The organism is Methylobacterium sp. Leaf91 (assembly GCF_001422815.1).
In the GTDB taxonomy this organism is placed as follows: domain Bacteria; phylum Pseudomonadota; class Alphaproteobacteria; order Rhizobiales; family Beijerinckiaceae; genus Methylobacterium.
This window is the reverse complement of record NZ_LMMP01000052.1, coordinates 118,167-231,586: the sequence shown is the minus strand read 5'-3', so window position 1 is coordinate 231,586 and position 113,420 is coordinate 118,167. Positions and strand designations below refer to the sequence as shown.

General features: G+C 66.5%; 98 protein-coding genes and 5 pseudogenes (1 of these 103 only partly in view). 48 read left to right on the top strand and 55 right to left on the bottom strand.

Features of this window, described 5'->3' with window-relative positions; all coding sequences use genetic code 11:
- Window positions 1-575: 575 nt before the first annotated feature.
- A complete protein-coding gene (locus ASF32_RS24200; RefSeq protein ID WP_056434705.1) occupies window positions 576-1,109 on the top strand; it encodes a MucR family transcriptional regulator in 534 nt (177 codons plus the stop codon).
- 259 nt (window positions 1,110-1,368) lie between these two features.
- Here ASF32_RS24200 and ASF32_RS24195 read toward each other — a convergent pair whose 3' ends face one another.
- From ASF32_RS24195 to ASF32_RS24180, 4 genes are all read right to left on the bottom strand, one after another.
- Entirely contained in the window at window positions 1,369-1,572 is a 204-nt protein-coding gene (locus tag ASF32_RS24195; protein WP_056434703.1) for a hypothetical protein, read from the bottom strand.
- A gap of 179 nt (window positions 1,573-1,751) precedes the next feature.
- On the bottom strand, window positions 1,752-2,072 hold the full coding sequence (locus ASF32_RS24190; RefSeq protein ID WP_056434701.1) for a hypothetical protein: 321 nt from the start codon (window positions 2,070-2,072) through the stop codon (window positions 1,752-1,754).
- Window positions 2,073-2,146: 74 nt separating this feature from the next.
- Window positions 2,147-2,380, bottom strand: coding sequence for a hypothetical protein (locus tag ASF32_RS24185; RefSeq protein ID WP_056434699.1), 234 nt, complete (start codon window positions 2,378-2,380; stop codon window positions 2,147-2,149).
- Window positions 2,381-2,750: 370 nt separating this feature from the next.
- On the bottom strand, window positions 2,751-2,993 hold the full coding sequence (locus ASF32_RS24180) for a hypothetical protein (protein WP_056434697.1): 243 nt from the start codon (window positions 2,991-2,993) through the stop codon (window positions 2,751-2,753).
- A 239-nt stretch (window positions 2,994-3,232) separates the two neighbouring features.
- Here ASF32_RS24180 and ASF32_RS25695 point away from each other — a divergent pair, with 239 nt between their 5' ends.
- Window positions 3,233-3,457, top strand: a complete 225-nt coding sequence (locus ASF32_RS25695; protein WP_156467947.1) for a hypothetical protein — start codon at window positions 3,233-3,235, stop codon at window positions 3,455-3,457.
- A gap of 409 nt (window positions 3,458-3,866) precedes the next feature.
- Here ASF32_RS25695 and ASF32_RS24170 read toward each other — a convergent pair whose 3' ends face one another.
- Window positions 3,867-4,115, bottom strand: a complete 249-nt coding sequence (locus ASF32_RS24170; protein ID WP_056434693.1) for a hypothetical protein — start codon at window positions 4,113-4,115, stop codon at window positions 3,867-3,869.
- A gap of 97 nt (window positions 4,116-4,212) precedes the next feature.
- Here ASF32_RS24170 and umuD point away from each other — a divergent pair, with 97 nt between their 5' ends.
- The 3 genes and pseudogenes from umuD to ASF32_RS26765 form a co-directional block, all read left to right on the top strand.
- A complete protein-coding gene (umuD, locus tag ASF32_RS24165) occupies window positions 4,213-4,668 on the top strand; it encodes a translesion error-prone DNA polymerase V autoproteolytic subunit (protein ID WP_056434691.1) in 456 nt (151 codons plus the stop codon).
- Window positions 4,665-5,206: pseudogene (locus ASF32_RS26770) on the top strand (Y-family DNA polymerase); the annotation flags it as partial. The gene umuD and the pseudogene ASF32_RS26770, both read left to right, overlap by 4 nt.
- Window position 5,207: 1 nt before the next feature.
- On the top strand, window positions 5,208-6,057 hold an 850-nt coding region (locus ASF32_RS26765; RefSeq protein ID WP_244483702.1), incomplete at its 5' end, for a DUF4113 domain-containing protein.
- A gap of 157 nt (window positions 6,058-6,214) precedes the next feature.
- Here the strand turns inward: ASF32_RS26765 and ASF32_RS24975 are convergent.
- From ASF32_RS24975 to ASF32_RS25690, 10 genes and pseudogenes are all read right to left on the bottom strand, one after another.
- Window positions 6,215-6,988 (bottom strand): GGDEF domain-containing protein, encoded by a 774-nt coding sequence (locus ASF32_RS24975; protein WP_162239928.1) that lies wholly within the window; start codon window positions 6,986-6,988, stop codon window positions 6,215-6,217.
- Window positions 6,989-7,313: 325 nt separating this feature from the next.
- Window positions 7,314-7,523, bottom strand: coding sequence for a hypothetical protein (locus tag ASF32_RS24150; RefSeq protein WP_056434687.1), 210 nt, complete (start codon window positions 7,521-7,523; stop codon window positions 7,314-7,316).
- Window positions 7,524-8,094: 571 nt separating this feature from the next.
- Window positions 8,095-9,596 (bottom strand): IS66 family transposase gene (locus ASF32_RS24145; protein ID WP_156467952.1). Its coding sequence is split into 2 segments (ribosomal slippage): window positions 8,095-9,500 and window positions 9,500-9,596, totalling 1,503 coding nucleotides; the frame shifts between segments, so codons are not numbered across the junction.
- A gap of 101 nt (window positions 9,597-9,697) precedes the next feature.
- Window positions 9,698-10,045: an IS66 family insertion sequence element accessory protein TnpB gene (gene tnpB, locus ASF32_RS24140; RefSeq protein WP_056434683.1), complete on the bottom strand. Its 348-nt coding sequence runs from the start codon at window positions 10,043-10,045 to the stop codon at window positions 9,698-9,700.
- On the bottom strand, window positions 10,042-10,455 hold the full coding sequence (locus ASF32_RS24135) for a transposase (RefSeq protein WP_056434681.1): 414 nt from the start codon (window positions 10,453-10,455) through the stop codon (window positions 10,042-10,044). Before ASF32_RS24135 ends, tnpB begins: the two co-directional genes overlap by 4 nt.
- A 1,030-nt stretch (window positions 10,456-11,485) precedes the next feature.
- Complete coding sequence (locus ASF32_RS24125; RefSeq protein WP_244483701.1) at window positions 11,486-12,040, bottom strand: DUF2059 domain-containing protein; 555 nt, start codon at window positions 12,038-12,040, stop codon at window positions 11,486-11,488.
- A gap of 434 nt (window positions 12,041-12,474) precedes the next feature.
- On the bottom strand, window positions 12,475-12,660 hold the full coding sequence (locus ASF32_RS24120; protein WP_056434677.1) for a hypothetical protein: 186 nt from the start codon (window positions 12,658-12,660) through the stop codon (window positions 12,475-12,477).
- A gap of 163 nt (window positions 12,661-12,823) precedes the next feature.
- A complete protein-coding gene (locus ASF32_RS24115) occupies window positions 12,824-13,135 on the bottom strand; it encodes a DUF2924 domain-containing protein (RefSeq protein ID WP_244483700.1) in 312 nt (103 codons plus the stop codon).
- A pseudogene (locus ASF32_RS24110) lies at window positions 13,135-13,335 on the bottom strand (DUF3489 domain-containing protein); the annotation flags it as partial. The pseudogene ASF32_RS24110 and the gene ASF32_RS24115, both read right to left, overlap by 1 nt.
- Before the next feature lie 316 nt (window positions 13,336-13,651).
- Window positions 13,652-14,617, bottom strand: coding sequence for a hypothetical protein (locus ASF32_RS25690; protein ID WP_156467946.1), 966 nt, complete (start codon window positions 14,615-14,617; stop codon window positions 13,652-13,654).
- A gap of 115 nt (window positions 14,618-14,732) precedes the next feature.
- On the opposite strand from ASF32_RS25690, the pseudogene ASF32_RS24105 reads away from it, so the two are divergent.
- Window positions 14,733-15,516: pseudogene (locus ASF32_RS24105) on the top strand (IS3 family transposase); the annotation flags it as partial.
- A 535-nt stretch (window positions 15,517-16,051) separates the two neighbouring features.
- Here ASF32_RS24105 and fdhF read toward each other — a convergent pair.
- From fdhF to ASF32_RS24090, 3 genes are read right to left on the bottom strand one after another with little or no spacing between them, the layout of a single operon-like run.
- The gene (gene fdhF / locus ASF32_RS24100) at window positions 16,052-19,024 is read right to left on the bottom strand and encodes a formate dehydrogenase subunit alpha (protein WP_056434675.1); all 2,973 of its coding nucleotides are present in this window, start codon (window positions 19,022-19,024) and stop codon (window positions 16,052-16,054) included.
- Between the two features lie 43 nt (window positions 19,025-19,067).
- Window positions 19,068-20,786: an NAD(P)H-dependent oxidoreductase subunit E gene (locus ASF32_RS24095; RefSeq protein ID WP_056434673.1), complete on the bottom strand. Its 1,719-nt coding sequence runs from the start codon at window positions 20,784-20,786 to the stop codon at window positions 19,068-19,070.
- Window positions 20,787-20,835: 49 nt separating this feature from the next.
- Window positions 20,836-21,159, bottom strand: a complete 324-nt coding sequence (locus ASF32_RS24090; RefSeq protein ID WP_056434670.1) for a hypothetical protein — start codon at window positions 21,157-21,159, stop codon at window positions 20,836-20,838.
- Window positions 21,160-21,859: 700 nt separating this feature from the next.
- On the opposite strand from ASF32_RS24090, the gene ASF32_RS24970 reads away from it, so the two are divergent.
- The gene (locus ASF32_RS24970; RefSeq protein ID WP_082470353.1) at window positions 21,860-22,207 is read left to right on the top strand and encodes an avidin/streptavidin family protein; all 348 of its coding nucleotides are present in this window, start codon (window positions 21,860-21,862) and stop codon (window positions 22,205-22,207) included.
- 193 nt (window positions 22,208-22,400) lie between these two features.
- On the opposite strand, the gene ASF32_RS24965 is transcribed toward ASF32_RS24970, so the two are convergent.
- Entirely contained in the window at window positions 22,401-22,733 is a 333-nt protein-coding gene (locus tag ASF32_RS24965; protein WP_210348473.1) for a LysR family transcriptional regulator, read from the bottom strand.
- Window positions 22,734-22,889: 156 nt separating this feature from the next.
- Here ASF32_RS24965 and paoA point away from each other — a divergent pair, with 156 nt between their 5' ends.
- Genes paoA through paoC form a run of 3 tightly spaced genes read left to right on the top strand, consistent with a single transcriptional unit; the run spans window position 22,890 to window position 26,692 of the window.
- On the top strand, window positions 22,890-23,525 hold the full coding sequence (gene paoA / locus ASF32_RS24080; protein ID WP_082490501.1) for an aldehyde dehydrogenase iron-sulfur subunit PaoA: 636 nt from the start codon (window positions 22,890-22,892) through the stop codon (window positions 23,523-23,525).
- Window positions 23,522-24,472 (top strand): xanthine dehydrogenase family protein subunit M, encoded by a 951-nt coding sequence (locus ASF32_RS24075; RefSeq protein ID WP_056434661.1) that lies wholly within the window; start codon window positions 23,522-23,524, stop codon window positions 24,470-24,472. Before paoA ends, ASF32_RS24075 begins: the two co-directional genes overlap by 4 nt.
- A 3-nt stretch (window positions 24,473-24,475) precedes the next feature.
- Window positions 24,476-26,692, top strand: coding sequence for an aldehyde oxidoreductase molybdenum-binding subunit PaoC (gene paoC / locus ASF32_RS24070; RefSeq protein WP_056434658.1), 2,217 nt, complete (start codon window positions 24,476-24,478; stop codon window positions 26,690-26,692).
- A gap of 1,027 nt (window positions 26,693-27,719) precedes the next feature.
- Here paoC and ASF32_RS24065 read toward each other — a convergent pair.
- The 3 genes and pseudogenes from ASF32_RS24065 to ASF32_RS24055 all read right to left on the bottom strand — a co-directional run.
- Window positions 27,720-28,448, bottom strand: coding sequence for an SDR family NAD(P)-dependent oxidoreductase (locus tag ASF32_RS24065; protein WP_056434655.1), 729 nt, complete (start codon window positions 28,446-28,448; stop codon window positions 27,720-27,722).
- A complete protein-coding gene (locus ASF32_RS24060; RefSeq protein ID WP_056434653.1) occupies window positions 28,445-29,080 on the bottom strand; it encodes a DUF938 domain-containing protein in 636 nt (211 codons plus the stop codon). Before ASF32_RS24060 ends, ASF32_RS24065 begins: the two co-directional genes overlap by 4 nt.
- Before the next feature lie 155 nt (window positions 29,081-29,235).
- Window positions 29,236-29,667, bottom strand: a pseudogene (locus ASF32_RS24055) (formate dehydrogenase); the annotation flags it as partial.
- A gap of 738 nt (window positions 29,668-30,405) precedes the next feature.
- Here ASF32_RS24055 and gltX point away from each other — a divergent pair.
- Complete coding sequence (gene gltX / locus ASF32_RS24050) at window positions 30,406-31,752, top strand: glutamate--tRNA ligase (protein ID WP_056434646.1); 1,347 nt, start codon at window positions 30,406-30,408, stop codon at window positions 31,750-31,752.
- 283 nt (window positions 31,753-32,035) lie between these two features.
- Here gltX and ASF32_RS24045 read toward each other — a convergent pair.
- Both ASF32_RS24045 and ASF32_RS24040 read right to left on the bottom strand, forming a co-directional pair.
- A pseudogene (locus ASF32_RS24045) lies at window positions 32,036-33,733 on the bottom strand (methyl-accepting chemotaxis protein).
- A 438-nt stretch (window positions 33,734-34,171) separates the two neighbouring features.
- Complete coding sequence (locus ASF32_RS24040) at window positions 34,172-35,083, bottom strand: LysR family transcriptional regulator (protein WP_056434643.1); 912 nt, start codon at window positions 35,081-35,083, stop codon at window positions 34,172-34,174.
- A gap of 121 nt (window positions 35,084-35,204) precedes the next feature.
- On the opposite strand from ASF32_RS24040, the gene ASF32_RS24035 reads away from it, so the two are divergent.
- Entirely contained in the window at window positions 35,205-36,065 is an 861-nt protein-coding gene (locus tag ASF32_RS24035) for a DMT family transporter (RefSeq protein ID WP_056434639.1), read from the top strand.
- A gap of 40 nt (window positions 36,066-36,105) precedes the next feature.
- On the opposite strand, the gene ASF32_RS24030 is transcribed toward ASF32_RS24035, so the two are convergent.
- The 4 genes from ASF32_RS24030 to ASF32_RS24015 all read right to left on the bottom strand — a co-directional run bounded on the left by ASF32_RS24030 (window position 36,106) and on the right by ASF32_RS24015 (window position 42,321).
- On the bottom strand, window positions 36,106-37,377 hold the full coding sequence (locus ASF32_RS24030) for a hemolysin family protein (RefSeq protein ID WP_056434635.1): 1,272 nt from the start codon (window positions 37,375-37,377) through the stop codon (window positions 36,106-36,108).
- Between the two features lie 155 nt (window positions 37,378-37,532).
- Window positions 37,533-38,762 carry an MFS transporter gene (locus tag ASF32_RS24025; protein ID WP_056434632.1) on the bottom strand — a complete coding sequence of 410 codons (1,230 nt, stop codon included), beginning with the start codon at window positions 38,760-38,762 and terminating at the stop codon, window positions 37,533-37,535.
- Between the two features lie 136 nt (window positions 38,763-38,898).
- Window positions 38,899-41,079, bottom strand: coding sequence for an OmpA family protein (locus ASF32_RS24020; protein ID WP_056434629.1), 2,181 nt, complete (start codon window positions 41,077-41,079; stop codon window positions 38,899-38,901).
- A gap of 231 nt (window positions 41,080-41,310) precedes the next feature.
- The gene (locus ASF32_RS24015; protein WP_056434626.1) at window positions 41,311-42,321 is read right to left on the bottom strand and encodes a DUF2865 domain-containing protein; all 1,011 of its coding nucleotides are present in this window, start codon (window positions 42,319-42,321) and stop codon (window positions 41,311-41,313) included.
- A gap of 151 nt (window positions 42,322-42,472) precedes the next feature.
- On the opposite strand from ASF32_RS24015, the gene ASF32_RS24010 reads away from it, so the two are divergent.
- Window positions 42,473-43,009 (top strand): CreA family protein, encoded by a 537-nt coding sequence (locus ASF32_RS24010; RefSeq protein WP_200919251.1) that lies wholly within the window; start codon window positions 42,473-42,475, stop codon window positions 43,007-43,009.
- Between the two features lie 82 nt (window positions 43,010-43,091).
- Here the strand turns inward: ASF32_RS24010 and ASF32_RS24005 are convergent, their stop codons facing one another.
- Window positions 43,092-43,433: a hypothetical protein gene (locus ASF32_RS24005; RefSeq protein ID WP_056434739.1), complete on the bottom strand. Its 342-nt coding sequence runs from the start codon at window positions 43,431-43,433 to the stop codon at window positions 43,092-43,094.
- A 368-nt stretch (window positions 43,434-43,801) separates the two neighbouring features.
- Between ASF32_RS24005 and cysS the strand changes: the two genes are divergently transcribed.
- From cysS to ASF32_RS23985, 4 genes are all read left to right on the top strand, one after another.
- Complete coding sequence (gene cysS / locus ASF32_RS24000; RefSeq protein WP_056434623.1) at window positions 43,802-45,184, top strand: cysteine--tRNA ligase; 1,383 nt, start codon at window positions 43,802-43,804, stop codon at window positions 45,182-45,184.
- The gene (locus ASF32_RS23995) at window positions 45,181-45,801 is read left to right on the top strand and encodes a hypothetical protein (RefSeq protein WP_056434621.1); all 621 of its coding nucleotides are present in this window, start codon (window positions 45,181-45,183) and stop codon (window positions 45,799-45,801) included. Before cysS ends, ASF32_RS23995 begins: the two co-directional genes overlap by 4 nt.
- 152 nt (window positions 45,802-45,953) lie before the next feature.
- Window positions 45,954-46,292, top strand: coding sequence for a helix-turn-helix domain-containing protein (locus tag ASF32_RS23990; RefSeq protein ID WP_027170965.1), 339 nt, complete (start codon window positions 45,954-45,956; stop codon window positions 46,290-46,292).
- A complete protein-coding gene (locus tag ASF32_RS23985) occupies window positions 46,282-47,496 on the top strand; it encodes a type II toxin-antitoxin system HipA family toxin (protein ID WP_056434618.1) in 1,215 nt (404 codons plus the stop codon). Before ASF32_RS23990 ends, ASF32_RS23985 begins: the two co-directional genes overlap by 11 nt.
- 269 nt (window positions 47,497-47,765) lie before the next feature.
- On the opposite strand, the gene ASF32_RS25680 is transcribed toward ASF32_RS23985, so the two are convergent.
- A complete protein-coding gene (locus ASF32_RS25680; protein ID WP_348271433.1) occupies window positions 47,766-49,535 on the bottom strand; it encodes a caspase family protein in 1,770 nt (589 codons plus the stop codon).
- Window positions 49,536-49,567: 32 nt separating this feature from the next.
- Window positions 49,568-49,858 carry a caspase family protein gene (locus tag ASF32_RS23975; RefSeq protein ID WP_056434612.1) on the bottom strand — a complete coding sequence of 97 codons (291 nt, stop codon included), beginning with the start codon at window positions 49,856-49,858 and terminating at the stop codon, window positions 49,568-49,570.
- A gap of 696 nt (window positions 49,859-50,554) precedes the next feature.
- On the opposite strand from ASF32_RS23975, the gene ASF32_RS23970 reads away from it, so the two are divergent.
- Window positions 50,555-52,666 carry a TonB-dependent siderophore receptor gene (locus ASF32_RS23970; protein WP_200919247.1) on the top strand — a complete coding sequence of 704 codons (2,112 nt, stop codon included), beginning with the start codon at window positions 50,555-50,557 and terminating at the stop codon, window positions 52,664-52,666.
- A gap of 181 nt (window positions 52,667-52,847) precedes the next feature.
- Here ASF32_RS23970 and ASF32_RS23965 read toward each other — a convergent pair whose 3' ends face one another.
- Both ASF32_RS23965 and ASF32_RS23960 read right to left on the bottom strand, forming a co-directional pair.
- Entirely contained in the window at window positions 52,848-53,063 is a 216-nt protein-coding gene (locus tag ASF32_RS23965) for a hypothetical protein (RefSeq protein ID WP_018041891.1), read from the bottom strand.
- 268 nt (window positions 53,064-53,331) lie between these two features.
- Window positions 53,332-53,943, bottom strand: coding sequence for a helix-hairpin-helix domain-containing protein (locus tag ASF32_RS23960; protein ID WP_056434609.1), 612 nt, complete (start codon window positions 53,941-53,943; stop codon window positions 53,332-53,334).
- Between the two features lie 219 nt (window positions 53,944-54,162).
- Between ASF32_RS23960 and ASF32_RS23955 the strand changes: the two genes are divergently transcribed.
- The 4 genes from ASF32_RS23955 (at window position 54,163) to ASF32_RS23940 (ending at window position 61,089) form a co-directional block, all read left to right on the top strand.
- Window positions 54,163-56,028 (top strand): ABC transporter ATP-binding protein, encoded by a 1,866-nt coding sequence (locus tag ASF32_RS23955; RefSeq protein ID WP_056434605.1) that lies wholly within the window; start codon window positions 54,163-54,165, stop codon window positions 56,026-56,028.
- A gap of 203 nt (window positions 56,029-56,231) precedes the next feature.
- Window positions 56,232-57,368 carry an S-(hydroxymethyl)glutathione dehydrogenase/class III alcohol dehydrogenase gene (locus ASF32_RS23950; protein WP_056434602.1) on the top strand — a complete coding sequence of 379 codons (1,137 nt, stop codon included), beginning with the start codon at window positions 56,232-56,234 and terminating at the stop codon, window positions 57,366-57,368.
- Window positions 57,369-57,641: 273 nt separating this feature from the next.
- On the top strand, window positions 57,642-58,475 hold the full coding sequence (fghA, locus tag ASF32_RS23945) for an S-formylglutathione hydrolase (protein WP_056434600.1): 834 nt from the start codon (window positions 57,642-57,644) through the stop codon (window positions 58,473-58,475).
- 424 nt (window positions 58,476-58,899) lie between these two features.
- The gene (locus ASF32_RS23940) at window positions 58,900-61,089 is read left to right on the top strand and encodes a TonB-dependent siderophore receptor (protein WP_056434597.1); all 2,190 of its coding nucleotides are present in this window, start codon (window positions 58,900-58,902) and stop codon (window positions 61,087-61,089) included.
- Between the two features lie 72 nt (window positions 61,090-61,161).
- Here the strand turns inward: ASF32_RS23940 and ASF32_RS23935 are convergent, their stop codons facing one another.
- From ASF32_RS23935 to ASF32_RS23895, 9 genes are all read right to left on the bottom strand, one after another.
- Window positions 61,162-62,124 (bottom strand): aliphatic sulfonate ABC transporter substrate-binding protein, encoded by a 963-nt coding sequence (locus ASF32_RS23935; protein WP_056434594.1) that lies wholly within the window; start codon window positions 62,122-62,124, stop codon window positions 61,162-61,164.
- A gap of 29 nt (window positions 62,125-62,153) precedes the next feature.
- Entirely contained in the window at window positions 62,154-62,693 is a 540-nt protein-coding gene (locus tag ASF32_RS23930; RefSeq protein WP_056434591.1) for a cupin domain-containing protein, read from the bottom strand.
- 26 nt (window positions 62,694-62,719) lie between these two features.
- Window positions 62,720-63,661: an ABC transporter substrate-binding protein gene (locus tag ASF32_RS23925; RefSeq protein ID WP_156467945.1), complete on the bottom strand. Its 942-nt coding sequence runs from the start codon at window positions 63,659-63,661 to the stop codon at window positions 62,720-62,722.
- Entirely contained in the window at window positions 63,661-64,764 is a 1,104-nt protein-coding gene (locus tag ASF32_RS23920; RefSeq protein WP_056434586.1) for an LLM class flavin-dependent oxidoreductase, read from the bottom strand. The genes ASF32_RS23925 and ASF32_RS23920 overlap by 1 nt, the downstream gene beginning before the upstream one ends.
- Window positions 64,765-64,797: 33 nt before the next feature.
- Window positions 64,798-65,955, bottom strand: coding sequence for an acyl-CoA dehydrogenase family protein (locus ASF32_RS23915; RefSeq protein WP_056434583.1), 1,158 nt, complete (start codon window positions 65,953-65,955; stop codon window positions 64,798-64,800).
- Window positions 65,956-66,177: 222 nt separating this feature from the next.
- Window positions 66,178-66,450 carry a hypothetical protein gene (locus tag ASF32_RS23910; protein WP_156467944.1) on the bottom strand — a complete coding sequence of 91 codons (273 nt, stop codon included), beginning with the start codon at window positions 66,448-66,450 and terminating at the stop codon, window positions 66,178-66,180.
- Between the two features lie 101 nt (window positions 66,451-66,551).
- Window positions 66,552-67,649 carry a bifunctional DNA-binding transcriptional regulator/O6-methylguanine-DNA methyltransferase Ada gene (ada, locus tag ASF32_RS23905; RefSeq protein ID WP_056434577.1) on the bottom strand — a complete coding sequence of 366 codons (1,098 nt, stop codon included), beginning with the start codon at window positions 67,647-67,649 and terminating at the stop codon, window positions 66,552-66,554.
- Window positions 67,650-67,783: 134 nt separating this feature from the next.
- The gene (locus ASF32_RS23900; protein WP_056434574.1) at window positions 67,784-69,346 is read right to left on the bottom strand and encodes a PepSY-associated TM helix domain-containing protein; all 1,563 of its coding nucleotides are present in this window, start codon (window positions 69,344-69,346) and stop codon (window positions 67,784-67,786) included.
- Window positions 69,347-69,417: 71 nt separating this feature from the next.
- Window positions 69,418-71,718, bottom strand: coding sequence for a TonB-dependent siderophore receptor (locus ASF32_RS23895; RefSeq protein ID WP_056434734.1), 2,301 nt, complete (start codon window positions 71,716-71,718; stop codon window positions 69,418-69,420).
- 510 nt (window positions 71,719-72,228) lie between these two features.
- Here ASF32_RS23895 and oxlT point away from each other — a divergent pair.
- Together oxlT and ASF32_RS23885 are read left to right on the top strand one after the other, a co-directional pair.
- Window positions 72,229-73,536 carry an oxalate/formate MFS antiporter gene (gene oxlT, locus ASF32_RS23890; protein WP_056434570.1) on the top strand — a complete coding sequence of 436 codons (1,308 nt, stop codon included), beginning with the start codon at window positions 72,229-72,231 and terminating at the stop codon, window positions 73,534-73,536.
- 90 nt (window positions 73,537-73,626) lie between these two features.
- The gene (locus ASF32_RS23885; protein WP_056434567.1) at window positions 73,627-73,812 is read left to right on the top strand and encodes a hypothetical protein; all 186 of its coding nucleotides are present in this window, start codon (window positions 73,627-73,629) and stop codon (window positions 73,810-73,812) included.
- 78 nt (window positions 73,813-73,890) lie between these two features.
- Here ASF32_RS23885 and ASF32_RS23880 read toward each other — a convergent pair whose 3' ends face one another.
- The 7 genes from ASF32_RS23880 to ASF32_RS23850 form a co-directional block, all read right to left on the bottom strand.
- Window positions 73,891-75,564: a methyl-accepting chemotaxis protein gene (locus ASF32_RS23880; RefSeq protein ID WP_056434564.1), complete on the bottom strand. Its 1,674-nt coding sequence runs from the start codon at window positions 75,562-75,564 to the stop codon at window positions 73,891-73,893.
- Window positions 75,565-75,936: 372 nt separating this feature from the next.
- A complete protein-coding gene (gene panB, locus ASF32_RS23875; protein WP_056434562.1) occupies window positions 75,937-76,761 on the bottom strand; it encodes a 3-methyl-2-oxobutanoate hydroxymethyltransferase in 825 nt (274 codons plus the stop codon).
- 342 nt (window positions 76,762-77,103) lie between these two features.
- Window positions 77,104-77,823, bottom strand: a complete 720-nt coding sequence (locus ASF32_RS23870; RefSeq protein ID WP_056434560.1) for a cytochrome c biogenesis protein CcdA — start codon at window positions 77,821-77,823, stop codon at window positions 77,104-77,106.
- A 33-nt stretch (window positions 77,824-77,856) separates the two neighbouring features.
- Window positions 77,857-78,237 (bottom strand): thioredoxin family protein, encoded by a 381-nt coding sequence (locus ASF32_RS23865; RefSeq protein ID WP_056434558.1) that lies wholly within the window; start codon window positions 78,235-78,237, stop codon window positions 77,857-77,859.
- A 266-nt stretch (window positions 78,238-78,503) separates the two neighbouring features.
- A complete protein-coding gene (locus ASF32_RS23860; protein ID WP_200919246.1) occupies window positions 78,504-79,109 on the bottom strand; it encodes a rhodanese-like domain-containing protein in 606 nt (201 codons plus the stop codon).
- Window positions 79,110-79,117: 8 nt separating this feature from the next.
- Window positions 79,118-79,963 carry a quinoprotein dehydrogenase-associated SoxYZ-like carrier gene (locus ASF32_RS23855; RefSeq protein ID WP_056434556.1) on the bottom strand — a complete coding sequence of 282 codons (846 nt, stop codon included), beginning with the start codon at window positions 79,961-79,963 and terminating at the stop codon, window positions 79,118-79,120.
- A gap of 35 nt (window positions 79,964-79,998) precedes the next feature.
- A complete protein-coding gene (locus ASF32_RS23850) occupies window positions 79,999-80,946 on the bottom strand; it encodes a quinoprotein relay system zinc metallohydrolase 2 (RefSeq protein WP_244478156.1) in 948 nt (315 codons plus the stop codon).
- 189 nt (window positions 80,947-81,135) lie between these two features.
- Between ASF32_RS23850 and ASF32_RS23845 the strand changes: the two genes are divergently transcribed.
- From ASF32_RS23845 to murC, 7 genes are all read left to right on the top strand, one after another.
- Window positions 81,136-81,711, top strand: a complete 576-nt coding sequence (locus tag ASF32_RS23845; RefSeq protein WP_056434554.1) for a TetR/AcrR family transcriptional regulator — start codon at window positions 81,136-81,138, stop codon at window positions 81,709-81,711.
- Between the two features lie 90 nt (window positions 81,712-81,801).
- Window positions 81,802-82,788, top strand: coding sequence for a GTP-binding protein (locus ASF32_RS23840; protein WP_056434552.1), 987 nt, complete (start codon window positions 81,802-81,804; stop codon window positions 82,786-82,788).
- Between the two features lie 75 nt (window positions 82,789-82,863).
- Window positions 82,864-83,100, top strand: coding sequence for a hypothetical protein (locus ASF32_RS23835; protein WP_056434550.1), 237 nt, complete (start codon window positions 82,864-82,866; stop codon window positions 83,098-83,100).
- A gap of 89 nt (window positions 83,101-83,189) precedes the next feature.
- Window positions 83,190-83,417 carry a hypothetical protein gene (locus ASF32_RS23830; RefSeq protein WP_056434548.1) on the top strand — a complete coding sequence of 76 codons (228 nt, stop codon included), beginning with the start codon at window positions 83,190-83,192 and terminating at the stop codon, window positions 83,415-83,417.
- Between the two features lie 178 nt (window positions 83,418-83,595).
- Window positions 83,596-84,762, top strand: a complete 1,167-nt coding sequence (locus tag ASF32_RS23825) for a putative peptidoglycan glycosyltransferase FtsW (RefSeq protein ID WP_056434546.1) — start codon at window positions 83,596-83,598, stop codon at window positions 84,760-84,762.
- Window positions 84,759-85,868, top strand: a complete 1,110-nt coding sequence (murG, locus tag ASF32_RS23820) for an undecaprenyldiphospho-muramoylpentapeptide beta-N-acetylglucosaminyltransferase (protein ID WP_056434544.1) — start codon at window positions 84,759-84,761, stop codon at window positions 85,866-85,868. Before ASF32_RS23825 ends, murG begins: the two co-directional genes overlap by 4 nt.
- A 55-nt stretch (window positions 85,869-85,923) precedes the next feature.
- Window positions 85,924-87,330, top strand: coding sequence for a UDP-N-acetylmuramate--L-alanine ligase (gene murC / locus ASF32_RS23815; RefSeq protein WP_056434542.1), 1,407 nt, complete (start codon window positions 85,924-85,926; stop codon window positions 87,328-87,330).
- Window positions 87,331-87,337: 7 nt separating this feature from the next.
- Here the strand turns inward: murC and ASF32_RS23810 are convergent, their stop codons facing one another.
- Window positions 87,338-87,727 carry a helix-turn-helix transcriptional regulator gene (locus ASF32_RS23810; protein ID WP_056434540.1) on the bottom strand — a complete coding sequence of 130 codons (390 nt, stop codon included), beginning with the start codon at window positions 87,725-87,727 and terminating at the stop codon, window positions 87,338-87,340.
- 11 nt (window positions 87,728-87,738) lie between these two features.
- Window positions 87,739-87,993: a type II toxin-antitoxin system RelE/ParE family toxin gene (locus ASF32_RS23805; protein WP_082470555.1), complete on the bottom strand. Its 255-nt coding sequence runs from the start codon at window positions 87,991-87,993 to the stop codon at window positions 87,739-87,741.
- 62 nt (window positions 87,994-88,055) lie between these two features.
- Here ASF32_RS23805 and murB point away from each other — a divergent pair, with 62 nt between their 5' ends.
- The 9 genes from murB (at window position 88,056) to ASF32_RS23760 (ending at window position 98,784) form a co-directional block, all read left to right on the top strand.
- The gene (gene murB, locus ASF32_RS23800) at window positions 88,056-88,991 is read left to right on the top strand and encodes a UDP-N-acetylmuramate dehydrogenase (RefSeq protein ID WP_056434538.1); all 936 of its coding nucleotides are present in this window, start codon (window positions 88,056-88,058) and stop codon (window positions 88,989-88,991) included.
- A 144-nt stretch (window positions 88,992-89,135) separates the two neighbouring features.
- On the top strand, window positions 89,136-90,059 hold the full coding sequence (locus ASF32_RS23795; RefSeq protein WP_056434536.1) for a D-alanine--D-alanine ligase: 924 nt from the start codon (window positions 89,136-89,138) through the stop codon (window positions 90,057-90,059).
- On the top strand, window positions 90,026-91,000 hold the full coding sequence (locus ASF32_RS23790; protein WP_056434534.1) for a cell division protein FtsQ/DivIB: 975 nt from the start codon (window positions 90,026-90,028) through the stop codon (window positions 90,998-91,000). Before ASF32_RS23795 ends, ASF32_RS23790 begins: the two co-directional genes overlap by 34 nt.
- Window positions 91,001-91,072: 72 nt before the next feature.
- Window positions 91,073-92,395: a cell division protein FtsA gene (ftsA, locus tag ASF32_RS23785; RefSeq protein WP_056434532.1), complete on the top strand. Its 1,323-nt coding sequence runs from the start codon at window positions 91,073-91,075 to the stop codon at window positions 92,393-92,395.
- Between the two features lie 124 nt (window positions 92,396-92,519).
- On the top strand, window positions 92,520-94,274 hold the full coding sequence (gene ftsZ / locus ASF32_RS23780; RefSeq protein WP_056434530.1) for a cell division protein FtsZ: 1,755 nt from the start codon (window positions 92,520-92,522) through the stop codon (window positions 94,272-94,274).
- Window positions 94,275-94,590: 316 nt separating this feature from the next.
- Complete coding sequence (lpxC, locus tag ASF32_RS23775; RefSeq protein ID WP_056434528.1) at window positions 94,591-95,538, top strand: UDP-3-O-acyl-N-acetylglucosamine deacetylase; 948 nt, start codon at window positions 94,591-94,593, stop codon at window positions 95,536-95,538.
- A gap of 221 nt (window positions 95,539-95,759) precedes the next feature.
- Complete coding sequence (locus tag ASF32_RS23770) at window positions 95,760-96,638, top strand: outer membrane protein assembly factor BamD (RefSeq protein ID WP_056434527.1); 879 nt, start codon at window positions 95,760-95,762, stop codon at window positions 96,636-96,638.
- A 164-nt stretch (window positions 96,639-96,802) separates the two neighbouring features.
- Window positions 96,803-98,476 (top strand): DNA repair protein RecN, encoded by a 1,674-nt coding sequence (gene recN / locus ASF32_RS23765; RefSeq protein WP_056434525.1) that lies wholly within the window; start codon window positions 96,803-96,805, stop codon window positions 98,474-98,476.
- A gap of 98 nt (window positions 98,477-98,574) precedes the next feature.
- Window positions 98,575-98,784: a hypothetical protein gene (locus ASF32_RS23760; protein ID WP_056434523.1), complete on the top strand. Its 210-nt coding sequence runs from the start codon at window positions 98,575-98,577 to the stop codon at window positions 98,782-98,784.
- 22 nt (window positions 98,785-98,806) lie between these two features.
- On the opposite strand, the gene ASF32_RS23755 is transcribed toward ASF32_RS23760, so the two are convergent.
- Entirely contained in the window at window positions 98,807-99,040 is a 234-nt protein-coding gene (locus ASF32_RS23755; protein WP_056434520.1) for a hypothetical protein, read from the bottom strand.
- A 308-nt stretch (window positions 99,041-99,348) separates the two neighbouring features.
- Here ASF32_RS23755 and pstS point away from each other — a divergent pair, with 308 nt between their 5' ends.
- The 6 genes from pstS to phoB all read left to right on the top strand — a co-directional run bounded on the left by pstS (window position 99,349) and on the right by phoB (window position 104,875).
- Window positions 99,349-100,383 (top strand): phosphate ABC transporter substrate-binding protein PstS, encoded by a 1,035-nt coding sequence (pstS, locus tag ASF32_RS23750; protein WP_056434518.1) that lies wholly within the window; start codon window positions 99,349-99,351, stop codon window positions 100,381-100,383.
- A gap of 139 nt (window positions 100,384-100,522) precedes the next feature.
- Window positions 100,523-101,497 (top strand): phosphate ABC transporter permease subunit PstC, encoded by a 975-nt coding sequence (pstC, locus tag ASF32_RS23745; RefSeq protein ID WP_056434516.1) that lies wholly within the window; start codon window positions 100,523-100,525, stop codon window positions 101,495-101,497.
- 17 nt (window positions 101,498-101,514) lie between these two features.
- Entirely contained in the window at window positions 101,515-102,408 is an 894-nt protein-coding gene (gene pstA / locus ASF32_RS23740) for a phosphate ABC transporter permease PstA (RefSeq protein WP_056434514.1), read from the top strand.
- A 46-nt stretch (window positions 102,409-102,454) separates the two neighbouring features.
- The gene (pstB, locus tag ASF32_RS23735) at window positions 102,455-103,273 is read left to right on the top strand and encodes a phosphate ABC transporter ATP-binding protein PstB (RefSeq protein WP_056434512.1); all 819 of its coding nucleotides are present in this window, start codon (window positions 102,455-102,457) and stop codon (window positions 103,271-103,273) included.
- Window positions 103,274-103,359: 86 nt separating this feature from the next.
- The gene (gene phoU, locus ASF32_RS23730) at window positions 103,360-104,085 is read left to right on the top strand and encodes a phosphate signaling complex protein PhoU (RefSeq protein WP_056434510.1); all 726 of its coding nucleotides are present in this window, start codon (window positions 103,360-103,362) and stop codon (window positions 104,083-104,085) included.
- Window positions 104,086-104,173: 88 nt separating this feature from the next.
- Window positions 104,174-104,875 (top strand): phosphate regulon transcriptional regulator PhoB, encoded by a 702-nt coding sequence (gene phoB, locus ASF32_RS23725; protein WP_056434508.1) that lies wholly within the window; start codon window positions 104,174-104,176, stop codon window positions 104,873-104,875.
- A 471-nt stretch (window positions 104,876-105,346) separates the two neighbouring features.
- Here the strand turns inward: phoB and ASF32_RS23720 are convergent, their stop codons facing one another.
- The gene (locus ASF32_RS23720) at window positions 105,347-105,799 is read right to left on the bottom strand and encodes a helix-turn-helix domain-containing protein (RefSeq protein ID WP_056434726.1); all 453 of its coding nucleotides are present in this window, start codon (window positions 105,797-105,799) and stop codon (window positions 105,347-105,349) included.
- A gap of 153 nt (window positions 105,800-105,952) precedes the next feature.
- On the opposite strand from ASF32_RS23720, the gene ASF32_RS23715 reads away from it, so the two are divergent.
- Window positions 105,953-107,122 (top strand): MFS transporter, encoded by a 1,170-nt coding sequence (locus ASF32_RS23715; protein ID WP_244483698.1) that lies wholly within the window; start codon window positions 105,953-105,955, stop codon window positions 107,120-107,122.
- A gap of 166 nt (window positions 107,123-107,288) precedes the next feature.
- Here the strand turns inward: ASF32_RS23715 and ASF32_RS23710 are convergent, their stop codons facing one another.
- The gene (locus ASF32_RS23710) at window positions 107,289-107,534 is read right to left on the bottom strand and encodes a hypothetical protein (protein WP_056434506.1); all 246 of its coding nucleotides are present in this window, start codon (window positions 107,532-107,534) and stop codon (window positions 107,289-107,291) included.
- A gap of 205 nt (window positions 107,535-107,739) precedes the next feature.
- Between ASF32_RS23710 and ASF32_RS23705 the strand changes: the two genes are divergently transcribed.
- Complete coding sequence (locus ASF32_RS23705; protein WP_200919244.1) at window positions 107,740-107,910, top strand: hypothetical protein; 171 nt, start codon at window positions 107,740-107,742, stop codon at window positions 107,908-107,910.
- A 136-nt stretch (window positions 107,911-108,046) separates the two neighbouring features.
- Here ASF32_RS23705 and ASF32_RS23700 read toward each other — a convergent pair whose 3' ends face one another.
- Window positions 108,047-113,420 carry the 3' portion of a DUF3320 domain-containing protein gene (locus ASF32_RS23700; protein WP_056434502.1) on the bottom strand. The gene runs 389 nt beyond the window's last position, so only the last 5,374 of its 5,763 coding nucleotides appear in the window; the start codon falls outside the window, past its right edge — the gene reads right to left on this strand; it ends in the stop codon at window positions 108,047-108,049.

Genomic DNA, 113,420 nt, shown 5'->3' with positions numbered 1-113,420 from the left:
GAGAGCGACAAGCTTGGACATGACGCTGGCCGTATCCTGCCCCGGCAATCACGGCAACAATTTCCACCAGATCGTTGAATTATTGCTCCTCCTCAAGGGTGCGGTCGCGTCTCCGTCTGATTCACACGCTCGCGTCGGCCATCGGCCCGCTTGATCCAAACCTCAGTAGCGTCGAGGGCGAGCTCTGGCGCATGGGCGTAATCCCACCTCCAGCTCGGGTCTGCGGTTGGCCCCATCTCAGATCGACACCCTCTCGAAGGACCAGGCGCAGGCGGAATTCCCCCTCATGCTTGCGAACCAATAGGACCCTGAGGGTTTCCGAAGAAGCGATCCAAGCTTCCGAAGCCCCCAGATCCGTGAAAAGGCAGGGTGCATAGTCATCCGTCATGATCTCGCGCCAGGGCGGGAGTTCGTGCGTCATCGATGGCCTATTGCTTCTCATTCCAGGTCGGCACGGCTGGCTTCGAAGAGCGTTTATATCACCTATCTATTTCTCTATCCGATAATAATGCTATTGAGAACGCCTCGAAACATTGCTCTATGGGGGTTCCACGGCTCCTCTTGAGAACAACGATATGACAGATCAGACTCCCGAACTGCCGACCAGCCATATCGAGCTTACGGCTGACATCGTCGCCGCCTACGTCTCCAACAACTCGGTTCCGGTAGGATCATTGGCCGACTTGCTGAGCAGCGTGCACGCCGCCATCAGCGGCCTTACCAGCGGTGGATCTAGCGCGCCGGAGGTGGACAAGATCGAGAAGGCGACGCCGGCACAGATCAAGAAGTCGATCACGCCAGACCACCTCATCAGCTTCGAGGATGGCAAGCCCTACAAGACGCTGCGCCGGCATCTAACGCTCCGCGGGCTGAGCCCTGAGGCTTACCGTGCGAAGCATGGCCTACACGCCGACTATCCCATGACCTCCGCAAGCTATTCGGCGCAGCGCTCGGAGCTTGCTCGGTCCCTTGGCCTTGGGCAGCAGCGCAAGGGTGCAGCCAACGCGAAGATAGCCGCTCCTGAAAAGGCCGTCGTTGAAGAGGCCGCTCCGGCCCCTGAGAAGCCCAAGAAGGCCGGGCGGCCACGCAAGGCTGCTGTCGCTGCCTGACGAGCCTTGAAGGGCGCCGGGCGCATGCTAGGCCCTACCCGCGGTTGGACAGAGGAAAGCGGGAGAAGGTCGAACTGCATCGAGAATAGCAGCTACCCGAAAAGCTAACGGCCACGGACACCGAGCCAAGGTGCGCGTACATCCGGCGTCACCCTGTCCCGGCATCGTGGCCGTCTCCGATCAAGCGACGTGGGTCGCGATCGACCTAGCCCTCATGTGGGGATCATATGGTTAACGATCAATGAGCATGCCTAATCCGCTACTCCGTAGCTTCGGCCTTTGCGTCGCCCTCGGCAAGGATGCTTTGTAGATCGCTTTTGAGCGCGTCGAACTGCTCGGCGGTCGCCACGATCTTGAAGTTGGTCCCGTTCTCGGCTTCCACCGCGAGCTTGATGTGGTCGCCAACCTTCGCCGCGAAAGCGGGTTTCAGGGTGTAGCTAGTGACATTGTCATTCGCTGCCACGAGGGTCGCCTTGTTCGGCAGCAGCCAACGCCAAGAACGGCGCGAGGGGGATGCGACAGAACCTCTCGCTAGCATCCATGAGAGGGCCTGCTGTTGGTGTGCACGAGGCTACGCCCCTATTTGGGTCGCCCAGTATCCGAATTGGCTGCGGCAATGGGCCGGACAACGAATGCGATGCTCTACGTCAACGATTTGAGGGTCATCTGAACGGTCGCTGCCATGGTGCATTCGGCTCCCTCGACATCCCGCAACCCGGCCCAGACCTTCCAATCCTCCCAAGCCTCACGCATCTTGAATGCCGCTTCGTCGGCAGAGCCAGCGTTTCCGCCTCGCCGGAACGGTGCCACACCAATATCGAGGTGCATCGCCCATGCCCACTGCTGGTCCGCCACAGGTTCGGCTTGAATACAATCGATCCTTCCGACGATCAGGGCCGCGCTGGTGACAATGTATGTCTCACGCGGCTCCTCCAGCATCAAATTGAAAGCTAGCTTTGCCATGGACTGTCACTGTGCGAGAGTTCGATCTGATCCGTGAGGCAACTCGGCGGAGGCTCGCCGGGTGGTCGGGCTCGTCAATCGCCGCCTTCGCCACCCGCTTGTGCTGGATCAATACGCCGGGGCTTCACTGCCCGAGCCTTGCGTGGCTCCTTCTTCGCAGCGCGCCCAGACGGATCGAACGGCACGACGCCACCGCCGCATCCGATACAAACGGACTTCGATAGACGGTCGGTGCGGGCGTCGCGGTCCTTGTCCTTCTTTGCCTGGCTGGCCGAATTCTCCACTTGCTCTTGGTGCATGGCCTCCATCCGCTTCTCCCGATCAGCGTCTGACACGCTTGATGACGGTTGGGACGAAGCGGTGCCAGTGGGCAGCCACAAGCATCCCACGGCAAAGGCCAGGATCGCAGAGCGCTTTAGCAGGGTCGTTCCGCACGGCATGGAGTCTTCCTTCCTCGCCTACCCCTACACCTCAATTAGAAATGCACCGAATGATGCGTTGGCAGCGAGCCGCCTTTCCCCAGGTCGGCCAAGATTGCTGAGGAAAAGGCATGTGACAACGTGTCGACCGGAATTTCAAGCTTCGAAAATTTGTCATTTGATTAGTTTTTTTGATCGGTGGTTCGTACGTCCTGTTGTAAAATCAGTCTTATAGAGCAAATGCACCAAGGGGAGCGTGCTACCTCAGCAGCGAAAGCCCCGAATAGCTTAACGTAGCGGAGTAGACAGGACGACTATCCATATCTGTCACAAAGACGACAATCGACATGCGATCTCCATCTGCGGGGATTTCCTCGTATCCGATCGCGGGCAGGAGCTTCTGTGCTGCCCTACGCACCTCCGCCATCGTCTCCAAAATCACCCCCGTATCATCACGCTGGGCTTTGCCGTCGATGTGGAGATCAAAGAAGTAGCGGGGCATAGGCTCTCCCTGTTCGGTTTGCTAGGCCAACCGCGCATCTCCAGCTAGGGTTTCTGTCTGGGTTCATACAGAACTGCTTAGACCAGAAAGGGCCAAATTATGAGAAGTTCCTAATCTTGCCACAATTTGACATATGTGGCTGCGACCGTATTGGGTCGTTGATATCGTTTCTAATCAGCTAGCGAATCAGGCGGCGACTGCTGAGATTAGAATGCTCCCGCCATAGAAGGAGCAAAGCCGTGTCGGGCTCAGCTCAACTCCATCTTAGCGGTTTAGGTGATCGGCAATCGGCGGTTTACCGTGCCATCGTGGTAGCCAAGAGCGGGACGGTCGTGAACGCGATGCGGCTCGCAGCCGACAATGAGGAGCGCGCCGTTCAGCAAGCTAAAGCGATGGTGGGCGATGAGACCGTCGAGCTTTGGGACGGCTTGCGCTTTATCGAGAGATTTTCGCCGGTTGATTGAGGCTGGCGCTAGTCGAAGTTCGGCCTTAGATCCGGCATTTTGCGGAGGATTTCCTTCGTTTCGCTCAGAAGGGCACGGCTTCGGGCGATCTCGGCTTTCATCTCCTGCACCAGTCGAACCGAATGGCGGACGCGCTCGGGATCTGACAGAGGGATATACCTACTGCTCAGGTTAATAATTTGCGCCATTAACTTCCCATAGCAGATTAAGAGCGAGGGCATATCGTGCCGATCGCTGGATTGCTGGGGGAAAAGCTCAAGGCTGAATTGCTGCATTGGCCTTTGATGCCCTGCATTTACTTGTGTTGGGTCTGCAAAGATTATCCGTGGCCCAAACAGAAACAGCAGCACCTGAGATGCCGGCGAGCCTTCAGTTTTTAAACTGACCCACTACCCCATCTCGCCTATTCTCACGCCGCCATCGGGACGTTGAGCACGTCCATAAATCCAAGGGTCATCACGTGCCGGCCGGCGCCATCGTGAACGTCGACGACCCAATCCGACCAGTCGAGATTGCGCCCGGTCAGCTCCATCACCCGCCAAGCCGCGCGCTCCGCGTGGTGCCAGAGCAGGCCGGTGTTCGGCAGCTTCACACCCGTCTCGTCGATGATCGCGGTGTGTCCGTCGGTGCAGTGAAATCGATATGTCTGGCGCGCCATCCACAGCTCTCCACAGGCTCGAATAGGCCGCATACGGCTAAGATTGACCTGGAACCGCCAGCCTGTTTGTTCTCTTTTTGTTCTAACGGAGAGGGCCATGGGCGTCTATCGAATCGACGAGCTGACGCCGGGCGGTACCGACGTTGTCCACATCCCCATCATGGGGCCGACACTCTGCGCTGGCTTTCCCTCGCCTGCTGACGATTTCCTCGAAGGCTCGCTCGAACTGCCGCGGTGGCTCGCACCGAACCCGCCGGCTACGTTCGCCTGGAACATCTCCGGAGATTCCATGCGCGGCGCCGGCATCTTCGACCGCGATCTTGCCGTCGTGGATCGGAGCCTCAATGCTGTGCACGATAGCGTCGTGGTCGCTGCCATCGATGGCCAGATGTCGATCAAGCGTTTCCTCGTGGACGGGAACGTGGCGCGGCTCTCGTTCGAGAACCCGGACCTGCCGGCCTTCGCGGTTGAGGAGAGCGGCGAGGCCGAGATCTGGGGCGTCGTACGGTTTTCGATTCGCTGGCACATCGCCCGGGCCGGCCTGGTTCGATGAGCCGTGCCATCGCGCTGATCGACGGCAACAGCTTCTATTGCTCCTGCGAGCGGGTGTTCGACCCGAAGCTCGCCCGCGTCCCGGTAATCGTGCTGTCCAACAACGATGGCTGCGCGGTGGCCCGCACCGCCGAGGCCAAAGCGCTCGGGATCAAGATGGGCGAGCCCTGGTTCAAGATCCGCGACCTGTGCAAGCGCGAGGGCGTGCGGGCGTTCTCGTCGAACTACACGCTCTATGGCGACATGAGCGCCAGGGCGAACGCGGTCTATCGCGACTTCTCGCCGGCTGTGGAGATCTATTCCATCGATGAGAGCTTCCTCGATCTGTCGGACGTGCGCGAGGATCGGCGCGTCGAGCTCGCGCGTGACCTGCGTGCGACGGTGCGCGCCTGGACCGGCATTCCGACATGCGTGGGGATTGGGCCAACGAAGACGCTGGCCAAGCTCGCCAACCACATCGCCAAGACGATTCCGGATCTCGGCGGGGTGTGTGACCTCTCGGACGAGGACGAGCGGGCGGCTTGGCTCTGTCGCATCCANCAAGCTCGCCAACCACATCGCCAAGACGATTCCGGATCTCGGCGGGGTGTGTGACCTCTCGGACGAGGACGAGCGGGCGGCTTGGCTCTGTCGCATCCACGTCGGCGAGGTCTGGGGGATCGGCCGGGCCTCGCTGGCGAAGCTAGAAGCCATGGGCGTCGATTCCATCGCCGATCTGCGCGACCTCGACCCGCGTCCGGTCCGTAAGGCGATGACGGTGGTTGGCGAGCGCATCATCCATGAGCTGCGCGGCGTGTGCTGCCTGCCGCTCGAACTGATGCCGGCCCAACGGAAGGGGTGTGCCGTGACGCGCTCGTTCTCCAGCCGGATCGAGGACCGAGCCACGATGGAGCAGGCGGTGTCCGCTCACGCGACCCGATTGGGTGAGAAACTGCGCCGGGGTGGGCTCGGCACGAACCACGTCTCGGTTTTCTACCACACCTCCGAGCACGACCGCGGCGACCCGATGCGCTCGGTCTCGACGACTGTCACGTTACCGGAGGCGACGAACGACACATTGGCGCTGATCAAAGCGGCGCTCGAGGGTGTGACCCGCACTTGGCGCGAGGCACCAGGCGACCGGCCGTGGCGCTACAGCAAGGCTGGCGTCATCACCACCGACCTCAAGCTGTTGGAGGAATCCCAGCGCGCCCTGATCGGCCAGCTCGACCGTGAGCGCAGCGCTCCGTTGATGGCCGCGATGGACGAGTGCAATCGGCGCTTTGGGCTCGGTGCCGTCGTGCCGGCCCGGGCGGGCCTGGAAACGAAGCGGACCTGGTCGACGAAGTTCGAGATGCGGAGCCCGCGCTACACGACACAGATATCAGAGCTGCCAACGGCGCATGCGTGAGAAGAGGCGACAATACCGTTGATGCACACGGCATTTGGCCCATGCCCTTCCGCCTGCAGAGCACCAAGCGCTGTTCATCGGTACCACGTAATCTTGGAGCGGAGGCGCGCAAAACACGATCAGATTTGATCGGAAGATTTCCAATCTTCACTACCGGTCAGCGGATTGACGCCAACTGCTTTTGATGCCCGTCGTCACTTGTAAAGTTTTTAGTGGGCGCGACCACGATGCGGTTACGGCCCGCCGCCTTGGCACGATAGAGTGCCTGATCTGCTTCAATGAATAGCGCCTGAAAGGGCTGATCTGGCGTGCGGGTTGCAACACCTGCTGAGATGGTAACTGATACGACGGCCGAGCCAGCATGGACGAGTGTTCGAGCTATGGTTTCCCGAAATTCGTCAAGTCGCTGAAGCAGGCTTCGTTCGTAGCAACCGTCGGTGATCAGCGCGAACTCTTCGCCTCCAAGTCGCCCAATTCGTCCAATGGCGCCGAGCTCGCGCTGCATAATTTCGGCTACGACACGAAGAACTTGATCGCCGACCAAATGGCCGTGATTATCGTTCACTGATTTAAAATGATCTATATCGACGATCATAAGTGCCATCAGCGTCGAGCGCTCCTCAACATCTTCGAGAAGGGCCCGCCGATTTAGCAGCCCAGTTAACGGGTCAGTCTGGCTTGCCCTGAAAAGTGCTAAGTGCGCTTTGCCGATAGCTCTAGTGACGGGAGCGGCAACGACGATTACAACTACAACGGTGATGACCCAAGACCGAACTGCGGATGTCCAGCTCTGAAAAAATACAAGCTGCTGAACCACATCGAAGAGAAGCGCGACGCCAATGCAGAAGGCTGTCGTTCGGATCATATAAAATTGAAGATCACGCTTCGACGCAATGCGTAGCTTTTTAAGAGGGTTGCGGATAAGCGGCATGACATACATACACTTTGGAGCGGTACGGCGCTTACGCCTAAGGCGACAGGCTGAATCAATACCTCAGATTTAGCGTCAACGTTCAATTAATGTCCTCCCCGCTTGTCTGGTTTCTGGCGCCTCTCTAAAGGCGGTTCAGAAGCTCGATGACTGGCCTCACGTGGGATGGGGGTAGACTTACCGTGTCCTTCGTTCCGGTTTGAGAACGCAAACGAGTGGCGTGCCGCAATCCGTCCGGGCCATACTTCTTTGCTTCAACTATCAAATCTTGGACTTGTCCGCTCGCTCAGCAGCAAGCGTTTTCACCATCAGTTCCCGGATAACCTTAGACCGGCTCAGCCAGAGCGGGCAGGCCCAGCCATTCCAACGCCGCGTCGAACGATCTGAAAAGACGCTGCCGGATCGTCCCGGCGTCCTCAAGCAGCGACACCCGCCAACTCGACTTGCCTTCCTCTCGCGCCAGATTGCCGACGACCTCGCCAGCCTGGATTAGGTGATGCTCGTCAGGTCCAATGCGGTAGAGGGTCTGGGACATGGCTTCCTGACCGGCACCTCGATCGTCACCAGCTTGCCCGAGATCGGATCGAAAACGGTGAGCGTCATGGTGGCCTCCGGGTGTAGTCCGAAAGATGCCGGGGGAATGGTTAACGAGGGCTTAAGCGCGTTCCTGAACGACCGGCGGCCGGGCGTAATGCTGAGACGCTGAGATTGGGAAGTTGATTGGTAAAGGGGCGTTCGTAACGCTACCTCAGACCTCGGACGCGCTGCCAATCACTCAGGGCACGGCTTCGGGCATCGTAAAGCGCGCGAAGTCTGGTTCCCTCTTCCCCACGGCCCTCTGTTTGGGCCGAGATTGCATTGACCATCTCGTCACCAAACCGTGCCGCTAGCTCTGTTGCCCAGGCTTCGTCAGCGGCATAGAGGCGACTAGCTGTAACCGATAAGAAAGGGACGGGCCTCGGGCGTGCTTTCGCATTCATCATGCGCGCTGGTACGGCAGACGGATCATCTAGGTTTCAAAAGTGAATACAATATTTCAATCTAGTTATGGCATCGCTTGTGCGTACGCCTTCGGTGAAGGCCGCGTTCGTGGTCCCGGCGGGGTGTCAGGCGGCGATCTGCCGGCGCTGAGGCTGGGTCCAGTTCCACGGCAGCAGATCGTCGATACGCCTGGCGGGATGGTCGGGTAGCCGCGTGAGCACGTCGGCGAGCCAGGCCTGGGGGTCGATGCGATTGAGCTTGGCGGTTTCGATCAGCTTGTAGAGGGCAGCGGTACGATGACCGCCCGCATCCGATCCGGCGAAGGTCCAGTTGCGGCGGCCCACCGCGATGGGACGGATGGAGCGTTCGGCAGCATTGTTCGACAGGCAGATCCGTCCGTCGTCGAGGAACCGGGCGAAGGCGGTCCAGCGCTTGAGCAGGTAGTCGATCGCCGCTGCCGTGGGAGCCTTGGCCGAGAGCTTGGCGCGGTTCTCCCGCAGCCACGCCTCCAGGTCGGCAACGAGGGCGGCCGAGCGAATGCTTCGGTGCGCGCGGCGCTCATCGGGGGCAAGACCGTTGGCGGCGCGCTCGATGGCGAAGATCGCATCGATCCGCGTCACGGCCTCGATGGCGATCGGAGCCTTCTTTAGATCGGCCAGCTCGAAGAACTTGCGTCGGGCATGGGCCCAGCAGGCCGCCTCGCGGATCGGACCCGGCTTGCGGCCTGGGTCGTACAGCCGGCCGAACCCCGAGAAGGCGTCCGCCTGCACGATGCCGTGGAAGTCGCCGAGCCAAGTCTCGGCATGCGCGCCGGAGCGGTCGGGGGAGTAGAAGTAGGCCGCGGCCGGCGGCTCGGGTCCACCGAAGGGGCGGTCGTCGCGCACCACCGTCCAGAGCCGGCCGGTGCGGGTCTTCCCCTTGGCCAGGACCGGCACCGGCGTATCGTCGAGATGGAGGCGGTCGGCTCCCCGGACATGGGCCTCGATCCGAGAGACTAGGGGCGACAGGGCGGTGGTGACGGCTCCGACCCAGCCAGCCAACGTCGAGACGTCGACCGGCACGCCTTCATGGGCGAAGCGCTGGCTCTGGCGATGCAGCGGCAGATGCAGGCCGAACTTGGCCATCATCACCTCGGCCAGGAGGTTCGGCCCGGCCCGCCCCCGCGGGATCGGATGGAAGGGGGCCGGGTTCTGCGCGATGGTCTCGCAGTCGCGGCAGGAGAAGCGCTCGCGCACGTGCTGGATCACGACCCAGCGCGCCGGGATCCGCTCCAGAGTCTCGGTGACGTCTTCGCCGAGAGGGCGCAGGCGTGCCCCGCCACAGCAGGCGCAGGTCGTCGGGCTGGGATGGAGAATGCGCTCGCGCGGCAGATGCTCGGGCAAGAGCCTACGAGCGGGCTTGCGCTGGGAAGAGGTCGGGGTGGTATGCGGCTCGGGCTCAGCCGCTTGCGCCTCCGTCTCGGCGAGCGTCTCCTCCAGATCCTCCAACGTCAGTTCGAGCTGGTCGATCCGGGCGCTGCGTTCCGAGGAGGCCCAGAGCGCTCCCGTCGCAGCCGGGCGACCTCCAGCTTGAGCCGTTCGACCGCGATCTCGGACACGAGCCGCGCCGCTCGCTCGGCCAGGATCATGGCGTGAGCGGCAGCGAGATCGGTGGGAAGCGGCGGGGGCTCAGGCGCGTTCGGCACACACTGAGAAGAGCATATTCCTCAGCCTCTGTAACGCGTTATCCTCAGCCGACGGCGCTCGGACGCCAGCTTGTCCGCGGCATCCGCCAGTCGATGCCCGAGAGCAGGTAGCCGAGCTGCGCCGTCGAGATCGTCACGGCTCCGTCCGCCACCGACGGCCACAGGAAGCGGCCGCGGTCGAGCCGCTTGGTGTACAGGCACGCGCCCTGGCCATCGTGCCAGATCACCTTGATCAGGTCACCGCGCCGGCCGCGGAAGACGAACAGGTGTCCGGAGTGGGGATCGCGCTTGAGCGTTTCCTGGACGATCATCCCCAAGCTGGAAAAGCCCTTGCGCATGTCGGTGTGGCCGGTGGCCAGCCAGACCCGAACGTTGGCCGGCAGCGGGATCATCGGCCCTCCAGGGCATCGAGCACCCGACGCAGTGCCGCGGCATCGACGTCCCGGTCGACCTTGAGACGCCGACCACCACCGAGATCGATCTCCATGATCCCGGTCTTGCGCCGCGCTCGACGGGGGTGGGCCGCAACATCAAGATCATCCGACTGCAGAACTGGAACCGCCGGCGACGGCTCCGGGGTGATCGCGACGGGCACGAAGACCGGGGCCTGCTCATCCCCGCCCAAACGGCCTTCCCGAGCCTGGCGTCGCCACGTGAACAGCAGGCCCTGGGCGATCCCGTGCCGGCGCGCCACCGAACACACCGACACCCCGGCCTCGTACGAGGCTTCGACGATCCGCACCTTGTCCTCGAACGACCAGCGGCGCCGTCGTTCGGCCCCCTCAAGCACCTCGAGCCGCATCGCCCCGACCCGCTGACCTTGACGCCAGCATTAAGGTCAGGCTTCAGCCGAGTGCGCGATGCTGTCGACCGCGGCCATCACCGGACGCGTACGCTTGTGCCAACCAATCAAATTTGCAGGCAGCCCCGCCCAGGCCGACCCTTAGGGCAGGCGTTCCAGGCGGCGAGAACAAAAAGCCCGGCGCGCCATGACAGCGGCGGGGCTTGAGGAGAAAAATTAAGAGCCGGCTGCTACTGCACTGAACGGATGGTGACCGGATACGACGAAGAGTTGAAACACGCCGCTTACATCGCGGCACTTCACGCCTTTAAGGCATTAGCCGAGAGCCTCGGTGTTTCGAGGGAGAGTTTCGAGGTGATCTTGCGAGAGGTTGCCGCTGAAGGGACGACCTCGACTACCGGCACGTCTGAATCGCAACTCACCGCAATTCGCCGCCTTACCGTCAAGAGAGCGGCACGACAGTTTAAGGCGCCCTAGTCAAAACCAAAAACCACCCGCGGCGTGAGCCGGGCGGGTCAATAACCGTTCTTGCAGAAATTCATCTGCACGCCCCGATCGGGCCGTAAATAGCTAAGTCCCGTCCGAGTTACACTCGTTCTGAGCTTCCTCGTCCGCGCGCTTCGCTTTACGCAATGCTGCGCGAATTTTGGCTCGTCCTTCCTTAATTGCCTGAACTCGCGCGCTTCGCTTCAGCATCAGGTGAACGGACCGGTGGGGTTTGCTCAGTCATCGGCCTAATGCTTCCCGAAAGCAGTCGCGGCGATTGTCAAATGCCAAGGCCCCGACCGAGGTGAATCTTGTGAATTCACGGTGCTTTTCTATCAAGAAGACCGACCGCCGGAAAGGCATGGACCGAATCGAAAGAAAATACCCCGCTCCGGCTTTCGCCGGGCGGAGTCATATTGTGCTCTCGGGACGACCGGCACACGGGGTAGCGCGTCGGGTGGACCAGTGCCGCATGAAAAGCCCCCGCGCGGCCTCAGCCGACGGGTCATGATTACTCAGAGCACTATAGCCCTAACGAGAGCCATTATTTGGGCTTGTCGCCAGGCCCCCATCCCTTCGCTTTGATGATCTGCACGATCTTCGTCTGCATCTCGGGCATCAGGCCCTGCATCCACTGTGTCGTGCCGGCCATCTGAGCCTGAACTAGCTGGGGTTGTGCTGCGGCAAGGCGGCGGCCAGCCGGAGAGGCATAGAACGTCCCCACCGCCTGCAGATCCTCTTTGCTGAGGACACCTGCGAAGCTGCGTGCCTGGATATCGAGGAGCTCGTCGTAATGGGCCGTCAACATTGGAAGTACGGCCTCTTGAACGATGACCTGAGCCCGATCAGCTTCCTTGATTCCCATCTGTTGCATCATGCCGGCCATGGGGGCGGCCATTGAGGATAGCGTAGTCGCGCGATCCCCCTGCATCTGGGTCACGACCTCACGTGCCACCTTTAGCGTCGCCGGATCTTGTGCCGCCATTGCAGCAGGCTTGGCCGCTGGCGCTGCTGCTTGAGCAAGCGCTTCCGATGCGAGCGGAATGCACAGGGAAAGGCCTGCGATTAGGGGGCACAAACGGCCGATACGATTCTGCAAGAGGTTTCCTCCAGTTGTGGAACTGCAGAGGTAGGGCAATCCAAACGAAAAACCCGCCGCGGCGTCAGCCGGGCGGGCAAGGTCGGTCTCCAAGGCCAGAGGCTTGAGGCCATCTAGCATTCGATGCATTGGCACATTGCGGGAACGCGATGGCGTCGCGTTTCAGCAGCCCTTTTTGACGTTTCCTCCCTAGACTCGGGTCGCTCTTCGGGGCTGCCCTTCTTTTTGGGAGCCCCTCCCTAGCAGCATACCCCCTATGCGAAAAGTGGAATCCAGTACTTAGGTATTTGGGTCGCGGGCACCATACGAAAAAAACCGCCGCAGCGTGAGCCGGGCGGGTCAGTTGTTCAGAGGAGCATGAGGGAGGACAAGCTCTCTCAGCGCCATGCACGGGGTGTGCCGGGCGTTGGCGGAGGTCGCTGGCCGGCCGCTTCTTAGCAAAGCACCGGTCGAAGTCCTTCAGCCACCCAATGTAGGTCGGGCGACAAAGCGACCAATCCCGCGACGACGCCGACCGCATTTGCCCAGGCCAGCCCGATCCGGAACCGTGTCCATTTCGGCACGCCGACGCCAATGATGTTCGGTACCGCGACCAGCATGAAGATGCCGAGCGCGATCACCTTCCGATAGTCGCCGTGAAGCTGGACAAGCGAGGCATTGAGGCTGGTGAGCTGCGCCCGATAGGTTCCGCGGTCCGCGGTGGAGGCCAGGGCCGTGCCCAGTCGGGCAACCTCTTTTCGCAGGGAGGCGAATATAGAGGCATTGGCAGTTAGGGTGACAGGGTTAGTCGCCAGATTTTTGATGCCGCTGGCGGTCCCTTCGGCTTAGCCGCGCGTTCGGCGGCGGCGCGGCGGCGCGGCGGCGCAGGCGTTCCTTCGCGATCCGATCGAGCAGCCGGGCGCTGTCGCGATCGAGGTCGCCCAGGGCTTTGGCCTGGATGCGATAGGCCAGGAGCCGCACCATGAGGGTTCGGGACAGGTGCGGGGGAGTGGCCGTTCGCAGATGCTGACGCCAGCGAATGCGCAGGTGGCCCAGATCGAGAGAGACGAGCCCCTCGATCTCACGCTTGAGCTCGGGGCTGATCACGCCGGCCATCACCGGGCCTCCGTCGTGGCATCGTCGGTCAGGCGATAGGCGGTCCAACCCTCGGCATCGCATCCCTTCGTGAGGATCATCCCTCGCTTGCGCAAGCCGGTCAGGGCGGCGCGCGTCGAATGGGCGAGCCAGCCGGTGGCAGCCAGCAGGTCGGCGAGTGTGGCCCCTTCCTCACGCCGCAGCATCGCGATGATCAGCGCCTGCTTCGTGCCGGATCACCTGGACGGCGCAATATCGTGATCGCATTTAGAGTGCGATCCACGGGAGGCTCGCACGCGCAGTTTCAGAGAAGCAGATCTCGTCGTCCCTTCTCTTGAGCATGTTCGCTGAGTTTTACGGAACCGTCATCGTCGGCATGGCAACGCGAGCTCGCGACAATGCCACGACCGATATGCTTCTTTCGACGGTGAGCTTGGCAATTGAACCGCTGGAGATCGACATCTAATAATTAGCGTGGGCTACAAATTCAGGGATCCTCAGGCTGCACTACCAAACTTCGCGGCACGCAATTCCGAATCACCTCTCATAGCCACCACCGCGCCCATTTGCGGCGCCTTGGGCTGCTGGTGCGGCGCGTCTCGCTTTGCCCGTCTCTTTCTCGCCTCTAGGCCACGGCGGGATGACGACGTCGATCGGCGGCGGTGAAGCGATTTTCCTGGCTACTGCTCGTGCCTTCACGTCCTCCTCCAATTCGCGCCACCGCATTGTGGGGGACCGGTCGAAGGCCCAGCATGTGTCCTCGGTATCGTGAAAAGCGTGGGCTGCCGCCCGTAGGCCGTAAGCGATCCAGTCGTATCGCCTCAGCCGATCGACAGCCGGAGCACATGCCGTGATCACATTGGCGACAGCCGCTTCGGCATGCCCATTGGCCTGCATGCGCCGGGCGATCAGGCTGTCGACGCGGGAGGCATTGGGCCAGCGTCCCTCCCAATGCGCGAGGATGTCGGCGCGATGCGCCCAATACACCGGCGCATTCTCTGGTTCAGGCACTCCATCGGAAGGCCATCCGCACCCTAACCGCGAGCCAGCGCCTAGTCCAAGGCGGTTGATGAACGTTATGATCCATTTCTTGATCATGGATTTCAGGCGGCTGCAGAGGGTACCGGCACCGTCCACGATCTGAGCGTAGGCAGGAGACGGCTCAGCCTCTCGTTCGCGTCCTTCAGGTCGCACCCCATCTTTCCGGATTCGCAAACCGTAGCGGCCGCGCTCTGCGCCATAAAACTCACGAAGCTGTTTTGCGGCGGCTGCTACGGCTGCTGCCTCATAGGGCAATCCGAGCTTTTCAGTGGTCAGGACGACCTCATAGCGATTGTCGGCACTTTCGAGCACGAGCGCAGGCGCGTGTTCACGTCCGGCTATGCCCGCGATGCCTTCGTTCACCATGGCCGCCTCGACGAGGGCGTGAACTTTCTCGGCAAGCCCTTCACCACCGATGCACTCGCCGCCAAGATCCACCATTTGCTCGGTGCCGGTGGGCATACTGACTGATCGCCCCTGGCCTCCGTCAGCGTGACGTGAATGGGATCGACGCAGCAGCCAAGGAGGTTTCACGACTGGACACATGCCTTCTGCAGGTGACCGAAGACCTCGCGGCGAGCGGCGGGCCTGTCTGGCTACCGGCTTCGGCCGTTCGTCCCAGCGCTAGAGGAAGCGCTCGGACCCTCAGGTCGCACTGCGCATGCGGCGTTGGCCGCCGTGCGGGTGCTTTACGGCTACCGGCGTCTACACATCCTGCTGCGACGGGAGGGCTGGAAGGTGAACCACAAGCGCACCTACCGGATCTACCGCGACGAGGGACTGTCGATCCGGGCCAAGCTGCCTAAGCGCAAGCGAGCTTGGCGCTATCGCCAGGGGCGACCGGCGATCGCCAGCCCCAACGAGGTCTGGGCCATGGACTTCATGTCCGACCGCATCTTCGACGGACGTCCGTTCCGGATCTTGACCGTCGTCGATTGCCACATGCGAGAGGCGCTCTCGCTCACACCGAGAGCCAACTTCCGCGCCTACCAGGTAACTGAGGCGCTCGACGCTTTGGTCAGGCCGCGAGGTCGACCGAAAAGTCTACGGGTAGACAACGGACCTGAGTTTGCCGGTCGCATGCTCGACCAATGGGCCTACCTGAACGGGGTCAAGATCGACTTCTCCCGACCGGGCAAGCCGACCGACAACGCCTACATCGAGTCGTTCAACGGCCGTCTGGGGGTGGAATGCCTGAACGCTTCGTGGTTCCTGTCGCTGGCTGATGCCCGCGAGCGCATCGAGGACTGGAGGTGCCACTACAACGAAGATCGACCCCACACGGCCCTGGGCGGCTTGACGCCCCGAGCCTTCGCCGACCAAGCTGTCACTGTCCGAGAACTTGCAGCAAGTTCTCGGACNTCGTGGTTCCTGTCGCTGGCTGATGCCCGCGAGCGCATCGAGGACTGGAGGTGCCACTACAACGAAGATCGACCCCACACGGCCCTGGGCGGCTTGACGCCCCGAGCCTTCGCCAACCAAGCTGTCACAGCCCGAGAACTTGCATAGGCCGTGGACCACAAAGCGGGTCAACTCCAACGAAAGGACGGCCTCTAGTTCCAGGTGGATGAAGAAACGGGGGGCACGTCATCTCCTACCGCCTGCGAGAGCATCGTTATGCGACTCTGTCACAGTGCCGAACCCGTACGTCTCGAATCGATGCGAGACGAGTAAAGGGGTCGAGACTGAGCCTGGCGCGCTCGCACTGAGTGAGCGGGCCCCCATTTAGGTTCGCTCCGACGCGAGTGCATCGAGCGGTCAAAAAAGCATCGGTGTAATTTGTCATCGGTGAGTGCCGCCTCGACCGTGACCGGATCATGTCGATGTTAAAGGTGGGCAACGGGGCCGCAGCGACTGTTGCGGCCCCGTTGCCCCGCATGAAGGTTTGCCCAGCAGCTATTCCGCCGCCATATGCGCTACACCGACGGCAGATACTCGAGCCGCACAGAACTTGAACTCCGGAATCTTGCCCATCGGATCAAGTGCCGGATTGGTCAGAAGATTTGCCGCGGCCTCGGCGTAACAGAACGGCATGAAGATCATGCCGACTGGTACGTCTCGGTCGGATCGAACCTTCAAGTGGACAGCGCCCCGTCGCGTTTCCAGTCTCATCGTATCGCCGGGTTCGAGGCCGAGTCGGTAAAGCTCCTTTGGTGCCAGAAAGGCGACCGCCTCCGGTTCGAGTGCGTCGAGGACGCCCGCACGCCGCGTCATCGATCCGGTATGCCAATGCTCCAGCACCCGGCCGGTAGAGAGCACCATCGGGTATTCTGCGTCCGGCACCTCGTCAGGCGGTACGATGGCCGCCGGTACGATCTTGGCCCGGCCACTCTCGGTCGGGAAGCCGGCGTAGAAGATGATCTCGTTTCCGGGCTTGTCTGGCGCGTCGACCGGGTAGGTCACGGCGCCCTCTCGCTCCAGGCGCTCCCAGGTGATGTTGTTGAACGATGGCATCACCTGCGCCATCTCGGCGAAGATGTCGGCGGGCCCGCCGTAATTCCACACAAGCCCCATCCGATTGGCGAGTTCCTGAATGATCCACCAATCCTGGCGAGCGTCACCCGGCGGCGAGACCACGGGTTTGGCGATCTGAACGCGACGGTCGGTGTTCGTGAAAGTGCCGGCCTTCTCGGCGAAGGCCGAAGCCGGCAGAACAACGTCGGCGTGGAACGCGGTTTCGGTCAGGAACAGGTCCTGCACGACGAGGTGGTCGAGCATTGCCAGCGCGTGACGGGCGTGGTTGAGGTCAGGGTCCGACATAGCCGGATTCTCACCCTCAACGAACATGCCCTTGATTTCGCCCGCATGGATCGCGCGCATGATCTCGACAACGGTCAGGCCATTGTTCGGATCGAGGGACTGCCCCCAGAACTCCTCGAAGAGCTTGCGTACCGCCTCTTTCTCGACGGACTGGTAGTCCGGGTAGACCATCGGGATCAGGCCTGCGTCAGACGCGCCCTGGACGTTGTTCTGGCCTCGGAGCGGGTGTAGCCCCGTACCTGGGCGCCCGATCTGCCCAGTAATGAGCGCGAGCGCTATGAGACAGCGTGCGTTGTCGGTACCGTGGACGTGCTGGCTGACGCCCATGCCCCAGAAGATGATCGAGGACTTAGCCCTTGCGTAGAGGCGGGCGACCTCGCGCAGGGTCTTGGCGTCGATGCCACAGACCGGAGCCATCTTCTCTGGCGTAAAGTCGACGATCTTCTCCTTCAGCGCCTCGAAGTTTTCGGTGTAACCCGCGATGTATTGCTCGTCGTAGAGCCGCTCCGTGACGATCACGTTGAGCATCGCATTCAGCATCGCGACGTCGGAGCCCGGCTTGAAGGCGAGGTGTTTAAAGGCATGCCGCGACAAAACCTGACGACGCGGGTCCATCACGATCAGCTTGGCGCCGTGCTGCTTCACGGCGTTCTTCAGGAAGGTCGCCGCGACCGGGTGGTTCACGGTCGGGTTGGCACCGATCACGATGATGACCTCGGCGTCCAGCGCCGCCGAGAATGGTGCAGTAACGGCACCGGAGTTCAGGCCTTCCATCAGTGCGGCAACTGAGGACGCGTGGCACAGGCGTGTGCAATGGTCGACGTTGTTCGAGCCGAAGCCGAGCCGGACTAATTTCTGGAAGAGATACGCTTCCTCGTTCGAACCCTTGGCGGAGCCGAATCCGGCGAGCGATTTGCGCCCGTGCGTGTCGCGGACCTTGGTCAGCCCACCGGCTGCCCGGTCGAGCGCCTCATCCCAAGTTGCCTCGCGAAAATGCGTCCATGGATTGGCGGGATCGACCTGGTCGTTGGCGTCCTTCGGGACATTGTCGAGTCGGATCAGCGGTGCCGTTAGGCGATGGGGGTGGTGGATGTAGTCGAAGCCGAAGCGCCCCTTCACGCAGAGCCGGTTATGGTTCGCCGGCCCGTCCACACCCTCGGCGTAGACGATCCGCTCGTCCTTGACCTTGTAGGAGACTTGGCAGCCGACGCCACAATACGGGCACAGCGAGGTGACCTCCCGGTCGGGATAGACCGTCCGGGTATTGTGTTCGGCATCGAGGTAGGCCGAGGGCATCAGCGCGCCGGTCGGGCAGGCCTGGACGCACTCGCCGCAGGCGACGCAGGTCGAGCCGCCCATGGGGTCATCGAAGTCGAACACGACCTTGGCGTCGGCGGAGCGGTAGGCCATGCCGATAACGTCGTTGACCTGCACCTCGCGGCAGGCCCGGACACAGAGATTGCACTGGATGCACGCGTCGAGGTTGACGCTCATGGCAGGGTGGCTGAAGTCTCCGGTCCAGCGCTCGGCCGCCGGGAAACGGCTTTCCGTGACGTCGAGGAAGTCGGCCTGCACCCAGAAATGCGACGTTGGATCGTGCGAGGTCTCGCGCTCCGGCTGGTCGGCGACGAGCAGTTCGAGCACCATCGCTCGGGCCTTGGTCGCCCGCTCGGATGCCGACTTCACCTTCATGCCGATGGCGGGGGTACGCTTACACGAGGCGGCGAGCACGCGCTCGCCCTCAATCTCGACCATGCAAGCACGGCAGTTGCCGTCCGGGCGGTAGCCTGGGTCGGGCTTGTGGCAAAGGTGCGGGATGTGCGTCCCGATCCGCTTGGCCACCGCCCAGATGGTTTCGCCGGGCTGAGCCTCGACCTGCCGACCATCGAGCTCGAACGCAATCGACGACGGGGCGACCGGGCCGTCCCTCAAGCCGAACGTCCCGGTCGGATCAGGGGCGGCCTGCCCCCCCGATTTCGCCCCTTGCGAATAGGCGCCGCCCGCCTCGGGGCTCGACCCCTGCGTAGGGCCGCCGGCATCCTGCGCGCCGTCGGCCCGGATTTTGTGCCTTACGGACGTATCGTCGTGCGTTTCGGGGGCGTTGCTCATGCGTCCGCTCCTGGCTTGCGCGTGGAAAGGGTAATCGTGACCATCATTCGGCAGCCAGCGCCTTGGGGGCAGGAAAAAGATCGGGGAAGAACCGAATGACGCTGCTCAGGGGGTTCGAGGCCGCCTGGCCCAACCCGCAGATCGAGGCGTCGCGCATGCATTGGGCGAGTTCCCCCAGAAGCTCGGTGTCCCAGATGCCATCCTCCATCAGGATGCGGGCCTTCTGGGTGCCGGAGCGACAGGGCGTGCATTGCCCGCAACTCTCGTCCTCGAAGAATCGCATTAGGTTCAGGGCGGCCCCCCGAACGTCGTCCCGGTCGGACATGACAACGACGGCCGCCGATCCGATGAAGCAGCCGTATTTTTCAAGTGTGCCGAAATCGAGCGGGATGTCGTTCATCGACGCCGGCAGGATACCACCGGACGCGCCGCCCGGCAGGTAGGCCGAGAAGGTATGGCCCTCCAGCATGCCGCCGCAATGCTCATCGATGAGTTCCTGGATGGTGAGGCCGGCGGGCGCCAGCTTCACACCGGGTTCCCTCACGCGTCCGGACACCGAATAGGAGCGCAGGCCGACACGGTCGTTACGGCCATGGCTCTTCCACCAGCCAGCGCCGCGTTCGATCAGGTCGCGCACCCAGAACAACGTCTCGATGTTGTTGATGAGGGTCGGACGATTGAACAGACCGACTTGGAACGGGAAGGGCGGTTTATGCCGTGGCAGCCCTCGCTTGCCTTCGAGCGACTCGATCAGTGAGGATTCCTCGCCGCAGATATAGGCCCCGGCCCCGCGGCGGAGATGGATGCGCGGTCCGCCCGTAGGAAGCCGGGCGATTTCTCGGGTCAGGATCTCACGGGAGATCGGATACTCGTCGCGAAGGTAGATATAGACGTCCGTGGCCTCGACCACGTGGGCGCCAATCAGCATGCCTTCGAGGAAGCGGTGTGGGTCGGTGTTAAGGTAGAGCTGATCCTTGAAGGTGCCAGGCTCACCCTCGTCGCCGTTGACCGCCATCAGCCGCGGCCCAGGTTCGCCGCGCACCGATCTCCACTTGCGCCCCGTTGGGAAACCCGCGCCGCCGAGGCCACGCAAGCCGCCGTCGTCGAGCACCTGGAATATGTCGTCTATGGAAAGGTCGCCGCCTCGGAGACGGTCCAGCGTCGCGTATCCGCCGGTCGCCCAGTACGCGTCGTAGTCGATGTATTGGGGCAGATGGGCGTGGGTGTCACCGGCCTCGACGGCCGCCCGCACGGATGCCAAGTCTGCCTTGTGGAGGAAGTTATGCCCGACCTCGACGGCGGGCGCGTGGTCGCAGAGGCCGACGCATGGGGCACGCACGACACGGACCCGGTCCGACGCAAGCTCCCGCTGGAGCGTTGTCAGCAAGTCGTCGGCGCCGAACATCGCGCAGGTGATGCTGTCGCAGACGCGGACAGTCAGCTGCGGAATGTCAGCGTCGCCCTCCTTCACCACGTCGAAATGGGCGTAGAACGTCGCCGTCTCGAAGACCTCGGCGAAGGCGAGGTCCATCTCGTCCGCCAACGCCGCGAGATGGTGTGCCCCGATCTGGCCGTAGGTATCCTGGATCAGATGGAGATGCTCGATCAGCAGGTCGCGTTGGCGCGAGCGCGTCCCAAGGAGTTGCTCGATCTCGACTTTGGCATTCGGCTCGACCTGACGGCCCTTTGGCACGGCTCGGACCTTGTTGCGTCCCGTGCCAGGATGAGAAAAATTCCTGACTGTCCCTGCTGCCTCACTCATGGGCGATCCGGTTTCCATTCGTTCTTGCGGTGATTGGTGCGAGCGCTGCCTATTGGCCACCAAAGGCCCGTAGCGGCTGACCGGCTTCGGAGCGATGTTCCATCGTCACAGCACCGGTGGACGTCTCCAGCGACGCGACCCGTGGGCCGACGATGGACCGAAGTTCCGACTCGAAAGCGTCCAGGGCAGCGTTGAGACGGTCCGTCGGGCTTTCGTCCGATCCCGACTGGCCTTTTGAATCGAGGGCCTCGGTCAGTACGCTTTGAAGCCGCTCAATCAACTCTTGGGTGAGTGGTGGCTTGGCCTGCTCAACATAGGCTTGCGTCACAGCATGCGCCTGATCGGTCGCCGTGAGGATGGGGAGCTCGGTCATGGTTGGGCTCGCAAGGGTGCAAAAAGGCGGTGCATGGCGTGCCCGTTGTTTCGGTAACTCGGCATTCTGCCTCTGGCTACCCGTTAATACGCGATATATTTCATGTGGTATATCGCTTTTGCAATGGTTTCAAACTGGCGCTGCGTTGCGGGGGCAAGCCCTGGGAGCATGGCTCGGGACCGACCGGGAAGTGACGAGCTTGAGCTTTGCAGGGCGGTGGTGAGCCAGATACTCGTTATCATGGGGCATCACTGGACCGCGGTTCACGAGTTCGACGACGAGCCGGACACGGCTCGGTGAAGCGATTTGGCGGGCAGGCTCATAAAACCTCGCGGTGGTCGAGTGGGCTAGCGTTGGACCAGCCCAGAAATTGGAATCTACTCGCATACGAACGAACGAGGACCGCTGCGTTCCAGCCTTGTACGGATCGTATTGGTCGGTCGTGACGGCCCCTTCGAGCGTGCTTGTACGCCGGTGGTATAATCCGCCGAGCAGATGTTTGCAGGGTGGATGAGTTACTTAGCAAATTCCGATGGGGCGATATTCCATGAAATCGCCCAAGCTGCGCGTTAGAGACGGTCGCAGATCGGAGGAGTTCTTCTCGGCTTCTTGGGAAACATAGCCGACATCGATATACCGATGCACATATCTCGTGTGCCGCGCATCTGCGTCGGCTGAGCGAGCAGGTGTGGACGCATCGATGTTTGAAGGGACGTGGCGCAGCGCGGCCGGTGCCGAGCTCCGACTATGGCAATTCGGGGAGGCGGTATCCGGCACGTATGCTGCTGGCCAAGCGGAGGCGATGCCGCCGCATCGTGGTCGCATACTGGTCGGTATGGCGGAAGGCAACGTGATTGGTTTCGTGACGGCATCAGGAGCATCGCACACAATCAGGAGCTGGGCGGGTCGCATCTATCCGTCTGAAGGAGGAATGGGTTTCGAGCTTCACCTATTGAGCCAAACTGTCGGACAGCAGACGTCGCGGGTTAAGTTTTCGCGGTCGGTCAAGCTTGAGACCGTCGTGTTCACCCAGGTGACCGTCGATTAATTAGCGCCTACCCGAAGCTAGAGGCTTTTATGAACCGTGCCAGTTGAGCGACCTGTTTTAAGCATGAGGCAGACGAAGGCGACGATGTTGATGCTGGGTTAGTACGACAAGAGCGGATGCAGGACTGGCCACAGGAACGTCTGGGACGCGTGCTCGGGCGCTGGGACTCTCATGTTTCCCGCGGGCTTGTCCTTCATCTCTGCCAGGGCAGTGAGCTCGACCTCGACCTGCGCGAACTGGGAACCGACGACGTCCAGCGGACGCTTGCTCGCCTCGGTCGGGAAGACACCGCGCGTGGATCGGTCAGCAGCCGCATCCCGAGCTGTTCATCAAGATCCGTCATGGCGCGGCTCAGGGCCGATTGGGGCACGCCCAGTCGTGCCGCGGCAAGGACGAAGCTGTCCTGCGGCGATACCGTTGCAAAGGACCGGACTTCGGTCAGGTTCTCACGCGCAATCGACGGTCCCCGGCGCGCGCATCCGTAGGGGGTTGATCCTGCAGCTGCGGCGTGCCGAACCGACCCCATAGTCCACGCTCATGACCCTATGTGGGTTTGCAGGGCAAATCGACGAGATCGTGCGCCGTACATTGGAGCCTATCCAAGGTGTGAGTGTTTCCTCCGCACAACCCGCTCGCGCCGGACGGTTCGAAGCGCCGCCCCCGCATCCCTACGGAGGCCGAGATGGGACGATCTGGAGATCATGAATTGAATCGGAGAGACTTGATGGTGGGAGCATCCGCCACGGCGGCCCTCGCGGCCGTACCCTCGGCGGCGGGCGCTGCCCCCGTGAGCATCGACAAGCCGGTGCTGACGAAGGTGTCGTTGACGGTGAACGGCCAGCGCCGCGACCTTGAGCTCGACACCCGCACGAGCCTGCTCGATGCCGCCCGTGAGCACCTGCATCTGACCGGTTCCAAGAAGGGCTGCGACCACGGCCAGTGCGGCGCCTGTACGATGATCGTCGAGGGGCGGCGTATCAACTCTTGCCTCACCCTCGCGGTGATGCACCAGGGCGCCGAGATCACCACCATCGAGGGTATCGGCCAGCCCGAGAACCTACACCCGATGCAGGCGGCCTTCATCAAGCACGACGGTTACCAGTGCGGCTACTGCACCCCGGGCCAGATCTGCTCCGGCGTCGCCGTGCTCGCCGAGATCAAGGCCGGCATCCCCAGCCACGTCACCGCCGATCTCAATGCCACCCTCCAGGTGACAGAGGCCGAGATTCGGGAGCGCATGAGCGGCAACATCTGCCGTTGCGGCGCCTATTCCAACATCGTCGAGGCGATGACCGAGGTTGCCGGGAGGCCCGTATGAAGTCCTTCACCTACGAGCGCCCAAGCTCGCCCTCCGAGGCAGCCGCCGCCGTCGCCCGCACCCCGAACGCGAAGTTCATTGCAGGCGGCACGAACTTGCTTGACCTGATGAAGCTACAGATCGAGACACCGGCGCACCTCGTCGACGTGAACGGCCTAGGCCTGGACACCATCGAACCGACGCCCGAGGGCGGCCTCCGGGTCGGTGCCCTGGTGCGTAACACGGATCTGGCCGCCGATGCCCGGGTCCGCAAGGACTACGCCGTGCTCAGCCGCGCGCTCCTGGCGGGCGCCTCGGGCCAGCTGCGCAACAAAGCCACCACCGCCGGCAACTTGCTCCAGCGGACCCGCTGCCCATACTTTTACGACACGGCTCAGGCCTGCAACAAGCGCCAGCCCGGCTCCGGCTGCTCGGCCCTGGATGGGGTCTCGCGCCAGTTAGCGGTGATCGGCGGCAGCGAGGCCTGCATCGCCACCCACCCGGGTGACATGGCGGTGGCCATGCGGCTGCTCGACGCCAACGTCGAGACCGTGGATGCCAAAGGCTCATCGCGAAAAATCCCGATGGCGGAATTCCACCGCCTGCCCGGCGACCGGCCCGAGATTGACACGACCCTCAAGGCCGGCGAGCTCATCACCGCCGTTACCCTGCCGAAGCCGTTAGGCGGCACGCATGTCTACCGCAAGGTCCGCGACCGGGCCTCCTACGCCTACGCCCTCGTCTCGGTCGCTGCAGTGCTGCAGCCGGACGGCACGGGTCGGGCAGCATTTGGTGGCGTCTCGCACAAGCCATGGCGCGTCGAGGCGGCAGAGGGTGATCTGCCACGCGGCGCCAAGGCCGTGACCGACAAGGCCTTCGCCGGGGCCAAGCCTACTCACCAGAACGCCTACAAGCTGAAGCTCGCCGAGCGTACGCTAATGGCGGCGATCCACGAAGCGAGGGCCTGAGCCATGAAGTTCGACACCCCCGCAGGCCAGAACCCCATCGACCGTCTTAAGGTCGTCGGCCAGCCGACCGACCGGATCGACGGCAAGTACAAAACCACTGGCACCGCGCCCTACGCCTACGAACGCCATGACGTGACGCCGAGCCAGGCCTACGGCTACGTGCTCGGTGCCGGCATTGCCAAGGGCGGCATTCGCGGCATGGACACCTCCATTGCCAGGACGGCCCCAGGTGTCCTCGCCATCGTGACGACGCTCGAAACGCCCCGGATGGAACGGGGCACAATGAACACGGCCTACTTGTTCGGCGGCGACCAAGTTCAGCACTACCACCAGGCCATCGCCGTGGTGGTGGCCGAGACCTTCGAGCAGGCCCGCGCGGCCTCCTTCCTGATCACGGTCGATTATACCCCTGAAACGGGGAAGTTCGACCTGGCCGCCGAAGCGAAGTCCGCGAAGCCGGTGAAGGGCGACAGCGGCGAGGGCAGCGGTGGCAACGGCGAGGAGCGCGTCGGTGATTTCGAGGGCGCCTTCGCAAAGGCACAGGTCACGTTCGACGAAATCTACGCCACCGCCGACGAGAGCCACGCGATGATGGAGCCGCACGCGACCGTCGCGGCATGGGAGGGCGACAAGGTCACGCTCTGGACCTCGAACCAGATGATCACCTGGGCCCATGAAAGCATGGCCAAGATCCTTGGTATTCCGAAAGCGAACGTGCGGATCGATTCTCCCTACGTGGGCGGCGGATTCGGCGGCAAGCTGTTCGTGCGCGCCGACGCGGTCCTCGCGGCGCTCGGTGCCAAGGCGGCGGGACGGCCGGTGAAGGTCGCACTGACCCGTCCCCTTATCGCCAACAACACCACCCATCGGCCCGCCACTATACAGCGCGTGCGCATCGGGGCGACGAAGGACGGCACCATCACGGCCATCGCCCACGAGAGCACTTCCGGCAACCTGCCCGACGGCGATCCCGAGACGGCGGTGAGCCAGACGAAGCTTCTCTACGCGGGCGCCAACCGGCTCACGGCGATGAAGCTTGCCCTCCTCGACCTGCCCGAGGGCAATGCGATGCGCGCGCCCGGCGAGGCTCCGGGCCTGATGGTCCTGGAAGTCGCCATGGACGAAATGGCAGAAAAGCTAGGAATCGACCCCGTGGAGTTCCGCGTTCGCAACGACACCCAGGTCGACCCCCACGCCCCGGATCGCCGCTTCTCGCATCGTGACCTCGTCGGGTGCCTTAAGCTGGGGGCGGACAGGTTCGGTTGGGCGAAGCGCAATGCCAAACCTGGCTCCCTTCGGGACGGGCAGTGGCTCGTTGGCGTCGGGGTCGCCTCCGCCTTCCGCAACAACATGGTGATGAAATCCGGTGCGCGCGTTCGCCTGGATGAACAAGGGACGGTCACGGTTGAAACCGACATGACCGACATTGGAACGGGCACCTACACCATCATCGCCCAGACGGCCGCCGAGATGATGGGCGTCCCGCTGGACAAGGTCGTGGTGCGGCTGGGGGACTCCGATTTCCCCGCCTCGGCGGGATCGGGTGGCCAATGGGGCGCCAACTCCTCGACGTCCGGGGTCTACGCGGCCTGCGTGAAGCTGCGCGAGGCCGTGGCGCAGCGCCTTGGCATCAACTCGGCCGACGCAGTCTTCGAGGACGGCCAGGTCCGCTCCGGAAACCGCGGCGTGCCGCTCGGCGAAGCCGCGCAGGGAGGGCTGACAGTCGAGGACACCATCGAGTTCGGCGAACTCTCGAAGACCTATCAGCAATCAACGTTCGGAGCCCATTTCGTCGAGGTGGGCGTCGATGTCCACACGGCGGAGATCCGGGTCCGGCGCATGCTTGCGGTCTGCGCCGCCGGTCGTATCCTCAACCCGAAGTCGGCCCGCAGCCAGGTCATTGGCGGCATGACTATGGGTGTTGGTGCTGCGCTGATGGAGGAGCTTGCGGTCGACACCAAACGCGGCTTCTTCGCTAACCACGACCTCGCCGGATACGAGGTGCCGGTACATGCCGATATCCCGCACCAAGATGTGATTTTCCTCGACGAGGTCGATCCGATCTCTTCGCCGATGAAAGCCAAGGGCGTGGGCGAGCTCGGCATCTGCGGCGTCAGCGCGGCGGTGGCAAACGCCGTTTACAACGCGACGGGTATCCGGGTGCGGGAATACCCGCTTACCCTCGACAAGTTCCTTGACCGCATGCCCGACGCAGCCTGAGCTACGGGGAACGGCAGGCACAATGTACGGATATGCGACCTTGTTCGGGCTCGCCCCCGTCGCCGGAATGCACAGCATGTCGGCTTGTGCCGCAGTGGCGTGGGCCACCTCGGAGGGCCGGACACGGGGCGCCTCGATCCCGGTCGGCGCGGGAGCACGAGCCATTGTGACGACACTGCCGCGTGGTGAGATGGCAAGGGACAAGATGTCGTTCCCAGCGGATTGCCGCATCCCGCCCTCGTTCGCATTTCGGCTCGCAATCGGCGGATGAGCGTTGGTCGGCCGTCAATCGTCACCCAGGACCGGGGCCCAGGCCGACGCCGTCGCGGGTACACGTATCGGCCGAGCGGCCCGGGGACCGGACTCGCGCAAGTTCCCTGGTCGTGCCCAGGGGCCTTATCGAGGATGCCGCTGCCATAGGGCTTGCGGTTCTCGTCGTTTCTACGGCCGAACGGCATCATGAGCCTATCAGTGCCTATCCCGAAGCTCGTAGTTGGTAAGGCCTTGATGCCCCACTGTAAGGATTCATAGAGACCATCGCGGTCGAAGATGCCCCATCGTGTGGCCGTCATGATGCGGCATGCCGGAACCCGCGTCGCATCTAACCGTGGTGGTTCGCCCGTCCATCGATCTCACGGCCGGATGGCACGCCCCTTCGACGATAGGCCTACTAGGCTGGCCGCCTGCGAACCATCTGCCGTGCCGGAACGGAGAACGGTACGGGCGCCAGGACAGTCCGCCTGCTTCCGGGCGGTCAATTGGTTAAGTAGATCTTATTAGTCGGCCGAAGCTGACCCTTCTCAGACCTTAGGAACGTCCGCTACCGGGCTATTCAATTTATCAGATGGCTATGAAGGGAATGGACAGCTTTCTGCTCATCCGCTTTCAGGCGGATGATAGGCTAATTAAACGTTGGAGGAACCGGTATGCCAATGGTCAAGCTCGCACCACGCATCCTGCGGGAAACATTCACATCCTAGTAGCAGCCGAGGCAGCTGCCCGTTATCCGTTTGGGCCGAAACCGCGCTTAGGCGGGGATCTTCGAACCGTCCCAAGCGAAAACGCTGCCGGTGTCGGCCGCGCTAAGGCCGTTCAGCACGCGCAGGAGATGGGCCGCGCTCACTTCGGGCGAGAAGACGCCGTCGGCCGTCGGGTCCGGCCGGAAGGGCCGCGACAGGCCGGAGGCGACCGTGCCGGGATGCAAGCCCACGACGATCGCCTCCGGTCGGCTTCGGGCGACCTCGATCGCGAGCGTTCGCAGGATCTGGTTCAGTGCCGACTTTGAGGCACGGTAGGTATACCAGCCGCCAAGTCGGTTGTCGCCGATCGATCCGACCCGCGCCGACAGGGCCGCGAACACGCATCGCTCCCGTCGCGCAAGCAGGGGCACGAAATGCTTGGCGACAAGCGCAGGGCCGATCGTGTTGATCGCGAAGATGGTGGCCATCGCGGCGGGGTCGAGCGCCCTGACCGCCTTCTCAGGCGAGACACCCGCCCGGTGAAGAAGGCCGGTAGCGACGATAACCAGACCCACCGGTCCGGCTTCGCCGACCCTGGCCGCCGCCGCAGCAACCGTTGTCTCATCGCTCAGGTCGATCGGGAGGGTTCGGACACCCGCGGGAACAGATGATCCCGAGCGTGAGAGCGCGAAGATCGGCGCGTAGGCTTCGCCCTCGGCGAGCGCGCGGACCACGGCCCCACCGATGCCGCCGGACGCACCGATGACGACCGCGCTGGTCGGGCGTGAAGCGGTCAAGGCGCGGCCTCCCGGTCAACGGCGGAGCCTCGGCGCCCTCGGCGAAAGATCAAACTGAGGTTATTGGCCGGCATCGTGATGCGCTCTGCCAGATGAAGATCATGCGCTTTTGCAGCAGCCACGACCGCCTCGATGTCGCGGACCCCCCAGGAGGCATTCCTCGCGCGCAGGCTGTTGTCGAACGTGGCGTTGCTTGGCGCGGTGTGCGCGCCATGCTCCCGGAAAGGACCGTAGAGGTACAACACACCACCCCCCGCTAGCGCCGCTTCTGCGCCAGCCATCAGCCCGATGGTCGCATCCCAGGGTGCGATGTGGATCATGTTGATCGCGACGACCGCGTCCACCCGCGGCACCGGCCACGGCTGACGAATCGCATCGATCGCCAACGGCGACCGGATGTTGGCCAGCCCGGAGGCGTGGGCATGGGCGACGATGCTGCGACGGGCCACTTCATTGGGATCGCTTGGCTGCCAGTCGAGGGCGGGCAGCGCACGGGCGAAATGGACGACGTGCTCGCCCGATCCGCTCGCGATCTCGAGCACGAGACCGCTGGGCGGGAAGACGCGTTCGAGGACCTCGGCGATCGGGGCGGCGTTGCGGGCTGCGGCCGGCGAGAACAAAGTATTGGGCATGGGTCACTTCTAAGCGCGGCCGATGCCGAGTGCATGCCCTTTCGTGGCAGCGCGCCTACTTCGGGGAAAAGACGCGTCTTCAGCTCATAGCGCGCAGCTGCGGCGCGGGCCGATCGCGATGAGATGCTGATGGCTCCTCAAACGGAGTTCAATCATGACTTCGACCAACGGGAGACGGGCACGTACTTATCGCTGGCGGCGTCGTAGCGGAGCGGGTGTGTCAGGCGGCCCGGCTGTTCGAGGTGGAAATCGTCCCAGCCCCGAAGTTCGGTGACGGTGTGCTCGGCGAAGAACTTCGGCGTGCAGCGATGCGCGGTCAGCTCCCAGGCGACCGCCTTGACACCGTTCTCGCAGAACTCGAACGGCAGGGGGCTCGCGGGCTTCACCCAGGCGCAGCTGTTGCACTGGTAGCCGTCGACCTTGTTGTGGCGGGTCAGCGCGATCGGCACGCTCGCCAGCACCCCTTCGCGCCGCAGGATGTTGCCGACGGAGCGGGCCGAGCCCCATCCCCCTGATGGAAGGCGGTACGGCTTGTAGGTGGGCTTATCCAATGAACGATCTCCGTGCCAATACAGCTGCGGGAACATCGGCCGGCTCGTCAGGTTCTACGTCCGGCCCATGCATCCATGTATAGTTGCAAAATCAGGTGCGGCATTATCGGAGGTTACGATGATGATTGATCGAGATTACCTTCTAAAGAAGCCGGCTGGACCGTCGGCGCCGAAGTTTTTCTTGGATACGACCATCGTGCCGCTTGTCGCAAATCTCGCCGGTGGCTTCGAAGTCGCCTTGGATCGCTCGGCCAGGCGCATGGGAGTCAGACCCTCACGGATCCTGGCGGGGGCAATGAGCCTCGCCGCATTGGGCACTCTTTGTCTGATGCGCCGGCGCAGCGCGACCCGTCATCCTATCGCGACAGCAATGAAACCTGCAGCCTGCGATCTATAAGCTTGGACTTATCGGGTTCGGAGGGGTCGCGGGGCCGGAACACCGAGCAAGCTTCCGTGCCAACGGGCCAGTCCGGTCTCCCGCAACGTCCAGGCTCCGTCGGATACTGGGACTAGACTCAGACTGAGGTCCAAGCCGTGGCCACCTGACCCAGAGTAGAGAGCAAGGCGCAGGTCGGCCGCGACTTTGCCTCCTGATGACATGCGATCAGGACCGGACTTCGTTCTGGTCGCGATCGTGTTTGGGCCGGGCTGCAAGCGCGCTCGGGCGGAGCTCATCGCGGCCAGTGCGACGGCGGCGCCTATCATGTGCGACCTGCCCCGGTCTTCCCGAAAGCCGGTTCCCACCGTTCGGGTCGATGCTGTAGACGGGCAGGCATGACATCCGCCCCTCTCGTCCGCTTCGCGCCCTCGCCCACGGGGTATCTCCATATCGGCAACGCCCGCCCGGCGCTGTTGAACGCCTTGTTCGCGCGGGCGCATGGCGGGCGCTTCCTGCTGCGCCTCGACGACACCGACCGGGAGCGCTCGACGGAGGAATTCGCCAACGCCATCGAGGAAGACCTCGCCTGGCTCGGCATCGTGCCCGATCTCTTCGTCCGCCAGTCGGACCGCTCCGCCATCCACGATGCGGCGGCCGAGCGCCTGAAGGCGGCGGGCCGGCTCTATCCCTGCTACGAGACGCAGGAGGAACTCGAGCGTCGACGCCGGCGCCAGCTCGGCCGTGGCCAGCCGCCGATCTACGACCGCGCCGCGCTCAGCCTGACCGATGACGAGCGTGCGGCCTTGGAGGCCGAAGGGCGCACGCCGCATTGGCGCTTCAAGCTCGACGCCCGCACCGTCGCCTGGGACGATCTCGTGCGCGGGCCGGCGCATGTGGATTGCGCCTCTCTCTCGGACCCGGTGCTGATCCGCGCCGATGGCAGCTACCTCTACACGCTGCCCTCCGTGGTGGACGATGCCGAGATGGGGATCACCCATGTCATTCGCGGCGAGGACCACGTCACCAATACGGGCGTGCAGGTGCAGATTTTCGAGGCCCTGGACCAGCCGGTGCCGATCTTCGGCCACCACAACCTGCTCACAACCGCCGACGGCGAAGGTCTGTCGAAGCGCCTCGGCCACCTCTCTCTCCGGGGCCTGCGCGAGGCCGGCTATGAACCCGGCGCGGTGCGCTCGCTTGCCGTGCTCACCGGCTCTGCCGAGGCGGTGCGCGCGGTGCCTAACCTCGACGAACTCGCCGCCCTGGTCGATCTCTCCCACATCTCGCGGGCGCCGGCGAAGTTCGATCCGCAGGAACTCGACGGGCTCAATGCCCGCCTGATCCATGCCATGCCGTATGAGGAGGCACGCGAACGCCTCCTCGGAATGGGCATCCCCGAGGAACGGGCGCAGGCGTTCTGGGCGGTGATCCAGCCCAACCTCACCAAGGTCGGGGACGCCGCCGAATGGTGGCGGATCGTGGCCGGGGAGGTGACGCCGGTCATCGCGGATGCGGGCTTCGCCGCTGCCGCCCTGGACGTGCTGCCGCCCGAGCCCTGGGACGGCCAGACCTGGAAGGCCTGGACCAATGCCGTGAAGGAGCGGACCGGCGCCAAGGGCAAGGCCCTGTTCATGCCGCTCCGCCTCGCGGTGACAGGGCTGGAGCACGGCCCGGACCTCTCGGGCCTGCTGCCCCTCATCGGCCGGGACATTGTGGCGGCTCGGCTCGGCGGTCGAGGCTGACAGAATCGGCCCGAAAAGCGGATCCCGCTTCTCAGACCAAGCGGCGCTGATCCCGACCGATGGTCGTCTTCAGCGCGTTCGGCGGACGCCCGCCGCCGCGCAGTCGCGCGGGCGGCCGACGATGAGTTCTCCTCATCGTCGGCCGGTCTCAGACCGATGCCGGTCGGCCTCATACCCCCTCCGGTCGGTCGCTTCGGTCAGGTCGGCCGGAGCCGGCCCCCCTTCCTTCCAAGAGAGGGGACCCGCGCTCGCCGGACACCGAGTGCAGCGGCCGGAGACCGCCTCAGGCCGCTCTTACGCTGGCGAGGAAGCGGCGGACCTCGGCGTTCAGGTGCTCGGATTGGCGAGAGAGCTCGCCCGCCGAGCCGAGCACCTGGGATGCGGCGGCCCCCGTCTCTTCGGCGGACCCCGCGACGCCCGAAATGTTGCTCGTCACTTCGCTCGTTCCCGTCGCGGCCTGGGCGACGTTGCGGACGATCTCCTGGGTCGCGGCCCCCTGCTGCTCCACCGCCGCGGCGATGGTGGTCGCCACCGAATCGATCTCGCGGATGCGGGCCGTGATGGAGGCGATGGCCGAGACCGCCTCGTCGGTCGCCCCCTGGATCTGGGAGATCTGACTGGAGATGTCCTGAGTCGCCCGCGCCGTCTGGCTGGCCAGTTCCTTGACCTCGGTGGCCACCACGGCGAAGCCTCGGCCGGCCTCTCCCGCGCGGGCTGCCTCGATGGTGGCGTTGAGGGCGAGAAGGTTGGTCTAGGCCGCGATGTTCGAGATCAGTCCCACGACGTCGCCGACGCGGGAGGCCGCCTGGGACAGTGTCTGCACCAGGGCCGCCGTCCGGTCGGCTTCCGATACGGCGCCCTGGGCGAGATCGGCCGATCCGCTGACCTGCCGTCCGATCTCCTGAACGGAAACGCCGAGCTCCTCTGCCGCCGCCGCGACGGTGTTGACGTTGGTGGCGGCTTCTTCGGCGGCGGCGGCCACGGTCATGGATTGGCTCGCCGTTTCCGTGGCGGTGGAGGTCATGGTCTGGGCAGTGGCCTGGAGTTCGGTCGCCGAGGCCGACACCATCTGGATGATGCCGCCCACGGCGCCTTCGAAGCTGTCGGCCATGGCGATCATCGTGCGCTGGCGCTCCGCCTGGGAGACCTCCTCGGCGAGACGCCGGATGTCGGCTTCCTCGGCGGCCTTCCGGGCGACCATGGCCTTGATGCCTTCCACCGCCTTGCCCACGGCGCCGATCTCGTCGCCGCGCTTGGCCTCCGCGATCTCGGCGTCGATGTCTCCCTTAGCCATACGCTGCAGGACGAGGACGAGGCTCGCCAGCGGACGGGTGATGCCGAAGGTGACGATGAGGCCGGCCAGGATCGCCGCGACCGTGAGGCCGAGGGCCGCGGTGGCGATCAGGCGCTGAATGGTCTCGGCCACCTCCGCTTCGAGGGCGCGCTTGCCGGCCTGCATTTCCTCCGTGATTCGCTGGGTGCGCTGCTCGATCAAGCCGTTCAGTTTCGTCCGAGCCGGCTGGCCTTCCTGCTGCACGACCTGCAGCGCCTTGGCGATCTCGTTCTCCAGGGCGAACGCCGTCGAACGGCGTAGAATGTCAAAATACCCCTCGGCCAGCTGCCGGACGTCCTGGCCGATCTTGCGACGTTCCGGGGTATCGGCCAGGAGGATCAGCCTGTCGATATGCTCGAGCGTTTGCTTGGCGGCTTGTTCATACCGATTCTTGTAATCGGCAATCTTTTCCGGCCGCTTCTCCAGCAGGATGTTGCGGCTCAGCAGTGCTGCTTCCGCGAGTTTGAACTGAGCCCGCAGATAGACTTCCTGGCGAACGGACAGAACGTCGGCGTAGGTCTTTGTCTGTTCCGCGACGCTGTTCAGGGCCATGCGCGAATAGAAAACCAGCCCGACCGCCATCATGCCCATCAGAGCAAGCGGGACGGCGATCTTCAGCATCACGCTGGCTTGCCTAACGACCTTCATCTCGAACTCCAGAATAGTATTTGCCCAGACGCAAAAATTTGCAGATGAGTATTACAAAAGATAGTATAAATATATTATTAAGATTGAATTCTCAGGTCAAAAAGTTGTTTCTATTCATGACAATTAATGAAGGGTGAACGAAGTACGGCAATGATTAGAAATATCATGCTGGATTTCAAGGTCGTGATATGGTGAGACTTGAATGTGATACGAGTAATCTTGCAGTTCGGGCGAACGTCATCGAGCAGAGCTTGGCATTGGCCGGAGGTCATGGGGGCTTGCTCGCGAAGCGGCGGCGCGGTCCGTCGCGCCGACTGTCTTCACGTCGGCGTGGCGCTTCCCTGCTCAATCGGAGCAGACGCGTGAGATCGAGGGCGACCCGGTCCTGACCGGCAGGACGGCGCCGGTGGCCCCGTCCCGATCCGGCGCGGCTCGGGTTCAGTCGCCTCCGCCGACCGCCTTCGGCACGAGCGCGTCCCGTTCCCGGAGGAGATGTCTCACGAGCCGTTCCGCCGCCTGGCCCGGCGGTCGGCCCGCCGGGCGGATCAGCAGCGTCTCGATGGGCAGGCGCGGCCGGAACGGTCGCAGCACGATGGGCAGGTTCGCGAGCGCGCGGGCGGGAAGCGGATCGACGATGGCGATCCCAAGTCCTTCGGCGACGAGGCCGCAACGCGCCGCCGTGTACTGAGCCATGAGGCCGAAGCGCGGGACGAGGCCGATCGCCGCGAAGGACGCTTCGATGGCCTGTTGGAACACCCCCGTCGCACCCGCGATCAGGGGCTCTTCGGCGAGATCGCCCACCTCGATCACCCGCCTGGCCGCGAGGGCGTGCCCCCGGGGCAGGGCACAGACCGCGTCGATGGCGAGGAAGGGCTCGCAGATCACCCCCGAATAGCCGGAGCGAGGCCGCACGAGGCCGAGATCGCATTGCCCGGAGGCGGTCCAGGACCAGATCGTCTCCGGCGCGGGCACATGGACCGAGACCCGGATACCCGGGGATTCCTCGCTCAGCCGCCGGATCGCCCGCGGCAGCAGCCGCGAGGCCAGGGACGGTTGGCAGGCGACGCGCAACGGCCCCGTGCCGAGGTCGCGAATCTGGCGGGCCGCCTGGGACAAATGGTCGAGCCCCGCGTAAGTCCGCTCGACCTCGCGGGCGAAAGCCTCACCCTCCTGCGTCGGCAGCACGCTGCCATGGCCGCGCACGAACAGGGCGAAGCCGAGATCGGCCTCGAGCTGCGCCATCGCGCGGCTGACATGGGGTTGCCCGATGCCGAGAGCCGCAGCGGCCCGCGTCATCCCGCCATGGCGCAGGACGGCGCGGAAGAGATCGAGATGAGCCGGGTTCATCATGCCTGTTTCGCATGGACATCGAGGGGGAAAGCATTTGACGGCATGGGCGCGGGATGATTGTCAAGGCGCCTAAGCCGGGTCCTGTGCGATCCCGCGACACCAACCGGGACGAGACGACGCGATGCAGCGGAATGCGGCGGGGTGGGGCAACGGCCTCGTGGGCGTCATCATCTTCAGCGCCTCGCTGCCGGCGACGCGGGTGGCGGTCGGCGGGTTCACGCCGCTCTTCCTGACCTCGGCGCGGGCGGTGATCGCGGCCCTGCTCGGCGCGACGATGCTTCTCGCCCTGCGTCAGCGCCGTCCCGCAATCGGCGACCTCGTTCCGCTCATCATCGTCGCCCTTGGTGTCGTCGTCGGTTTTCCCCTCCTGACGGCGCTGGCGCTCCAGCACATCACCTCTGCGCATTCCATCGTGTTCATCGGCCTCCTGCCGCTCGCCACCGCCATCTTCGGCGTGATCCGGGGCGGTGAGCGTCCGAGCCCAGCCTTCTGGCTGTTCTCCGGCATCGGCAGTCTCACGGTGGCGGGCTTCGCGCTGTTCCAAAGCGGGGGCGGCTCGCTCACCGGCGACCTCCTGATGCTGGCCGCGATCCTGCTCTGCGGCCTCGGCTACGCGGAGGGCGCCACCCTGTCGCGTCGCCTCGGCGGGTGGCAGGTCATCTCCTGGGCCCTGGTCCTGTCGTTGCCGGTCATGGCCGCCATCGCCCTGATGAGCCTGCCCTCGGCATGGAGCGATATCGGCCTGCCGGCCTGGATCGGCCTCGCCTACGTCTCGGTCTTCAGCATGCTGGTGGGGTTCGTGTTCTGGTATCGCGGGCTCGCTTTGGGCGGCATCGCCGGCGTCGGGCAGCTGCAGTTGCTGCAGCCGTTCTTCGGCCTGGCTCTCGCGGGATTGCTGCTCCACGAGCCCGTCGCCCCGAGCATGCTGGCCGTGACCGGCCTCGTCGTCCTCTGCGTGGCGGGGGCCAAGCGCTACGCCTGAGCGCGCCCGCGGCTTTGGGGGAGGGGCCCCGCCCTGGAGGTCAGGCGATCCGAGACACCAGGATCTTGTCCACGCGGCGACCGTCGAGATCCACCACTTCGAAGCGCCATCCCGCGATGTCGCAGGTCTCGCCCGTCTCCGGCAGGCGCTGCAGCTTGGCGATGACGAGGCCGGCGGCGGTCTCGTAGTCGCGGCTCGATTCGAGCTTGATGCCGAGCTGGTCGGCCATCTCGTCCACCGGCATCCAGCCGGCGATGAGCCAGGACCCGTCCTGGCGCTGCACCGCCTCGGGTTCCGAATCCTCGGAATGGAATGCGCCCGCGATGGCGTCGAGGATGTCGGCCGGCGTCACGAGCCCGTCGAAATGGCCGTATTCATCGTGGACCAGGGCCATCGGAACGTCGGCCGCCTGAAGGGCCGTGAGAGCGTCGAGAGCGTCGAGCGTATCGGGCAGGACGGGGGCGCTGCGGATATAGGCGCGCAGGTCGAACCGCTCGTTCTCGATGAGCGCTTTGACCAGTTCGCGCACCTGCACGACGCCGAGCATGTTGTCCGGGTTGCCCTCGCCGACCGGGATGCGCGAATGCGGGCTCGAGACCAGCATGGCGCGGATCTCCTCCGGCGCCTTGTCGAGGTCGATCCAGTGGACGTCGGTGCGCGGAGTCATGACGCCCCGCACGGCGCGGTCGCCGAGGCGCAGCACGCCGGCGATCATCTTGCGCTCGTCGGTCTCGATCACGCCCGCCGTCTCGGCCTCCGCGACGATGGTGCGGATCTCCTCTTCGGTCACCGCGCTGGCGCTGGAGGCTTCCTGGCCGAATAGCCGAAAGACCGCGCGGGTCGAGGCGTCGAGGAGCCAGACCGCCGGAAGTGCGATCCGCGAGATGAGACGCATCGGGCGCGCGACGAAACAGGCGATGCCCTCAGGGTCGCGCAGGGCCACGTGCTTGGGCACCAATTCGCCGATGATCACCGAGAGGTAGGTGATGATGGCGATGACGATCCCGTATCCGAGAGGATCGGCCACGGGTTTCGACAGGCCCGCCTCGAACAGGATCTCGGTGAGGCGCTCGCCCAGGGCCGCGCCGGACACGGCACCCGACAGGATGCCGACGAGGGTGATGCCGATCTGGACGGCGGAAAGGAAGCGCCCCGGATTCTCGGCGAGGGTGAGGGCGGCCTGGGCGCCGGGCCGGCGGGCCTCCACCATCATCCGCAGCCGCGACTTCCGCGACGAGACGACGGCGAGTTCGGACAGCGCGAAGGCCCCGTTGAGGGCGATCAGAGCGACAGCGACGGCGAGCTCGAACACGTTCGGTTCCGTAAGCCGGAGCCGCTTGGACCAAGCGAGCCGGACTTCCTCAGTTGTCGGCGATCGCTCGCCTGTTGCCCTGTCGGCGGCGATTGCTCGCCTGTCGCTCCGGTGAGCGACGACGATCGCCTAGATGGGCCGTCGCGGCGGGCGGGTCAACGGTCGTGGCCGGAGGATGTGGCCGGGACGAGGGGCGGCAGGCGCGAAAGACGGAGCGCGATGGCCAGCGCGAGCCCGTAAAGCCCGCCGAAGAAGGCGACGACCCCCGTCCACCCCGCATGATCGAAGAACCAGCCTCCCGCCGTCCCGAGCACCGACGAGCCCAGATAATACAGGGACAGGTAGACCGAGGAGGCCTGCGCCCGGTCGCGCAGGGCGCGTCGCCCGATCCAGGAACTCGCCACCGAATGGGCGCCGAAGAAGCTCACCGTCACGACGACGATGCCGGCGATGATGACGGGAAGGTGCTCCGACAGGGTCAGGAGAATACCGACGATCCCGAGCAGGATGGCGAGCCACAAGACCCGGCGGCGTCCGAGCCGGCTGGCGATCTCTCCGGTCACCGCCGAACTGAACGTGCCGGCGACATAGACCACGAAAATCGCGCCGATGGCCGACTGGCTCAGGTTGTAGGGCGGATCGAGCAGGCGGAAGCCGATGTAATTGTAGACGCTGACGAAGCCGCCCATGAGCAGGAACGCCTCCGCGAAGAGCCAGGGCAGGCCCGGATCGCGGAAATGCTGGCCGAACGTGCCCGGCACCTGGCGCCAGCGCATCCGGTTGGCGAGGAAGCGCCGCGATGGCGGCAAACCGCGCCAGAACAGGATGGCGGCGACGAGCGCCAGGATTCCGATGGTGCCGAGACCCACGCGCCAGGACACATGATCGGTGACGATGCCGGCGATCAGCCGCCCGACCATGCCGCCCATGGCGTTTCCGCCGATGAGGAGCCCCATGGACAGGCCGATGGCGCGGGCATCCATCTCCTCGCTGAGATAGGCCATGGCGACGGCCGGCAGGCCGCTCGCCGCCAGCCCGGTGAGCGCGCGCAATGCCAGGAAGCCATGCCAGCTCGGCACGACCACGGCGATGAGGGTGAAGATCGCCGACGCGAAGAGGGAGGCGACCATGATGGGTTTGCGCCCCCAGACTTCGGAGAGCGGGCTGACCACGAGGAGCGCCAGGGCCAGCATCGCGCAGGGGAGCGACAGCGACAGGCTGCTCTCGGCCGGCGAGACATGGAACTCGTCGGCGAAGACTGGCATCAGCGGCTGGACGCCGTAGAGCACGGCGAAGGTGGAGAAGCCTGCGGCGAACAGAGCGAGGGTGGTCCGACGAAAGATCGGCGTTCCCGCCGTGATCAGGCGGTCGCTCTCCTCGGCCATGGTCGCCGGTCTCCTCGATGTCGCGCGCTCGCGGGAGTGTTGGAGAAGCACGGAACGGCGCGGGCCGCACCCCTCTTTCGAGACATGCGGCCCGTGACGTCACGACAATGCGGCCAAGCCGCCTTACTTGCCCGACTTACTTGGGCGGAGCGTCCGCAGCCTCGCCCTGCTGCTGGATCAGCGGGGTGATGCGGCGTACCGTGACCCGACGGTTCTCCCGCGAGGCGTCCTGGGTGTTCACCTTCAGAGATTGCTCGCCATAGCCCTGGGTGGTCAGGTTCTCCGGCGGCACCTGGAAGTTCTGGCTGAGTACCGTCGCTACCGACTGGGCGCGACGATCCGAGAGCGACAGGTTGTCGACCTCACTGCCCACTGCATCGGTGTAACCCTCGATGAGGAACACTTCCTGCGGGTTGGCCTTCACCGCCTGGTTGATCGCCGCCGCAATGTTGCCGAGCCGCGAGGCCTGATCGGGTGTGACGTCGAACGATCCGGTATCGAAGGTGATCGTATCGATGTCGACGCTGCGCATCCGTGCCCGCAGCTGCGGGCTGTAGCGCACCTGATCGAGCGTGTAGCGGCGGTCCACCGCCACCACCGGCGGGGCGGACAGGGCCTCGTAGACCTGCCGCTCGTCGGCGCCCTCGTAATTCACCACGTAGCGGTCGCGGGGAATGCGGATGTCCGGCGGCGGCAGGTCGACGACATCCTCGTAGATCGGACGCTGGGGACCGCCGAAGCCGTTGTCGATGATCACGACCTCGCGGCCGTCGCGGAAGCGGCGCGAACGGCGCACGAGGCGGCCGTCATCGTCCACCACGGTGACGATCTGAATGCCGCCCGGACGGTCGAGATAGGTGATCGTGTCGCCGCCACGACGCTCGCTGCGGTAGGCACCGCGGTCGAGGTACCGGAAGCGCTCGTTCTCGTCGTGCCGGATGAAGTAATTGTCGCGGTCCCGCACGATGATGCGGCCAGGCTCGCGGATATAGGTCCGGCCGCCCTCGTTGAACTCGCGCCGGTCACGGCGGACTTCGTCGTAGCTGCGGACATCGTTCCCGCGGAACCCGCCCTCGACATAGCCGGGCCGGCCTGGACGGTTGAAGACGTCACGGCGATCCCGCTCGTCCTTGCGCTCGAACGCTTCGCGGCGTTCACGGTCGCGGCGCTCGATCTCGCTGCGCCGATCGGAATCGCCCGCTGCCGGGGTGCGGTCGGTATTTCCGGGACGGTTGGGCGTGCCGGGCCGGTTGTCGTCCGATGTGCCGCGCCGGTCATCCGGGCCGCGCCGGTCGTCGGAGTCACGCTTGTCATCGGAGCCACGCCGATCGTCAGGACCCCGCTTGTCGTCCCCCCGCCTGTCGTCCCCCCGCCTGTCGTCACGGTCGTTCTTGTCCTGCGCCTGACCCGGCGGGACGAACGGCTTTCCCGGAACCCCGGGACGGGCATTCGGAGCAGGCTTCGCGTCCGGCGCCTTGGTGTCAGGAGTCCTGGCATCAGGCGCCTTCGTGTCAGGCGTCTTGGCATCCGGGGTCTTGGCATCCGGGGTCTTTGCATCAGGCGTCTTGGCATCCGGCGTCTTGGCATCCGGCGTCGCGTCCGGTCCGGTGCGGCGGCCTGGCTCGGGCTTCTCGTTCCGGTCCGGCCTTTCATTCCGGTCCGGCTTGTCTCCGCGCTCCGGCCGGTTCTCCCGGTCGGGCCTCTCGGCGCGCTCCGGCTTGTCGCCGCGCTCGGGTTTGGCGCCCGTATCGGGTTTCTCGTTCCGGGCAGGACGGTCCGGGCGGGCGGGACGATCGGGTGTCGCGTCGCGCTCGGGAGTGGCGGGGGCACGCTCGCGGGGCGCCGGAGCCTCCTTGGGTGCCGGACGGGCGGGGGCCGGGTCCGCATCGCGCTCACGCGCGGCGGGAGGGGTCGGCCGTTCGGCCGGCGCACGGTCGGGCTTCTCGGGACGCTCAGGGCGCGCGGGCCGCTCGGCCGGGGCGCGTTCCTCGCGGGCAGGGGGCTTCTCCTGGCGCGGCTCGGGACGTTCCGCCCTTTCAGGACGTTCGGCCCTCTCAGGACGTTCGGCGCGCTCGGGACGCTCCGCTTTCTCAGGCCGCTCCGCCCGCTCGGGACGCTCGGCTCTCTCGGGCCGGGCCGCGCCGCCACGGGGAGCATCGCCGCCTCCGCGCGGATCACCGCGTTCGGCTCCGGGACCCGCCTGCGCGAGCAGCATCACGCCCGGCCCACCATTGTCGGGGCTGGCCGAAAGGGGGCCCGATAGGATCAGGGCCGGCAGCATGGTGCCGGTCAGAAAGAGCAGGCGGAGGTTCCGCATGGATGGTCACTCACAAAGGTTGATGTGGCCATCGGAACCGAATGGAGCCGGGATGGTTCCAAATTCATTCCCGGATCATTCGCCCGTACTCTGCCGCCCTGCGCGGCCTCAAAGTCGTGGCAGGCAGAGAAAACCGTTCACCGTCAGCGAGTTGCGTCCATGGCGCTTGGCGCGATCGACGACTCCGTGGGGGAATGCTCCCTCGTTCGTTCGGCGTTTCGGCGATGGCCTCTAGGGCGCTATGGACCGAGCCGGCGTCGCGATCATGTTCGGCGCGATAATGCGGATATTGGCGCGCTCTTCGCCGCTAGGGGGGGGCGTCTGAGCCGTGGCTCCGTCGCGAACCGAGCCGGATTCGGACAGGATGGCCCCGTTCCGGGTCGCCGCATCGGCGGCGATGGCGGCCACGGTCTTGTCCGCGCGGCCCGCGAGGGTGACGCGCACCTTCGGCCGCGACATGGCCTCCGCCTGCATCGGCGTCACGAAGATGTCGCCCTTGTGCCGGACGAGCATGCTCTCGGCCTTCACCAGGGACTGAGCCCAGGTCTGGTTCGCCTTCTTGCACGAACAATCGGGCGTGAAGCTCTTCTGGAACTTGAACGCGTTGGCGAGGGAGACGTAGGCACGGCTGCCCCTGATCGACGCGGCCTGTTTCAGGCCATCATCGCCATGAGGCATCGAATAGGCCACCGCCTCTGTGCCGGGGCAGAGAGCCTGGCACAGTTCGTTGGCCCCTTCGCGACCGTCGGGCAGATTGTTCATCGGGAAGTAGGCGCCGTCGCAGGTCCGGACACAGACGACCTGCGCCCCGCCCCGTCCGCGCTGCTCGCCCACGGGGCCGTCCACGACCTTCTGCCCGGTCTCGGCGCAGGAGGATGCAATGGCCGCCGTGAGTTGACGCCGCCGGGCGGCGGTGACTTCGCCGTTCTCCGCGCCGTACCCGGCCTGGAGCGCCCGGATGCGCTGCTCCACCGCGCCGCATTGCGGGGGGCGCGAATCGAAGAACAGGAACTTGCCGCCCTCGCAGCTCAGCGTCCGGTAATACGCCTCCAACCGGCCGATCTCGTTCTGCAGGGCGCGGGCGGTGTTGGCGCCGTCGCTGAGATTGGCGAGCTCGTAGCGGTATCGCTGGCACTGGGCGTTGGGTGCCTGTGCCTGCACGGCTGTCCCGAACGCGATGGCGGCCATGGCGGCGCCGAACGTTGCGACGAGCTTGCGGATCTGTGGAGGGATCAGCGGCATGACCTGTCAGGAACGGGTGTGAAGCTGGGCGGTTCCGGCCCTCGGACAGGGTACGGAAGAGCGCTTTAGCAAAGGTTGTCTAACCGCCCTCGCGAGAGCGGGACAGTGTTCCCACATGCCCATCGACAAACTTGAGGGGAATGGTGTGATGATGTGTCTTCGGAGTCTCACAAGCAGGGCGGTGGCTGTGGGGTTGGCCGGGCTGGCGATGGGCGGAGCGGTGGCCCGCGCAGACGATACGGACCGGATCTTCGACAAATCCACGGTGTGGCGTCCGCTCACCCCCAACGACAAGCTGGTGGTCTACGGCATCGACGACCCGGAGGTCTCCGGCATCGCCTGCTGGTACACGCAACCCGAGAAGGGCGGCATCAAGGGCACGCTTGGCCTCGCGGAGGACGTCTCCGACATCTCCCTCGCCTGCCGGCAGGTCGGGCCGGTGGCGTTCAAGAACCCGAAGGACAAGCTGAAACAGGGCGAGGTGGTCTTCAGCGAGCGACGGTCACTGATCTTCAAGTCGATGCAGATCGTCCGCGGCTGTGACGCGAAGCGTAATACGCTGATCTACATGGTCTATTCCGACAAGGTGATCCAGGGCTCACCCAAGAACTCCACCACGGCGGTGCCGCTGATGCCCTGGGGCACCACCGACGCGCCGCCCCGTTGCGGCGACTTCTTCAAGGGCTGATTCGGCTTTGGAGGCGGCGCCGGCATCGGGCCGGGCCGCCTCGAACGAGCGGGATCGATCCTTGCGGATCAGTCCTTGCCGATCAGTCCTTGCAGGTGATGCGGATCGGCGGCTCGACGGGCTTCGGCGCGGGCGGCTGATCGATGGTGCCGGTATAGTCCTCGGGAGCGGCCACGCCGAAGGAGCCGGCGACGGCGAAGCCTTGGGCCTCGCACCAGGCATCGGCCACGACCTGTCCGCAGGAGCCGCTGCCCGCCACCAGGCATTCGCCGACTCCGTAACCCTCGCCGGCGGGAATCAGGAACGTCTTCTCCACCTGACCGGGCACGCGGGCCGGCTTCTCGCCGTCATCGACGGCCAGGGCGGCGGAGGAAATGAGCGCAAAGGCGCAGAGAGCGCCGAGACCGGCAGCCGAGCGTCGCATGGGCAAGACCTTGATGACGGGATCCACGAAAGGCGGGATTCACCGGATGGGAGGATTCGCGTTTGGGAAAATCTCGGCCTCGTCGGTAAACAAATCCTTTCCGGATCGTCGCGACCTTGACCGAACCTCTCCCGGCGTCGTTCTCGAATTCATCACCGTTTTGGGGTAGCCCAGTTGCTCGGCAGGGTCCGTCGCCTCCGTGCAACACGCAGGGAGCTTGGCATCCGGCCCGTCCGATCACCTCGGTTCGGGGGCACGTGCCTCGCGAATCGTAAAAGTTGATCGGTTCTCGGGATTTAGGGCATGGGGACGGGCGGCCTCCACAGGTGGCGGCACGGTCGCGTTCCAGGGTTACGAAAGACGGTTTCATGGCGCCGATGTTGCGGCTCTACAACACCCTGACCCGCGAGAAGGCGCCGTTCGCGCCGATCGATCCGACGCATGTGCGGATGTATGCCTGCGGGCCGACGGTCTACGACGCGGCCCATATCGGCAATGCCCGGCCGATCATCGTCTTCGACCTGCTGTTCCGGCTGCTGCGCCATCTCTACGGCGAGGCGCATGTCACCTATGCCCGCAACGTCACGGACGTGGACGACAAGATCAACGCCCGCGCGGCCGAGCGCGGCATCACCATCCGCGAACTCACCGACGGGACCCTCGCCGCCTTTCACGGCGACATCCGCGACCTCGGCGTGCTGATGGCCGAGGATGTGAACGTGCCGGGCGAGCGCCCGCGCTTCATCGAGCCCCGCGCGACCGACCACATCACCGAGATGCACACGATCATCGAAGGGCTGGTCGCCTCCGGTCATGCCTATGTGGCGGAAGGCCATGTGCTGTTCGACGTGCCTTCGATGCCCGATTACGGCGCGCTCTCGAAGCGGCCCCTCGACGAGATGGAATCCGGCGCGCGGGTCGAGGTCGCCCCCTACAAGCGCTCGCCCCTGGATTTCGTCCTGTGGAAGCCCTCCAAGCCCGGCGAGCCGTCATGGCCCTCGCCGGCCGGCATCGCCGAGCCGGGGCGGCCGGGCTGGCACATCGAGTGCTCGGCCATGTCGTGGAAGCATCTGGGCAAGACCTTCGACATCCATGCCGGCGGTCTCGACCTGATCTTCCCCCATCACGAGAACGAGGTGGCCCAGTCGCGCTGCTGCTTTTCGACGGACGTCATGGCCAATGTCTGGCTCCATAACGGCTTCCTCCAGGTGGAGGGGCAGAAGATGTCCAAATCGCTGGGCAACTTCGTCACCCTGCGCGAAGTGCTGAAGGATTGGCCCGGGGAGGTCGTGCGCCTCGCCATGCTGAAGACGCATTACCGCCAGCCCATCGACTGGACCGTGCGCGGGCTGGAGGAGGCGGCGAAGATGATCGACCGCTGGTACGGCATCGTCGGCGACGTGACCGCCGGACCCGAGGCGCCGGCCTCGGTGGTGGAGCCACTCCTCGACGATCTCAACACCGCCGCCGCCCTCGCCGAGCTGCACCGCCTCGACGACCCGGCGACGCTGAAGGCCGGGGCGGGTCTCCTCGGCCTGCTCGCAGGCACGAAATCCGCGCGGGAGGATAAAGCCATCGCCGCTGCCGGCGTCGACGTGGCGGCCGTTGAGGCCGCGATCGAGGCCCGCCGCGCCGCCCGCGCCGCCAAGGACTGGCCCGCCTCGGACCGCGCCCGCGACGCCCTCGCCGCCATGGGCGTCACCGTGAAGGACAACAAGGACGGCACGACCACGTGGAGTGTGGTGCCATGATCGCCCCCTCGGACCGGCAGCCCATCGTCGTCGCCGATGCGGGGCCTCTGATCCGGCTCACCGCAGCGGGCATCCTCGATACGCTGCGCGGTCTCAACCGGCGGATCGTACTGGTGGACCGGGTCGAGGAAGAGGTGGTCGGTGACCTCTCCAAGCCCTTTGCTGCCGAGATCGCCGCCTGGATCGATGGCCTCGGCGAAGCCGCGCTCCGGGTGGAGACCGTGGTCGGCATCGGTGTCGCGGCCCTGCGCGCGCGGCCGCGGACTCCAGCGGGGGATGCCTTGCTCAAGTCAGCCCTGCGTGATTCCGGCGAACAGGCTCTGCGCGAGTTCGTGGCGCATTGGCACCCGACCGAGGCGAGTTCGGCGGTCGTGCTCTACGAAGATCGGAAGATCGCGACCCTCTTCCTCGACGTGGAGTTCCCCGTGACGCTGATGACGACACGCGCCTTCGTGGCGACAGTGACGCGCTGGGGCACCAATCAGGACGCGATCGCCGCCCTTGAAGCCATTTCCGGTCTCTATGACTTGAAGCCGGCCCTCGTCGGTGAGATCGACCCGAGCCAGCCCGGCGACCTGCGGACGTTACCGCAGCCGATGCCACCGATCCGAACTTGACCGGCCGTCTCCCCGCCCTTGTTTGGCGGCATGAACCTATACCAGTTCGTTCCCCGTCGAGAGAGACCCCAGATCCCCCCTTCGGCAGGAAAACCGACCCAGAATAGAAAACATACTTTCATCTAAGCTGCCTGAGATGCAAGGATGGCGGCATGACGAACGAACGCTCGGCACATGCGCCCTTCGAGGTTTCGGAGGGTCTTCGCGAGATCGGGCAGGCCATCAGGGCCGCGCGATTGCGCCGACGTCAGCCCGCATCCGACCTCGCGTCCCGCGTGGGGGTCTCCCTCCCGACCTTGCGCAAGCTCGAGAAAGGCGATCCTTCGGTTTCGCTCGGCGTCTTCGCCAGGGCCGTCTGGACTCTCGGCCTGTTCCCGGCCGTGCGGCGCGCGGTCAGCCCCGAGAACGACCATCTCGCCGCTTCCATCGAGACCAGCCGCCTTCCCAGCCGTGCGCGCCGCCCGCGCGACGTGAACCTCGATGACCTCTGACATCTATGTCCATGTCCGCCGCGAGGACGGGGCCACGGACCTCGTCGGCCGCTACCGGCTCGTCATGCCGGCGGCCGGTCGGTCCTATGGCGAATTCGCCTATGTCGGGTCCTGGCTGAAGAACAGTCATGGCCGGGCTTTCGCCCTGGACCCGGAACGCTTGCCGCTTCAGCCGGGGCCATTCAGGAGCACCATCCGTGGCCGACTTCCGGGCGTCCTGGCGGATGCCACTCCGGACCGTTGGGGGCGACGGCTCGTCGAACATCGTCGGCCTCACGATTCTCCCCCGATGATGCCGTCTGACTGGTTGCTTGCCCCCGGGGATGAGCGCGTCGGCTGCCTCGCCTTCTCCGAAACCCCGGCTCCCCCGTCACCGCGTCCGGGCTACGCGGCCACGGCCGATCTCGACGGCATCGCGGACGGGTTCGAGCGTCTCGAACGAGGCGAGGCGGTCGAAGGGCTGGCGGCCCACCTCTGGACGGCGGGCATGAGCATGGGGGGCGCCCGACCGAAAGCCGTCATCGAGTACGAGGGGACCTTATGGATCGCCAAGTTCCAAAGGCGGGACGACACCTACGACCAATGCAGCGCGGAGCACGCGACGATGCGTCTGGCATCCTGTTGCGGGATCGACGCCGCCGAAACTCGGGTTCTCGCCGTCGGGCCTCGCAAGGTCGTCCTGGTGAAGCGCTTCGACCGCGATGCGGCCCCCTACCACCCGACATGCCACTACCTGAGCGGATTGACCGCGCTCGGATTGGATGAAACCTCCGATTCCGGTACCTACCCCGACCTCGCCATGTTCCTCCTCCGGCACGGCGCGCGTCACGTGTCCGACCGCCATGAACTGTTCCGCCGCATGGTGTTCAATGTCCTGTGCGGCAACCGGGACGATCACCTCAAGAACCACGCCTTCCTCCGATGCGGCGACGGGTGGCGGTTGTCCCCGGCCTTCGACGTGGTCCCCCAACCGGATATGGATCCCCAGCAGGCCATCGGCGTCGGTCGATCCGGGAGCTACCCGACCACCGGAAACTGCCTGACACGGGTCGAGGATTTCGACCTCTCGCGGGACGAGGCTCGAGACATCGTCGCCACCCTCGCCATCCGCATGCGCTCCTGGCGTGCCGACTTCGTCGCCGACGGAGTCGACGATGCGACGGTCGAGCGGCTCGCACGCGCATTCTCGAAAGACCTCGACTGACCTCAGGCGCGGCGGGATTCCGCCGAACGCGCTGAGGACGACCATCGGTCGGGATCAGCGCCGATGGATGCAAGTCGATCTCAGCGAGGACCGACACGAGGTCCGGGCTTATCTTCCCGTTCCCGGGATAACCCGCTTCAGCGACAGGGTCGGCCCGGATGGCAGTTCGGGTTCCCGCCCGATGGCGGAGCCTGCCTCTGCTGGCGCTGAGCCGCCTGCTGTTGCTGCTGCATCATCTGTTGCCGCTGGGCGGCCTGTTGCTGTTGTTGCTAGGCCTGTATCTGCTGACGTTGCATCATCTGCTGGCGCTGGTGCATCTGCTGGCGCTGGGCCTGTTGCTGCTGCTGCTCCATCTGCATGCGCTGTTGCTGGCGGTTCTCCTGGATCTGAAGCCTCTGCTGCTGGCGTTGCAGGGCCTCGGAATCGGGGCCGCGTCGCGGCGGCTGGCCGGGCGCCTCGCGATTGGGGTTGGCCGGCTCCCGTCTGGCGCGTTCGGGGCCGTTCGGCTCGAAGCCCGGCCGGGCCACCCGATCACGGCCCGGACGCCCCTCGCGGGCGCGGTCGCTTTGCGGCTGGTCGAGGGTGGGACGCAGCTGCGGTCGTTCGGCTTTGGCGGCGGCGCGGGCCGCCTCCCGGCGCTCGATCCGCTCCCGGCGCAAGGCTGCGCGGTCGGCGGGATCGGCGTTGCCGCGTCCGGCTCCGGGGCCGGCGGAGTTCACCGCATCGGGCGGAGCACGACGGTCGGTGGCGGCCTTCCGGTCGGGCCCGGTCTTGCCGTCCCCCTGGCGCACGCGGTCGGGCGGTCCGCCGACGTCGCCGGACGGGCGCGTGTTCGCGACCGGCCTCGGCTCGGGCAAAGCCTTCGGGTCCGGCCGCGCGGCGCGCGGGTCTGGGACGCTCAATGCGGGGAGCGGGCGGCCGATGCGGGGATCGTTCGGTCTTTCGTCGCGGGCGCCCGGCGGCAGGCCGGGGCGGTCGCGGCGAGGGCCGTCGGCGTTGGGGCCGGCGTCATGACGGCCGGCGCGGTGCGACAGGGAGGGCGGCAGCGCCACCCGGGCGGCCAGGGCAGCAGCGCCGAGACCGGCCGCACCTCCGATGATCGCGGCGGCCGAAGGTCCGCGAGGCCGCTCGATGACGCGCCGGTTGATCTCGTTGATCACGACCGTGTTGTGGATGTTCCGGTAGATCACGTTGTCCGGCGGCGCGACGATGTAGGCGGGGGCGCTCACATAGGCCGGGACCGGCTCGAAGAGGGGGACGGGGAGGGCGAACAGCTCGTCCTCGGGCGGCGGCGCCGCGATGTCGACGATATAGGCCGGGCGGGGTGCCAGCACGCCGGGCGGCGGCGGGGGCAGGGCATAAGCCGGGTCGTCGAAGGCGACGACCTGCCGGTCGAAATGGCTCTCCTCTTCCGGCGGCGGCGGGGGCAGGTCGAAGGAGAGTGCGGTGAAGGCCTCGGGCGGACGCGGCGGGGCGGAGAGGCGGGCGAGGCGGCGGCGCACATCCGCCGCGTGCGGTCCGCGCGGGTAGCGCGAGAGGTAGGACCAGTAGGCGTCCTGCGTGCCCGCAGACAGGGCGCGGCGCCAAGTCGTCGCCTCGCGCCGGGCGGCCACGATGGCGCGCACGCGCTTGGCCATCGGGTCGTCGGGATAGGCCCCGAGGAAATCCTGGTAGCCTTGCAGCGTGTCGCGCTCGACCGCCACCGAATAGGCGTCCCGCGCGCCGATGTCGCCTAACGGCCGGTCGCGGAGGGCCGCGATCGGCTCGGGCTGCGCCGGGGCGGGCGCGTCGGCATTGCGCTCGAAGAACACGAACGGTGCCTCGATCCGGGCGTCGTCCCAGGGCATGGCCGCGCCTTTGGTGGTCTCGTTCACCCGCAGGCGCACCCGGTCGAAGAGGGCCGCCGGCTGGAGGCCGCCCTCGCGGATCATCTCCACCAAGGCCTGCGCATAGGCGCCATAGGCCCCCGTCTCGCCCGGCGCCACGGTGCCGGGCGCCGCGTTGTAGGCGATGAGGCTACCGGGTTCGGCCTCTACCAGGGCGAGACCGCCGGCGAGCGGTTCGCCCGTCTTCAGAACGGGTTGGCGCGGGCCGCATCGAGCACCACGAACCGGGCCTTCAACGGCACGGTGGAGAGGCGCTTGAGATAGTCTGATACCCGCAGGGCCGCGACCGGAACGTCGACGGCGGTGACGATGCGGGCATTCACCGGCGCGAAGAAGGTCTCGCCCTCGAACTGCAGCCCGTATCCGGCGAGATAGACGAAGGCCACCGTGTCCGGCCCCGAGGCCGCCGCCTTGTCGAGGAAGTCGCGCAGGGCTTTGCGCAGGGCATCCTCGTCGAGGTCGCGCGCCCCCACCACGTCGAACTCCGCCGCCGCATCACGCTGCGAGCGACATCATACGGAGCATCGCGGACGACCAGAGCGCGAGCCATCGCACAATCGTGCAGGAGGGGGGCCTCGTCCAGGGATGACCGGAATCGGCCTTACCAAATCCTCGCTCCGAGCGGCGACGATCGCGACTCAGGGATGCGCCTGTCCGCTGGGCCGGTGATCGAAGGTCTACGTTCGATGTCCGCTCTTACTCGGCACGATCGATCGGTGCCCGGAGTGCTTTCGCCACCCTCGGTGACGTTCCGGCGGCACTTTCCATCACTGAGCCGACCGTTGTGCCGAATGTCGTGTTCCTTATCGGCCTACGCGTCCTTTCAACGTACGACATTGTCGGTCATGGAGGTCTTCGCTAGGCAGAGGGCGTCGCGCTTGGTGCCGTTTTTCAGAAAAATATTTACTTATATACTACAATTAACGTCTTTAATTTGTCGATAAGAAATAGTTTGGAGCTTTTCCAGAGAGTAGTGGAATTACAACAGGTGTTTAAGAACTTGATTACGCCCACTCATGATGGATGAGGCGTGCTTGTAGCGAACATCTTTGTCCTTCTACAGATCTCGATGCCGGCCAAGACATGCCGAGACTTGAGACGACGACATCATGAATAAGCTAAAAGAAGAATTATATTGCAGCACAGTGCTGCGCCCGCTCGTCGTTTTGAAGATGACGACCATCCTGGCGATCGGTGTCGTGCCGTTCTCCGGTGCGCGAGCCCAGGTGCTCCCGGCCGAGCAGGCGGTGGTGTTGTCGGAATTGTCGGTGATCGGCAGTGGCGAACGGGCGAACGGCCCCGTCACCGGCTACCGGGCGAGCCGTTCCGCGACCTCGACCCGGACGGACACCGCCCTGCGCGACTCTCCGCAATCGGTCCAAGTCGTGCCCCGTGACGTGCTCATCGACCAGCAGGACGTCCGCCTGACCGATGCGCTCACCAATGTGAGCAATGTCCAGCCCGCCGGCACCATCCAGGGCCGGTCCGACACTTATGTGCTGCGCGGCTTCAACACGCAGACCTACGCGATCGACGGCGTGCTGCTGAACCCGGCCAACACGTTCCAACCGACACAGCGCGACCTCGCCAATGTCGAGCGCGTGGAAGTTCTCAAGGGCCCCACCTCCGTGCTCTATGGCAGGGGCGATCCCGGTGGCCTGATCAACATCGTCACGCGCCAGCCCATGCTCACGCCCTCCGCGGACCTCACCCTGCAGGGCGGGTCTTACGCATTCCGGCGGCTTCAGGGCTCGGTGACGGGGGCCGTTCCCGGGACGGAAGGGCTCGCCGCCCGCTTCAGCTTCGCCACGCAGGACGACCCCACCTTCCGGGATTTCGGTGGCCCTTCCAATTCGCGGCATTTCTTCGCGCCGTCCTTGTTGTGGACGCCCGACGCATCGACGCGGATCTCCCTGAGTGCCGAGTTCTCGCGCCAGCACAGCCAGTATGACGAAGGTCTCACGGCTTTCCAGGGCCGGGTGCCCCTGGACAACATCCGCCGTTACTACGGCGAGTCATGGTCCCGGTATTATGGCGAATCGAACTCCATCACCCTGCGGGCCGAGCATGACGTCAACGAAAGCCTGACCCTGCGGCAGGTGATCAACGGCCAGTGGGGCCAGTTCGATGTGTTGGCCACCCGCGCCACCGGGGTGAGCGCGAACGGGGCGTCGCTGACGCGGCGTCTGTCCGAGGTCGAGTCCATCTACAACTCGATCGACAGCCAGACGGAAGCCGTCGCCCGTTTCGACCTGTTCGGCTTCCGCCACACGGCCCTGTTCGGCGTCGAAATCGTCGACGGTTACCGTCATCCCTATACGCAGCAGGGGACAGCAAGCGCGGTTTCCTTCCTCAACCCGATCCGGGGATCGATCCCGCAGATCGGAACGCTCGCCCTGCAGAGTGACCTGCGGCAGAACCTGTTCATGGTCGGCACCTACATGCAGGACCAGATCGAGCTGGCCCAGGGGCTGCAACTCGTCCTCGGCGTCCGTGTGGATACGGCCAACCAGCTGTATTTTCAGCGCACCCTCACCAACAACACCGTCCCACCCACGCGGGACGTCACCGGAACCTCACCGCGCGTCGGCCTGGTCTGGCGGCCGATCGAGCCGCTCACCGTCTATGGAAGCTACACGACTTCTTTCACCCCACAGACCGCCAACGTCATCGGTGGCCTTACGCCGGCGCCGGAGACCGGCGAGCAGGTCGAGATCGGCACGCGCGTCGACCTGATCCCCAATCGCCTCACCCTGAGCGCCGCCGCCTTCCGGATCGTTCGGGCGAACGTCGCCGCGGCCGACCCAATCAATACCGGCTTCTCCATCATCACCGGCGAGCAGCGTTCGCAGGGCGTCGAGGCCGACATTGCGGGCGAGATCCTGCCCGGATGGAGGATCATCGGCGGTATCGGCTATCTCGATGCAAAGGTGACGCAGGATACGACGATCGCCATCGGCAACCGGCTCCCGGCTGCCCCGACCTTCAGCACCAGCCTGTGGTCGACCTACCAGTTCCAGAGCGGCCCGATGCGGGGCTGGGGCTTCGGCGGCGGCGTCACCTATGTGGGCGAGCGCTTCGGCGACATCACCAACAGTTACAAGGTCGGCGCCTATGCGCGCCTCGACGCGACCTTGTTCTACGAGATCGACCCGACATGGCGTTTCGCCGTGAACGGCCGCAACCTCACGGATCGCCGCTACATCGAGCAGCCCTTCAATCAGTTCAACAATCTCCCCGGCGCACCGCTCACCGTCCTCGCCAGCGTGACGGCCCGCTACTGAGGTAAGCCTCGCTGCCTGCCGCAAGTCACACCTCGCGCCCGGCCGGTCGCGGGATGTGACGCGGTGCGGCGACCGAGATCGGCGGCCCCATCACCGGCCCCGGTAGGGCCGATCCCGCCTCTGGCACTGCGGTCTCCTGCGACGGTGGGGCCTGACGCCGTCGCGCCTATTGCTTGCTCGCCTATTGCTTGGCGCGATTGATCAGCGCCTGGAGCGCTCTCGCCACGGGCTCGGTGACGTTCTTGCGGTACTTCTTATGGACGAGCTGGCCGTTGTGATAAATGTCGTGCTCGACATAGAGCCGCTCGCCATCCCACCGCACCACATTGTCGGTCTCGGAGGTCTCCGTCACCCCGAGATCGTCGCGCAGGGTGATGTTGCTGGGCTGTGTCAACATATCGGGTCCTTTCAAGCGTTTCCGGTGCATCGGGCGCGTGGGATGCGGCTTTGTCCCGTGGATGGCGGAGCGGGCTTTGCGAAAACGGTCCGCGCAATGCCGGTGAACCGGGCTGTCCCTCGCCGAGCCGCCATGGCACGCACCTCACCCATCCGGCCCCGACGCCTCGTTGTCCCTCTGGCGGGTCGCACGGCTGCAACCCACCGTCGTTTCGCCGATCTTACGGAGCGGCGGCGTTCGATGCCAGCACGAAGCCGGCCTCCATCGCTCAACGCACGGTCACCTGGTTCTTGATCCGCTCATAGGTCGACCGGCTGAGGACGCGTTTCGAGAGAAGCTGATCCACCGAGGCGTAGGGCCTGCGCTGGGTGATGGCGCGGCCGATCATGCCGCCACCCTTGAGGCCGTTGAGTTCCGCCACCGAGGCGGTGTTGAGATCCACCACGGAGACCGCCGCCGGCCCCGCATTGTCGATGGCCTGCTGCGTTTCCGACGGGGTCGCGTTCAGCGGAGGGCTCTCGGCCAGGGGCGCCACGGGGCCGCCATAGGGGAGGGGGGGCGGGTTCAGTGTGGAATTCCCCGTTCCTTCCGGCGAGCCGGCCGGTGCGGACTGCCGGGGCAGCGGCCGGATCGGCGAGGGCGGCAGGACGGAGGCCGGTGGGGCTTCCTGCGGGGCGGCGGGTGCCGGTTCCGCGCGAGGTTGCGGCGCAGTCGCGACGGTTCTCGGTGGGCTGGCCTTGGTCGGCTCGGTGCGCTGCACCGTCGGCGCGGGGGGCGGAGCGTCGGCACCCTGCGGCCAGAAGGCCTGGACCAGACCCGCCAGCGCCGCCGCCGCGACGAAGAGCACCACCACCCGTAGAAGAGTCGAACCGCTGAGCATCCAACCCGCCTCACGCGCACAATGCGGCTGAGATTCTAACATGGGACACAAAGCAAAGTCTTGCCGTCATGCCCGATCTCCTCAGGCGCGTGCACAATGAAGCGGATCGACTGAGCCCGCCGGTCGCCTCAGGCTGTCGCGCCGACACCGCGTGGGAATCTTATCGTGCACCCTACGACGCATCGACGGGCGCGGTCGCTCCCGTCATGGTCCGCCGCGATGTCCACCGCCTCCCTCGCCCCCTTGCTGAACCGGTTCGTCGTCGAGCGCGTGGGCGCCCTGCGCTACCTGCCGGCGCTGTTTCGCCTCGTCTATGCCGCGAGCCCGCGCCTGCTGATGGCGAGCATCGCTCTGCGTCTCGCGCGGGCGAGCCTGCCGGTGCTGATGCTCTATCTCGGCAAGCTCATCCTCGACGCCATCGTCGCCGAACATGCCCGTCCCCATCCCGCCGGAACCGGCCTCGCCGGCTGGATGGCGGACCCGGCCCTCGCCCGATTGGCCGGTCTCGTGGCGGTGGAGCTCGGCCTCGCCATCCTGTCCGATCTGCTCGGGCGGCTGAGCACCCTCACCGATGGGCTGGTCGCGGACCGCTACGCCAATGCCGCCACCCTGCGGCTGATGCGCCACGCCGCCGCCCTCGACCTCGAGCAATTCGAGGACAGCGCCCAGCAGGATCGGCTCGAACGCGCCCGCCGGCAGGTGACCGGGCGCTCCAACCTGCTGTTCCAGCTCTTCGGGCAGGGGCAGGACCTCATCACGCTCGTCGCCTTCGGGATCGGTCTGGCCGCCTACGCGCCCTGGCTGATCCTGCTACTCGCCGGCTCCCTCGTGCCGGCCTTCCTGAACGAGCTCTACTTCAACCGGCAGGGCTATCGCCTCGCCTGGACCCGCACCCCCGAGCGGCGGCAGATCGACTATCTGCGCTATCTCGGGGCCAGCGTGGAATCGGCCAAGGAGGTCAAGCTCTTCGGCCTCAACGCCTATATCGCCGAACGCTACCGGATCGTGGCCGCCAAGCTCCTCGACGACAACCGCTCCCTCGCCATCCGCCGGGCCGGCTGGGGCGGCCTCTTCGCGGCCTTGGGCACGCTCGCCTATTACGCGGCCTATGCCACCATCGTCTGGCGCACGGTGGCAGGCGCTTTCTCCATCGGCGACCTCGCCTTCCTCGCCGGTTCGTTCCAGCGCCTGCGCGGCCTGATCGAGGGCCTGCTGCTCGGCTTCTCGCAGATCTCCTCGCAGGCGCAGTATCTCGAAGACCTGTTCTCGTTCTTCGAGGTGGTGCCGCTGATCCGCTCGCCGGAGCGGCCCGTGCCGTTCCCGCAGCCGATCACCGAGGGCATCGTCTTCGAGGAGGTCGGGTTCCGCTATCCCGGCACCGAGACCTGGGCGGTCCGGTCCTTGAGCTTCCGCCTCGCCGCCGGGGAAGTGCTGGCCCTGGTGGGCGAGAACGGGGCCGGCAAGACCACGATCGTCAAGCTCCTGACCCGGCTCTACGATCCCACCGAGGGCCGCGTGCTGCTCGATGGCCGGCCGCTCGCCGATTACGACCTCGACGACCTGCGCGCCCGAATCGGCGTGATCTTCCAGGATTTCGTGCGCTTCGATTTCACCGCCGCGGAGAACGTCGCCGTCGGGCGCATCGAGGAGCGTGAGGACGCCGCCCGCATCGCCCGTGCCGCCGGGCGCAGCCTCGCCGACGGCGTGATCGAACGCCTGCCGCTGGGCTACGACCAGCCGCTCGGCAAGCGCTTCGCCGACGGTGTCGACCTCTCCGGCGGCCAATGGCAGAAGATCGCGCTCAGCCGGGCCTATATGCGCGAGGCCGAGATCCTGATCCTCGACGAGCCCACGGCCGCCCTCGACGCGCGCGCCGAGTTCGAGGTGTTCCAGCGCTTTCGCGATCTCAGCCGGGGCCGCAGCTGCGTGCTGATCTCGCACCGCTTTTCCACCGTGCGCATGGCCGACCGCATCCTCGTCCTCGACGGGGGCAAGGTCATCGAGGCCGGAACGCACGAGGAACTCCAGGCGAGGGGCGGGCGCTACGCCGAATTGTTCGAGCTGCAGGCCGCCGGCTATCGCTGAGGCGCCGGCGGGTATGCTTCCGCGACAACACAGGGGCGACGCGACCTCCCGCGCGGCCCGAGGGCGTTGCATCTCGTCTCCAGAACCATCATTGCACGAAACAGATTTTCGGACCGTTCGGCTTGCCCTCCCCTGGATGAGGCGAAGCCGAAGAGTCGGCAGTTCGACACCGTCCGTGATCGTCCAGACATGAGAATAGAGATATGAAGACGCGCGCTGCGGTCGCGTGGGAGGCCAAGAAGCCCCTCACCATCGAGACCATCGACATCGAAGGCCCCAAGGCCGGCGAAGTCCTCATCGAGCTGATGGCCACCGGCATCTGCCACACCGATGCCTATACGCTGTCGGGCCTCGATTCCGAGGGCAAGTTCCCGGCGATCCTCGGCCACGAGGGCGCGGGCATCGTCCGCGAGCTCGGCGCCGGGGTCACGGACCTGAAGGTCGGCGACCACGTCATCCCGCTCTACACCCCGGAATGCCGCAGCTGTAAGTCCTGCCTGTCGCAGCGCACCAACCTCTGCACCGCGATCCGCTCCACGCAGGGCCAGGGCGTGATGCCGGACGGCACCTCGCGCTTCTCCTGCGTCTCCACCGGCGGCAGCCCGGGCGGCTCGAACAGCCTGTTCCACTACATGGGCTGCTCGACCTTCTCGAACTTCACGGTCCTGCCGGCCATCGCGCTCGCCAAGATCCGCGAAGACGCTCCCTTCGACAAGATCTGCTACATCGGCTGCGGCGTCACCACCGGCATCGGTGCGGTGATCTACACCGCCAAGGTCTGGCCCGGCGCGAACGTCGTGGTGTTCGGCCTCGGCGGCATCGGCCTCAACGTTCTCCAGGCCGCCCGGATGGTCGGTGCCGACAAGATCATCGGCGTCGACATCAACCCGGACAAGCAGGAGATGGCCCGCAAGTTCGGCATGACCCACTTCATCAACCCGAAGGAGGTCGGCAACGATCACGTCGTCTCGGCGATCCTCGACGTCACCGGCGGCGGCGCGGACTTCTCGTTCGACTGCACCGGCAACGTCCACGTCATGCGTCAGGCCCTCGAATGCTGCCATCGCGGCTGGGGCGAATCGATCGTCATCGGCGTGGCCGAGGCCGGCAAGGAGATCTCCACCCGTCCGTTCCAGCTCGTCACCGGCCGCGTCTGGAAGGGCTCGGCCTTCGGCGGCGCCCGCGGCCGCACCGACGTGCCGAAGATCGTCGACTGGTACATGGAGGGCAAGATCAACATCGACGACCTGATCACGCACACCATGCCGCTCGAAGACATCAACCACGGTTTCGACCTGATGCACGAGGGCAAGTCGATCCGCTCGGTGGTGGTTTACTGAAGACGTGAGCATCCCCTCTCCCCGCTTGCGGGGAGAGGGGCGCGACGACCCTGTCGTCGGCGCGTCGAGGCGGCAGCCGACGGTGAGGGGGCGTCGCCGTATGAGTCTCCTCCGACACCGCCCCCTCACCATCGCTTCGGCTTCGCCTCCGCTCGTCGCGGACACGGCAAGGTGTCCGCGATCCTCTCCCCGCGTGCGGGGAGAGGGGGCATGCGCACCTTCCGATGAGCTTCGCTAAATACGATCCACTCACCCCCATCAGGAGATCACCGCATGGAAACCATCTCGAAGGCCCGCGCCCATGGCGGCACGCAGGGCGTCTACAAGCACGATGCCAAGACCACCGGCTGCCCCATGACCTTCGCGGTGTTCGTGCCGCCGCAGGCCGAGAACGGCCCGGTGCCGGTGCTCTGGTACCTGTCCGGCCTCACCTGCACCCATGCCAACGTCATGGACAAGGGCGAGTACCGCCGCGCCGCCGCCGAGCATGGCGTGATCATCGTGGCGCCGGATACCAGCCCGCGCGGCGCGGATATTCCCGACGAGGCCGGCAACTGGCAGTTCGGCTCGGGCGCCGGCTTCTATGTCGACGCGACCGAGGCGCCCTACGCCACCAATTACCGGATGTGGAGCTACGTCACCGAGGAGCTCCCCGCCCTCATCGCCGAGAACTTCCCGGCGGACATGTCCCGCCAGGGCATCTTCGGCCACTCCATGGGCGGCCACGGCGCGCTGACCATCGCGCTCACCTATCCCGACCGTTTCAGGTCCTGCTCGGCCTTCGCGCCCATCGCCCAGCCCTCCACGGCCGGATGGTCGAAGCCCGCCTTCGAGAAGTATCTCGGGACCAACGAGGCGGCCTGGCGCGCGCATGACGCCACCGCGCTGATCGAGGACGGCAAGCGCTTTTCGGAGTTCCTCGTGGATCAGGGCACGGCCGACAGCTTCCTCGATGACGGGCTGCGGCCCTGGCTGCTCGAAGAGGCTTGCAAGACAGCCGGCATCCCGCTGACCCTCAACATGCGTGAGGGCTACGACCACTCGTACTACTTCATCTCGACCTTCATGGCCGACCACATCGCCTGGGCCGCCGCGCGTCTGAAGTAAGGCATCCACCACGCACTCCATCCCCGGCCTGTCGCGCCGGGGGTGGGTTCATCGGCCGTCGTCCGAGACGGGCCGCACTCCGCCACGCAGAGCGTCGCGTCGAGAACGGGCCCCGGCCCTCATCCGGTTCCACCCCTTCGATCCGCTGCCTCACGCCTCGATCCCGCATCGTTGCCGCCACCGACATCTCCAGCAGGCTGAGTGCGCACAAGCATTACAACCTGCGCGGCCTGTGTCGAAGCAGCAACGGCGAGTGACGAAGAGTGTTCGGTATCTTGCCACCGACCGAGCCGAAAGCTACGGCGGAAGGGCGAATACATGTTGTATTACAGTAGTTTATCATAATTCTAAAGAGCACCGCAGGCCACGTCTCGCCACTTGCGCGAGCCCGTTCTGCTGCCCGTCATCCGGAGCCAGGCCGTCCATGCCGTCGTCCCCATTCGTCCGTTCCGCCGTCCTCGCGGCCGGGGTGTCGATCACGGTGCTCGCCCTGACGGGAGCCGGTTCGGCGCAGGAACGGGCCGTGACCCTTGATACGCTGAGCGTCGAAGGGTCGGGCGCGGGGAGCGGCACGGGAGTGGGGAATGGCCGCAGCGCGCCCGAGACCGCCCGTGGCCCGGTGGATGGCTACGTCGCCACCCGCAGCGCCACTGCCACCAAGACCGACACGCCGATCATCCGCACGCCGCAATCGATCAGCGTCGTCAGCGCCGATCAGATCAAGGCACAGGGCTCGCAGACCCTGTCCGAGGCCGTGCGCTACACGCCGGGCATCTACGCCAACCAGTTCGGCCCGGACACGCGCCTCGACTGGTTCCTGATCCGCGGCTTCTCGGCCACGGAATCCGGCCTGTTCCGGGATGGGCTCCAGCTGTTCCAGACCGGCTTCGCCAATTTCCGCATCGACCCGTTCGGCGCCGAACGCATCGAGCTGCTGCGCGGCCCCGCCGCCACCCTTTTCGGCGGCAGCCCCGTGGGCGGCCTCATCAACATCGTCTCGAAGCGGCCGACCTTCACGCCCCTGCGCTATCTCGAGCTCGGCGGCGGCTCGTTCAGCCAGCGCTACGCCGCCTTCGATCTCGGGGGGCCGGTGGACGAGTCCGGCCACTGGTTCTACCGCCTGACCGGCCGTTTCCAGAACGGCGACGCCCAGGTGAATTTCGCGCCGGAGGACCGCTACTACATCGCGCCGAGCTTCACCTATAAGCCCGACGGCGCCACCACCTTCACGGTGCTGACGAGCTTCCAGCGCGACGAGACCGGCGGTGCCGGCCAGTTCCTGCCGTATTTCGGGACCGTGCGCACCAACGCTTCCGGTCTCAGGATCGACCGCAAGCTCAACGCCAGCGATCCGCTGGTGGACCGCTACACCCGTAACCAGGCCAATCTCGGCTATGAGTTCGAGCACCATGTCGACGACGTCTGGACCGTGCGCCAGAACTTCCGGTTCTCGTTCACGGAAGTCTCGGATTCCCGCTACGTCGCCAACGGCTACAACAATGCCGCCCAGACGGAGTTGGCCCGCTACGGCTTCCTGACGACGCCCCGCGCCGGCATCTTTACCGTCGACAATCAGGCCGAGGCCCGGTTCAACGATGGAACGTTCGGGCATACCGTGCTGATGGGCGTCGACTACAAGCGCTACAGCTTCTCGGACAACCAGGCTTCGACCTTCCCGGCCCCGTCCCTGAACATCCTCGCTCCGCGATACTTCCAGGCCGCCGCGGCGCCCGCCCCCTATCGCGTGCTGAACCAGCAGCTCCAGCAGGTCGGCCTCTATGCGCAGGACCAAGTCGCGCTCACCGAACGCCTGACCTTCCTCATCGGCGGTCGCCAGGACTTCGTCGACAACAACATCGACAGCAAGATCCCGTCGGGCACATCGACCCAGATCAGCGAAAGTGCCTTCACCGGCCGGCTCGGCCTCATCTACAATCTCGATAACGGGCTGGCGCCCTACGTGACCTATGGGACATCCTTCAATCCGACGCCGGGCGCCGACGCGCAAAACCGGCCGTTCAAGTCGGAGACGGGCGAACAGGTCGAGATCGGCGCCAAGTTCCAGCCCGTCGGCTGGAACACGCTCTTCACCTTCGCGGCCTTCGATCTCGTCCGCAACAACACGCTGACGCCGAACCCGGTCAGCCTCTTCACCAATCTTCAGATCGGTTCGGTGCGCTCACGCGGCTTCGAACTCTCGGCCACGGCGACACTCGCCGAAGGCCTGAACCTCACGGCCGCCTATACGCTCTACGGTCTGCGCACCATCGAGGGGACGGACCTCGATCTCGGCAAGGTCCCGGTGGGCATCCCGCAGACCCTCGCCTCGCTCTGGGCCGATTACACCATCCCGGTCGGCACCTTCAAAGGCTTCGGCTTCGGTGGCGGCGTGAACTATGTCGGCCAATCCTACGCGGACGTCGCCAACACCCTCGTCGTGCCCGAATACGTGACCTTCGACGCGGCGGTGCATTACGATTACGCCGGATGGCGCGCCGCCGTGAACATGATCAATGTCGGCGACAAGCGCTTCGTCTCGTCCTGCTCGTCCGCGACAGCCTGTTTCTACGGCACGCAGCGCAAGATCGTCGCGAGCGTCTCGTACAAGTGGTGAGCCCGCCCCTCCTGCGATGAGGGACGTTTCGATCCCGATGAGCCTGGCTCATCGGGATTTTTCGTTCGCCGGTCAGGACTTGGTCGGCGCCCAGATGCCGAGCGCCGAGGCATCGACGGCGCGCGGCAGCAGGCCCTCGGCGCGGAACGCATCCGCGATGGTCTGTTGCTCGGCGAGACCGTCCCGGGTCACCGGCTCCACCGCGTAGGTGCGGCGGGCATTGGCCTTCGCGACGATGGCGGGATCGAGCTTCCACAGTGCGCCGAGGCGGTTCGCGGATTCGTCCGGGTTGGCCTTCACCCAGGTTCCGGTGTCGCGCAACTTGGCGAAGACGATGTCGAGGATGTCTCCGTGCTTGGCCGCGTACTCGTCCGAGGCGAGGTAGTAGCGCTTGTAGAGCGACAGGCCGGTTCCGTCCTTCAGGACGCGGGCGCCCGTCTGCAGCTCCGCCGCCGAGAGGAACGGGTCCCAGGCGACCCAGGCCTCGACACCGCCGCTGGCCAGCGCCGTGCGCCCGTCGGCCGGGGTGAGGTAGGCGGGCGTGATCGCCTTGAACGGAAGGCCTTCGGCCTTCAGGGCGGCGAGCAGGAGGTAATGCGCGCCGGCGCCCTTCGTCACCGCGACCTTGCGGCCCTTGAGGTCCGCCACCGTCTTGATGGGGGAATCGGCCCCCACCAGGATGGCCTGCGCGGCGGGGGAGGCGGCCTCCTGCGCCACATAGGTGATCCGCGCATTGGCGGCCTGGGCGAAGATCGGCACCGTGTCGGCCACATCGGCCGACAGGTCGATCTGGCCTGCATTGAGCGCTTCCATCACCGGCAGGCCGCTGGTGAATTCGTGCCAGGTGAGCCCGACCTTGAGGGGCTCCAGCGCCTTCTCGAGGCTGCCATCCTGCTTCAGCAGGGCGATCAGGGTCGAGGATTTCTGGTAGCCGATGCGCAGCGTCCTCGGCTCGGCGGCGAGCACGCGTCCCGGAGCGAGGGCGAGAAGACTCAGCGCGGCGGCGGCCCGCAGCGCGTGGCGACGATGGATCATGGGACGGCGTCTCTCGGTATGGCGCGGAATCAGGGATGCTTGTGGATCGGGTCGACCCAGTGGACCGTCTCGGGACGCTCTACGGGTTCCACATCGGTGATGTTGACCACCACCGCCTCGTTGTCGGAGCGCACCAGGACGCAGTTCAGCGGCTGGTCCGGATCGGCGTTGATCTCCTGGTGCGGCACGTAGGGCGGCACGAAGATGAAGTCGCCGGGTCCGGCCTCGGCCACGAATTCCAGCTTGTCGCCCCAGCGCATGCGGGCGCGGCCGGAGACCACGTAGATGACGCTCTCCAGCGCGCCGTGATGGTGCACGCCGGTCTTGGCGTCGGGGGCGATCGCCACCGTGCCGGCCCAGATCTTCTGCGCGCCGACGCGGGCATGGTTGATCGCCGCCTGCCGGAACATGCCCGGTGTCTGGGCGGTGTTCGAATCGAGCTTGTCGCCCGGGATCACCCGCACGCCGTCATGCTTCCAGCGTTCGGCGGCGGGCGCCGCCTCGTGGTCATGCGCGTGGTCGTGGTCGGAATGGGCATGATCGTGGCTGTGGTCGGAAGGGTCGTGCATGGGTCCGGTCCTCGGCGGCGGTCTGTTCAACGTACCGCGATCGCGGCCGGTTCGAAGCTCCGATCGAGGATGATGTCGGCGCGCGGCGCCCGCGCGGCGGGGATCAGCCCGGAACGGACGTAGAGGTCGATGTTGCGCTGCTCGTCGGCGATCACCGCGTCGTCGATGGGCACCGCCCGATATTCCGCCCGCGAGAACCAGCGCAGGGGCACCGCCTCCGGCAGGCCGATGAGCTTCGACCAGACCGCTGCGTAGGGCGCGGGATCCTTGAGCGCCCATTCGCGCGCGCTCACGAGGCGCCGACCGAAATCGGCGAGCTGCGCGCGCTTGGTCTTCAGGGCGGCGTCGCTCGCTACCGCGAAGCTCAGGCCCGGCGTGATGCCGTTGCCGTCGCGCACGACTCGGGCGAGGCCGGCGAGTTCGGCCGTGGAGGTGTAGGGCTCCCAGGTCGCCCAGGCATCGACGCTGCCGCCCGCGAGCGCGATCTTGGCATCCGCCGGGGGCAGGAAGCGCAGGGTCACGGCATTGGCCGGCAGGCCCGCCTCTTCCAGCGCGGCCAGCACCACCTGATGGCCGATGGAGCCGCGATTGGTGGCGATGCTCTTGCCCTTCAGGTCGGCCACCGTCTTGAACGGCGAATCCTTGGCGACGAGGATCGCCAGGCCGTCCTGCTTGTTGCGGAAGGCGACGAAGGCCTTCACCGGCACCCCGGCGGCGGCCGCGAAGGTGAAGGGGGCGTCGCCGACGCCGCCGGCATCGATCGCCCCGGCATTGAGGGCTTCGAGAAGAGGGGCTGCGGCGGGAAACTCGCTCCATTCGAGCCGGTAGGGCAGGTCGGCGAGGACGCCGGCCGCCTCCATCAGGGCGCGGGCATTGCCGCGCTGGTCGCCGACGCGAAGCACCGTCTCGTCGGCGCGGGCGATGCCGGCGAACGCCAGCACGGCGAGGAGAGTGATAAGGGCGCGCATCAGGCTGCCTCCGCCCGTGTCCCACGCCGGGCGAGGAGCCGCTTGAAGGTGGGGATCAGGTCACGGCCATACGCGATGGCGTCTTCCAGCGGGTCGAACCCGCGGATCAGGAAGGTCCGCACCCCGAGGTCGTGGTAATCGAGAAGGGCGTCGGCCACCTGCTCCGGCGTGCCGACGAGGGCAGTGGAATTGCCCGAGGCGCCCGTCTCCCTGGCGATGGCGGTGTAGAGCCGCTTGTCGAGGCGCGAGCCCTGGGACGCCGCCGCGAGCAGGCGGCGCGAGCCCTCGTTCTCCGGCACCGGCGCCGGCCCGAGACCCCTGGCGGCGCGGGTGGCGCGGGTGCGGGCCAGGATGTCCTCGGCCCTGGCCCAGGCTTCCTCCTCCGTCGCAGCCAGGATCGGCCGGAACGACAGGCTGAACCGGGGATCGCGGCCATGGGGGGCAGCTGCCGCTCGCACCCTGGAGATGGCCTCCCGGACCTGATCGAGGCTCTCGCCCCACAGGGCGTAGGTGTCGGCGTGACGCCCGGCGACAGTGATGGCGGCCGGGGAGGCCCCGCCGAAGAAGACCGGGATGCCGCGCGGGTCCACCGGCTTCACCTCGGAGAAGCCCCGGTCGATCCGGTAATGCGCGCCGGCGAAATCGAACGGCGCTTCGGCGGTCCAGACCTGCCGGGCGATGGTGAGGAATTCGTCGGTGCGGGCGTAGCGCTCGTCCTTGGTCAGGTGGTCGCCGTCCTGCGCCAGCTCCCTGTCGTCGCCGCCGCTGATGGCGTGGATGGCGACGCGCCCGCCGGTCAGCTGGTCGAGGGTCGCGAATTGGCGCGCGGCCACCGTCGGCGCGGTGAATCCGGTGCGATGGGCGATCATCAGGCCGATCCGGTCGGTCACCGCCGCGATCTGGGCGGAGAGCAGCAGCGCGTCGGGCTGGGTCGCGTAGAAGGCCACCAGGATGCGGTCGAACCCGCCCCATTCATGCGCCTGGGCGAGCAGCCGGAGATAGTCCCGGTCGATGGCGGGGCCCGAGGCCGCATGGGTCTCGGAGGTGTAGCGCGGGGCGGCGAAGCCGATGAATTCGACGGCATCCGGCGACGGAAAGCTCATCGCGATCTCCTTGAGTCCGTAACTGGGAAGGGGTCAGAGGCCGAGGGCGGCGCGCCCGGCGGCGATGCGGACCGCATCGGTCTGCGGCCAGTGGATGCGCCCGCACAGGACGTCGCGCAGGTGTCGTTCCAGCGGGTTCGCCCGCGACAGGCCGGGATTGCCGGCGAGTTCGACGGCGCGCTGCACCAGCTGGATCGCGTTCTCGGTGACGGTGGTCTTGAGGAAGCCGGATTCGGCGACCGAGGGGCAGGCGCCTCCGTCGACATCCGCGGCGAAGCTCCGGATCAGGCGGGCATTCACGGCGAGCAGTCGCTCGTTCTCGCCGATGGCCTCCTGGAAGCGCGGCAAGGTCGCGAGGCTCTGGCCGAGGCTTCCGGGTTTGCGGTCTTTCGCGAAGGCAATGAACCAGGCCTGGGCCGAGCGCGCGACGCCGTCATAGAGGGCGGAGAGCATCGCCGTGCTCCAGGCCTGCTGCTGGAGATCCGGCTTGCGCCAGCCCTCGGGCGGGCGAAGGTCCACCGCATGCTCGGCGGGCACCGCCACATCCTCGAAGATCACGTCGTGGCTGCCGCTGGCGCGCAGGCCGAGATGGTCCCAGGTCTCCTCGATCCGCACGCCATCGGAGGCCATCGGCACCAGGATGTTGCCGATGCGCGGCTCCGCCTCATCGGTGCGGACAAAGACGAGGCCATGGGTGAGGGCCGGGCTGCCGGTGGAATAGATCTTCCGGCCGCTGATGCGCCATCCGGTGGAGGTCGCCCGAGCCACCGTCTCCGGCATGCCGCCCCTCGAGGGGGTTCCGAGTTCGGGCTCGACCCGCAGGGCGTTGATGAGCGCGCCGTCCTCCACCGCCGCGCGGCCGAGCCCATCGGCGATCGCCTGGGGCCAGCTTTCCTCCGGCGAGGCCGCGCGCGCATGGATCAGCCCATGCTGGAGAAAGTGCATGGTGAGGACCAAGGCGGTGGAGGGCTCGCCTCGCGCCAGGGTGCCGATCACCATCGCTGCCTGCCCGAGACCGGCGCCGGCGCCGCCCAGCCTGCGCGGCACGGTCAGCCCCGGCAGGCCGGCATTCCGGCAATCGGCGATGTTGTCATGCGCGAATCGACCGGCGCGGTCGTGACCGTCGGCCCGTTCGGCGAAAAGCCGGGCGAGCCCATCGGCGGTGTCGCGCAGAGGCGGGGAGAGGATCATTCGGAAAAGACAGGATTCTTCGGACGCGTCGGATCGCAGGGCTCACGGAATACGCCGCGAAAGCCCCTCACCAAGTGCCGCAATGGTCCTGCCGAAACCCCGTCCTGTCAACGGGAACGTTCTTTTTTAAGAACAAAGGATCGGAGAAGGCCCTTGCCGTTCATCCGTCCCGATAGCGAAAGTCCTTTCCCCTCGACTCAAAGCAGAGGGGGAATGCGAATCTCACCCCCAGTCGGCCTTCATCCGTCCGGCGCTCGTTCGAGCCGGGTCGTTCGACAAAACAAACGTTTCTGCGGCTCGGCGCGGCGGCTCGATCTCATCGCGATCGTCGAGGTCGGGGCTGGCGGCCGAGGCGAACTTGGCGAATTCCCAGCCGTCGATCCAATCCAGTCGGTCGGTAGAATCCTCGCCGCCCGGGGCGTGATCGATGGTCCGGCCCTGCCCGTAGGCTTCGAAACCCATCCAGTAGAAATCCGGCGTCTCGGCGGTCGTCACGGCATTCTCCCTCTCCGGGACGGTCATGCCATGGGACGGGCCGCGCCACATCCTCCGGATGGGGTAGCGCGGTGATTGGTATCGGTCGGGCGTATCGAGATTCAGACGACGACGCCCTCGCGGGTCAACAGGGCGCGCTTGCGTGCGACGCCCCAGCGGTAGCCGGAGAGCGACCCGTCCGAACGGACCACCCGATGACAGGGTATCGCCACGGCGATGGAATTCGCGCCACAGGCCAGCGCCACCGCACGGCTCGCCGCCGGAGCGCCGATGGCTCTGGCGATGTCCGCATAGGTCGCGGTGGTGCCGATGGGGATCTTGCGCAGGGCGTCCCAGACCCGCTGCTGGAAGGCGGTGCCGCCGATATCGAGCGGCAGTCCGAGATCGCGCGCGGGCGTCGCGACGAACCCCACCACCTGGGCCATCCAGGCCTCGAAAGCCGCGTCGCCCCCCAGCAGGTCGGCCTTCGGAAACCGGTCCTGGAGGTCGCGGGACAGTTGGTCGGGATCGTCTCCGAGCAGGATGGCGCAGATTCCCTTGACTGTCGCCGCCACCAGGATGGCGCCGAGGGCGCATTGGCCGATCCCGAACCGGATCGCGACGCCTTCGCCGCCCCGGCGGTAGGTCTCGGGCGCCATGCCGAGGCGGTCCGTCGCCTCCGCGTAGAAGCGGCTCGGCGAGGCGTATCCGGCCTCATAGATCGCCTGCGTGACCGTTTCTGCCCGGCTCAAGCCCGAGGCCAGAGCCTCCGCGCGTCGCGCCGCCGCGTAGGATTTCGGCGTAACGCCGGTGACTGTCTTGAACACACGGTGGAAATGGAACGCGCTGAGACCGGCCGCCTCCGCCAGCGCCCCGAGGTCAGGCAAGGTTTCGGCTTCGTCGATGAGGCGGCAGGCGCGGGCGACCGCCTCCGCCCGGCGCGCGGCGAGGCTGGGCGCGTTGGGGAGGCAGCGCTTGCAGGCGCGAAAGCCGGCTGCTTCCGCCTCGGCGCAGGAGGCGTGAAAGCTCACATTTTCGGGTCGCGGCGCGCGCGCGGCGCAACTCGGCCGGCAATAGATCCCAGTGGTACGCACCGCATAGACGAAGCTGCCATCGGCGGCCTCGTCGCGGGAGGCGAGGGCGGCCCATCGCGCAGCGTCGCCGCCTTCGAGGCGGCATCCTGCAGGATCGGCGATGGATGGGACGTCCTGACGGGCCATCGGTTCGGGGGCGGGCACGGCGTCGATCTCCTGATCGGGCGACGACGGCGCGGGCCGCCGCTTCAGGCCATCATACTGACCCCGAGGCTCGCCGGCCGCATCCCGGTTCTTGCTCCCGCTTTCGTCTCCTTGGTTCAGGCCGTCCTCGGCGCGCCGACGGGGGCGGCTTTCGCACGCTTGCGCGTCTGGAAATGCGCGACCTTGTGGGCGACCAGCGCGAACAGCCCCGCGAGAGCCACCATGGCGGCATCGAACCAGAGGAGGCCCGGATCGTGCCGCAGCAGGGCGCTCGGCGACGGCGCGGCGGCTGCCAGGAGGTCCGCCAGCGCCACGGCGAGGAACAGGATCGCGGTGACGACGGCCATCTCCCGCCAAGCGGCGCGATGAGGCCGGAACAGCGGAACCACGCTCATCACGATCCAGGCGCCGAAAAAGGCCCGGACCTCCCAGTCGAGGCGGCCCTCGAGGCCGGGAGGGAGCACGCGGTTGGCGAGGAAATACACCGCGATCCCCGCCGGCAGGCCGATGACGGTGCCGATATTGAGGGCCTGCACCACGCGAAGGCCGAGGGACGGGGCCTCGCCGGGTTTCGGCAGCCGGGCGACGGACCACAGGATCAGCCCGCTCGCCACCATGACGCATCCCATCAGGCCGCAGAGGAAGAACAGGATGCGCAGGGCCGGCCCGGCGAAATGGGCCTCGTGCAGGCCGACCATGGTGGTGAAGGTCTTGGCCGCCGGCTTCAGCCCGCCCTGCAGGATCTCGACGATCTCGCCGGTGGTGCCGTCGAAGGCGATCTGCGGATGCTGGTGGGCGAGTCCGTGCGGCTCCTCGAAGATCGCGATCACCGTGGATCGGGCATCGCCCGGATTGACGATGGACAGGCGCTCCAGCGGCTCGTGGATCGTCGCCACGGCGCGGGCGACCATCGGCCCGATCGGGGCCAGGGTTCCGGGCTGGCCGAGGGGCGGGCGCTGGGCCGTGATCTGGGCGGTCTCGGCGTAGAAGCGCGTCGCATCGCCGTTATACGCGGCGGTGACGCCCCAGGGCATGTAGATCATCGCCAGGGTGACGATGCCCGTATAGGTGATCATCAGGTGGTAGGGCAGCGCCAGCACGCCGGTGACGTTGTGCGCGTCGAGCCAGCCGCGCTGGGCCGACTTGTCCCGGCGCAGGGTGAAGAAATCGGCGAAGATCCGGCGATGGGTGATGATGCCGCTGATGAGCGCCACCAGCATCACCATCGCGCAGATGCCGACGATCCAGCGCCCCCAGAGCGGCGGCATGTGCAGCTCGAAATGGAAACGGTAGAGGAAGTCGCCGCCCCTGGTCTTCCTGAAGGTCGCCGGCTCTCCCGTCTGCCCGTCGAGCTGGACGATGTTCGGGGGCGTGCCCGGCTTCGTCCGCCAGAACAGGTCGATGATCGGCCGGTCCGGCTGCGGCAGGCCGATGGACCAGGACCGCGCGCCCACGGCATGGGCCTGGAGATGGGCGAGCCCGATCTCCGCCGCGCGGGCGAGGTCGGGGACCGGCTCGGCCCGCGCCGCCTGCCTCAGCTCCGGCTGCATCCAGGCCGTGATGTCGGTGCGATAATAGCTCGCTGTTCCGGTGACGAAGACGGCGAACAGCACCCAGCCGACCACGAGGCCGGACCAGGTGTGCAACCAGGCCATGGATTGGCGAAGGCCGTTCTTCATGCCGCACATCCTTCTGGCATGTCGTTCTCAAGCGGTCTCGGTCGAGGCACCGACGGGCGCGCGGCCATTCTCTACCAGCGATACCGGAGCGTCGCGAGCACGGTGCGCGGCGCGCCATACCAGCACCAGGCTTGGAAGGCGCAGGACTGCACGTAGGTCTCGTCGAGGAGGTTCTGGGCGTTGACCTGCAACTGCATGCCCTTCAGGCTCGGCGACAGGTAGCTGAAGTCGTAGGACGCGACGGCATCCACGACGAGGTTCGCCGGCACCTTGAAGCTGTTGGCGGCGTCGCCCTGCGAGCCGCCGAGATAGCGGAACCCGCCGCCGAAGCCGAGGCCGGCGAACATGCCCGTGCGGACCTGATAGTTGCCGAAGAGCGAGATCGTGGTGTCCGGCACCTGGATCGGACGCAGGCCGACGAGGCCCACGGTCTGGCGGGTCGTCTCGTTCAGCGTCGTGCCGGTGCCGGCGGAGTTGATGGCGTCGATGAGGGAGAAGCCGCCGACGACGGTGAGGTTCTCGGTGACGTTGGCCCGCGCTTCGAACTCGACGCCCTGAACGCTGACTTCGCCGTTCTGAATGGAGAAGCGCGGACCGTTGGCGATATCGGGAGACAGCGAGTTCTGGCGCTTGATGTCGAAGGCCGCCGCCGTCAGCAGGATATCCGTGCCGGGAGGCTGGTACTTCACGCCGGCCTCGAACTGCCGGCTGGTGATGGGATCGGGCAGGCGGCCGAAGCTTGGGTCGCCGGTGAAGATCTGCCCGGAAAATTGCGGCTCGAACGCTTCCGAATAGCTGACATAGGGAGCGATGCCGCCGTCGAAGAGATAGAGCAGGCTCGCCCGGCCCGTGAAGGCTTCGCTCGGCGCATCCTGATCGCTGACGAGCTGACCCGCCATGTCCCGGGTCGGGCCGCTCTGTCTCACCCAATCGTAGCGTCCGCCGAGGGTCAGGGTCAGGCGGTCGACCTTGACCTGATCCTGGAAGTAGATCCCGGTCTGGTGGGAGGTGATGTCGGAATAACCCGAGAAGGCCGGGAAAGAGATATTGGTCAGTCCGTAGACCGGGTTGAGCACGTCGAGGCTCTGGGGGACTGTCGGGAACGGTGTGCTGAACGTCTTCGTATAAAGCGTCTGGTGGTCGAGCCCGACGAGGACAGTATGGGCGAGCGGGCCGGTCTGGAAATCGGCCACGATGTTGTTGTCGTTAGTAAAGGCGTCGATGGCCACGTTGGTGCCGCCGATGGCCCGATTGAGGAATCGGCCACCCCAGGCGAGGTTGTTCGAGGTGGCGTCGTAGAGGCTGCGGTAATCGCCGAGGGTGCGCAGGAAGCGCCCCGACGAGTGGACGCGGATGCCCTCGTCGAAACGATGATCGAAGATGTAGGTCGCGGAAGCCTGTGTCCGGTCGGAGCGCTCGATATTCGGGTCGCCGTCATAGAAGTTGCGCGGCAGGCGGCCGAGCGGTCCGTTGGCGACGCCGAAATTCGAGGGGAACAGCGTGCCCTTGGCGGGCAGGGCGCCGTAATAGCCGGAATAAGGGTCGCGCTGGTACAGGCCGATGACCGTCAGCGAGGTGTCGGCGGACGGGCGCCACGTCACGCTGGGGTTGATGAAGCTGCGCTCGATCGAGGTGGTCTTGGCCGGGCCGTCGGCGTTCCAGCCCGCCGCGATGATGCGGTAGGCGAACTGGTCTGCCAGCACGCCGTGGCCCTCGATCGGGCCGCCGACATCCACGCCGCCGCGCACGGTGTTGTAATCCCCGCCCTGGATGAAGATTTCGCCGTGGCGAACGAAGGACGGAACCTTGCTGACGAGGTTGACGATGCCGCCCGGGCCAGACTGCCCGTAGAGGACCGAGGCCGGCCCCTTGATGATGTCGACGCGCTCCAGCCGGAACGGATCGACGGACGGGCCGGCGTCACGGTTGCTTGGCAGGCGCATCCCGTCGAGGAAGAGGGGGGCCTGGAAGCCGCGGATCAGGAACTGTTCGAGGCGCGTCGAGCCGGAGCCGCCGCGCTGCTCGGTGGTGACGCTCGGCGTGTAGCGCAGGGCCTGGTTGACGGTGAGAGCGTTCTGATCCTCGATCTGCTTTCGAGAGATGACAGAAATCGACTGGGCCGTTTCAAGAATAGGCGTATCCGTCTTGGTGCCGACGACGCTTCGCGTGGCAGTATAGCCGCGCACTGGACCGACGGGACCGCCGGCATCCGCGCCGGATGCGCTCGGACGTCCCGCGACACCATCGACCGACAAGGTATCGAGGGTCACCGCGTGGTCCGCGCCCTGCGCCATGACTGGTTTCGACAGTACAGCCAGTACCGCCACGCTCGATAGCAGGGCAAGGATGATTGGCGCGCGAACGGACGACATCGCAGAATGGCCGCGATAATTGAGCGAGGGCTGATGCACAGCGAAACCCGATTTGCCAGGATTTGATGAATTAGAAGCGTTGCAAAGAAAGACTGCTCTCTAATTCGTGTTGTGAAATCATCTGGCAAAGAAGCTATTCTGCATGCAAGTGCTATCTTCTAGAACTGTTTTAGATAAAAACTCCGATTTTATAATAGGTTACTCCTTCGCGGACGGCGTCGGCAGACGATTTTACCCTTCGCGATGGCGCTTGGCGTGAATCTCGCCCGCCCACGCGGCGCAGTCCCGCAATGGAAGCATGGCCGTTCTGCCCTCCATTCTGGTGTGGATCGCGAGCGTGGCGAGGCGATCGACCCGCCCCGTGGTGGCCCCACCCGCACACAGACTAGCCATCGCGCCATGCGCACGAACGAGCAGGAATTTTAATCCGTGGTATATTGTATGCCTTGAATTTTGATGCATGATGGAGTGGGGATTCAACGACACACCCAAACAAGAATGGATTCAGGGATGGAACGACAGGACGCACCATCCGCCAAATGGCGGCAACTCGCCTTCGGCGTTCTCTGCATGGCGATGATCGCCAACCTGCAATATGGCTGGACGCTCTTCGTCGATCCCATCGACGCCAAGTTCCACTGGGGCCGCGCGGCGATCCAGTTCGCCTTCACGATCTTCGTCGCCACGGAGACTTGGCTGGTGCCGGTGGAAGCCTGGTTCGTCGATCGCTACGGCCCGCGCATCGTCGTCTGTTTCGGCGGCGTGATGATCGCGCTCGCCTGGCTCATCAACTCCCAGGCCTCGTCCCTGTGGATGCTGTACGGCGCGGCGGTGATCGGCGGCATCGGGGCCGGGTCGGTCTACGGCACCTGCGTCGGCAACGCCCTGAAATGGTTTCCACATCGGCGCGGCCTCGCGGCTGGTGCCACGGCGGCCGGTTTCGGCGCGGGCGCCGCAGTGACGGTGGTGCCGATCGCCAAGATGATCGCCAGCAGCGGCTACCAGGACGCCTTCCTGTATTTCGGCCTCGGCCAGGGCGCCATCGTGGTCCTGCTGTCGTTCCTGTTGCGCAAGCCGTCCGTCGCCGTGCCGATCCAACGCAAGAGCCTGCGTCTGCCGCAGACCAGGGTCGACCGCACGCCGCGCGAGGTGGTGCGCACCCCGGTCTTCTGGGTCATGTACGCGATCTTCGTGATGGTGGCCTCGGGCGGCCTGATGGCGGCGGCGCAGATCGCGCCCATCGCCCATGACTTCCGGGTCGCCGACGTGCCCGTCAGCCTGTTCGGCCTGCAGATGGCGGCGCTGACCTTCGCCATCTCGCTGGACCGGATCTTCGACGGGTTCGGGCGTCCGTTCTTCGGTTTCGTCTCGGATACGATCGGGCGCGAGAACACGATGTTCATCGCCTTCGCGACGGCGGCGGCCGCGATCGTCCTGCTGCTGAGCTACGGCACCAACCCGCTGGTCTTCGTGTTCTCGACGGCGATCTATTTCGGTGTCTTCGGCGAGATCTACTCGCTGTTCCCGGCCACCTGCGGCGACACGTTCGGGTCCACCTTCGCCACCACCAATGCCGGCCTGCTCTACACCGCCAAGGGGACGGCCTCGTTCCTCGTGCCGGTGGCGAGCGTCATCTCGGCAACCTACGGCTGGTCGGCGGTGTTCTCGATCATCATCGGGCTCAACGTGGCGGCGGCGGCCCTGGCGATGTTCGTGCTCCGGCCGATGCGGGCGCGCTACCTCGCGCAAGGCCCGGTGCTGGCTTCGGACACGATCGAGGAATCCGGCCCCGCCCGCCTCGCGCGGACACCGGTCTGATCCGTCCGGATCGCGTCACCGGTCCGGCCTTAGAAGGCCCGGCCTCCTCGGGGAGGGGTCGGGAATACCCCCGCCCCCTCGAGGATCGTCATGCACCTTCCCGCCATCCTGGCGCTCCAGACCGTTCCCTTCGCCGGCCTGATTCTGGCCGGCAAAGAGGATAAGGACCTGTTCACGGTCGTCTACATCGCGGCCCTCGGGCTCATCCTGGCCCTCGACTTCCTGCTCGGCGGCACGTTCGAGATCGCCACGGCCTTCGGAGGCGGGGTCCGCTAGGGACACCCGCGCCCGGCCTCTCTCGGGAACGCCGCTCCCGAGTGGATGGGCGACGGTCCGCGTCCGATTCCCGTCGGGTCAGGCGGCGCGGATGGTCGAGAGGAAGCGAGAGACCTCCGCGCCGAGATGCTCGGACTGGCGCGACAGTTCGGAGGCGGCGGACAGGACCTGTCCGGCCGCCATCCCGGTCTCCTCCGAGGCCTGCGCCACACCGGCGATATTGCCGGTCACCTCGTTGGTGCCTGCCGATGCCTGGGCGACGTTGCGGACGATCTCCTGCGTCGCCGCGCCCTGCTGCTCCACCGCAGCGGCGATCGAGGCCGCCATGTCGTCGATCTCGCGGATCCGCCCGGTGATGCCGCCGATCGCCATCACGGCCTGAGCGGTGACGGCCTGCACCTCGCCGATCTGGCGGCCGATCTCTTCGGTCGCCTTGGCGGTCTGGGCGGCGAGGGCCTTCACCTCGCTCGCCACCACCGCGAAGCCCCGCCCCGCCACGCCGGCGCGCGCCGCCTCGATCGTGGCATTGAGCGCCAGCAGGTTGGTCTGGCTGGCGATGGTCGAGATCATGCCCACCATGTCGCCGATCCGGGCCGACGTGGTTTGCAGGGCCTGGACCAGATGCACGGTCTGGTCGGCCTCGCCCACGGCCGATTGAGCGAGCATGGCCGAGCCGGACACCTGGCGACCGATCTCCTGCACCGACGAGCCCAATTCCTCGGCGGCTGCCGCGACCGTGTTGACGTTGGTGGCAGCCTCCTCGGCGGCGGCCGCGACGGTGGAGGACTGAGCCGCCGTCTCGTGGGCGCTGGCGGTCATCTGCTGGGCAGTGGCCTGGAGTTCGGTGGCCGATGAGGACACGGTCCCGACGATACCGCCGACGGCACGCTCGAAGCCGTCCGCCAGCTCGATCATCGTGCGCTTGCGCTCGGCTACCGCAGCCTCGTTGGCCCGACGCTTGATCTCGAATTCCTCGGCGGCCTTGCGGGCGACCATGGCCTTGATGCCCTCGACGGCCTTGCCGACGGCGCCGATCTCGTCACCGCGGGCGGCTTCCTTGATCTCCGCATCGATCTCACCCCGGGCCATGCGCTGGAGAACGCCGACGAGGTTGCCGAGCGGGCGGGTGACCTGCGCGATGATCGTGTAGACGCCGTAGGCAACGGTGAGCGCGGCGAGACCGAGCGCGGCCAGCAGGGTGAGCCGGGTCCAACCGGACGTCGCCTCGGAGCGCCGGTATTCCGCCTCCGCCTCACGCACCTGCAGCGTGGCCAGTTTTGTCAGCATCGGGTTGGTGGCCTGCAAGCCTTTCAGCAAGTCCGCATGCGTCGTCTCGAATTCCGAACCGTCCCCGGCAGCGATGCGCTTGAGGATCTCGGCCATGACGACGCCGTTCCCGTCGATCCGCCCCTGCAGGTCCTTGGCGACGGTGTCCTCTTCCGGTGTCAGGTAGGTCGCCAAATAGGCCGACCATTGCGTGGTGATGTTCGAAAGGTCGCGCTCGATCTTCTCCCTGGCCTGGGCCGGCTCGATCTGCCGGCCGCGCAACGCGCGCGACACGTTGGTCAGGTCGTCATAGGAATCCCGGATGACGATGAATTGCCGGAGGGGGATGACACGATCATCGAAGGTGGTTTTGAGGCTTTGGCTGCTCCAATACAGTGCAAGGTTAGAAATGCCTGATGTTGCGAGGAGAAGTAGGCCGATACAACCCAGAAGTGCTACAATCCTCAGCTTTATCGTCGTCTTCATCAGTAATGCTTTCAAACTATGCAGATGAGGTGTCGCGGATCCATAAATCGGTCCACGTCCCATCATTCAAGACGCTTAATCTTTATGCAAAGTGCTTATAATCTTCTAAGAACTGCCGTTCAGGCGATGAACAATTAGTCTTCTGCGTCAATTTGGCGTCATGGAAAAACAGCGTCGGCACAGCCTGACGCCGTCTCCTTTCGAGCATGCGACGGCGGGGATCGAAGAGGACCGTCACGATACCGATCGAGGACCTGGACGACGCCTTTCAGGCGCCGCTCAAGCCGCGGTGGTCGACGGGTTCGGCGCGACATCGGCCCCGCTCACGGGCGCCCGGCAACGGGCGAGCCCCAGGCGGCGCACCGGTCTCGCTCAGATGGGCTGGTAGGTATGCTCGTCCGCCGGGAAACGGCCGGCGCGGACCTCTTCCGCATAGGCTTCCACCGCGCCCTCGATCTGCCCGCGCAGGGAGCCGAAGCGCTTCACGAATTTCGGCACCCGGTCGCTCAAGCCGAGCATGTCTTCGAGGACGAGGATCTGGCCGTCGCAGGCGGTGGAGGCGCCGATGCCGATGGTCACCGTGGTGATGGAGGGGTTCGTGGCGATGGCGCGGGCCACCGGCTCGACGATGCCTTCGAGCACGATGGCGAAGGCCCCCGCATCGCTGATCGCCTGGGCGTCCTGCATCAGCTTGCGCTCGCCCTCCTCGCCGCGTCCCTGCACGCGGAACCCGCCCATCGTATTCACGGATTGGGGGGTGAGGCCGATATGGCCCATCACCGGAATGCCCCGCTCCACGAGAAAAGCGACGGTCTCGGCGAAACGGGCGCCGCCCTCCATCTTGATCGCGCCGGCGCCGGTCTCCTTCAGCACGCGGGCGGCGCTCATGAAGGCCTGCTGCGGGCTCGCCTCGTAGGAGCCGAACGGCATGTCCACGACGATGAGGGCCCTGGAGGTGCCGCGGATCACGGCCTGCGCCTGGACGATCATCATCTCCAGGGTCACCGGCAGGGTCGTCTCCATCCCGTGCATGACCATGCCGAGGGAATCGCCCACCAGGATGAAGTCGCAATGAGGATCGAGGATGCTGGCGGTATGGGCGTGGTAGGCCGTCAGCGCGATGATCTTGGCGCCTTCGGCCTTGCGCTTGGCGAGGTCCACGGCACGGATGCGGCGTGACTGAACGACTTGCGACATCGATCTCAACCCCGTTTCGCCGGCGGCGCGAAGGCCGGAGGCATGTCGGGGATGTCTATACGCTCGGAATGCTGAAATCACCCGTCGTGATGACGGTCTTCGACGCTTGTAGGGTAAAGAACTGGAGCGGCTGACCGATATCCTGCTGACGATCTGGCGATGGCGTCGCCTGTCGTCGCAACCCTTGCCGGGCGTTTCCTCCCTAGACGTCGGGCCGTCTCCGGTGCCTTTATTCTGCCACAACCGGAGGCTTGTCAACGGGCTACTTCGCTTCATAAGCCCCTGACGTTGCTGATTTCGTCGGCTTTCTTCGCCGCTCAGCCCAATGTCGCTTGGTATACCTTAAAAACGGGTGGTCAGAGCTGTCAGCCAGTCCGGTGAGGCCGAGACGAGAGCCGTCTCGAGACGCTTGTCGAGCCCCGTCAGAATCGCCGATCCGGTGAGGACGAGAACGATTCCGAGCGCCGCTTTGAGGCCCGCGCCGGCCCGCATCATCCGCGACCGCCACGCCATCAGCACCCGGCGCGACAGCAGGCCGAGGCCGAGCAGGGGCAGGGCCGCGCCGAGGCCGAAGACCAGCATGGTGAGGGCGACCTGCGCCAGTTCCTTCCCCTGCGCTGCGAGGAGGGACGCGGCGCCCAGGGTCGGCCCCACGCAGGGGCTCCACACCGCGCCGAGCAGAAGACCGACGGTGAACTGGCCCGCGAGGCCGGTGGTCGCGATGCCCCCGAAGCGTCGCTCCAGCCGGTCGCTCAGGGGCCCGCCCGCGGCGGCGAGACGGACCTGCAAGGCGGGCACGATGAGGACGATTCCGACGAGAACGAGCAGGAGCGCCGCCACCGGGCGGAGGACGTCGCCGTCGATACCGAGGCTGAACCCAACGGTCGCCACGAACAGGCCTAGCGCCACGAAGGACAGAGCGAGCCCGGCCGCCAGGGCCGCCGGCCCCAAACGATGCTCGGAGGCCGCAGCCCCCAAAACGATGGGAAGCAGCGGCAGCACGCAGGGAGAGAGAATCGTGAGCAGGCCGGCGAGGAAGGCGAGGCCCAGCGATGTGTTCATGACAGGGATGCCCGCTGGATTTCCGACGCCGTTCTACAGCGCCTTCTCCACCAGGGATTCGATCCATTCGCCCTGCGTCTCGCCCACGGAACGCCCAATCTCCTGGCCTCCCTTGAAGACGATGAGGGTGCTCTGCATGCGCGCATCGAACCGGCGCATCAGCGCCTTCTGCGTGTCGAAGTCGATCTCGTAGACCGCCAGATCCTTGAAACGCGGCTGTTCGGAGAGAGCCTTCAGGAGGGGCCGCTGCGCCTTGCAGATCGGGCACCAGGGGGCCGTCACCTCCACGACGATCGGCCGGCCGGCTGCTTGGGCAGCGGCGAAGGCCGCCTCGTCGAACGGTTCGGCGGCGAGGGCCTCGCCGGCGATGGCGAGAAGGGCCGTCGTGAGGAGGAGGGCGCGACGGCTGATCATCGGGAATGTCTCAACAGTGAGGTGTAGGCGGCTTGAAGCCGGCCGCGTCACCGAGGCTGGTTACGTCGGTAACTGCTGCTCTATCGCTGGGCCGAGACCCGAATTGGGGCTCATGTCACCTGACCCATGGAAACGTACAAACTGGCTTTGATACCCAAGTCGTCATTCCGGGCTCGCCTTCGGCGCCCCGGAATGACGGTGTGCCCTGTCCATCGTCATGCCGAACCCCTTGACCCGAGTTCGGGCGCTGCCTCGCCGGCGGGCGACTATCTCTGTGCCTCGCCGGCGGGCTTGGCGGCCCAGGCGGCATCGACCTTCAGGATCGTGGTGTCGTGCCTGTCCTGCCAGCCCTCGACCCCGTCGGCGAACCAGTAGACGCGGGTATAGCCGTTCTGGAGCAGGCGCTTGCCGGCATTCCAGCTGCCCCAGCATTCGGGATGGCAGAAGGTGACCACCGGCTTCGTCTTGTCGCCGCCGGTGAGGTCGGCGACGCGGGCGAGGAACTGCGCCTCCCGCGCCGGGGCCATTGGCGCCGCTCCCGCGCCCGGCATCCAGACGCTGCCGGGAATCGAGCGGTGGGCGGGCAGCCAGGGCCGGTCGGTGGGAAAGCCCACCGGCTTCTGGTCGGCCATGGCCACGTCGATCATCACCGGTTTCTCGGCGGCGACCAGCTTGTCGAGGGCGTCGATATCGACCACCGTCGCCCCCGTCAGGGTCTTGGGGGTGTAGGCCTTCGGCGGCCCGGTCCAGAACCCTTCGGGCTCCGGCACGTTCACGGGTGAATCTGCGGGGCTCGCCGCCCAGGCCGGCGCGCCCGACAGTATGGCGAGGGCGATGGAGGCGGCTCCGATCGATCGAATCATGCGCGGCATCCTCATCGTCAGTTGCTCGGGGTCGGCGTGTTGAAGCTGTGTTCCCAGCGGCTCTGCTGGTTGTCCGTGGCCACCACCTTGATCGGGCCCTTGGCGTCGGGCGCGAGGGCGAAATTGATCACCGGGTTCGACGCGATGGAGATGTCGCCGTTCATGGAGAAGACGAGCTTGCCGTTCGAGGAGACGTCGAGCTTGTTGATGTAGCGCGCCGGCGTGTAATCGCGGGTGATCTGGTTCATCTGCATCCCGCTGAAATTCGGGTGACGGACCATCAGCGTCGCCTCCGTGGGCTTGCCCTGGCCGCCCTCGGCGAACTTCATCTTCATGTCGCCGGCGCCCTTCAGGGCCTCCTCGTCGCTCATCCCCATGGGCGCGGAGCATCCGCCCGAGGCTTTGACGAACTTCACGGCCTCGTAGAGCTTGCCGTCCTTGGTTTCGGCCACGGCATGGACGTTGGTGTAGTTGTTGATCCGCACCCGGAGCTTCACCTCGCTCGGGTCGGCGGCGGGGCCGAAGGTGATGTGGGCGGCATAGGGCGACGGGTTGTCGTCGATGATGAGATGAACGGCGGCGATCCTGTCCTTCTCCGGCATCATCAGGGTGATCGGCACCAGGGAGGCGTCGAGGGCGCGCGGCGGGGCGTCGACCTTGATGAGCGCGTCGGTCGGCTCGATAATGCGGTCGCCGAAGATGGATTTGGCAATGTCCTGCCAGCGCTCCAGCCGCTCCGTATCGGTATCGCTGGCGCCGGCGGCGAGGGCGGAGCCGCCCATCAGCATGGCGGCGGATAGGCACAGGGCGGCGGTGAAGGACCGTTTGGTCGCGGAGATCGGTGTCGGCGCGTAGGTGGTCATGGCGTCTCTCCTCGTCGTGATGATGTGGCGCTGGCTCATTCCCACTCAAGCTCCTTGTAGGCCTGAGTGACGTTGCGGCCGTTATAGGTGTCGAACAGGACCCATTTCTCGCGCTCCGACTGGCCGATACTGTCGATCGCCTTGTCGATGGGCTGATCGGCGGCGATGGCCTTGCGGGTCTCGTCGCGGAGCGCCGTGAGGTAGCGCGTCAGGTCGGCGAAGGCGGGCGCGGCATCGACCAGGGTCGGGCCATGGCCGGGCACGGCCTTCGTCGCACCCAGTCCGGTCAGTGTCTCGACCTCCTTCAGCCAGCCGAGCAGGCTGCCGTCGAGGGACGGGACCCTTGTGACGAACAGGAGATCGGCCGGGAACAGGATGCCCGTCCGGGTATCGACCATGGAGAGGTCGCAATTGGTATGGGCGGTGCCGTGGGCGGTGAAGCGCAAGCTCCGTCCGCCGAGGTCGATCTCGGCCGTGTCGGCCACCTCCATCGTCGGGTAGACCACCGATCCGGCCTTGTCGGCCCCGAGGATTTCCACGAGGCGCGTCCTGTAGAAGTCGCCCCGCGAATCGAGGGCGGACCGCAGGGCGTGGTGGCCGACGAAGACCGGCTTGTCCTGCACGAAGGCCTGCGCGCCGAAGCAATGGTCGGGGTGGACATGGGTTAGCACCACGTGGCTGACCGGCTTCGACGTGCGTTTCTCGATCTCGGCGCGCAGCCATTCCCCATCGGCGAGGCTGCCGCCCGACTCCGTCACGAGCACGGATGTCTCGCCTACGACGAAGCCGATATTGGCGATGGCGTCGCCGTTCTCGGGTGTCGCCTCGGCATCGAGGCCGCGCCGCATGAAGATGCCCGGCCCGACTTCGTCCATCGTGAAGGATTCCGCCGCCCGGCCGAGGCTCGGCAGGCAGCACAGGCACAGCCCGCCGAACAGAGCGGCGCGGCGCGTGGCCAAGCTCCGCAGAGGCTGCGGGTTCATGGCATATCCTGCGAGGATCGCCCGGCGAAGCGACCTTTCATGAATTATCCTCCCGTTTTTATGGCTACCATCTAGTAGGTAGATTTTTGCTGCCGTCAACGGCATAAGTGCTGACGCGCGGAGTTGCGCATCACACCTTCGTGCCTCCCTCCCCGGTTTCGCGAAGCCCCCGACCATGATCGACCGACCATGAGAGACACCAGAGCGGAGCTGCTGGCCCAGGCCGAGATCCTGGTACGGGGCCGGGGCTATTCCGGTTTCAGCTACGGCGACCTCGCCGAGGCGGTGAGCATCCGCAAGGCGAGCATCCATCACCATTTCCGCACGAAGACCGACCTCGCCCTCGCTCTGGTGGAGGCCTACGACGCCCGCTACGACGCGGCGCTCGCCGCCATCGTCGCGGCCCAGCCGGACGCGATCGCGCGGATCGAGGCCTATGGCCGGCACTATCTCACCGGGGTCGAGAATGGGCTCGGCTGTCTCTGCGCCGTGCTCGCCATCGAGAGGGACACGCTGCCGGACGCGCTGCGCGCCGAGCTCGCCCGGTTCTTCGACAAGCACATCGCCTGGCTGGAGCGGGTTCTGGCCGAAGGGTGTGCCGACGGGAGCCTGCGCCCCGGTCTCGATCCGGCCGCCACGGCCCGGATGGTGGTGGCGACCCTGGAGGGCGCGCTGATGCTGGAGCGGCTGCTCGCCGGATCGGCCGGCTTCCGCCTCACCCTGGCGGCGTTGTGCGAGAGTCTCAGGCCAGCCCGGACGGGGTGAGGAAACGCCCTTTCATCGCAGGGCGATGATACAATATAACAGGCGCCACACAGCCGACGCGGCCGATTACGCGAACCTGAAGAGCCTTTCATGTCCGACAGCCCGACACCCGCCTCCTCGAAGATCCCCGTGACCGTGCTCACCGGCTATCTCGGAGCCGGCAAGACCACGCTCCTCAACCGCATCCTCACCGAGAACCACGGCAAGCGCTACGCCGTCATCGTCAACGAATTCGGCGAGATCGGCATCGACAACGACCTCGTCATCGGCGCCGACGAGGAGGTGTTCGAGATGAACAACGGCTGCGTCTGCTGCACCGTGCGCGGCGACCTCATCCGCATCATGGACGGGCTGGTGAAGCGGCGCGGCAAGTTCGACGCGATCATCGTGGAGACCACCGGCCTCGCCGACCCGGCGCCCGTGGCCCAGACCTTCTTCATCGACGAGGATGTCGGCGCCGCCGCCCGCCTCGACGCGGTGGTGACGGTGGCGGATGCCAAATGGCTCGCCGACCGCCTCAAGGACGCGCCGGAGGCCAAGAACCAGATCGCCTTCGCGGATGTGATCCTGCTCAACAAGGCGGACCTCGTGGAGCCCGCCGATCTCGACCGGGTCGAGGGCCTGATCCGCTCCATCAACCCCTATGCCAAGGTCCACCGCACCAGCCGCTGCGACGTCGCGCTCGATCAGGTGCTCGACCGCAACGCCTTCGACCTCTCGCGCATCCTCGATATTGAGCCCGATTTCCTGGAAGAGGGCCACCACCATCACCATGACGACGAGATGCAGTCGGTCTCGGCCAGGATCGACGGCCCGGTGGACCCGGAGAAGTTCATGCCCTGGATCTCGACCCTGACCCAGGTCCAGGGGCCGGACATCCTGCGCTGCAAGGGCATCGTGGCCTTCCCGAACGAGCCCCAGCGCTTCGTCTTCCAGGGCGTTCACCAGATCCTCGACGGCGATCTCCAGGGGCCATGGAAAGAGGACGAGGCCCGCGTTTCCCGCGTCGTCTTCATCGGCCGCAAGCTCGACCCTGAGGCGATCCGCGAAGGATTCTACGACTGCAAGGCGGCCTGACGGGCTTTGTCCGGAATCGAACCGCTCGGAGGCAGGCGCATTGTCCGCCTGTCGTCCTTTCGTCCGGATGTCCCGATGATTCTGCGGCTCGCCTTCGCGTCCCTCCTCGTGCTGACGGCGGCGGCCCCCCTCGGGAGCATCGCGTTCTCCACGTCGGCGCAAGCGAAGTACACGATGGATCGCGAGAAGCGCTTCGGCGGCCTCTGCAAGCCGCCGCTGAAATTCGCGGCCGGGGCCTGCGTCAAGCGCTGCCCCGCCGGATATCGCGATACCGGCCGGGGCTATTGCCGTTTCAAGAACATGAACCGCTGAGATCCCGCCGTCATATCGATGAAGCGGCCTTGACCGAATCGGCGAGGTCGCGGCGGGATACGCTCACGTCTCGTCCATCGGAAACCGCCATGATCTCGCGTCTCGCCCTTCGCGCCGCCCTGTTGCTCGCCGCTTCCTTCACTCTCGGTGGAGAGGCGATGGCGGGTCCGGCACAGGATTACGAGTTCCGGCCGCGGAGCGTCCGCAATGCCTGCCGCCCGCCGCTGAAATTCGCGGCCGGCGCCTGCGTCCGCCGCTGCCCCGCCGGCTACCGCGACAACGGCCCCACCTGCGGGTTCAAGTCGATGAGGCGGTAAGCGCGGCGCGTCCCGCCACGACCCAGGTTCGGCGACGCATGGCTGTCGTTCAGTCGAGCGTCGTGAAAGACTTGGTTTACCATTCCGGCACAGGATCGAATCCGAGCCGGCTTGATGCTGCCGGCGGCTGTCGGCTGCTCTTTCCGGGCGCCGTAAGGCTCACGGAGAGCGACGCCCCATGATGTCCCGCGCGGAACGCACGCCCCTGACCGACTGGTGGTGGACCGTCGATCGCGGCCTGCTTGCCGGCCTCACCGCCCTGATGGTGGCCGGCCTCGTCTTCCTCATGGGCGGCGGACCGCCGGTGGCGGAGAAGATCGGCCTGCCGACCTTCCACTTCCTCAACCGCCAGGCGATGTACCTCGCCCCGACGATCCTCATCATCGTCGCGGTGTCGTTCCTGTCCCTGCGCCATATCCGCCGCGTGGCCCTGGCCACCTGGATCGTCGGCGTCACCCTCTGCATCCTCGCCGGCAAGTTCGGACCGGAGATCAAGGGCGCGCATCGCTGGATCCAGTTCGGCCCGTTCGGCCTGCAGCCCTCCGAATTCGTGAAGCCGGCCTTCGTGGTCGTCGCAGCCTGGGCCTTCTCGGAAGGTGCGCAGCGCCGTGACATGCCCGGCGGCCTGCTGGCGATCCTGCTCCTGCCCGTCACCATCGTGCCGCTGATCCTGCAGCCGGATTTCGGCCAGACCATGCTGATCACCATCGTCTGGTGCTCGCTGTTCTTCGTTGCCGGCCTGCATTGGTTCTGGGTCGCGGGCCTCGGTGTCGCCGGCCTCGTCGGCGTCGGCTTCGCCTACCAGTTCCTGCATCACGTGCGCGAGCGCATCACCCGCTTCCTCGACAAGGATTCCGGCGACAGCTTCCAGGAATACTGGGCGCGGGAATCGTTCAATTCCGGCGGCTGGTTCGGCACCGGCCCGGGGGAGGGCGTGGCCAAGCGCCACCTGCCCGACGCCCATACCGACTTCATCTTCTCCGTCACCGGCGAGGAGTTCGGCGTCATCGTCTGCCTCGGCCTCGTCTGCCTCTTCGCCTATATCGTCATGCGGGGGCTGAAGCTCGCCCGCCGCACCGACGACACCTTCTCGCGCCTGGCCATCACCGGTCTCACCACCCTGTTCGGCCTGCAGGCCTGCATCAACATGGCGGTGAACGTGCGGCTGATGCCGGCCAAGGGCATGACCCTGCCCTTCGTCTCCTATGGCGGCTCGTCGCTGATCTCGCTGGCATTGGGCATGGGCTTCCTCGTGGCGCTCACCCGCAAGCGGCCGCGCATGTCGACCCTGAGCCAGAAGCCCCCTGGCACCGCGCCCGCCACCGTCGCCGGAGTGATGCGGTGACCGTGATGACGCCGACGATCCTGCTCTGTGCCGGCGGCACGGGTGGCCATCTCTTCCCGGCCGAGAGTTTGGCCCATGCCCTGCGCGCGCGGGGCGTCCGCGTGGTGCTGGCCACCGACGCCCGCGTCGATTCCATCGCGGGTGAGTTTCCGGCCTCTGAGATCGTCACCATCGCCTCGGCGACGCCGTCCGGCCGCTCCATCGTGAAGCGGGCGGGGGCGCTCCTCACCCTCGGGCGCGGCTTCGGCGTGGCCGCGCGCGAGATCCGGCGGATCAACCCGGCCGCCATCGTGGGCTTTGGCGGCTATCCGACCGTGCCGCCGGTTCTCGCCGGGCAGATCCTGCGTGTTCCGACCATCCTGCACGAGCAGAACGCGGTGATGGGGCGCGCCAACGCCTTCCTCGCGCGGGGTGCGCGCGCCATCGCCACCGGCTTCGCGGAGGTGCGTGGCATCCCCCTGAAGGCCACCGCCCCACGCACCCATACCGGCAACCCGCTCCGTCCCGCCGTGCTCGCCGCCGCGCGGACGCCCTACCCGCCGGTGGGCGAGGCGGATGAGCGCCATCTCCTCGTCTTCGGCGGCAGCCAGGGCGCGGCGGTGATGGGGCAGGTGGTGCCGAAAGCCATCGCCCAGCTGCCCGCCGACCTTCGCGCGCGGCTGATGCTGGTGCAGCAGGTGCGGGCCGAAGACCTCACCGAGGTCCAGAACCTCTACCTCTCCCTCGGCCTCGCCGGTCTCGAGACGGCGCCGTTCTTCAAGGACCTGCCGGCCCGCATGGCCCGCAGCCATCTGGTCGTCGGACGCTCCGGCGCGTCCACCGTGTCGGAACTCGCCGCGATGGGGCGGCCGTCGATCCTGGTGCCGTTGCCCGGCGCCCTCGACCAGGACCAGGCCGCCAATGCCGCGACGCTCAGCCGGATCGGCGCGGCGCTCGCCATCCAGCAGAGCGCCTTCACGCCGGATCGCCTCACGGCCGAGCTCCTCGACCTGTTCACCGATCCGGCAAAATTGACCGCGGCGGCCGCAGCCGCCAAAAGCGCGGGCATCCACGACGCCGCCGAGCGGCTGGCCGATGTCGTCCTCGAGACGGCGGCCCGCACCTGATTCCGAGCCGGGGCGCCCTCACGCGCTCCGCGACACGACGAGACTGAGTCACACCATGAAGCTGCCCGACAAGCTCGGCCCCATCCATTTCATCGGCATCGGCGGCATCGGCATGTCCGGCATCGCCGAGGTCATGTCGAATCTCGGCTACACGGTGCAGGGGTCGGACGCCAACGACAACGCCAATGTGCGGCGGCTGGCCGAGAAGGGCATGAAGACCTTCATCGGCCATGCGGCGCAGAACGTGGAGGAGGCCGCCCTCGTGGTGGTCTCCACGGCGATCCGGCGCGACAATCCCGAGCTCATCGCCGCCCGCGAGCGCCGCCTGCCGGTGGTGCGCCGCGCCGAGATGCTGGCCGAGCTGATGCGCTTCAAATCCTGCGTCGCCATCGCGGGCACGCATGGCAAGACCACCACGACGTCGCTGGTGGCGACGCTGCTGGACGCCGGCAATCTCGACCCCACCGTCATCAATGGCGGCATCATCAACGCCTACGGCACCAATGCCCGCATGGGCGAGGGCGAGTGGATGGTGGTGGAGGCCGACGAATCCGACGGCACCTTCCTGAAGCTTCCCGCCGACGTCGCCATCGTCACCAATATCGACCCCGAGCATCTCGACCATTTCGGATCGTTCGAGGCGGTCAAGGACGCGTTCCGGCGCTTCATCGACAATATCCCGTTCTACGGCTTCGCCGTCATGTGCATCGACCATCCGGTGGTGCAGGATCTCGTCGGGCATATCGAGGATCGCCGCATCATCACCTACGGCGAGAACCCGCAGGCCGATGTCCGCCTCATCGACGTGGACCTGCGCGGTGGCCAGAGCCGTTTCCGCGTCATGATCCGCGACCGGCGCCCCGGTTTCCGCATGGAGATGGAGGATCTGGTCCTCCCCATGCCGGGCAAGCACAACGCGCTGAACGCCACCGCGGCCCTCGCCGTCGCGCACGAGCTCGGCGTCGAGCCGGAGGCGATCCGCAAGGCGCTGGCCGGGTTCGGCGGCGTCAAGCGCCGCTTCACCAAGACAGGCGAGTGGAACGGCGCGCTGATCTTCGACGATTACGGACACCATCCGGTGGAGATCAAGGCGGTGCTGAAGGCCGCCCGCGCCTCCACCGAGGGCAACGTCGTCGCCATCGTCCAGCCGCACCGCTACACCCGGCTCGCCTCGCTGTTCGACGATTTCTGCACCTGCTTCAACGATGCCGACACGGTCATCGTCGCCCCCGTCTACGCGGCCGGCGAGGCCCCGATCGAGGGCATGGACCGCGACGGCCTCGTCTCGGGCCTGAAGTCGCGCGGCCACCGCGACGCCCTCGCCTTGGAGCGCACCGAAGACCTCGCCGGTCTCGTGGCCACCCGCGCCAAGCCCGGCGATTACGTCGTGTGCCTCGGCGCCGGCAACATCACGCAATGGGCCTACGCCCTGCCGGGCGAATTGGCGGCGTTGCAGGGGTGAGCCCCGCTCAGGTCACCGGTGCGGCCGGGACGAGGTCTTCCACGTCGACGGCGAGCGCGTCGGCCAGCGCCCGAAGGACGACGATGTCGCTCGTCCCGGCGCCGTCCTCGGTGGCCGTCAGAGCCGCATGGGAAATGCCGCTGCGCGCCGCGAGTTCGGTCGTCGACAGGCCACGTCGTGCGCGCCAGAAGGCGAGCGGAGACGGTGCGTGGCGCATGGCATCGAGATCGGCCTCACTCAGCATCTCGTCCTCGCCGGAAGCGAGCCGGGTCTGCGACGTGGCCAATGTCTGCTGGTCCGACGCATCCTCAGCCAAAGCGGCCAGCCGCTCGAACTCGGCTTCGGGCATGATGACGATGGATTCGCCGGACGGCGTCTGCGTGCGCACGATGGTCATGATGCTGGATCCTACCCGTAGATCGAGCCGCGGGGACCGACGGCATGCACAATGACGCGATCCGGCTCGATCGTGAAGATCACGCGCCAATCGCCGATCCGCAGGCGAAAACCCTCGGCCCCTTTCAGAGCCTTGATGTTATTGGACAGAGCCGTGGGATCGTCGGCAAGCGTTCGCAGTTTCTCGCGGATCTGCGCTTCGGTATTGGCCGGCATACGGACGAGCGCCCGAGCCGCGGGACGGGTGTAGACGATCGTACGGCCCATGCCACCACCTGTTGCAGACGCCGACAACTTTCCGTTGAATGCGCCGGAAGGCAAGAGATTCGATGACCGCCTTTCCCGACATCACCCCCGCCATCCGCGCCGCAGCGCCCGCCCTGCGTGGTCGGCTCTTGGCAAATCCGTCGCTCGCCGACCTCACCTGGTTCCGCGTCGGCGGGCCGGCGCAGGTTCTGTTCACGCCGGCCGATGAGGAGGACCTCGCGCACCTCCTTGGCGCCCTCGACCCGGAAACTCCGGTCACCGTGATCGGCCTCGGCTCGAACCTGATCGTCCGCGATGGCGGCATTCCCGGCGTCACGATCCGGCTCGGCGGCAAGGCCTTCGGGGCCGTGGAGATCGACGGCGAGACCCTGCGGGCCGGGACCGCGGTGCCGGACATGCGCCTCGCCAAGGCCGCGGCCGAGGCGTCCCTCGACGGATTGGCCTTCTTCCGGGGCATTCCCGGCTCCATCGGTGGCGCGCTGCGCATGAATGCCGGTGCCCATGGCGGGGAGACGACCGACGTGCTGGTGGAGGCGCGCGGCATCGACCGCACGGGCAAGCTGCGGCGCTTCACCCATGCGGAAATGGGCTTCACCTACCGTCACAGCGCCTCGCCCGAGGACGTGATCTTCACGAGTGCGCTGTTCCGGGGCCGTCCCGGCGACCGCCACGCCATCGAGGCCGAGATGGACCGCGTCACCGCCGCCCGCGAGGCGGCCCAGCCGATCCGCGAGCGCACCGGCGGCTCGACCTTCAAGAACCCGCCGGGCGGCAAGGCGTGGCAGCTCGTCGATGCGGCCGGCTGCCGGGGTCTCACCATGGGTGGCGCCCAGGTCTCGGAGCTGCACTGCAACTTCCTGATCAACCGCGACGGCGCCACCGCCGCCGATATCGAGGGGCTCGGCGAGGAGGTCCGCCGCCGGGTGCGCGAGCATTCGGGCGTCGAGCTGCATTGGGAGATCAAGCGAATCGGTGTCCCGGCCTCGACACCCAGCTAGAGGCGGCCCGAATCGCACGACGATTCTCTGCACAACGATTCTTGGCACAACGATTCTCGGAACCACGAGACCGTCTGCCGAGCAGAACCAAGGGCGAGCGCGTCACGGCCATGGCCAACGACGCGGCATCGGAAGGAATTGGAAATGTCCAAGCACGTCGCCGTCCTGATGGGCGGATGGTCCTCCGAGCGTCAGGTCTCCCTGAACTCGGGCAGCGCCTGCGCGGAAGCCCTCGAAGGGGAGGGGTTCCGCGTGACGCAGGTGGATGTCGGACCGGATATCGCGACGGTGCTCACCGACCTGCGCCCGGACGTCGCCCTCAATGCCCTGCACGGTCCGGCCGGCGAGGACGGCACGATCCAGGGGCTGCTGGAGATCCTGCGCATTCCTTACACCCATTCGGGCGTCCTGGCCTCGGCCCTGGCGATGCATAAGGAACGTGCCAAAACGATCATGAAGGCGGCCGGGGTGAGCGTACCGGAGGGGCTGATCGTTAACCGTCATGATGCCGCGAAGGCACACCCGTTAACTCCTCCCTACGTGATCAAACCCATCGCCGAGGGCTCCTCCATGGGCGTCATCATCGTCCCGGACGGTCGCTCCCATCCGCCCCAGATTCTCGCCTCGGACGAGTGGGTCTATGGGGAGCAAGTCCTTGCAGAGACTTACATTGCGGGCCGTGAGCTCACCTGCGCGGTGATGGGGGACAAGGCCCTCGGTGTCATCGAGATCAAGCCTGCCTCGGGGGAGTGGTACGACTTCGATGCGAAGTACGCCGAGGGGGGGTCGATCCACGTTCTCCCGGCAGAAATTAAACCAAAAATTTACCAGCGTGTCCAAGAGTTGTCGTTAACGGCGCATCAAGCACTTGGATGCCGGGGCATCAGCCGTGCGGACCTTCGATACGACGACACACCGGGTGGAACCGGTGCCCTCGTCGTCCTGGAGGTCAACACGCAGCCCGGGATGACCAAGACGAGCCTTGTGCCGGAGATCGCAGCCTACGCTGGCTTGAGTTTCGGTGAGCTCGTCCGATGGATGGTGGAGGACGCTACTCTGGGTCGTTGAACGCAGCCGGTCAGGCTGGCGTCGACGGAACCCCCGCGCCCGGTCCGGGCTCGCTCGTCGCCGGTCTGGCGGCGCGCTTGCCCCGGCTGGTACGCCCCTTCATGCGGTCGCGCCGTGCGCGGCTCGCCCAGCCGATCGAGCGGCGCATCCCGCGTCATGCGGGCACGCTGACCGTCACGGTGGCCTTCGCCGCCCTGTCGATCACCGGCTTCGTCGCCAGCGGCCGCTACGACCGCTTCGTGCTCGAGAACGGCCGTCCCTCCGACGTCCTCGCCCGCCTCGCCGGTTTCGGCGTCGAGCGCGTCACCATTTCGGGCATCTCCCGGCTCTATGAGCGGGAAGTGCTGCAGGCCGCCGGTATCGACGGTCATTCTTCCGTGGTCTTCCTCGACGTCGCCGAAGCGCGCCAGCGCCTCCTCGACGTGCCGCTGATCGCCAGCGTCTCGGTGCGCAAGGTCTATCCGAACGAGATCGTCATCAACCAGGTCGAGCGCGAGCCCGCCGCCCTGTGGCAGCGCAACGGCGAGATCTCGGTCATCGCCGCCGACGGCACCGTCATCGACGAGATGCGCGACGACCGTTACGCCACTCTCCCCCTCGTGGTGGGTGAAGAAGCCAACGAGCGCCTCAAGGATTACCTCGCCCTCATCGAGGCGGCGGGCGATCTCGGCGAGCGGGTCAAGGCCGGCACCTACGTCTCCGGCCGGCGCTGGACCCTGAAGCTCGACGGCGTCGACATCCGCCTGCCCGAGACCGGCGCCGCCGAGGCCCTGGCCCGCCTCGCCAAGCTCGAGCGCGACAGCCGCATCCTCGAGAAGGACATCATCGCCGTGGACCTGCGACTGCCCGACCGGGTGGTGGTGCGGCTCACGGAGGAGGCGGCCGCCACCCGCGCCGAATCCCAGAAGAAGAAGCCGAAGGGCAAGGGGACAGAGACATGAGCCGTACGATTCGTCCGGCGCCTCTCGCGTCCCGCCAGCCCGCCCTTCCCGCCTCCTTCGCCCGGTAATCCGATGCACGCGCAACACGGCCTGACGCCGCGTATGAAACCGCTCTCCGCGCGCCGGAGCACCATCCTCTCGGTGCTCGACATCGGCACGAGTAAGGTCGTTTGCCTCATCGCCGAACTCCAGCCGGCCGAGGCTCTCACCACCCTGCGCGGACGGACCCATTTCGCCCGCATCATCGGCATCGGACATCAGCGCTCGCACGGCCTCAAGGGCGGTGCCATCGTCGATCTCGAAGCCGCCGAAGGGGCGATCCGCCAGGCGGTCCACGCCGCCGAGCGGATGGCGAAGGTCGAGGTCCAGTCGGTCATCGTCAACATGTCCGGCGGCCGCCTCGGCTCGCAGCATTTCGAGGCGCATGTCGGTGTCCGCACCGGCACCGTCATGAGCTCGGATGTCGAGCGCGCCCTGGAGACGGCGAGCGCCCATGGGGTCAGCCACGGCCGGACCGTGCTCCATGCCCTTCCCACCGGCTACGCCATCGACGGCCAGGGCGCGGTCATCGACCCCACCGGGATGATCGGCGAGTCGCTCGGCGTCGACCTCCACGTGGTCACGGCGGAGGCGGCCGCCGCCCGCAACCTGATGCTCGCGGTGGAGCATTGCCATCTCGGCGTCGAGGCGGTGATCGCCACTCCCTACGCCGCCGGCCTCTCCGCCCTCGTCGACGACGAGGCCGAGATGGGCGTCTGCGTCGTCGACATGGGCGGCGGCACCACCAGCTTCGGCGTGTTCGAGGGCGGGCACCTCGTCCATGTGGACGCCCTGGCGGTGGGCGGCCACCACGTCACCATGGACATCGCCCGCGGCCTCTCCACCCGCGTGGTGGCGGCCGAGCGTCTCAAGACCCTCTACGGTTCGGCGATCTCCACCGCCTCCGACGAGCGCGACATGATCGCGGTCCACGGCGTCGGCGAGGACGAGGGCGACGCACCGACCCACGTGCCGCGCTCGCACCTCGTGCGGATCATCAAGCCCCGGGTGGAGGAGATCGTCGAACTCGTTCGCGATCGTCTCCGCAATGCCGGCTTCGCCGCCCAGGCCGGCCGCCGGGTGGTGCTGACGGGGGGCGCGAGCCAGCTCGTCGGACTGCCCGAGGTCGCCCGCCGGGTGATGCAGGGTCAGGTCCGGATCGGCCGGCCGCTGGGCATCCGCGGCCTTCCCGAGGCCGCCAAGGGCCCCGCCTTCTCCGCCGCGGTCGGCCTGCTGGTCTACCCGCAGGTGGCGCATGCGGAACATTTCGAGCCGCGCGGGCACAGCGCCTTCGCGGGCACCGGAACCGACGGCTACATCCCCCGCGTGTACCGCTGGTTGCGCGAGAGTTTCTAGGAACGCCGGGACCGGTTGCCCGACGCCCCAGAAGGGGATCGGCGCCGGACCCGACACAAGCACATCGGCGGTCTCACCGAGAGGCCGTCAAATGAAACGTGAAAGGCACGAGAGGCTCGACACCATGGCCATCAGTCTGCAAGCGCCGGATATCCGCGAACTCAAGCCCCGCATCACCGTCTTCGGTGTCGGCGGAGCCGGCGGCAACGCCGTCAACAACATGATCGAATCGGGCCTCCTCGGCTGCGAGTTCGTCGTCGCCAACACCGACGCCCAGGCGCTCACCTCCTCCAAGGCCGAGCGCGTGATCCAGATGGGTCTCGGCGTGACGCAGGGCCTCGGCGCCGGCTCGCATCCCGAAGTCGGTTCGGCCGCCGCCGACGAGGTCATCGACGAGATCCGTGACCAGCTCTCCGGCGCCCACATGTGCTTCATCACCGCCGGTATGGGCGGCGGCACCGGCACCGGTGCGGCTCCGGTCATCGCCCGCGCCGCCCGCGACATGGGCATCCTCACCGTCGGCGTCGTCACGAAGCCGTTCCAGTTCGAGGGCGTGCGCCGCATGCGCACCGCCGAAGCCGGCATCCAGGAGCTCCAGGCCGCCGTCGACACCCTCATCGTGATCCCGAACCAGAACCTGTTCCGGGTCGCCAACGAGAAAACCACCTTCGCCGACGCCTTCGCCATGGCCGACCAGGTGCTCTATTCGGGCGTCGCCTGCATCACCGACCTGATGGTCAAGGAAGGCCTCATCAACCTCGACTTCGCCGACGTCCGCGCGATCATGCGCGGCATGGGCAAGGCCATGATGGGCACCGGCGAGGCCTCCGGCGAGAAGCGCGCCAACCGCGCCGCCGAAGCCGCCATCGCCAACCCGCTCCTCGACGACGTGTCGATGAAGGGCGCGCGCGGCCTGCTGATCTCGATCACGGGCGGCAACGACCTCACCCTCTACGAGCTCGACGAAGCCGCGACGCGGATTCGCGAAGAGGTGGATTCGGACGCCAACATCATCCTCGGCGCCACGTTCGACGAGAGCCTCGACGGCATCATCCGCGTCTCCGTGGTCGCCACCGGCATCGAGCCGGCGCTGATCACCGCGCATTCGCAGAACAACCCCGAGATCGTCCAGACCGAGCAGCGGATCGCTGAAGTGGCCGAGCGCCTGCGTGCGGAAGCGAGGGCCAGGGCGGCACAGCCCGCCCCCACCTTTCGTGCCCCCGGACAAGAGCAGCCGCTGACCGGCAACGCCCCCGCGCCCCAGGCGCCGGTCCAGCCGCAGGCCCCGCGCCCGGTGGCGTCCGAGCCGGCGGCCATGGCCCCCGAATCCGTGCGCATGGAAGCTCCCGCCGCCCCGATCGTTCACGACGAGGTCGTCCTGACCCAGATGCCGTCGCGGACGGCCGTGGCCTACGAGCCGGCTCCGGCTCCGGTCCAGGCTCCGGCCCCGGTGCAGCAGGCCGCCGGCCCGTTCGTGCCGCCGCGTCCGGCGGTGGCGGTGGCCCGCGCCCCGCGCATGCCGCAGATCCAGGATCTGCCGATGCCCGGCCAGGCTCAGCTTCGCGCCAGGAACGCCGTGGAGCCGGCCGAGCCGGCAGGGGATTCAAAGCGGATGACGCTGCTGCGCCGCCTTGCCACCGTCGGCTTCGGCGGACGCCGCGAGGAGGCCGAGACCGCTCCGCTGCCGCAGATGCGCGCGCCTGCCCCGCAGCCGGCGCCCCAGCCGGAATACGCCAAGCGGGCACCCGTTGCGGCTCCTCCGGCCTACCGTCCGGCTCAGGGCAACCTCGATCCACAGGGACGTGTGGCTCCCCAGCCCCGTCTGATAGATGACGACCAGCTCGAAATCCCGGCCTTCCTCCGTCGTCAGGCGAACTGAAACGCCACGCTAAGCGTCCGTAGCGGTGTTTATGCAACAAGCCCGGGGTCTCAGGACCCCGGGCTTAACCTCGTTTTAAGTCCTTGACCGAAAACGGTTATCCAGAACGTCTCCGGAAAGCGTGTCTGTAACAGAGCGTAAGAAAGCGTGATTTGGCTAACGCTTCGGGCCCCGCGTATACGATTTTTGGAACGAAAAAGGCGCGGCGGTTTCGCCGTCAGCGCTCGCAGGGGCTTCAAGCAGCGGACGGATCGCAGAGGCGGCGCAATCCCGTAATCCAGGGAGAGCGAGCCTGATCACGGCCGAGGGCTAGGGAATGCGGACGAACCAACAAACAACTCTCAAGGGCCCGGCCACGCTTCGTGGCATCGGCGTCCATTCCGGCAAGCCGGTGGAGATCACTCTCCATCCCGCTGCGGCCAATCACGGAATCTGCTTCCTCCGTACCGGAATGCCCACCGGTCACGACCGGCTCATCAAGGCCCACCACGCCTGCGTCTCCGCCACCGAGTTGTGCACCGTCATCGGTGACGTGGAGAGCGGCGCGGTCGCCACCATCGAGCATCTGATGTCCGCCCTCTACGGGCTCGGCATCGACAACGTCCTCGTCGAGATCGACGGGCCGGAAATGCCGATCCTGGACGGCAGCGCCCGCCTCTACGTCGAAGCCATCGACGCCATCGGCATCACCACCTGTGGGGCGCCCCGCCGCTGGATCAAGGTGCTCCGCACCGTCCGCATCGAGGTAGGACGCGCCTTCGCCGAACTCCGCCCCATCGACCGCGGCTTCCGCCTCGACGTGGAGATCGACTTCGAGAACCCGGTGATCGGCCGCAGCCGCAAGGCGATGGACCTGAACCCCGCCTCCTACCGCCGCGAAATCGCCAATGCCCGCACCTTCGGCATGATGAAGGACGTGGAGCGCTACTGGAAAGCCGGCTTCGCGCTCGGCGCCTCCCTCGAGAACACCGTGGCGGTCGGCGACAACGCCGTCGTCAACCCCGAGGGCCTGCGCTACGCCGACGAGTTCGTGCGGCATAAGTATCTCGATGCCGTCGGCGACTTGGCCCTCGCCGGCCTGCCGATCCAGGGCGCCTACCGCTCCTATTGCGGCGGCCACCGGATGAATGTCGGCGTCCTCGACGCGCTCTTCGCCGACCGCGCCAACTACACGATCCTCGAAGCCGCCGGCGCCCGCCGCGAGACCTCCCGCCCGGAATTCGGCGTCGGTCTCGGCCTCGCCGCCTTCGCCAGCGACCTGTAACCTCTCAGCAACACCCTCGCTTCGATTGCGTCAGCCTCTCGGCCGCCGCTTTCACGCCCAAATCGGACGCCACTGGTAAAGCGTCCGTGACAAGAGGCGAGGTCGCGTGTGCCCCATAGAGGCACATGGGCCGTGGCACCGTGCCGTCAGCCGCTCGACCGACATTTGTATGGCTTGACGATGCGGCCCCCTTGCCGGGCGCATCTGTTGGGGGAACCGGAATGCGTCTCAACGATCGTAACCGCGGGGCGACGGCTTTCGTGCTCCTGGCGCTCTGCGGCCTCGGCCTCGGCGGCTGCGACACCCTCGACTCGATCAATCCCTTCGCCGAGAAGTACAAGCCCGAGGTCATTCCCGACGTCCCGGCCGACAAGCTCTACAGCGAGGGCTTGGCCAAGATGGAAGACAAGGATTTCGAGGGCGCGTCGAAGAAGTTCGGCGAACTCGACAAGGCCTATGCGTATTCGGACTGGTCGCGCAAAGCGCTGCTGATGACGGCCTACTCGAATTACGAGGGCCAGAAATACGACGACGCGATCAACGCCTCGAAGCGCTACCTGCAGCGCCATCCGGCGAGCAAGGATGCGGCCTACGCCCAGTACCTGATGGCGATGTCGCATTATAAGCAGATCCCCGACGTGACCCGCGACCAGGACCGCTCCGAGAAGGCGCTGGCCGGTCTGCAGGAGCTCGTTCAGAAATACCCGACCTCCGAATACGCGGCCGATGCCAAGGCCAAGATCCAGATCACCCGCGACCAGCTCGCCGGCAAGGAGATGGAAGTCGGCCGGTTCTACCTGGAGCGCCGCAACTTCCCCGCCGCGATCAACCGCTTCCGCGACGTGGTGAGCAAGTACCAGACGACCCGCCACGCCGAGGAAGCGCTGGAGCGTCTGGTGGAGGCCTACATGGCGCTCGGCATCACCGCCGAGGCACAGACCGCCGCCGCCGTGCTCGGCCACAACTTCCCCGACAGCCCCTGGTACAAGGATGCGTTCGCGCTCCTCCAGAACGGTGGCCTGGAGCCGCGCGAGGAGAAGTCCTCCTGGCTCAGCAAGGTCTATCGCGGCGTCATCGGCCGCACCGCCGACGCGCGCTGAGCGCTCTACGCCGAAGCGGATACCGGTTCGGCGAAAAACGAGCCCTAGCCGCTCGATCCGGCCCGCGACGACACGCTTTCGTTCACGGGCCATTTTTCGAGTGAAGCCGCCGCCGCTTCGCCGTAAGACGTGGCCACCGTATCCAACGAGGCCAAACCCGCGGCATGCTGAGTCAGCTCGCGATCCGCGACATCGTTCTCATCGATAAGCTCGCCCTGAATTTCCGCGAAGGCCTCAGCGTCCTGACCGGGGAGACCGGCGCGGGCAAGTCGATCCTGCTCGACGCCTTCGCGCTGGCCCTGGGCGGGCGCGGCGATGGCGGCCTGGTGCGCCATGGCGAAGGGCAGGGCGGCGTCACCGCCGTGTTCGATGTGCCCCTCGACCATCCCGCCCGCCGCCTCGCGGCCGAGGCCGATATCGACACCGAGGGCGACCTGATCCTGCGCCGGGTGCAGATGGCGGACGGCCGTACCCGCGCCTTCGTCAACGATCAGGCCGTCGGCGTGCAGGTGCTGCGGGCCATCGGCGCCACCCTCGTGGAGATCCACGGCCAGCACGACGATCGTGCTTTGGCCGATCCCGGCACACACCGCGCCATCCTCGACGCGTTCGGCGGCCTGCACGCCCCCCTGGCGGCGGTGGGGGAGGCGGCCAAGCGCGTGCGCACCGCCCGCTCCGCCCTGGCCGAGCATCGCGCCAGGGTCGAGGCCGCCCGCAAGGAAGTGGATTTCCTGCGCCACGCGGCCTCGGAGCTCGAAACGCTCGATCCCCAGGCCGGCGAGGAAACCTCGCTGGCCGAGCGCCGCATGGTCATGCAGCAGAGCGAGAAGGTGGCCCGCGAGCTGACCGAGGCGATCGAGGCGGCGGGCGGCCCGAATTCGGCCGTGTCCCACCTCTCCTCGGCGATGCGTAAGCTGGAGCGGCGGGCGAGCCAGATCCCGGCCCTGGTCGAGCCCTGCATCGCCGCCCTGGATGCCGCGCTCGCCGCCCTCGACGAGGCTCATTCCGTTCTCGACACGGCGTTGCGCGAATCGGAATTCGATCCGCGCGAGTTGGAGCAGGTCGAGGAGCGGCTGTTCGCCCTCCGTGCGGCCTCCCGCAAGTATCAGGTGCCGGTGGACGACCTCGCCGCCCTGCGCCAGCGCTACGAGGCGGATGTGGCCGCCATCGATGCCGGCGAGGAGGCTCTCACTGGCCTGGAGGCGACCCTCGCCCAGGCCGAGGCCGCCTATGCCAAGGCCGCGACCAAGCTCAGCGAGGGGCGTCGCAAGGCCGCCAAGGCCCTCGACCTCGCGGTGAAGGCCGAATTACCGCCCCTGAAGCTGGAGCGCGCCCGCTTCATCACCGAGATCGTCACCGATCCCGAATCGCGGGACCCGGCGGGCTACGAGCGCGTGGAGTTCTGGGCCCAGACCAATCCCGGAACGCGGCCCGGCCCGATGATGAAGGTGGCGTCCGGCGGCGAGCTCTCCCGCTTCATGCTGGCCCTCAAGGTGGTGCTGGCCGACAAGGGCTCGGCCCCGACCCTGATCTTCGACGAGATCGATACCGGCGTCGGCGGCGCGGTGGCCGATGCCATCGGCGCCCGCCTCGCCCGTCTCGCCGCCGGGGTGCAGGTCGTGGCCGTGACCCATGCCCCTCAGGTCGCCGCGCGGGCCGAGACGCATTTCCTCATCGCCAAGGACCCGGTGAAGGGCCGCGACCGGGTCGCCACCCGCGTCTCGCCCCTCGAAGCCCCGGCGCGGCGCGAGGAGATCGCCCGGATGCTGGCTGGAGCCACCGTGACCGACGAGGCCCGCGCGGCGGCGGCGCGACTTCTTCAATCCACGGATGCGTGAGGCGCGATCTTAACCTTTGGTTAACCATCTTCGCTGATGATGCGAGCACGACGCAGGGAATCTTAGCGAAACGCGTCGGCACATCGGGAGATCGCGTGATGGATCTGGGTGACGGTGAGACCGATCCCCGGCCTGTGAACGAAGCGGATGGGATGCCGATCCTGTCGAGTCCGACCCGTCACCATCTCGGTGGCACTCTTCGGGCGATCTACGAAGACACGTTCGACACGCAGCCGATCCCCGACGGTCAGATCGACCTTCTCCTGCGCCTCCGGCACAAGGAACGCGATCGCCGCCGCGTGGGCTGATCCCGTTCTCCGGAGATCGCCGCTACCAGCGGCGAGCTCCCGGCATGCGCTGATACTCGGCGCCGCGGATCAGGGTCATCACCGCGTCGAGCTCCGCCAGCAGGGCGCGCTCGTCCTGGCCCGCCTTCTCCACCTCGCCCGGATCGGTCCCGAATTGACGGCGCTGCTGGGCGAAAGCGAGGTCGCGTTCGAGGTCCTCCCTGCGCTCGTGCAGGGCGAGGAAATCGGCATCGCCATCACCCCCGGCGGGTGTCATGCTCGATTCGTTCTCCAAGATGCTGACCTTCCAGGACGGCTGGCGAGACGGGCTGCTCCGTCATCGACATCGCCGAATCGTATAACGCACGAGCCCGTCAAACCGTGCCGCGCTCGTTCGAGCCCCGGTCCATACCGTGTTTTCCCCCTGTCCTACAGCGCTCGAGCGGTCGCCGGCCGGCTCCTGTCATCGATCTGTCATGGCTCCGTCATAGAGCCAGCATGATCGGGCGGGTAACGGTGCGCTGCAGCAGGATTGCTCTTGCAGCGCGGCACGTACAGCGCCCGGACAGATTACGGAGAGCCACCGTGAAACCCTTCCATTTCGCCCTCGCCATCGGGCTCGCGACCGCACAGTTCGGCGCCGTCGCCCAGGCCGCCGACATCACCGGTGCCGGCGCGACCTTCCCATTCCCGGTCTATTCGAAATGGGCTGAAGCCTACCGCAAGGATACCGGCACGGGCCTGAACTACCAGTCCATCGGCTCCGGCGGCGGCATCAAGCAGATCCAGGCCAAGACCGTCGATTTCGGCGCCACCGACGCCCCGCTGAAGGGCCCCGCCCTTGAGAAGGACGGCTTCGTCCAGTTCCCCACCGTCATGGGCGGCGTCGTCACCGTCGTGAACATCGCCGGCGTCGAGCCGGGCAAGCTCAAGCTCACCGGCGAACTCGTCGCCGACATCTATGCGAACAAGATCACCAAGTGGAGCGACCCCAAGATCGCTGCCCTCAACAACGGCCTGAAGCTCCCCGACGCGCCGATCACCCCGGTCTACCGTTCGGATGCCTCCGGCACGACCAGCATCTTCACCACCTATCTCAGCGCGGTCTCCGAGAGCTGGAAGAAGGAATTCGGTGCGGCCACTACGGTCAGCTGGCCCGCCGGCCAGGGTGGCAAGGGCAACGAGGGCGTTACCGCCACCGTCAAGCAGGTCGCGAACTCCATCGGCTACGTGGAATCGGCCTACGCCAAGCAGAACAAGCTCAGCCACACCCTGATCCAGAACAAGGCCGGCAAGTTCCCGGCCCCGGATGACAAGGCGTTCCAGGCCGCCGCCGCCTCCGCCGATTGGAAGGCCGCTCCCGGCTTCGGCATCTCCCTCGTGAACCAGGCCGGCGACGAAGCCTGGCCGATCACCGCGGCCACCTTCATCCTCGTCTACAAAGAGCCGGCCGACGCCGCCAAGTCCGCGGAAGTGCTCAAGTTCTTCGATTGGGCCTACAAGAACGGCGACAAGCTCGCCGTCGATCTCGACTACGTGCCGCTGCCCGACAACGTCGTCGCCCTCGTCCACAGCGAGTGGAAGGAAATCAAGGGCAAGGACGGCAAGCCCGTCTTCTAAGGCACGTCCTCACGGACCGAACCACCCTCTCAGGCCCGGCGAAAGCGTCGGGCCTGCTCCACGAGAAGACATGGCGACACACCTCGCCACCCGTCTCCCCACGCGATACGACCCCTCAAGGTGAAGAAGTAGACGTCGGATGGCCGCCTTGACTGAACAGATTTCGCTGGCCCGCACGGGCTCCCCCGCTCGCAAGAAGCCGGGCGGCCTCGGCGACCAGCTCTTCCGCGCCGCCTCCTACGCGTCGGCGCTGCTGGTCCTCCTCTTCCTCGCGGGCATCCTCGCCTCGATCGCCTATGGCGGCTGGCCGGCCTTCGCGGAATTCGGCCTCGGCTTCATCACCTCCAGCTCCTGGAACATCGGCCAGGAGCAGTACGGCGCTCTCGTCGCCATCGTCGGCACCCTGGTCTCGGCCGTCCTCGCCCTCCTCATCGGCGTGCCGATCTCCATCGGCATCGCGGTCTACCTCACGCAGCTCTGCCCCGGCTGGGCGCGCAAGCCCGTCTCGATGACGATCGAGCTCCTCGCCTCGGTGCCGAGCATCATCTACGGCATGTGGGGCCTGTTCATCTTCGCCCCGCTCTTCGCCCATTACGTGCAGATGCCGGTCTCGAGCGTAGTGGAGGGCATGCCCATCGTCGGCACGCTGTTCTACGCCCGCGTCCCCTCGGGCGTCGGCATCCTCACCGCCGGCATCATCCTGGCGATCATGATCGTGCCCTTCGTCGCCTCGATCACCCGCGACATGCTCGACCAGATCCCCACCGTGCTGCGCGAGAGCGCCTATGGCATCGGCTGCACCACCTGGGAGGTCGTGCGCCACGTGCTGGTGCCGCAGGCCTCGGTCTCGATCATCGGCGCGGTCATGCTCGGCCTCGGCCGCGCGCTCGGCGAGACCATGGCGGTGACCTTCGTCATCGGTAACGCCAACCGCCTCTCCGGTTCGATCTTCGATCCCGGCTCCACCATCGCCTCGCGCATCGCCAACGAGTTCAACGAGGCCGACGGCCTGCAGCTCAACTCGCTGATGGCGCTCGGCTGCATCCTCTTCATCATCACCTTCATCGTCCTGATCATCGCACGCCTGCTCGTCCGGCGCGTGAAGGTCGCCTGACCCCGGGAGCCCGAATCATGGACGCCGTCACCACTCTCCCCACAACCGCGGCCCCGGCGCGTGTCAGCCGGGTCCGGTCGAGCCGCCGGGTCGCCGACAAGCTCCTCATCGTCGGCAGCACCGTCGCCACGCTGATCGGTATCGTCGTGCTGGGCTCGATCCTGCTCATGCTCATCGTCGAGGGCATGAAGGGCTTCTCGCCGCTGCTCTTCACTGAGCCGACGCCGGGCCCTGGCTCCGAAGGCGGCGGCATCGCCAACGCCATCCTCGGCAGCCTGGTCCTCACTCTCATCGGCATCGTCATCGCGACGCCGGTGGGTGTCATGGCCGGGACCTATCTCGCCGAGTACGGCCGCAACTCGAAGCTCGCCGACGTGATTCGCTTCCTCAACGACATCCTGCTCTCGGCCCCCTCGATCCTCATCGGCCTGTTCGTCTACACGCTGATGGTGCGGCCGATGGGGACCTATTCGGGCTGGGCCGGCGGCGTGGCTCTCGCCATCATCGCCACCCCGGTGATCGTGCGCACCACCGAGGACATGCTGCGCCTCGTGCCCTCGACCCTGCGCGAGGCCGGCGCGGCCCTCGGTGCCCCGCCCTCCATCGTCATCAAGAGCATCACCTGGCGCGGCGCCAGCGCCGGCATCGTCACCGGCATCATCCTGGCGCTCGCCCGCATCGCCGGCGAGACCGCGCCGCTGCTCTTCACCGCGCTCAACAACAACAGCTGGTTCTCGCCCAACCTCATGGGCGGCATCCCGAACCTTCCGGTGATGATCTACCAGTTCGCGCTCTCGCCCTACTCGAACTGGCAGCAGCTCGCCTGGGCCGGCGCCCTCCTCATCACCGCTACGATCCTCGCCCTGTCGATCGTGGCCCGCTTCGTCATCAAGAGCGAGCGGGCGCGCTGATCCCGCGCCCCCGTCCCACCCCGTTTTCGACAAGGACACGCATCCGATGAACGCCGCTCCCGCGATCACGCAGGCCCAGCTGACCGGTCGCCACCAGGCCGACGATCAGGCCCCCATCCGCATCGCCGTGAAGGACCTGAACTTCTATTACGGCTCGTTCCACGGCCTGAAGTCGGTCAACCTCAACTTCCACGACCGCCAGGTCACTGCCCTGATCGGCCCGTCGGGCTGCGGGAAGTCGACCCTGCTGCGGACCTTCAACCGCATCTACAGCCTCTATCCGGAGCAGCGCGCCGAGGGTGAGATCCTCCTCGACGGGCAGAACGTGCTCGATTCGAAGGTCGATCTGAACGAGCTGCGCTCGCGCATCGGCATGGTGTTCCAGAAGCCGACGCCCTTCCCGATGTCGATCTACGACAACGTCGCCTTCGGCCTGCGTCTCTACGAGAAGCTGCCCAAGGCCGATCTCGACGTGCGCGTCGAGGAATCCTTGCGCAAGGCCGCCCTCTGGGACGAGGTGAAGGACAAGCTCAAGCAATCCGGCATGGGTCTCTCCGGCGGTCAGCAGCAGCGTCTCTGCATCGCCCGCACCGTCGCCCAGCGTCCCGAGGTGATCCTGTTCGACGAGCCGACCTCGGCCCTCGACCCGATCTCCACGGGCCGCATCGAGGAGCTGATCGAGCAGCTGCGCTCGGAATTCACGATCGTCATCGTGACCCACAACATGCAGCAGGCCGCGCGCATCTCGCAGTTCACGGCGTTCATGTATCTTGGCGAACTGGTCGAGTTCGGCCCGACGACACGGATCTTCATGAACCCCGAGAAGCGCCAGACCCAGGACTACATCACCGGCCGCTTCGGCTGAGCCCGCCGGGGCCGCGTTCCGCGGCACCGGTCCCGATCCTATGCGATGCGGGCTGCCAGGGGCGGCCTCGGTCGAGGAGTGCGAGCATGCCCAACCACATCGTCAGTTCCTACGACACGGAACTGGAAAACCTGCGCCGCTCGATTTCCGAGATGGGCGGGATCGCCGAGAAGATGATGACCGATTCCGGCAATGCCCTGGTGCGCCGGGACGTGCCCCTGGCGCAGGCTGTCATCGCCGCCGACAAGCGTCTCGACGCGATCCAGCACGAGGTCGAGGAGCGGGCGATCCTGCTCATCGCCAAGCGCCAGCCGCTGTCCATCGACCTGCGCGAGACGGTATCGGCGATCCGCGTGTCGAACGATCTCGAGCGGATCGGCGACCTGTCCAAGAACGTCGCCAAGCGTGTGGTCGCCATCGCCGATCAGATCCAGCCGCAGAAGATCGTCATCGGCGTCCAGCATATGGGCGATCTGGTGCAGGAGCAGCTGAAGGACGTCCTCGACGCCTATGGCAGCCAGGACGTGAAGGCCGCCCTCGACGTGTGGGAGCGCGACGATTCCATCGACGCCCTCTACAACTCGCTCTTCCGCGAGCTGCTGACCTACATGATGGAAGATCCGCGCAACATCTCGTTCTGCACGCATCTCCTGTTCTGCGCCAAGAACATCGAGCGGATCGGCGATCACACCACCAACATCGCCGAGACGATCCATTATCTCGTCACCGGCACGAACGAGCTCGCCGAGCGGGACCGCCCGAAGAACGACGCGTCGAACTACGCCACCGTGTCGATGCCCGCCAGCGCCTGATCGCTGCCCCTGCCGGCCGCTCCAGCACACGCTCGGCGCGGCCGTCGCGTCCATCCGGGACGGTCGCCATCACCCTGAAAACATCCGCATGAACACGCGCATCCTGATCGTCGAGGACGAGGAGGCCCTCACTCTCCTCCTCCGCTACAACCTGGAAGCGGAGGGCTTCGTCGTCGATTCCGCCGCGCGGGGCGACGAGGCCGATCTGCGCCTTCAGGAGCAGGTTCCCGATCTCGTCCTGCTCGATTGGATGATGCCCGGCCTGTCCGGCATCGAGCTGTGCCGCCGCATCCGCGCACGGCGGGAGACCGAGCGGCTGCCGGTGATCATGCTGACGGCGCGGGGCGAGGAGGGCGACCGCATCCGCGGCCTCGGCACCGGCGCCGACGATTACATCGTCAAGCCGTTCTCGGTGCCCGAGCTCCTCGCGCGGGTGCGTGCGCTCCTGCGGCGGGCCAAGCCGACCCATGTGTCGGACCTGCTGGTGGCCGGCAATATCGAACTCGACCGGGTCAGCCACCGCATCCGGCGGCAGGGCCGCGAGATCCATCTCGGGCCCACCGAGTTCAAGCTCCTCGAATTCCTGATGCAGAGCCCCGGCCGCGTGTTCTCGCGCGAGCAGCTGCTCGACGGGGTCTGGGGCCACGACGTCTATATCGACGAGCGCACGGTGGACGTCCATGTGGGCCGCCTGCGCAAGGCGATCAACCGCCCGCGCCAGAGCGACCCGATCCGCACCGTGCGCGGCTCCGGCTATTCCTTCGACGAGATGTTCTCCACGGACGAGTGAGGCCACGGCCGGCTTCGCGCCGCTCCGTCCGGAACGAGCGTCCCCTTCATGACGACGGCGGGTGGCCTTGCCTCCGGGCGATACTCGCGAACCGATGCCATTCCGGCCGCCACGAGATATCGCGTTCGATCTCGGACGTCTGTCCGTTCCGGCATGTGCTCGCCCCGGGGGGCTCAGGCATTCACCCATCTGGCGGGCAGCATGAGTTCCCCTCCTTTTCCAGGGGACGGGTGGCGGTCGCGCCTGTCGAATCTTCCTGGATAGAGGGAACAGCCGTCGGGCAGATGTCTGAATCCGTCAGACCTGCTGGCGGAACTCCGACGTTTGGTGCCCGCTGCCGGGTCCGCTTTCGACCCGACGTCGACGGGCCCTGCGGCTGCCGCCATCCGCTGAGAGCGGACATTGATCATGGGCGGAAACGACCGCTCCAACATGCGGTTTATCCGCTTTCGACGTCGCTACGTCACCTTGTCAGGTGACGTCGGGCTTCAACACCCGCGTGTCATACCAACCGAGACGACGGTCATCGGCGGATCGCAATACGAGTTGAGCGACCGGAGCCCCGACTTCACGATCGACCAAGCGAGACCGGCGATCGGTCGGCTCATAGAGATGAGCCTCCCCCCATTGTCGAAGCGCGACGATGACGAGGAAAAGGCCGCGCCCCTTCTCGGTCAGGACGTATTCCCGGTAGGCGGTCCCGTCCGAGGCGGGCGCCGTCTCCAGAATTCCCCGTTCGGTCAGGTCGCGAAGGCGGGTCGCCAGCATACCCTTGGCGATGCCGAGACCAGTCTGGAACTCACTGAAGCGCCTCACACCGTCGAAAGCATCGCGGATGATGAGGAGCGACCACCAGTCGCCAATGACATCGAGCGCGCGCGCAACCGGGCACCCGGCGTTCCAGAGGCTGACGCGCTTTGCCACGAAGGTACGCTCCCGTTCCAAACTAGTCTCAATTTAGAACTGGAATGGGCCGGTCACAAGTGGTCTCAAGATGAAACCAGATTGGATGTCATCGACAGGACCGCCATGCCGCACGGAAAAGATGAGCGAACCTCTACCGAGCCGGAGGGGGCATTGCCCAGGACAACGATCCTGATTTTCGCCGTCGCCGCCGGCTTGAGCGTCGCGAACATCTACTACGCCCAGCCCCTGCTCGATGCGATGGCGCAGGAGTTCGGCATCTCGCCTGCCGCGATCGGGCTCGTGGTGACCCTGACCCAGGTCGGCTACGGGCTGGGCTTGATCTTCATCGTGCCGCTCGGCGATCTCATCGACCGCCGTCGCCTCATCCTCGGCCAGGGGCTTCTGTCGGTGCTCGCGCTGGTGGCGGTGGCCACGGCCGAGACCGGAGCGATTCTGTTCACCGGCATGGCGGCGGTTGGGTTGCTCGCCGTCGTGGTTCAGGTCCTGGTCGCATTCGCCGCGACGCTCGCGACACCGACCGAACGAGGTCGCGTGGTCGGTACGGTCACGAGCGGCATCGTGATCGGCATCCTGGCGGCGCGCTTCGCGGCCGGGATACTGGCCGATATCGGTGGCTGGCGAGCGGTCTATCTGGTCTCCGCGATCCTGTCGCTCGCCCTCGTCGGCCTGCTCGTGCGCGTCCTGCCACGGCATCGGATCCCGGCCGGAACCGGCAGCTACGTCGCTGCACTTCGCTCGGTCCCCATCCTGTTCCTCAGCGAGCCGGTCTTGCTGGTTCGCGGTGTTCTGGCGCTTCTGATCTTTGCGTCGTTCAGCACATTCTGGACCGCGCTGGTGCTGCCGCTCAGTGTGCCGCCCTTCTCCTATTCCCATACCTGGATCGGCCTGTTCGGCCTCGTAGGCCTGGCGGGAGCGATGGCCGCGACGGGGGCCGGGCGGCTCGCGGACAGGGGCCACGGTCAATGGACGACAGGCTTAGCTCTTATGCTCCTGCTCGTATCGTGGGCGCCGATTGCGCTGCTGCCGGTATCGATTCCGGCCCTGATCTTTGGCGTCGTCCTGCTCGATCTCGCCGTGCAGGCCGTTCATATCACGAACCAGAGCCTCATCGTCTCCCTGCGTCCCGAAGCCAGCAGCCGGCTCATCGGCGGCTACATGGTGTTCTATTCAGTGGGCAGCGCCCTCGGCGCCGCTGCCGCGACGTCCATCTATGCCCGGGCTGGCTGGCCCGGTGTCTCGGCGCTCGGAGCGACGTTCAGCGCTGCGGCCCTGCTCGTGTGGCTGTTCACCTTGCGCGCGGTGCGGACATGTCGAACGTAACTCGGTGATCCAACCGAAACGGCAGCTCCATCCTCGATCATCGCGGAGAACTGCCGGTCCGCCCATCACCCATCTCGGACGCTCGGGGCGGGTACCAACCATCAAAGTTTGATGACGACAGGGCGCGGGTAACGGAGGAAGGCGCCAAGTTGCCGTCGATGCCGGCTCAGCGGTCGAGGCGGCGCATCGAACGGCTGTCCCGCTCGGCGTTGCGCCGGGTTCTGTCCTCCGCTCGGGCCCGGTCGCGCTGGACCGTCTCCATACGCCGGAGCGTCTCCGTCTGCTCGCGGTGGGCCCGCGCCAGGTCGCTCACCGCGTTCATCGCACGCACCCGGTTCGCATCCTGTGCTCGTGCGTCGAAGGACCATGCCGCGAGAAGTAGGGCGACGAGGGCTGTGGTGGGGCGGGGCATCGGGCTGGGACCTTCGGGTGGGGGAGGGGCGGATCGAGCTTGCGGCTCAGCATGCACCATAGTGCGTTAAATGCAGGGCTTCGCAGGATATCGTGCATTCCATGCGCGGACTGCATGAGTGGTATTTGGCGTTTGGTATACCAGCTCGGCGGGCGGGCTGTCATACATGCTGCAACGCAAACGCATCGCTTCGAGGAACACCGATATGACCGCTCTCATTCTCACCGCCGTCGCTGTCGCCGCTGCCGCCAACATCTCCCTGGTGGCCTTCGTCGCCGATCGCCTGACCCCCACGAACAGCCCCTCCACCATCACGGCGGGCGAGCTCGTTCTCGTCAACGACAACGCTCCCGAAGCCCTGAAGCTCGCAGCCTAATCGACGTCTCGCAGCTTCAACGCCACCGCCATCGGCCCCGCCTTACCAGGCGGGGCTTTTTCACGTCGCGTACCGCCATAAACCCCTGTCCCATGGCGGTCGAAACGGGGGCCGCGTGGCGGTCGATCCGCCCGTCTCATCCGACGGGTTTCTGGGCCGGCGCTCCGCTCTCCCGCGCCAGCGAGGCGGCCTCGGCGAACCGGGCGCGGACCGCCTCGCTCATCCGGCCGAGGCCCAGCTGCGCGGCCATCCGCCCCTCGACGCCGGGTGCCGGATCGAGGTCGCGGGCGAGGCCGGCGAGTTCCTGGAGCGGGATGTCGGCGGGCGCTCGCCCATCCCCTTGAGCCGGCCGGAACCTCACCGGCCCGGCGGGTGCCACCCCCGGCCAGAGAACGATGCGCTCACCCTCGCTCGTATGGGGGCAGTGGGGATCGACGGCCCCTAAAGCGCGCTGGCGCAGGCGGGCCGTGATCCGGGCAAACCCGTGGGCGCGCAGCAAGCGCTCGGCGAGAATGTCAGCGAAAACAGGACCTTCGCGCAGGACCACCTCGCTCGCCATCGCCGCCAGCGTGGCCTCGTAACCCACCTCGTGGAACCGCGCGGCATTGGGAGAGAAGCCCGACAGGTCGGCGGGTTCATAGAGGCCGGGGGGCTCCACCTGCGGGATATCGGGAGTGTCCGGCTCGGTCGCGACCGGCTCCGGCTTCGCCCTGTCGGCGTCGAGATCGGCCCGCAACGCCGTGTCGAGCCGGTCGAGGGCGCCTTGCGGATCGTTCCACCAATCGGTGCTCCAGACCCGGTGGATGCGCCATCCGAGATCGGTGAGCACCCATTCGCGCAGACGGTCCCTGTCCCGCGCCGTCGCCGCCCGGTGATAGGTCGCCCCGTCGCATTCGACGCCCGCGAGGTAGCGCCCCGGAGCGTCGGGATGGACGATGCCGAGGTCGATTCGAAAGGCGGAAACCCCGACCTGAGGTACGATTGTCCAGCCTCGTGCGGCCAAAGCCGCCATCACCGCGCCCTCGAACGGCGATTCGATGTCTCTCCCCGTGGGAGCAGCCGCCGTTTCGAGAGCGCCGGCACCGTGTTCGGCGAAGGCGAGGAAGTGCTTGAAATCGCGCACTCCACGGGCGCTGCCACGGCCGAGATCCACCTGGTCGGCCCGCATCGACGCGAAGACAACGAGCTCCCGCCGGGCCCGGGTGATCGCCACGTTGAGGCGTCGGTGACCGCCCTCGCGGTTGAGCGAACTGATCTGTCCGGTGATCCGGCCCGTGGCATCCGGCCCTGCCGCCACCGAGAACAGGATCACGTCGCGCTCGTCGCCCTGCACGGTCTCGAGGTTCTTCACGAAGACCGGCTCTTTCCAGATCCGCCCGTCGAAGAACCGCTCTAGCTCCAGCCTTCCCCGCCTCTCGGCATCGAGCAGGTTCTCGATCAGGCGCTGCTGCTCGCCGTTGAAGGTGACGATGCCGAGCGAGCGCTCCTCCGCCGCGAAGGCGGGGTCCGAAAGGCGGGCGACCACCTCTGCCACCAGGGCGCGCGCTTCCGGCCGGTTCACCCGCGCCCCGCCGCGCTCGTAGAGCCCATCGGCCACGTACTGGAGCCGCACCGCCCGGTCCTCGGTGACGGGGGAGGGGAAGGTGACGAGCCCGCCGCGATAATAGTGGCGGTTCGAGAAGGCGATGAGGCTTTCGTGCCGGCTTCTGTAGTGCCAGGCGAGGCGCCTCTGCGGCAGGTGCGCGGCCAGACACTCGTCGAGGATGCTCTCCTGGTCGGCGACGTCGAGGCCGTCCGAGATCTCGTCGACGCCGCGATCGCCCACATTGGTGGGCGGCAATTGTTCGGGATCGCCGACGATCACCACCTGCCTGCCCCGCGCGATGGCACCGATGGCATCCCACGGCGCGATCTGCGAGGCCTCGTCGAAGATGACGATGTCGAACGGCTTCGCCTCGGCCGGCCAATATTGGGCGATGGAGAGCGGGCTCATCATCAGGCAGGGCGTCAGGCGGGTCAGCGCGTTCGGCATGCGCGCGAAGAGCTGGCGCAGGGGTATGTGCCGGGCGCGCTTGGTGATTTCCCGCGCCAGGGTGCCCCATTCGGGATCGGTGCCAAAGGCGTCGGCGAGCGGCACGCCGCCACCGATACGGGCACGCACCGCCGCCCCGGCGAGGCCGGAGAGCCGGGAATCGGCCTCGCCGAAGCCCCGGATCGCCTCTTCGTGGCGCTGGCCCATGAAGTCGCGCAGGCGGATGTCATCGGTCGCCGCGTGGTCGATCCACCAGCGCGCATAGGCGCCCTCGAAGGCCGGGAGGATGGCGTCGTCCTGCAGCGTTCCCACCTCGATCGCGGCGACGAGCGGGCCGGGCCCGGCCCTCGTCGCCTCGCTCACCGCCCTCTGCCAGCTCGCCCAGGCCTGCGCCTTGGGCAGCGCCTTCTGCCAGCGTTCCGCAACCGCGAGGGTGCCGGCCACCCAATCGCCCTCCGTCTCCACCGGGCGGTCGGGCTTGGCCCTGCCGGCCAGACGCCCGAGCGTCTCGATCGCCTTCACGGCGGCGCTTCTCCGCGTCGTGAAATCCTCTTTTGCCAAGGCCAGGCTGCCGCCAGGTTCGAGCCTGCGATCCTCTGTGTCGAGGAACGCGGCGAGCCTCGCGCGGACGATGTCCGGGCCTCCGACGAGCGGCGCCATGGAGGTGATGACCGGTGCGAGCCGCGTCGCCCAGGCCATCGGAGCGGTGAACAGGTCGGCGGGGGCCGCTGGATCCGACCAGGGATGCCCGAGTTCCACGGTGGCGCTCTCCAGAACTTCCGTCGGAGCGGGTCTTGTCGCCTGCAGGGCCTTGATCTCGGCGAGGGTGACGAGGTCTGGCCCGATATCCTCCGGTGCGCACCCTTGCGCGAAGGGGGCGAGGAGGTCGCGAACCCGGCCGAGGCGCCGCCCCCGCAGGAAGAAGTTCGAGGCTTTCGCTTCGCGCCAGTCGGCCAGCAGGCGGTCGAGGTCGTTGCCGAACACAGAGGAGGCGTAGGGGACGAAGAGCCGGGCGTTCAGCCGGGCGAGCTCGTGCTGTCGGATGCGACGCGCCTCGACGGCCTGACGCAAAGCCGCGCCTCCGGGGCCGAGGAAGCGCAGGCCCATCCGCGCCTCCGGCCGGAACAGGGCAATGGCGAGGGAGGACAGCGCGCGCAGGCCGTCATAGGTCTGGCCGAGGGGCGTCAGGCCCATCGCCTCGGCGAGACGCTGGCCGGATGTCGCAAAGTCCGGCAGGGTGCGGGCGAGTTCGGGAACAGCCTGCTCCATCTCGGCCCGCCACAGGGGCGACCATGCGATGGCGCCGATGCCCCGGAGGGGATGGTTCGCGATGTCCCCGACGATGGGGCGAAGGGCGGCAAGCTCACCGCACTGGGCGCGCAGGCTATCCCGGTGGCCGGGCGCTGAAATCGCGTCCTTCGGCCAGACGAGGCTGAGAACCTCCCGGTCGGCCTGCCGGTCGGCGATGACCCGCGCCATGGCCGTATGGGCGCTGAGGCCGTTCGCCCGTGTGGTGTGCAAGCTCTCAACCACGCCGTTCAGGCCCTCTCGGCGGCGCTGAAGATCGGTGGCCGCGTCCTCCCAGGGGACGTTCTCGCCGCCCCTCGCGGTCCAGGCCTCGCGTAGCTGCGCGATGACGTGCGTCTTCTGGGCCTTGGCCGCATGGACTTCGAGGCAGCAGGCGCCCAGCCCCACCGCGTCGAGGCGCCGGCGCACCACCTCCAGGGCGGCGCTCTTCTGCGAGACGAACAGCACCGTGCGCCCGAGCGCCAGGCACTGCGCGATCATGTTGGCGATGGTCTGGCTCTTGCCGGTGCCAGGGGGGCCGAAGAGCACGAAATCCTTGCCCGAGGCCGCCGCGAGGATCGCCGAGAGCTGAGAGGAATCGGCGAGCAGCGGCGTAAAGATGCCGGAAGGCGGATGCTCCGCGTCGAGACGTTCCGGCACGGGAAAGCCCATGCCGTCGCCGTAAGACTGTTTCGGCGTATCGAGGAGGTGGCGCACCACCGGGCTGCGCTTCAGGAGGTCCGTCCGCTCGCTCAGATCCTTCCACATCAGAAATTTGGTGAAAGAGAAGACCGAGAGCACCACCTCGGTCGTGACCTCGAACCCCTTCAGGTTGCGGATATGGGTGCGCACGATGCGCCAGACGGCCTCGACATCGATGCCGGATTCATCGCCCGGCAAGCCCTCGGCGAAATCCGGCATGTCGAGGTCGAAATCCTGGCGCAGCATCTCCAGTAGCGTCGGGTTGAGGCGCGCCTCCTCGTCGTGCCGGACGAGACGGAAGCCGGCGCGGACGCTCGCGCGGGTCAGGGCCGCCGGTACCAGCAGCAGCGGTGCCCGGGCAGGCGGCATGCCGTTGCCACGGGTCCAGGTGAGGAAGCCGAAGGCGAGGAAGAGCACGTTGGCCCCGCCCTCTTCGAAACTGCCGCGGGCGAGCCGGAACAGGTCGGTGAGGCGCGCCTCCACTTCCTCCGATCCGACATCGACGGTGATCTCGCCGCGTTCCTGCCCCGACCCGTCGATTGGCGCCTCGGGGGCGGGCCGAGCGACGAGGCGGAAGGCACGGCCCGTCGTGAGGGCATCCTCGAAAGCGCCCGGCTCGGGACAATCGAGGGTCAGCGAGCCCTTGCCCGGTTTGAAGTTGAGGAGCTTGTTGCGCAGGGTCAGATCGAGGAGCCGCAGCTTCCAGGCTTCCAGCCGGTCGCGGGGCTCGCGACGGGGCAGATCGAGGCGGGGAGCGGGGATATCCTCGACGAAGGATGGGGGCGCGCCGAGCGCCTGGACGAGCGCAGCCGCCATCTCCGGAGCCGGCGCCTGTGCGCCGGGCTCGCCTGTGTCGAGGGGAGAGATGCCGGATAGACGGGCTCGCCGCAGATCGAGGACCATCTCCATGGGGGACTCGGCATCCGCATCGATCAAGCGCGCGCCGGCCGCCACCGCATCCGCGAAACTCCCTGGCGGATCGGCGGTGAGTACGGTGGTCTCGATCAGGATCAGTTCCTGCAGGTCACGGCGTTTCCGCAGGGCCTGGGCGTCGTCGCCGACCCTTTCCGGCAGGGTCTCGTCCACGAGCCACAGCCCGAGCAGCGCGTGATCGCGGGTGAGAACCAGGAGCGGATGGAGCCCGGCCTGTTCACAGCAGGCGGCCCAGAGCAGGGTGAGGTCGAGGCAGGTGGCGAGCCGTCGCTCGACGATGGCTCCGGGCTCGCGGACCTTCTGTCCCGAGCGTTCGAAGCTCGCGGGCGGTAGGATGTAGGTAATCCGCAGGGCCGCCATCGCCGCGTGGATCGCCTCCGCCATCTCCCAGGCCCTGGCCTTCCTTCCGCTGCGATAGCCGTCGAAGGCGGTGCTCCGCCTTGCCCGCTCCAGGATCGCCGCAGCGGAGCGCAGGATGCCGTCCACGGCCGGGTCGTTGGGCCTGACGAAGGCCGCGAGCAGTTCGGGCGCCGCATCCGCGCCTCCCCAATGCGAG

Coding starts and splice junctions, on each gene's coding strand:
- ASF32_RS24200 (WP_056434705.1), top strand. CDS start 576: ATGACAGATCAGACTCCCGAACTGCCGACCAGCCATATCGAGCTTACG.
- ASF32_RS24190 (WP_056434701.1), bottom strand. CDS start 2,072: ATGGCAAAGCTAGCTTTCAATTTGATGCTGGAGGAGCCGCGTGAGACA.
- ASF32_RS24185 (WP_056434699.1), bottom strand. CDS start 2,380: ATGGAGGCCATGCACCAAGAGCAAGTGGAGAATTCGGCCAGCCAGGCA.
- ASF32_RS24180 (WP_056434697.1), bottom strand. CDS start 2,993: ATGCCCCGCTACTTCTTTGATCTCCACATCGACGGCAAAGCCCAGCGT.
- ASF32_RS24170 (WP_056434693.1), bottom strand. CDS start 4,115: ATGGCGCGCCAGACATATCGATTTCACTGCACCGACGGACACACCGCG.
- umuD (WP_056434691.1), top strand. CDS start 4,213: ATGGGCGTCTATCGAATCGACGAGCTGACGCCGGGCGGTACCGACGTT.
- ASF32_RS24975 (WP_162239928.1), bottom strand. CDS start 6,988: ATGCCGCTTATCCGCAACCCTCTTAAAAAGCTACGCATTGCGTCGAAG.
- ASF32_RS24150 (WP_056434687.1), bottom strand. CDS start 7,523: ATGTCCCAGACCCTCTACCGCATTGGACCTGACGAGCATCACCTAATC.
- tnpB (WP_056434683.1), bottom strand. CDS start 10,045: ATGATCCCGCTGCCGGCCAACGTTCGGGTCTGGCTGGCCACCGGCCAC.
- ASF32_RS24135 (WP_056434681.1), bottom strand. CDS start 10,455: ATGCGGCTCGAGGTGCTTGAGGGGGCCGAACGACGGCGCCGCTGGTCG.
- ASF32_RS24115 (WP_244483700.1), bottom strand. CDS start 13,135: ATGGCCGGCGTGATCAGCCCCGAGCTCAAGCGTGAGATCGAGGGGCTC.
- ASF32_RS25690 (WP_156467946.1), bottom strand. CDS start 14,617: ATGCCCACCGGCACCGAGCAAATGGTGGATCTTGGCGGCGAGTGCATC.
- fdhF (WP_056434675.1), bottom strand. CDS start 19,024: ATGAGCAACGCCCCCGAAACGCACGACGATACGTCCGTAAGGCACAAA.
- ASF32_RS24095 (WP_056434673.1), bottom strand. CDS start 20,786: ATGAGTGAGGCAGCAGGGACAGTCAGGAATTTTTCTCATCCTGGCACG.
- ASF32_RS24090 (WP_056434670.1), bottom strand. CDS start 21,159: ATGACCGAGCTCCCCATCCTCACGGCGACCGATCAGGCGCATGCTGTG.
- ASF32_RS24970 (WP_082470353.1), top strand. CDS start 21,860: ATGTTTGAAGGGACGTGGCGCAGCGCGGCCGGTGCCGAGCTCCGACTA.
- ASF32_RS24965 (WP_210348473.1), bottom strand. CDS start 22,733: ATGGGGTCGGTTCGGCACGCCGCAGCTGCAGGATCAACCCCCTACGGA.
- paoA (WP_082490501.1), top strand. CDS start 22,890: ATGGGACGATCTGGAGATCATGAATTGAATCGGAGAGACTTGATGGTG.
- ASF32_RS24075 (WP_056434661.1), top strand. CDS start 23,522: ATGAAGTCCTTCACCTACGAGCGCCCAAGCTCGCCCTCCGAGGCAGCC.
- paoC (WP_056434658.1), top strand. CDS start 24,476: ATGAAGTTCGACACCCCCGCAGGCCAGAACCCCATCGACCGTCTTAAG.
- ASF32_RS24060 (WP_056434653.1), bottom strand. CDS start 29,080: ATGCCCAATACTTTGTTCTCGCCGGCCGCAGCCCGCAACGCCGCCCCG.
- gltX (WP_056434646.1), top strand. CDS start 30,406: ATGACATCCGCCCCTCTCGTCCGCTTCGCGCCCTCGCCCACGGGGTAT.
- ASF32_RS24040 (WP_056434643.1), bottom strand. CDS start 35,083: ATGATGAACCCGGCTCATCTCGATCTCTTCCGCGCCGTCCTGCGCCAT.
- ASF32_RS24035 (WP_056434639.1), top strand. CDS start 35,205: ATGCAGCGGAATGCGGCGGGGTGGGGCAACGGCCTCGTGGGCGTCATC.
- ASF32_RS24025 (WP_056434632.1), bottom strand. CDS start 38,762: ATGGCCGAGGAGAGCGACCGCCTGATCACGGCGGGAACGCCGATCTTT.
- ASF32_RS24020 (WP_056434629.1), bottom strand. CDS start 41,079: ATGCGGAACCTCCGCCTGCTCTTTCTGACCGGCACCATGCTGCCGGCC.
- ASF32_RS24015 (WP_056434626.1), bottom strand. CDS start 42,321: ATGCCGCTGATCCCTCCACAGATCCGCAAGCTCGTCGCAACGTTCGGC.
- ASF32_RS24010 (WP_200919251.1), top strand. CDS start 42,473: ATGTGTCTTCGGAGTCTCACAAGCAGGGCGGTGGCTGTGGGGTTGGCC.
- ASF32_RS24005 (WP_056434739.1), bottom strand. CDS start 43,433: ATGCGACGCTCGGCTGCCGGTCTCGGCGCTCTCTGCGCCTTTGCGCTC.
- cysS (WP_056434623.1), top strand. CDS start 43,802: ATGGCGCCGATGTTGCGGCTCTACAACACCCTGACCCGCGAGAAGGCG.
- ASF32_RS23995 (WP_056434621.1), top strand. CDS start 45,181: ATGATCGCCCCCTCGGACCGGCAGCCCATCGTCGTCGCCGATGCGGGG.
- ASF32_RS23990 (WP_027170965.1), top strand. CDS start 45,954: ATGACGAACGAACGCTCGGCACATGCGCCCTTCGAGGTTTCGGAGGGT.
- ASF32_RS23985 (WP_056434618.1), top strand. CDS start 46,282: ATGACCTCTGACATCTATGTCCATGTCCGCCGCGAGGACGGGGCCACG.
- ASF32_RS23970 (WP_200919247.1), top strand. CDS start 50,555: ATGACGACCATCCTGGCGATCGGTGTCGTGCCGTTCTCCGGTGCGCGA.
- ASF32_RS23965 (WP_018041891.1), bottom strand. CDS start 53,063: ATGTTGACACAGCCCAGCAACATCACCCTGCGCGACGATCTCGGGGTG.
- ASF32_RS23960 (WP_056434609.1), bottom strand. CDS start 53,943: ATGCTCAGCGGTTCGACTCTTCTACGGGTGGTGGTGCTCTTCGTCGCG.
- ASF32_RS23955 (WP_056434605.1), top strand. CDS start 54,163: ATGTCCACCGCCTCCCTCGCCCCCTTGCTGAACCGGTTCGTCGTCGAG.
- ASF32_RS23950 (WP_056434602.1), top strand. CDS start 56,232: ATGAAGACGCGCGCTGCGGTCGCGTGGGAGGCCAAGAAGCCCCTCACC.
- fghA (WP_056434600.1), top strand. CDS start 57,642: ATGGAAACCATCTCGAAGGCCCGCGCCCATGGCGGCACGCAGGGCGTC.
- ASF32_RS23940 (WP_056434597.1), top strand. CDS start 58,900: ATGCCGTCGTCCCCATTCGTCCGTTCCGCCGTCCTCGCGGCCGGGGTG.
- ASF32_RS23935 (WP_056434594.1), bottom strand. CDS start 62,124: ATGATCCATCGTCGCCACGCGCTGCGGGCCGCCGCCGCGCTGAGTCTT.
- ASF32_RS23930 (WP_056434591.1), bottom strand. CDS start 62,693: ATGCACGACCCTTCCGACCACAGCCACGATCATGCCCATTCCGACCAC.
- ASF32_RS23925 (WP_156467945.1), bottom strand. CDS start 63,661: ATGCGCGCCCTTATCACTCTCCTCGCCGTGCTGGCGTTCGCCGGCATC.
- ASF32_RS23920 (WP_056434586.1), bottom strand. CDS start 64,764: ATGAGCTTTCCGTCGCCGGATGCCGTCGAATTCATCGGCTTCGCCGCC.
- ASF32_RS23915 (WP_056434583.1), bottom strand. CDS start 65,955: ATGATCCTCTCCCCGCCTCTGCGCGACACCGCCGATGGGCTCGCCCGG.
- ada (WP_056434577.1), bottom strand. CDS start 67,649: ATGGCCCGTCAGGACGTCCCATCCATCGCCGATCCTGCAGGATGCCGC.
- ASF32_RS23900 (WP_056434574.1), bottom strand. CDS start 69,346: ATGAAGAACGGCCTTCGCCAATCCATGGCCTGGTTGCACACCTGGTCC.
- ASF32_RS23895 (WP_056434734.1), bottom strand. CDS start 71,718: ATGTCGTCCGTTCGCGCGCCAATCATCCTTGCCCTGCTATCGAGCGTG.
- oxlT (WP_056434570.1), top strand. CDS start 72,229: ATGGAACGACAGGACGCACCATCCGCCAAATGGCGGCAACTCGCCTTC.
- ASF32_RS23885 (WP_056434567.1), top strand. CDS start 73,627: ATGCACCTTCCCGCCATCCTGGCGCTCCAGACCGTTCCCTTCGCCGGC.
- ASF32_RS23880 (WP_056434564.1), bottom strand. CDS start 75,564: ATGAAGACGACGATAAAGCTGAGGATTGTAGCACTTCTGGGTTGTATC.
- panB (WP_056434562.1), bottom strand. CDS start 76,761: ATGTCGCAAGTCGTTCAGTCACGCCGCATCCGTGCCGTGGACCTCGCC.
- ASF32_RS23870 (WP_056434560.1), bottom strand. CDS start 77,823: ATGAACACATCGCTGGGCCTCGCCTTCCTCGCCGGCCTGCTCACGATT.
- ASF32_RS23865 (WP_056434558.1), bottom strand. CDS start 78,237: ATGATCAGCCGTCGCGCCCTCCTCCTCACGACGGCCCTTCTCGCCATC.
- ASF32_RS23860 (WP_200919246.1), bottom strand. CDS start 79,109: ATGCCGCGCATGATTCGATCGATCGGAGCCGCCTCCATCGCCCTCGCC.
- ASF32_RS23855 (WP_056434556.1), bottom strand. CDS start 79,963: ATGACCACCTACGCGCCGACACCGATCTCCGCGACCAAACGGTCCTTC.
- ASF32_RS23850 (WP_244478156.1), bottom strand. CDS start 80,946: ATGAACCCGCAGCCTCTGCGGAGCTTGGCCACGCGCCGCGCCGCTCTG.
- ASF32_RS23845 (WP_056434554.1), top strand. CDS start 81,136: ATGAGAGACACCAGAGCGGAGCTGCTGGCCCAGGCCGAGATCCTGGTA.
- ASF32_RS23840 (WP_056434552.1), top strand. CDS start 81,802: ATGTCCGACAGCCCGACACCCGCCTCCTCGAAGATCCCCGTGACCGTG.
- ASF32_RS23835 (WP_056434550.1), top strand. CDS start 82,864: ATGATTCTGCGGCTCGCCTTCGCGTCCCTCCTCGTGCTGACGGCGGCG.
- ASF32_RS23830 (WP_056434548.1), top strand. CDS start 83,190: ATGATCTCGCGTCTCGCCCTTCGCGCCGCCCTGTTGCTCGCCGCTTCC.
- ASF32_RS23825 (WP_056434546.1), top strand. CDS start 83,596: ATGATGTCCCGCGCGGAACGCACGCCCCTGACCGACTGGTGGTGGACC.
- murC (WP_056434542.1), top strand. CDS start 85,924: ATGAAGCTGCCCGACAAGCTCGGCCCCATCCATTTCATCGGCATCGGC.
- ASF32_RS23810 (WP_056434540.1), bottom strand. CDS start 87,727: ATGACCATCGTGCGCACGCAGACGCCGTCCGGCGAATCCATCGTCATC.
- ASF32_RS23805 (WP_082470555.1), bottom strand. CDS start 87,993: ATGGGCCGTACGATCGTCTACACCCGTCCCGCGGCTCGGGCGCTCGTC.
- murB (WP_056434538.1), top strand. CDS start 88,056: ATGACCGCCTTTCCCGACATCACCCCCGCCATCCGCGCCGCAGCGCCC.
- ASF32_RS23795 (WP_056434536.1), top strand. CDS start 89,136: ATGTCCAAGCACGTCGCCGTCCTGATGGGCGGATGGTCCTCCGAGCGT.
- ASF32_RS23790 (WP_056434534.1), top strand. CDS start 90,026: ATGGATGGTGGAGGACGCTACTCTGGGTCGTTGAACGCAGCCGGTCAG.
- ftsA (WP_056434532.1), top strand. CDS start 91,073: ATGCACGCGCAACACGGCCTGACGCCGCGTATGAAACCGCTCTCCGCG.
- ftsZ (WP_056434530.1), top strand. CDS start 92,520: ATGGCCATCAGTCTGCAAGCGCCGGATATCCGCGAACTCAAGCCCCGC.
- lpxC (WP_056434528.1), top strand. CDS start 94,591: ATGCGGACGAACCAACAAACAACTCTCAAGGGCCCGGCCACGCTTCGT.
- ASF32_RS23770 (WP_056434527.1), top strand. CDS start 95,760: ATGCGTCTCAACGATCGTAACCGCGGGGCGACGGCTTTCGTGCTCCTG.
- recN (WP_056434525.1), top strand. CDS start 96,803: ATGCTGAGTCAGCTCGCGATCCGCGACATCGTTCTCATCGATAAGCTC.
- ASF32_RS23760 (WP_056434523.1), top strand. CDS start 98,575: ATGGATCTGGGTGACGGTGAGACCGATCCCCGGCCTGTGAACGAAGCG.
- ASF32_RS23755 (WP_056434520.1), bottom strand. CDS start 99,040: ATGACACCCGCCGGGGGTGATGGCGATGCCGATTTCCTCGCCCTGCAC.
- pstC (WP_056434516.1), top strand. CDS start 100,523: ATGGCCGCCTTGACTGAACAGATTTCGCTGGCCCGCACGGGCTCCCCC.
- pstA (WP_056434514.1), top strand. CDS start 101,515: ATGGACGCCGTCACCACTCTCCCCACAACCGCGGCCCCGGCGCGTGTC.
- pstB (WP_056434512.1), top strand. CDS start 102,455: ATGAACGCCGCTCCCGCGATCACGCAGGCCCAGCTGACCGGTCGCCAC.
- phoU (WP_056434510.1), top strand. CDS start 103,360: ATGCCCAACCACATCGTCAGTTCCTACGACACGGAACTGGAAAACCTG.
- phoB (WP_056434508.1), top strand. CDS start 104,174: ATGAACACGCGCATCCTGATCGTCGAGGACGAGGAGGCCCTCACTCTC.
- ASF32_RS23710 (WP_056434506.1), bottom strand. CDS start 107,534: ATGCCCCGCCCCACCACAGCCCTCGTCGCCCTACTTCTCGCGGCATGG.
- ASF32_RS23705 (WP_200919244.1), top strand. CDS start 107,740: ATGACCGCTCTCATTCTCACCGCCGTCGCTGTCGCCGCTGCCGCCAAC.